General features: G+C 42.7%; 92 protein-coding genes and 1 tRNA gene (1 of these 93 only partly in view). 56 read left to right on the top strand and 37 right to left on the bottom strand.

Annotated features, from left to right (window positions below):
* Positions 1-941 precede the first annotated feature (941 nt).
* The 3 genes from N483_RS01930 to N483_RS01920 all read right to left on the bottom strand — a co-directional run bounded on the left by N483_RS01930 (position 942) and on the right by N483_RS01920 (position 3246).
* Complete coding sequence (locus tag N483_RS01930) at positions 942-2126, bottom strand: vWA domain-containing protein (RefSeq protein ID WP_023399446.1); 1185 nt, start codon at positions 2124-2126, stop codon at positions 942-944.
* Positions 2126-2959: an AAA family ATPase gene (locus N483_RS01925; RefSeq protein WP_023399447.1), complete on the bottom strand. Its 834-nt coding sequence runs from the start codon at positions 2957-2959 to the stop codon at positions 2126-2128. Before N483_RS01925 ends, N483_RS01930 begins: the two co-directional genes overlap by 1 nt.
* A gap of 65 nt (positions 2960-3024) precedes the next feature.
* Positions 3025-3246: a DUF1653 domain-containing protein gene (locus N483_RS01920; RefSeq protein ID WP_023399448.1), complete on the bottom strand. Its 222-nt coding sequence runs from the start codon at positions 3244-3246 to the stop codon at positions 3025-3027.
* 87 nt (positions 3247-3333) lie between these two features.
* On the opposite strand from N483_RS01920, the gene N483_RS01915 reads away from it, so the two are divergent.
* From N483_RS01915 to rpoS, 10 genes are all read left to right on the top strand, one after another.
* Positions 3334-3816, top strand: a complete 483-nt coding sequence (locus N483_RS01915) for a DUF2947 domain-containing protein (protein ID WP_023399449.1) — start codon at positions 3334-3336, stop codon at positions 3814-3816.
* A gap of 79 nt (positions 3817-3895) precedes the next feature.
* Positions 3896-4525, top strand: a complete 630-nt coding sequence (locus N483_RS01910; protein WP_023399450.1) for a hypothetical protein — start codon at positions 3896-3898, stop codon at positions 4523-4525.
* A gap of 53 nt (positions 4526-4578) precedes the next feature.
* The gene (ftsB, locus tag N483_RS01905; RefSeq protein ID WP_023399451.1) at positions 4579-4863 is read left to right on the top strand and encodes a cell division protein FtsB; all 285 of its coding nucleotides are present in this window, start codon (positions 4579-4581) and stop codon (positions 4861-4863) included.
* Entirely contained in the window at positions 4856-5551 is a 696-nt protein-coding gene (gene ispD, locus N483_RS01900; RefSeq protein ID WP_023399452.1) for a 2-C-methyl-D-erythritol 4-phosphate cytidylyltransferase, read from the top strand. Before ftsB ends, ispD begins: the two co-directional genes overlap by 8 nt.
* 1 nt (position 5552) lies before the next feature.
* The gene (gene ispF, locus N483_RS01895; protein WP_023399453.1) at positions 5553-6029 is read left to right on the top strand and encodes a 2-C-methyl-D-erythritol 2,4-cyclodiphosphate synthase; all 477 of its coding nucleotides are present in this window, start codon (positions 5553-5555) and stop codon (positions 6027-6029) included.
* Positions 6030-6045: 16 nt separating this feature from the next.
* Positions 6046-7083 carry a tRNA pseudouridine(13) synthase TruD gene (truD, locus tag N483_RS01890; RefSeq protein ID WP_036976323.1) on the top strand — a complete coding sequence of 346 codons (1038 nt, stop codon included), beginning with the start codon at positions 6046-6048 and terminating at the stop codon, positions 7081-7083.
* Positions 7080-7829, top strand: a complete 750-nt coding sequence (gene surE / locus N483_RS01885; protein ID WP_023399455.1) for a 5'/3'-nucleotidase SurE — start codon at positions 7080-7082, stop codon at positions 7827-7829. The genes truD and surE overlap by 4 nt, the downstream gene beginning before the upstream one ends.
* A 5-nt stretch (positions 7830-7834) precedes the next feature.
* The gene (locus N483_RS01880) at positions 7835-8473 is read left to right on the top strand and encodes a protein-L-isoaspartate(D-aspartate) O-methyltransferase (RefSeq protein ID WP_023399456.1); all 639 of its coding nucleotides are present in this window, start codon (positions 7835-7837) and stop codon (positions 8471-8473) included.
* A gap of 97 nt (positions 8474-8570) precedes the next feature.
* On the top strand, positions 8571-9398 hold the full coding sequence (locus N483_RS01875) for a peptidoglycan DD-metalloendopeptidase family protein (protein ID WP_036976326.1): 828 nt from the start codon (positions 8571-8573) through the stop codon (positions 9396-9398).
* Between the two features lie 52 nt (positions 9399-9450).
* Positions 9451-10434 carry an RNA polymerase sigma factor RpoS gene (gene rpoS, locus N483_RS01870; protein ID WP_023399458.1) on the top strand — a complete coding sequence of 328 codons (984 nt, stop codon included), beginning with the start codon at positions 9451-9453 and terminating at the stop codon, positions 10432-10434.
* Positions 10435-10607: 173 nt separating this feature from the next.
* On the opposite strand, the gene N483_RS01865 is transcribed toward rpoS, so the two are convergent.
* The 3 genes from N483_RS01865 to pepA all read right to left on the bottom strand — a co-directional run bounded on the left by N483_RS01865 (position 10608) and on the right by pepA (position 15617).
* Positions 10608-13454, bottom strand: a complete 2847-nt coding sequence (locus N483_RS01865; RefSeq protein ID WP_023399459.1) for a valine--tRNA ligase — start codon at positions 13452-13454, stop codon at positions 10608-10610.
* A 23-nt stretch (positions 13455-13477) separates the two neighbouring features.
* On the bottom strand, positions 13478-13924 hold the full coding sequence (locus N483_RS01860) for a DNA polymerase III subunit chi (protein WP_036976329.1): 447 nt from the start codon (positions 13922-13924) through the stop codon (positions 13478-13480).
* A gap of 181 nt (positions 13925-14105) precedes the next feature.
* On the bottom strand, positions 14106-15617 hold the full coding sequence (gene pepA, locus N483_RS01855) for a leucyl aminopeptidase (RefSeq protein WP_023399461.1): 1512 nt from the start codon (positions 15615-15617) through the stop codon (positions 14106-14108).
* Positions 15618-15812: 195 nt separating this feature from the next.
* Here pepA and lptF point away from each other — a divergent pair, with 195 nt between their 5' ends.
* The gene (gene lptF / locus N483_RS01850) at positions 15813-16925 is read left to right on the top strand and encodes an LPS export ABC transporter permease LptF (RefSeq protein WP_023399462.1); all 1113 of its coding nucleotides are present in this window, start codon (positions 15813-15815) and stop codon (positions 16923-16925) included.
* Positions 16922-17989 (top strand): LPS export ABC transporter permease LptG, encoded by a 1068-nt coding sequence (lptG, locus tag N483_RS01845; RefSeq protein WP_023399463.1) that lies wholly within the window; start codon positions 16922-16924, stop codon positions 17987-17989. Before lptF ends, lptG begins: the two co-directional genes overlap by 4 nt.
* A 32-nt stretch (positions 17990-18021) precedes the next feature.
* On the opposite strand, the gene N483_RS01840 is transcribed toward lptG, so the two are convergent.
* Positions 18022-18519 (bottom strand): RDD family protein, encoded by a 498-nt coding sequence (locus N483_RS01840; RefSeq protein ID WP_036976270.1) that lies wholly within the window; start codon positions 18517-18519, stop codon positions 18022-18024.
* Positions 18520-18767: 248 nt separating this feature from the next.
* Here N483_RS01840 and N483_RS01835 point away from each other — a divergent pair.
* Positions 18768-18852 (top strand) — tRNA-Leu (locus N483_RS01835).
* Between the two features lie 135 nt (positions 18853-18987).
* Here N483_RS01835 and N483_RS01830 read toward each other — a convergent pair.
* Positions 18988-19230 carry a hypothetical protein gene (locus N483_RS01830; protein ID WP_023399465.1) on the bottom strand — a complete coding sequence of 81 codons (243 nt, stop codon included), beginning with the start codon at positions 19228-19230 and terminating at the stop codon, positions 18988-18990.
* Positions 19231-19417: 187 nt separating this feature from the next.
* Here N483_RS01830 and N483_RS01825 point away from each other — a divergent pair, with 187 nt between their 5' ends.
* Positions 19418-21226, top strand: coding sequence for a sensor histidine kinase (locus N483_RS01825; protein WP_063383307.1), 1809 nt, complete (start codon positions 19418-19420; stop codon positions 21224-21226).
* Here N483_RS01825 and N483_RS01820 read toward each other — a convergent pair.
* The 7 genes from N483_RS01820 to N483_RS01790 form a co-directional block, all read right to left on the bottom strand.
* On the bottom strand, positions 21223-23052 hold the full coding sequence (locus tag N483_RS01820; protein WP_023399468.1) for a DUF885 domain-containing protein: 1830 nt from the start codon (positions 23050-23052) through the stop codon (positions 21223-21225). The two genes, N483_RS01825 and N483_RS01820, sit on opposite strands and share 4 nt — an antisense overlap.
* A gap of 142 nt (positions 23053-23194) precedes the next feature.
* Positions 23195-24331 carry a radical SAM family heme chaperone HemW gene (hemW, locus tag N483_RS01815; protein ID WP_023399469.1) on the bottom strand — a complete coding sequence of 379 codons (1137 nt, stop codon included), beginning with the start codon at positions 24329-24331 and terminating at the stop codon, positions 23195-23197.
* The gene (locus tag N483_RS01810) at positions 24328-24921 is read right to left on the bottom strand and encodes an XTP/dITP diphosphatase (RefSeq protein WP_023399470.1); all 594 of its coding nucleotides are present in this window, start codon (positions 24919-24921) and stop codon (positions 24328-24330) included. The genes hemW and N483_RS01810 overlap by 4 nt, the downstream gene beginning before the upstream one ends.
* A gap of 4 nt (positions 24922-24925) precedes the next feature.
* A complete protein-coding gene (locus N483_RS01805) occupies positions 24926-25366 on the bottom strand; it encodes a DUF4426 domain-containing protein (RefSeq protein WP_023399471.1) in 441 nt (146 codons plus the stop codon).
* A gap of 20 nt (positions 25367-25386) precedes the next feature.
* Positions 25387-25920, bottom strand: a complete 534-nt coding sequence (locus N483_RS01800) for a YggT family protein (protein WP_023399472.1) — start codon at positions 25918-25920, stop codon at positions 25387-25389.
* Between the two features lie 9 nt (positions 25921-25929).
* Positions 25930-26751: a pyrroline-5-carboxylate reductase gene (gene proC / locus N483_RS01795; protein ID WP_036976332.1), complete on the bottom strand. Its 822-nt coding sequence runs from the start codon at positions 26749-26751 to the stop codon at positions 25930-25932.
* Positions 26752-26767: 16 nt separating this feature from the next.
* Positions 26768-27478 carry a YggS family pyridoxal phosphate-dependent enzyme gene (locus N483_RS01790; RefSeq protein ID WP_036976274.1) on the bottom strand — a complete coding sequence of 237 codons (711 nt, stop codon included), beginning with the start codon at positions 27476-27478 and terminating at the stop codon, positions 26768-26770.
* A gap of 2 nt (positions 27479-27480) precedes the next feature.
* Between N483_RS01790 and N483_RS01785 the strand changes: the two genes are divergently transcribed.
* Genes N483_RS01785 through N483_RS01775 form a run of 3 tightly spaced genes read left to right on the top strand, consistent with a single transcriptional unit; the run spans position 27481 to position 30542 of the window.
* Positions 27481-28530, top strand: a complete 1050-nt coding sequence (locus tag N483_RS01785) for a type IV pilus twitching motility protein PilT (protein WP_023399475.1) — start codon at positions 27481-27483, stop codon at positions 28528-28530.
* Positions 28531-28546: 16 nt separating this feature from the next.
* Entirely contained in the window at positions 28547-29671 is a 1125-nt protein-coding gene (locus N483_RS01780; protein ID WP_023399476.1) for a PilT/PilU family type 4a pilus ATPase, read from the top strand.
* Positions 29646-30542 (top strand): hypothetical protein, encoded by an 897-nt coding sequence (locus tag N483_RS01775; RefSeq protein WP_023399477.1) that lies wholly within the window; start codon positions 29646-29648, stop codon positions 30540-30542. The genes N483_RS01780 and N483_RS01775 overlap by 26 nt, the downstream gene beginning before the upstream one ends.
* 3 nt (positions 30543-30545) lie before the next feature.
* Here the strand turns inward: N483_RS01775 and ruvX are convergent, their stop codons facing one another.
* From ruvX to N483_RS01745, 6 genes are all read right to left on the bottom strand, one after another.
* On the bottom strand, positions 30546-31001 hold the full coding sequence (ruvX, locus tag N483_RS01770) for a Holliday junction resolvase RuvX (RefSeq protein ID WP_023399478.1): 456 nt from the start codon (positions 30999-31001) through the stop codon (positions 30546-30548).
* Positions 31002-31005: 4 nt separating this feature from the next.
* A complete protein-coding gene (locus tag N483_RS01765) occupies positions 31006-31563 on the bottom strand; it encodes a YqgE/AlgH family protein (protein ID WP_023399479.1) in 558 nt (185 codons plus the stop codon).
* 19 nt (positions 31564-31582) lie between these two features.
* Positions 31583-32542, bottom strand: a complete 960-nt coding sequence (gshB, locus tag N483_RS01760) for a glutathione synthase (RefSeq protein ID WP_023399480.1) — start codon at positions 32540-32542, stop codon at positions 31583-31585.
* A gap of 97 nt (positions 32543-32639) precedes the next feature.
* Positions 32640-33374: a 16S rRNA (uracil(1498)-N(3))-methyltransferase gene (gene rsmE, locus N483_RS01755; protein ID WP_023399481.1), complete on the bottom strand. Its 735-nt coding sequence runs from the start codon at positions 33372-33374 to the stop codon at positions 32640-32642.
* 94 nt (positions 33375-33468) lie between these two features.
* Positions 33469-33951, bottom strand: a complete 483-nt coding sequence (locus N483_RS01750; RefSeq protein WP_036976278.1) for a hypothetical protein — start codon at positions 33949-33951, stop codon at positions 33469-33471.
* A 40-nt stretch (positions 33952-33991) separates the two neighbouring features.
* Positions 33992-34885, bottom strand: a complete 894-nt coding sequence (locus tag N483_RS01745; RefSeq protein ID WP_023399483.1) for a hypothetical protein — start codon at positions 34883-34885, stop codon at positions 33992-33994.
* Between the two features lie 79 nt (positions 34886-34964).
* On the opposite strand from N483_RS01745, the gene glnE reads away from it, so the two are divergent.
* Entirely contained in the window at positions 34965-37760 is a 2796-nt protein-coding gene (gene glnE / locus N483_RS01740; protein ID WP_023399484.1) for a bifunctional [glutamate--ammonia ligase]-adenylyl-L-tyrosine phosphorylase/[glutamate--ammonia-ligase] adenylyltransferase, read from the top strand.
* Positions 37761-37776: 16 nt separating this feature from the next.
* On the opposite strand, the gene N483_RS01735 is transcribed toward glnE, so the two are convergent.
* The 3 genes from N483_RS01735 to tolC form a co-directional block, all read right to left on the bottom strand.
* Complete coding sequence (locus tag N483_RS01735) at positions 37777-38385, bottom strand: TcpQ domain-containing protein (protein ID WP_063383306.1); 609 nt, start codon at positions 38383-38385, stop codon at positions 37777-37779.
* A gap of 26 nt (positions 38386-38411) precedes the next feature.
* Positions 38412-39338, bottom strand: a complete 927-nt coding sequence (gene lpxL / locus N483_RS01730) for an LpxL/LpxP family Kdo(2)-lipid IV(A) lauroyl/palmitoleoyl acyltransferase (RefSeq protein ID WP_023399486.1) — start codon at positions 39336-39338, stop codon at positions 38412-38414.
* Between the two features lie 127 nt (positions 39339-39465).
* On the bottom strand, positions 39466-40815 hold the full coding sequence (gene tolC / locus N483_RS01725) for an outer membrane channel protein TolC (RefSeq protein ID WP_023399487.1): 1350 nt from the start codon (positions 40813-40815) through the stop codon (positions 39466-39468).
* Positions 40816-41025: 210 nt separating this feature from the next.
* On the opposite strand from tolC, the gene N483_RS01720 reads away from it, so the two are divergent.
* The 8 genes from N483_RS01720 (at position 41026) to glsB (ending at position 49487) form a co-directional block, all read left to right on the top strand.
* The gene (locus N483_RS01720; RefSeq protein WP_023399488.1) at positions 41026-41649 is read left to right on the top strand and encodes an NUDIX domain-containing protein; all 624 of its coding nucleotides are present in this window, start codon (positions 41026-41028) and stop codon (positions 41647-41649) included.
* A gap of 24 nt (positions 41650-41673) precedes the next feature.
* Complete coding sequence (locus N483_RS01715) at positions 41674-42144, top strand: DUF1249 domain-containing protein (protein WP_036976335.1); 471 nt, start codon at positions 41674-41676, stop codon at positions 42142-42144.
* Positions 42131-42895 carry a metallophosphoesterase gene (locus N483_RS01710; RefSeq protein WP_023399490.1) on the top strand — a complete coding sequence of 255 codons (765 nt, stop codon included), beginning with the start codon at positions 42131-42133 and terminating at the stop codon, positions 42893-42895. Before N483_RS01715 ends, N483_RS01710 begins: the two co-directional genes overlap by 14 nt.
* On the top strand, positions 42880-43437 hold the full coding sequence (locus N483_RS01705; protein ID WP_023399491.1) for a YqiA/YcfP family alpha/beta fold hydrolase: 558 nt from the start codon (positions 42880-42882) through the stop codon (positions 43435-43437). The genes N483_RS01710 and N483_RS01705 overlap by 16 nt, the downstream gene beginning before the upstream one ends.
* A gap of 34 nt (positions 43438-43471) precedes the next feature.
* On the top strand, positions 43472-45361 hold the full coding sequence (gene parE / locus N483_RS01700) for a DNA topoisomerase IV subunit B (protein ID WP_023399492.1): 1890 nt from the start codon (positions 43472-43474) through the stop codon (positions 45359-45361).
* Between the two features lie 18 nt (positions 45362-45379).
* A complete protein-coding gene (parC, locus tag N483_RS01695) occupies positions 45380-47668 on the top strand; it encodes a DNA topoisomerase IV subunit A (protein ID WP_023399493.1) in 2289 nt (762 codons plus the stop codon).
* A 225-nt stretch (positions 47669-47893) separates the two neighbouring features.
* Positions 47894-48457, top strand: coding sequence for a phosphoribosyltransferase (locus N483_RS01690; RefSeq protein ID WP_023399494.1), 564 nt, complete (start codon positions 47894-47896; stop codon positions 48455-48457).
* A gap of 112 nt (positions 48458-48569) precedes the next feature.
* Positions 48570-49487 (top strand): glutaminase B, encoded by a 918-nt coding sequence (gene glsB, locus N483_RS01685; protein WP_023399495.1) that lies wholly within the window; start codon positions 48570-48572, stop codon positions 49485-49487.
* A gap of 44 nt (positions 49488-49531) precedes the next feature.
* Here glsB and N483_RS01680 read toward each other — a convergent pair whose 3' ends face one another.
* Positions 49532-50836 (bottom strand): inosine/guanosine kinase, encoded by a 1305-nt coding sequence (locus tag N483_RS01680; RefSeq protein ID WP_023399496.1) that lies wholly within the window; start codon positions 50834-50836, stop codon positions 49532-49534.
* 172 nt (positions 50837-51008) lie between these two features.
* Between N483_RS01680 and tadA the strand changes: the two genes are divergently transcribed.
* The gene (gene tadA / locus N483_RS01675) at positions 51009-51527 is read left to right on the top strand and encodes a tRNA adenosine(34) deaminase TadA (protein WP_023399497.1); all 519 of its coding nucleotides are present in this window, start codon (positions 51009-51011) and stop codon (positions 51525-51527) included.
* Between the two features lie 246 nt (positions 51528-51773).
* On the opposite strand, the gene mltF is transcribed toward tadA, so the two are convergent.
* A complete protein-coding gene (gene mltF, locus N483_RS01670) occupies positions 51774-53156 on the bottom strand; it encodes a membrane-bound lytic murein transglycosylase MltF (protein WP_023399499.1) in 1383 nt (460 codons plus the stop codon).
* A gap of 244 nt (positions 53157-53400) precedes the next feature.
* Here mltF and purL point away from each other — a divergent pair, with 244 nt between their 5' ends.
* The 6 genes from purL (at position 53401) to N483_RS01640 (ending at position 61567) form a co-directional block, all read left to right on the top strand.
* A complete protein-coding gene (gene purL / locus N483_RS01665) occupies positions 53401-57285 on the top strand; it encodes a phosphoribosylformylglycinamidine synthase (RefSeq protein ID WP_023399500.1) in 3885 nt (1294 codons plus the stop codon).
* Between the two features lie 119 nt (positions 57286-57404).
* A complete protein-coding gene (locus N483_RS01660) occupies positions 57405-57635 on the top strand; it encodes a hypothetical protein (RefSeq protein WP_023399501.1) in 231 nt (76 codons plus the stop codon).
* A 245-nt stretch (positions 57636-57880) separates the two neighbouring features.
* A complete protein-coding gene (locus tag N483_RS01655; protein WP_023399502.1) occupies positions 57881-58183 on the top strand; it encodes a hypothetical protein in 303 nt (100 codons plus the stop codon).
* Positions 58184-58478: 295 nt separating this feature from the next.
* On the top strand, positions 58479-61040 hold the full coding sequence (locus tag N483_RS01650; RefSeq protein WP_023399503.1) for a YdbH domain-containing protein: 2562 nt from the start codon (positions 58479-58481) through the stop codon (positions 61038-61040).
* 15 nt (positions 61041-61055) lie between these two features.
* Positions 61056-61235 (top strand): YnbE family lipoprotein, encoded by a 180-nt coding sequence (locus N483_RS01645; protein ID WP_023399504.1) that lies wholly within the window; start codon positions 61056-61058, stop codon positions 61233-61235.
* An 11-nt stretch (positions 61236-61246) separates the two neighbouring features.
* Positions 61247-61567 carry a YdbL family protein gene (locus N483_RS01640; protein WP_023399505.1) on the top strand — a complete coding sequence of 107 codons (321 nt, stop codon included), beginning with the start codon at positions 61247-61249 and terminating at the stop codon, positions 61565-61567.
* Between the two features lie 53 nt (positions 61568-61620).
* Here N483_RS01640 and N483_RS01635 read toward each other — a convergent pair whose 3' ends face one another.
* Both N483_RS01635 and waaA read right to left on the bottom strand, forming a co-directional pair.
* Positions 61621-62166: a DUF1415 domain-containing protein gene (locus N483_RS01635; protein ID WP_023399506.1), complete on the bottom strand. Its 546-nt coding sequence runs from the start codon at positions 62164-62166 to the stop codon at positions 61621-61623.
* Complete coding sequence (gene waaA / locus N483_RS01630) at positions 62167-63429, bottom strand: lipid IV(A) 3-deoxy-D-manno-octulosonic acid transferase (RefSeq protein WP_036976285.1); 1263 nt, start codon at positions 63427-63429, stop codon at positions 62167-62169.
* A gap of 145 nt (positions 63430-63574) precedes the next feature.
* Between waaA and N483_RS01625 the strand changes: the two genes are divergently transcribed.
* The 3 genes from N483_RS01625 to hldE all read left to right on the top strand — a co-directional run bounded on the left by N483_RS01625 (position 63575) and on the right by hldE (position 67136).
* Positions 63575-65035 carry a capsule assembly Wzi family protein gene (locus N483_RS01625; protein WP_023399508.1) on the top strand — a complete coding sequence of 487 codons (1461 nt, stop codon included), beginning with the start codon at positions 63575-63577 and terminating at the stop codon, positions 65033-65035.
* 62 nt (positions 65036-65097) lie between these two features.
* Positions 65098-65691 (top strand): D-sedoheptulose-7-phosphate isomerase, encoded by a 594-nt coding sequence (locus N483_RS01620; RefSeq protein WP_023399509.1) that lies wholly within the window; start codon positions 65098-65100, stop codon positions 65689-65691.
* Positions 65688-67136: a bifunctional D-glycero-beta-D-manno-heptose-7-phosphate kinase/D-glycero-beta-D-manno-heptose 1-phosphate adenylyltransferase HldE gene (gene hldE, locus N483_RS01615; protein ID WP_023399510.1), complete on the top strand. Its 1449-nt coding sequence runs from the start codon at positions 65688-65690 to the stop codon at positions 67134-67136. The genes N483_RS01620 and hldE overlap by 4 nt, the downstream gene beginning before the upstream one ends.
* On the opposite strand, the gene N483_RS01610 is transcribed toward hldE, so the two are convergent.
* Entirely contained in the window at positions 67133-67858 is a 726-nt protein-coding gene (locus N483_RS01610) for a 3-deoxy-D-manno-octulosonic acid kinase (protein WP_023399511.1), read from the bottom strand. The two genes, hldE and N483_RS01610, sit on opposite strands and share 4 nt — an antisense overlap.
* Before the next feature lie 129 nt (positions 67859-67987).
* On the opposite strand from N483_RS01610, the gene N483_RS01605 reads away from it, so the two are divergent.
* The 6 genes from N483_RS01605 to glpG all read left to right on the top strand — a co-directional run bounded on the left by N483_RS01605 (position 67988) and on the right by glpG (position 73379).
* The gene (locus N483_RS01605) at positions 67988-69031 is read left to right on the top strand and encodes a glycosyltransferase family 9 protein (RefSeq protein ID WP_023399512.1); all 1044 of its coding nucleotides are present in this window, start codon (positions 67988-67990) and stop codon (positions 69029-69031) included.
* Positions 69028-69576, top strand: coding sequence for a D-glycero-beta-D-manno-heptose 1,7-bisphosphate 7-phosphatase (gene gmhB, locus N483_RS01600; RefSeq protein ID WP_023399513.1), 549 nt, complete (start codon positions 69028-69030; stop codon positions 69574-69576). Before N483_RS01605 ends, gmhB begins: the two co-directional genes overlap by 4 nt.
* A gap of 309 nt (positions 69577-69885) precedes the next feature.
* Positions 69886-71082, top strand: coding sequence for a glycine C-acetyltransferase (locus N483_RS01595; protein ID WP_023399514.1), 1197 nt, complete (start codon positions 69886-69888; stop codon positions 71080-71082).
* Positions 71083-71124: 42 nt separating this feature from the next.
* Complete coding sequence (gene tdh, locus N483_RS01590; RefSeq protein ID WP_023399515.1) at positions 71125-72153, top strand: L-threonine 3-dehydrogenase; 1029 nt, start codon at positions 71125-71127, stop codon at positions 72151-72153.
* Positions 72154-72243: 90 nt separating this feature from the next.
* The gene (glpE, locus tag N483_RS01585; RefSeq protein ID WP_023399516.1) at positions 72244-72561 is read left to right on the top strand and encodes a thiosulfate sulfurtransferase GlpE; all 318 of its coding nucleotides are present in this window, start codon (positions 72244-72246) and stop codon (positions 72559-72561) included.
* A complete protein-coding gene (gene glpG, locus N483_RS01580) occupies positions 72558-73379 on the top strand; it encodes a rhomboid family intramembrane serine protease GlpG (RefSeq protein ID WP_023399517.1) in 822 nt (273 codons plus the stop codon). Before glpE ends, glpG begins: the two co-directional genes overlap by 4 nt.
* Here the strand turns inward: glpG and N483_RS01575 are convergent.
* Positions 73360-73755: a flagellar basal body-associated protein FliL gene (locus N483_RS01575; protein ID WP_023399518.1), complete on the bottom strand. Its 396-nt coding sequence runs from the start codon at positions 73753-73755 to the stop codon at positions 73360-73362. The genes glpG and N483_RS01575 overlap by 20 nt on opposite strands.
* Before the next feature lie 154 nt (positions 73756-73909).
* Here N483_RS01575 and N483_RS01570 point away from each other — a divergent pair, with 154 nt between their 5' ends.
* Positions 73910-74443: a chorismate--pyruvate lyase family protein gene (locus tag N483_RS01570; protein WP_023399519.1), complete on the top strand. Its 534-nt coding sequence runs from the start codon at positions 73910-73912 to the stop codon at positions 74441-74443.
* The gene (gene ubiA / locus N483_RS01565; protein ID WP_023399520.1) at positions 74444-75307 is read left to right on the top strand and encodes a 4-hydroxybenzoate octaprenyltransferase; all 864 of its coding nucleotides are present in this window, start codon (positions 74444-74446) and stop codon (positions 75305-75307) included.
* Positions 75308-75364: 57 nt separating this feature from the next.
* Here ubiA and N483_RS01560 read toward each other — a convergent pair whose 3' ends face one another.
* The 3 genes from N483_RS01560 to N483_RS01550 form a co-directional block, all read right to left on the bottom strand.
* A complete protein-coding gene (locus N483_RS01560) occupies positions 75365-76273 on the bottom strand; it encodes a LysR family transcriptional regulator (RefSeq protein ID WP_023399521.1) in 909 nt (302 codons plus the stop codon).
* 110 nt (positions 76274-76383) lie between these two features.
* Positions 76384-77910 (bottom strand): DUF3369 domain-containing protein, encoded by a 1527-nt coding sequence (locus N483_RS01555; RefSeq protein ID WP_023399522.1) that lies wholly within the window; start codon positions 77908-77910, stop codon positions 76384-76386.
* Between the two features lie 57 nt (positions 77911-77967).
* A complete protein-coding gene (locus N483_RS01550; RefSeq protein ID WP_023399523.1) occupies positions 77968-78366 on the bottom strand; it encodes a DUF2721 domain-containing protein in 399 nt (132 codons plus the stop codon).
* 35 nt (positions 78367-78401) lie between these two features.
* On the opposite strand from N483_RS01550, the gene N483_RS01545 reads away from it, so the two are divergent.
* Genes N483_RS01545 through tsaD form a run of 3 tightly spaced genes read left to right on the top strand, consistent with a single transcriptional unit; the run spans position 78402 to position 80385 of the window.
* The gene (locus N483_RS01545; protein ID WP_023399524.1) at positions 78402-78761 is read left to right on the top strand and encodes a putative signal transducing protein; all 360 of its coding nucleotides are present in this window, start codon (positions 78402-78404) and stop codon (positions 78759-78761) included.
* Positions 78745-79344 (top strand): YjaG family protein, encoded by a 600-nt coding sequence (locus N483_RS01540; protein WP_036976290.1) that lies wholly within the window; start codon positions 78745-78747, stop codon positions 79342-79344. The genes N483_RS01545 and N483_RS01540 overlap by 17 nt, the downstream gene beginning before the upstream one ends.
* A gap of 24 nt (positions 79345-79368) precedes the next feature.
* Positions 79369-80385 carry a tRNA (adenosine(37)-N6)-threonylcarbamoyltransferase complex transferase subunit TsaD gene (gene tsaD, locus N483_RS01535; RefSeq protein WP_023399526.1) on the top strand — a complete coding sequence of 339 codons (1017 nt, stop codon included), beginning with the start codon at positions 79369-79371 and terminating at the stop codon, positions 80383-80385.
* On the opposite strand, the gene plsY is transcribed toward tsaD, so the two are convergent.
* Entirely contained in the window at positions 80382-80978 is a 597-nt protein-coding gene (gene plsY, locus N483_RS01530; RefSeq protein WP_023399527.1) for a glycerol-3-phosphate 1-O-acyltransferase PlsY, read from the bottom strand. The genes tsaD and plsY overlap by 4 nt on opposite strands.
* Before the next feature lie 104 nt (positions 80979-81082).
* On the opposite strand from plsY, the gene folB reads away from it, so the two are divergent.
* Genes folB through N483_RS01515 form a run of 3 tightly spaced genes read left to right on the top strand, consistent with a single transcriptional unit; the run spans position 81083 to position 82723 of the window.
* On the top strand, positions 81083-81433 hold the full coding sequence (gene folB, locus N483_RS01525; RefSeq protein WP_023399528.1) for a dihydroneopterin aldolase: 351 nt from the start codon (positions 81083-81085) through the stop codon (positions 81431-81433).
* 1 nt (position 81434) lies between these two features.
* Positions 81435-81914: a 2-amino-4-hydroxy-6-hydroxymethyldihydropteridine diphosphokinase gene (gene folK / locus N483_RS01520; protein WP_023399529.1), complete on the top strand. Its 480-nt coding sequence runs from the start codon at positions 81435-81437 to the stop codon at positions 81912-81914.
* Positions 81915-81919: 5 nt separating this feature from the next.
* Positions 81920-82723 (top strand): undecaprenyl-diphosphate phosphatase, encoded by an 804-nt coding sequence (locus tag N483_RS01515; protein ID WP_023399530.1) that lies wholly within the window; start codon positions 81920-81922, stop codon positions 82721-82723.
* 32 nt (positions 82724-82755) lie between these two features.
* On the opposite strand, the gene N483_RS01510 is transcribed toward N483_RS01515, so the two are convergent.
* Positions 82756-83298, bottom strand: coding sequence for a GNAT family N-acetyltransferase (locus N483_RS01510; protein WP_023399531.1), 543 nt, complete (start codon positions 83296-83298; stop codon positions 82756-82758).
* A 68-nt stretch (positions 83299-83366) separates the two neighbouring features.
* Between N483_RS01510 and N483_RS01505 the strand changes: the two genes are divergently transcribed.
* From N483_RS01505 to N483_RS01485, 5 genes are all read left to right on the top strand, one after another.
* Positions 83367-84041, top strand: coding sequence for a tRNA-uridine aminocarboxypropyltransferase (locus tag N483_RS01505; protein WP_036976298.1), 675 nt, complete (start codon positions 83367-83369; stop codon positions 84039-84041).
* Positions 84042-84752: 711 nt separating this feature from the next.
* Positions 84753-85757, top strand: a complete 1005-nt coding sequence (locus N483_RS01500; RefSeq protein ID WP_023399533.1) for a Fe(3+) ABC transporter substrate-binding protein — start codon at positions 84753-84755, stop codon at positions 85755-85757.
* Positions 85757-87388, top strand: a complete 1632-nt coding sequence (locus N483_RS01495) for an ABC transporter permease (RefSeq protein ID WP_023399534.1) — start codon at positions 85757-85759, stop codon at positions 87386-87388. The genes N483_RS01500 and N483_RS01495 overlap by 1 nt, the downstream gene beginning before the upstream one ends.
* A complete protein-coding gene (locus tag N483_RS01490) occupies positions 87388-88419 on the top strand; it encodes an ABC transporter ATP-binding protein (RefSeq protein WP_023399535.1) in 1032 nt (343 codons plus the stop codon). The genes N483_RS01495 and N483_RS01490 overlap by 1 nt, the downstream gene beginning before the upstream one ends.
* Before the next feature lie 24 nt (positions 88420-88443).
* Positions 88444-89373 carry a Dyp-type peroxidase gene (locus N483_RS01485; RefSeq protein ID WP_023399536.1) on the top strand — a complete coding sequence of 310 codons (930 nt, stop codon included), beginning with the start codon at positions 88444-88446 and terminating at the stop codon, positions 89371-89373.
* A gap of 3 nt (positions 89374-89376) precedes the next feature.
* Here N483_RS01485 and argR read toward each other — a convergent pair whose 3' ends face one another.
* Entirely contained in the window at positions 89377-89844 is a 468-nt protein-coding gene (gene argR, locus N483_RS01480; RefSeq protein WP_023399537.1) for a transcriptional regulator ArgR, read from the bottom strand.
* 241 nt (positions 89845-90085) lie between these two features.
* On the opposite strand from argR, the gene mdh reads away from it, so the two are divergent.
* Complete coding sequence (gene mdh / locus N483_RS01475; RefSeq protein ID WP_023399538.1) at positions 90086-91021, top strand: malate dehydrogenase; 936 nt, start codon at positions 90086-90088, stop codon at positions 91019-91021.
* Between the two features lie 151 nt (positions 91022-91172).
* On the opposite strand, the gene serA is transcribed toward mdh, so the two are convergent.
* A protein-coding gene (serA, locus tag N483_RS01470; RefSeq protein ID WP_023399539.1) for a phosphoglycerate dehydrogenase crosses the window boundary here: on the bottom strand, positions 91173-91655 show its final stretch. The gene runs 747 nt beyond the window's last position; the window shows 483 of its 1230 coding nt (coding positions 748-1230); the start codon falls outside the window, past its right edge; its stop codon occupies positions 91173-91175.

Here is a 91655-nt window from a genome sequence, read left to right as displayed (position 1 = left end):
GAACTCGTTTCAGGATCCATGGTTTCTGATGTAGCTTGGCTTTAGAGGTGATTGCCTTAGCAATGGTCAAAATGGCTCATTTCACCTTGCGCAAACTGAACGTACTCGCTTCGCTCGCAGACGTTACATTTTGCACGTTATTTATCTTATGTAAAAGAACCGTACTCACAGCGTTCGCCGTAGATAACGTTTTGCACTTCAGTTCCTGAAATTAGTTCTGAATTACGAAGAGAGTTTTCAAAATTGAAGTTCATGATTGTTGTCCGCTCAGATCATTTTTATGGGAAAAGGAAGTTTATCGCGCAGACTCGGTTATGTTTTTCACAAACTTTTAAGTTAGGCTCTAATAAGAGTCGCCTCAACAATGATTATGTATTGAAACTTATGTAACTTATTGCTTATTTTATGTCTGAAAAGGTCAAGCATCGAATTTCAAATTGAACGAGATGCTCCTGAGGTTGTTTTTCATATCGCCGAAAAGACTCGACTTATTAAGTTCGAAGGTTTTGAGGAAACCGATTGAACTCATGTCTAAATAAGACGTTTTAATTGTTTGATATAGAGGCCTTTGAATCATGCGGTAATGCGATATATCGGCTAATTTTAGCTTGTCCTAGATTATTGGGCAGCTCCGGCAGCAGATTGTTTAGCCGTGATTTTAAATACATTAAGTCTGTTTCACCTATGGAGGCATAACCACATTTCTAACGATAACAGTGTAACGAGATACTCTCTGTTCGGCATGTTTTACTGACGTTTTTAGGATTTTAAGCTTACGCCCTATTTCTTGTTCTCCTATTAATTCTTCTAATACCTCAACAAACTCATTTGTAATATAAAGGTGTATCAGCCATGGTCAAAAAATTTGTAGTCATCATCTCTTAGATTTAGCCCGGGCAATGGTATTGATACACGGGCCTTCTAATGGAAAAGGGTTGTTGTTATGTCAGTGCTTTTACAGCTTGAGCAATACCCTCCAGTGTTAGCGGGTACATTCTTTTCTCCATGAGCCCTTCAATTTGCTCAATAGATTGATAATAAGGCCAATAGTCTTTTGGCTGCGGGTTTAGCCAAGCGACTTTGTCGAAATGATCGGTTAGGCGTTGCAACCACACACTGCCTGGTTCTTGATTCCAATGCTCTACGCTCCCACCTGGGTAGGTAATTTCGTACGGGCCCATCGTCGCATCCCCAACAAATATTAAACGGTAATCTTTGCCGAATTTATGAATAAGTTGGTAGGTATCAAGCAGTGAGTCGTTTAATCGCTCATTGTCTTTCCAAACGTGCTCATATACGCAGTTATGAAAATAGAAAAACTCTAAGTGTTTAAACTCGCTGTGAGCTGCGCTAAAAAGCTGTTCACAAATTTGGATGTGATCGTCCATTGAGCCACCGATATCAAACAACATGAGTACGCTGATGGTATTGTGTCTCTGAGGTGCCATTTTAACATCTAACAGACCACCTTGTTTTGCTGTCGCCTCAATAGTGTTGTTAAGGTCAAGCTCCTCACTCTCATGACTGCGAGCAAACTTTCTCAGCTGTTTAATCGCTAGTTTCATATTTCGGCTACTGAGATCTGCATCTTTATCGAGGTTTTTGTATTGCCGTTTGTCCCACACCTTCACGGCTTGTCGATGGCGGCTTTCAGGTTGACCAATACGAACTCCTTCAGGGTTATATCCGTATGCCCCAAACGGAGATGTACCACCTGTGCCGATCCATTTGTTGCCGCCTGCGTGCCGTTTTTGCTGCTCTTCAAGGCGATTCTTAAGTGCTTCCATAAGCTTATCTAAACCACCTAATGCTTTGAGTTTTGCTTTTTCTTCAGCGCTAAGTTGTTTCTCGAATTCTTTTCTCAACCAGTCTGCGGGCAAGGCTTGTTGTTGAAGTGCACTGGCAGGGTCTACTTGCGCAACACCCTCAAAGTACTCAGCAAACGCACGGTCAAATTTATCAAACAAAGTTTCGTCTTTAACAAAGATCACTTTGCAGAGCGTATAAAAATCATCGACGTTACCAAAGCATAGCCCTTTTTCAAGTGCAGCTAGGCAATCCAATAGCTCTCTTAGGCTTGCCTTAATACCGTGTCGTCTCAGAGTAAACAAGAACTCAATGAGCATTATCTTTTACTCATAAAAGCGAGCTTTTCAATTAAGGTGACATCTTGCTCATTTTTCAACAAAGCACCAAATAAAGGCATAAGACCACCTTGGTGTGTCTTATCTTGCAGTGTTGCCGCGTCGATATCTTCGGCAAGGAGTAACTTTAACCAGTCTAATAACTCACTGGTACTGGGCTTTTTCTTAAGGCCTCTTATGTCTCTCAAATTGAAGAATACTTCCAGAGCTTGATTTAACAACGTTGCCTTTATGTCTGGAAAATGCACATCCACAATGGCTTTCATTTCTTCAGCTGATGGAAAGTCGATGTAGTGGAAGAAGCATCTGCGCAAAAACGCGTCTGGCAACTCTTTTTCATTATTTGACGTAATGATGACGATAGGCCGAATATTCGCTTTTACCTGTTGTTGTGTTTCATAAACATGAAATTCCATTTTATCGAGTTCGAGCAGGAGGTCGTTTGGAAATTCAATGTCGGCTTTGTCTATTTCATCTATGAGGAGAACGGGTCGTTTATTTGCCGAAAAGGCCTGCCACAATTTGCCTTTTATTATGTAGTTATTGACATCATGAACACGTTCATCGCCTAACTGGCTATCACGCAGACGCGAGACCGCATCGTATTCATAAAGGCCTTGCTGAGCTTTGGTTGTAGACTTGATGTGCCATTGAATTAATTCTGTGTTTAAACTTTGTGCGAGCTCCTCTGCTAACAAGGTTTTGCCTGTACCTGGTTCACCTTTAATAAGCAGTGGTTTCTCCAAAAGAATGGCGGCATTAACCGCCTGCTGTAGTGCAGCTGTTGCTATATATGTACTTGTGCCTTTGAACATTATTTATTGTGGTCTGAGGAGATCATGATGTCAGTTTGCCACATATCTATTTTCACTATCAAATTTCATTCATCACGCACAAATTGAAATCTAGGCTGTGTTTTACCATCAACAATGACATCTTCAGTAAACATGTTTAGTGGTCTTGCCCAATGGTCATAGTTTCCATATAGAGTTTGATAGATCACAAGGGGTTCTTCGCTTTCACTATGGGTTGCAACAAACAATACTTGGTATTCTTTACCCTTGTAATGACGGTATATCCCTTTTTTAACTTGGTTAGGCATTGTTGAGTCCTTATATGACTGGGTATAATTGGTTTATTCAAAAGCGAGTGTGTATGCTCGTTTATCTATGAAGTAAGGTTTTAATACATGAATTATATTGCGCTTGGCGATTTCAAGAAAGCATGGGTTTTCAGACATAAGGACCTCCCGATCGAAGAGCAGGACTTGGCCCAAATTAAACCCATGACAGCACAGCGTGCGGCTGTTCTTTGGAGTACTATGGTTAGCCGAGAGCAAGATCACCCTGACTTTTTTACACCCACAGATTGGGCTGGTAAAGAAGATAACTGGGAAGAGGTAGTTGATTGGGAAGGGAAGTGGGAGGAAGGGGAGCCACTATTACCTGCAGAGATCACAGAATATTTGCAGTGGGAAGACAATACAACCGTCTATTTTTGTCTGTCGAGGGAGCATGTTATTGAGACACAGTTTGGTGTGTTCAAACGCTGCTGGCAAAACTTCATGTTTTTAGTTGATGGTAGCTTATTACTCGGTAAAAAACGTGATGCAGCTGTACAGTTTTTAGAGTCCGGAGAGGCTAAGCTGGGGCAGCGGCCTAAAGGAAATTAAATCGCCGCCTTGTTATTTTGCTGTATTGGCTGTATTTAGAAGTGATGCCATGATATAAAATCCTCATATAGGAGGGATTTTGGAAGAGTGTAACACTAGCAAGCAACAAACAACGATCTGGCAAGATGAAGCTTCACGGCTTGTCTTCGCAGAGCTTGTAAATGTGTTTTATACAAGAGAAATCAACACTCTGTCCAATGAGTCCGATCCGGGAAGACTAAAAAGATTGCTTGCAAGCTTACCCTACTATGTAGAGCGAGCTGCAACGCACATTGTATTGGGTGAAGTACCATTGCAATTGGACAGCCATAATGGTTGTTGGGTTGCGACCCAGAAAAAAATACCTTCACAAGAACAAGCGGTGGTCCAACGGTATTATCAGCAGCATGCAGAAGTTGGACTTGTTGTTCCTGTGATGCTTACGGTTGAGCATGAAACACGACTCTGCATTGATATGATTGATCAAATAAAGCCTTCGCAAATTCACTGTAATCAGTTTGGATGGTTTGAGCTTGCAGGTCGGGGTGAACAGGATAAAAACTCCACTTTATTGAAGCCAAGTAAAGCTTTAATGACAGCAGCCTGTTGTGGTCACCGTTGGCAATATCATAAAATAGCAACTCCGAGATTACTTGGCCTAAGAGAGATGCTACTAGCTAGCAGCATTAATTGGCGCAATGTAACAAAAAAGAAAATAGTATCAAGTTAACATTCTCGCAATTGGCGACATGACTACAGCGTTTATATATTAAGGTATGTTTTATGCGTTTATTTCAATTAGCGCTGTTTTGCCTATGTGCTTACATTCAATATAAGCTATGGTTTGGCCATCATGGCTTACAAGACTATAGAAGAATAACTGAGACAGTAAGTACTCACCAACAGATGAACGCTGAACTACTCAAAAGAAATAAATTACTGAAAGCGGATATTGAGGATCTCAAGTTGGGCTTGGAAGGTGTTGAAGAGCGCGCGCGCCATGAGTTGGGTATGATCAAACCTGATGAAACTTTTATCCGTGTATTACCAAAGAAACACTATGAATAAAGCAATATCATTAGCGGCAGTAGTCCCTGCGGCCGGTGTAGGTTCCAGAATGGGGCTAAGCCATCCAAAACAATATTTGAAAATCGGCGACAAGACCATTTTAGAGCATACATTAAGCAAGTTGTCGCAAGTTGAAATTATTAATCAAATATATGTTGCTGTTAGTGACGAAGATGGTTATTTCGAGAATTTAAATTTGGCTGATTTGAATGTTACTCGAGTATCTGGGGGGAAAGAGCGCGCAGATTCGGTGCTCAATGCCCTCAAATCAATGCAAAGCAACCCTCCTGAGTGGGTATTGGTGCATGATGCGGCCAGACCTCTTGTTGATGTTACTGATATCGACAACTTGCTTACTAGCTGCATTAAAGCGGGTGAAGGTGGCATATTAGCCTGTCGGGTTAAGGACACAATTAAAAAAGGTAACACGCACAGTGAATGCACGGTGCCAAGAGATCAACTATGGCAAGCCTTAACACCCCAATTATTTCCCTATCAGGCACTGTTGCAGTCGTTGGAAGGTGCACTGGAAGAAGGTGCGTTGATAACTGATGAAGCGTCAGCAATGGAAAGAGCAAATCAGCCAGTCCAGTTAGTTTCCGGTCGCTCCGACAATATAAAAATTACCACTCCAGAAGATCATGCGCTGGCATGTTTCTTAATGGAACAACAGCAAAAGAGTATTTAGTATGTTTAGAATTGGTCATGGCTTTGATGTACACAAATTTGGCGGCCAGGGGCCTCTGGTTATTTGTGGTGAAAAAATAGAATTTGAGCAGGGCTTTATAGCACACTCCGATGGCGATGTAGCAGTACATGCCCTGTGTGACGCGTTATTGGGAGCATTGGCCCTTGGTGATATCGGTAAACATTTTCCCGATACCGACAATGAGTTTGAAAATATCGATAGCCGTATTCTGTTACGCAGAGTGATTGAGCAAGTGGCGGCTAAAGGTTATAAAGTAGGGAATTTGGATGTAACAATTGTTGCTCAGGCGCCAAAAATGCGACCGCATATTGATGCTATGAGAGCCAATTTAGCATCAGATTGTCAAATCGAATTAGAACAAGTCAATGTCAAGGCAACCACTACTGAAAAACTAGGCTTTGAGGGTCGCAAAGAAGGCATTTCGAGCCACGCCGTTGTATTACTTTTTAAGGTGTAGATAAGTGCTTGATGTTATTGCTTCTTTGAACTACCTCTACGGTAAGCCGCAAGCTCAAGGTGACTTCAAACAAAATCCAGAAGATTTTGTCGTAGAAGAAGTACTTGATATAGAGTTTACAGGAGAGGGCGAGCACGTGTGCTTGCAAGTTATAAAACGCGGTGAAAATACAGCTTACCTAGCTAAGCAAATCGCTAAGTTTGCAGGCGTTGCGCCACGGGATGTCAGTTATGCTGGGCTAAAAGATCGTCATGGTGTTTGCACACAGTGGTTTAGTGTTCCTGTGCCTATTAAAAAGCATATAGACTTTTCGCAGTTAAACTCCGATTCCATGGTGGTCATCAATCAAATACGACACAATCGGAAATTGAAGACGGGTTGCCACAAAGGTAACCAGTTCGTGATCACCTTACGAAACGTCACCAATCATTTAGACGTATTATCTCGCATCAATGCGGTTAGGCAAGGTGTGCCAAATTATTTTGCCGAGCAACGCTTTGGCCATGATGGTCATAATTTGACTATGGCTGAGCGCCTTTTTGCTGGTGAGCATATTAGAGATAAAAAACTGCGTGGTATTGTTATTTCCGCTGCTAGGTCATACATTTTTAATCAGATTGTCTCTAACAGAGTCAAAGAGCATGGCCTTGCTAAGACTTGGCATAGAGAAGTTTTCTTACTTTCTGGAAGCAATGCTTTTTTTGAAGACGATTTAAATGACGAGATCGTGGAGCGATTGAGCCAAGGCGATATTTTATTGTCTGCGCCGTTAGTTGGAAAAGGCGAAAAAGGGCTCACGGAGATTGAGCGAGTTTGGCTAGAAGAGTTTGCAGATTGGCATCAAGGCCTGGCGTCACTTGGCTTGAAAAATGAACGTCGGAGCTTGAGAGTCGTACCAAAAGATCTGCAAGTTAAAACAATCGATACCAAGACACTGCAATTGAGCTTTGAGTTACCAAAAGGGTGTTATGCTACATCGGTACTCAGGGAGCTTATCGAACACAAAGACGTAAGTTTGATTGAGAAGCCACAGAATGGAGAACTAGAAACGTGAAAATACTGCTGAGCAATGATGATGGCGTAAGTGCTAAAGGCATTGAGATGCTTTTCAGAGCATTAAGTGAACTTGCGGAAGTAACCGTAGTGGCACCTGATCGAAACTGCAGTGGTGCAAGTAATTCGCTGACTCTTTTGAATCCGTTACGAACAACGACATTAGACAATGGTTTTATTTCAGTGAATGGTACGCCAACAGATTGTGTTCACTTGGGTGTCAATCAGTTACTTAAAGATCCACCAGATCTTGTCGTAGCAGGTATTAACAATGGGGCAAACTTAGGAGACGACACCTTGTATTCAGGAACTGTTGCCGCTGCCGCCGAAGGGCGACACTTAGGTTTACCTGCGATTGCTGTATCCCTTTGCTCAAAACAGGAAGCCCACTACGAAACAGCAGCAGCTGTGACCCTGAAGATTATTAAAGCACTGGATAGTCACCCTTTACCCAAGGATCAAATCATTAATATCAACGTACCAGATATTCCTTTGTCTGAACTGAAAGGGTTTAAAGTGACGCGTTTAGGCTCACGACACAAGGCTGATACAATGACTAAACAAAGAGATCCGTGGAACCGAGATATTTATTGGTATGGAACACTTGGAACTGAAAGTGATGCCGGTGAGGGGACTGATTTTCATGCTGTTAAACAAGGGTATGCAGCGATAACACCTTTGACGGTCGATATGACGGCACATGAGAGTCTTGAACGCCTAGCAACTTGGCTGTCTTCTCAGGAGTAACTGTTTTGCTGAATAACTATCAACGCAGTGCCAGTAAGCTCATTGAAAGCTTGAGATCGCAAGGTATACAAGATGAAGCGGTTTTAAACATCATGGCCAATACTCCTAGGCATATATTTATCGACGATGTGCTAAAGCATAAATCGTACGAAAATACAGCACTACCGATAGGGCAAGGGCAGACTATTTCTCAGCCCTACATAGTAGCAAAAATGACGGAAGTATTACGTCAACTCGGTATCCAAGATAAAATTCTCGAAGTTGGGACTGGATCTGGCTATCAAACGGCGATTCTTGCACAGCTGTTTGACACTGTGTGCAGTATAGAGAGAATTAAAGCGTTACAGTGGCAGGCGAAAAGACGCCTTCATCAGCTAGATTTGTACAATGTTTCTATGAAACATGGGGACGGCTGGCAGGGGTGGGAGTCTAAGGCGCCTTTCAGCGGTATTATTGTTACTGCGGCTGCAGCGGTCGTTCCTGAGCCTCTGCTAGCACAACTTGCAGATGGCGGTGCGATGGTTATTCCGCTGGGAGTTGAAGAACAAGTGCTAACCTTATTTACGAAGCAAGAAGGTCAAATAACGCGTCAGGCAATCGCTCCAGTTAGGTTTGTTCCGCTTGTTGCTGGACCGATTACGTAAATAAATGAGGAAAATTATTGGTAACCCTGATAAATTGATTTTTATTAGTACTTTTAAGTACACATGCATGTAAATAATGGAATTTAATGGGATGTGGGTGAGACGTTCGAACTTTTTAATAGTAGGTCTACTTTGTAGTTCACTCGTAGCTTGTTCATCTGTTCATACGCCTGCACCAGTAGTCAACCTGAGTAAAGGTAAGACCACATCGTCAAAAAAAATTCATATCAAAAATAATCGCTATAAGGTGAAAAAAGGTGATACATTATTTTCCATTGCATTTAGTGCAAATAAAGATGTTAGATCAGTTGCCAAAATCAACAAAATTAAGCCTCCCTACACCATTTATCCTGGTCAAACTATTTTACTAACCTATCCTAAAAAATCTAACAAAACGGCTAAAAAACCACCGCAAAAAACCAAAAAATATACAACTAATAAACCTTTAAATAACAAACCCTCAAAAAAAGAGCTTGATCCCCCTAAGCAACGAGAGTATGTTCAAAGTCAAGCCAGTAAAAAAACCAATGACACCAATGCTTTGTTGAATAAAAAGGTACGGTGGAATTGGCCCGCAGTAGGTAAAGTGACAAGACGCTTTTCTATTAAAGAAAATGGCTACAAGGGAATACAGATCACAAACAAAACAGGGACATCGATAAAAGCTGCGGCAAGTGGCATTGTTGTTTATGCAGGGAGTGCATTACGAGGTTATGGCAATTTAATTATCTTGAAACACACAGATGATTATCTTAGTGCCTATGCCCACAATTCCAAATTGCTAGTAAGAGAACAGCAGCAGGTTAAAGTGGGGCAGAAGATTGCCGAAATGGGGAGTTCGGATGCAAGCTCGGTAGCTTTGAGGTTTGAAGTAAGGTACAGAGGAAAATCCGTAGACCCAATAAGGTATCTGCCTAAAAAATAGCGTATCGACGTATTGATGGAACACTATCACTTATTCGCTTGGGAGGATGCTTATGGCTCAAACAGCAAAACAGAAAAGTAAAGTGAACCCGGAATTAGACGATAAGTTTGACGGGGATAATGAAGATGGTCCAAATGAAGAACTTTTGGAAGATATCGATAGTGAAGAAGAGATATTTGCCAAAGATGATTCAGTTAAGAACTTAGATGCAACTCAGCTATATCTCGGAGAGATTGGTTTTTCACCGCTGCTTAGTGCTGAAGAAGAAGTATATTTTGCGAGAAAGGCCCTTAAGGGCTGTGAAGCTTCTCGTAAGAGAATGATTGAAAGTAACTTAAGATTGGTTGTGAAGATTGCTCGTCGTTACAACAACCGCGGTCTTGCATTGCTTGACTTAATTGAAGAAGGTAATTTAGGCCTGATAAGAGCTGTGGAAAAATTTGATCCTGAAAGGGGTTTTAGATTTTCTACCTACGCGACTTGGTGGATTAGACAAACCATTGAACGCGCGATCATGAACCAAACCCGCACTATTCGCCTACCAATTCATGTTGTCAAAGAATTGAACGTATATTTGAGAACAGCAAGAGAGCTTACTCAAAAGCTTGATCACGAACCAACAGCTGAAGAGATAGCTGAGTGCCTTGACAGACCCGTTGAGGATGTCAGTAAAATGCTGCGCTTAAATGAAAAAATCACGTCCGTGGATACGCCAATTGGCGGTGATAATGATAAGGCACTTTTAGATATTATCGCGGATGAAAGGGGCTATGAACCTGAAAGTGAAGTGCAGAATAAAGATATTAATCGACATATTGTTGATTGGCTTGGGGAGCTTAATCCAAAGCAGCGTGAAGTGCTTGCTCGTCGTTTTGGTTTATTGGGCTATGAACCATCAACGCTTGAAGACGTTGGCCGGGAAATTGGCTTAACTCGTGAGCGGGTAAGACAGATCCAAGTGGAAGCATTGCGTCGGCTTAAAGATATTTTGCAACATGAAGGGCTAAGTACAGATAGCCTGTTTGAGCAATTGTAATATTAGATACCATTATTAAAAATTTGATTTAAAAATACACAACAACGTAAAGACCACGTCTCTGTGTGCTTAATATTGGGTATTAATTGCAATTCGTAAAACTTACTTGTGAAGTTTGATAATAAAAAACCACGCTAGATAGCGTGGTTTTTTATTGAACTTATAAACAAAATTTAAAGAGTTTCAATCTTTGTCTTTTGCTCAAGTAGTTTTGCTTTTGCATCACTAAACTCAGCGAGTTTTGCTTTTTCTTTTTCAAGTACTGCGGCAGGTGCATTGTTAACAAACTTCTCGTTTGCTAATTTTTTCTCTACTTGTGATAAGCCTTTTTCTGCTTTTTCAAGCTGCTTGGCAATACGAGCTAATTCAGCTTCCACGTCAATCAGACCCGCCATTGGGATCATAATTTCTAGATCACCAATAAACGCGGTTGCTGATGCTGGCGCATCATCTTTGCTTGCTAGTACAGTAAACTCTTCTAACTTTGCCAGTGAACTCAAGAATGCTTGGTTTTCATCTAGACGACGCTGATCTTGTTCGCTTACATTTGCTAATAGCACACTTAGAGGCTTGTTTGGACTGATGTCCATTTCACCGCGGATATTACGGATAGCAAGGATAAACTGTTTAACCCATTCAAGGTCGGCCATAGCCTGTTCATCAACGGTGTTGGCATCAAATTCAGGGAATGCTTGAAGCATAATTGTATTGGCTTCAATGCCTGCCAGTGGGGCAACACGTTTCCAGATTGTTTCTGTAATGTATGGCATTAATGGGTGCATTAAGCGCAGTAGGCCTTCCAATACGGTGATCAAAGTGTGACGAGTGCCACGCTGTTGCTCTTCATTGCCTTTGAATAGTACCGGTTTTGTTAGCTCTAGATACCAGTCACAGAACTGGTTCCAAGTGAACTCATAAATAGTAGTAGAAGCCAAATCGAAACGGTAATTATCCAGGTGTTCAGTAAAAGTTTGAACAGTATTTTGGAATTGACCTAGGATCCAACGATCTGCAAGCGAGTATTGCTTTGGTGCATCATTAAAACCACAATCCTGCTCTTCGGTATTCATCAGTACATAGCGGCTTGCATTCCACAACTTATTACAGAAATTGCGGTAGCCTTCTAAACGGTTCATATCCCAGTTGATATCTCGACCAGTAGACGCCATTGCAGCAAGCGTAAAACGTAATGCATCTGTACCATGCGCTTCTATACCATCAGCAAAGGTTTTACGTGTATTTTTCTCGATCTTCTTCGCTAATTGAGGTTGCATCATGTTACCAGTGCGTTTGGTAACCAAGCTTTCAAGATCAATACCGTCAATCATATCAAGAGGATCTAGTACGTTACCTTTTGACTTTGACATTTTATCGCCGTTCTCATCACGGATAAGGCCAGTAACGTAAACAGTTTTGAATGGTACTTGTGGCGTACCGTCGTCATTCTTCACGAAGTGCATAGTCATCATGATCATGCGGGCAACCCAGAAGAAAATGATGTCAAAACCAGTTACTAGTACGTCAGATGGATGGAAGACTTTAAGGTCTTCGGTATTTTCTGGCCAGCCCTGCGTTGAGAATGTCCAAAGGGCAGAAGAGAACCAAGTATCCAATACATCGTCGTCCTGAGATAGGGTAACGTCATCAGCTAGGTTATTTTCTTTGCGTACTTCGGCTTCATCACGGCCTACGTATACATTACCCTCTGCATCGTACCAAGCAGGGATCCTGTGACCCCACCAAAGTTGGCGAGATATACACCAATCTTGAATGTCACGCATCCAAGAGAAGTACATGTTTTCATACTGTTTAGGTACAAATTGAATATCACCGTCTTCAACGGCTTTAATTGCAGGCTCTGCAAGTGGCGCAACACGAACATACCACTGGTCAGTTAATAGTGGCTCAATAACGACACCTGAACGGTCGCCATAAGGCACTGTTAAACTGTGATCGTCAATTTTTTCTAATAGACCTGCTTGCTCAAACTCTTCGATGATCAGCTTTCTTGCATCGAAACGGTCTAGGCCGTGGAAACGTTCAGGAATTGGCGCATCTAGAGAAAGCTCTTTGCCATCAAAAGTATAGCTTTCGCCCTGTGCAAGGACTGCTGCATCTTTATTGAAGACGTTGATCATTGGAAGCTGGTGGCGCTTGCCAACTTCGTTGTCGTTAAAGTCGTGTGCTGGCGTGATCTTTACACAACCAGTGCCTTTTTCCATATCTGCATGCTCATCTGCAACAATTGGAATGCGGCGATTAACGATAGGCAATAAAATCTCTTTGCCAATTAAGTCTTGATAGCGTTCATCTTCAGGGTTAACTGCGACACCTGTATCGCCTAGCATGGTTTCTGGTCGTGTGGTTGCTACGATAATGTAGTCTTTGCCATCTTTCGTTTTTATACCATCAGCTAGCGGGTAGCGAAGATTCCACATGTGACCTTGTTTGTCTTTATTTTCGACTTCAAGGTCAGAAATCGCTGTATGTAGTTTTGGATCCCAGTTAACAAGGCGCTTTCCGCGGTAAATTAGGTCTTCTTTGTATAATCGAACAAAAACTTCTTTAACTGCTTCAGACAAGCCTTCATCCATGGTGAAACGCTCACGTTCCCAATCCACAGAAGCACCCAAACGACGCAACTGTTTAGTGATGGTGCCGCCAGACTCATTTTTCCATTTCCAGATACGATCTATAAATTCTTCACGGCCAAGGTCATGCCTTGTTTTACCTTCTTCAGCTGCCAGTTTACGCTCAACAACCATTTGCGTTGCAATACCAGCGTGATCGGTACCCACTTGCCATAAAGTATTTTTCCCCTTCATACGCTGATAACGCGTTAAGGTGTCCATTATGGTATCTTGGAACGCATGGCCCATGTGTAGGCTACCCGTGACGTTTGGCGGCGGGATCATGATTGAGTATGCGTCGCCTTCCCCTGAAGGCTTAAAGTAGCCGTTTTCTTCCCAGTCTTGGTATAAAGACTGTTCAATATCTTGTGGGTTATAGGTTTTATCCATTACACAGAACCTTTAAAAATACTTTAGTTATCAATTTCTTTTGTTGAAATATTTGCGCCAATGGTGCGCAGCTGTTTGAACCTTTCCCGGGCAGCCTGTTTGGCCATCGGCTCGACAGGGACAAAGTCGTATACTTGCTCAAATCGTCGGATAAAATCCGGGATATGTGTGGCAAGATTAATGAGTATCGCACGTCGCCCTACAGGGGGCATCTGGCCAATTTCTACAGGAGCGCCACCTTTAGGGCCTTCTCCTTGTAGGTTGTGTGGTACGAAACTATCAGCGTCGAACTGCCACAAATGTTCGTCAATTGCATGGGCGTCTTCTACCGTATCTACGTAAATGAAAACACGTTGCCCTGCACGGTACAGTTTTGCAGCACTTCGCGCTGCAAGATCAAAATGAGCCGGGATTTGCGTACTAGGCTCTTGATCATGCTTTAACACCAAAAAGTGTGCGTTGATTGACATGGCATGTGACTTATCTTCAGTACTGATTGAGATACACAGAGTAAAAATACTTTGTGTCTGATCAGCGTTCAAAATAAAGCCGCATTCTGACACAGAATACGGCTCTCATCAATCTACAGTAGACTTTGAAGTGAGTTATTTAACACAGCTTCAAAAATCTATACATATTTGCATAAGGTGTTTAATCTTGCAGCCCTTCGGTCAAATTTGCTCGATTAAGTAAATATTGCATGAGCATTGGTACAGGTCGTCCAGTTGCGCCTTTATTAGCGCCACTTCTCCAAGCAGTACCTGCTACATCAATATGTGCCCAATTGTACTTTTTGGTGAACTTCGATAAGAAGCAAGCTGCTGTGATGGTGCCAGCAGGGCGTCCACCTAAATTGGTGAAATCTGCAAATGGGCTTTTCAGTTGCTCTTGATAGTCATCCCACAGAGGTAGTTGCCATGCCCTATCACCACTTTGCTCAGATGCTTTTAATAAATCATGTGCAAGTGGGTTATGATTCGATAACAACCCTGATGCATGATGACCAAGTGCGATAATGCAGGCTCCAGTCAGAGTTGCGACATCAACGACAGTATCTGGTTCGAACGCTTCAACGTATGTTAATGCATCACATAATACTAAGCGGCCCTCAGCATCGGTGTTTAGAACTTCTACCGTTTGTCCAGACATGGTGGTGAGAATATCGCCAGGTCGGTATGCTCGGCTGCTAGGCATATTTTCACAGCCAGCTAATACACCGATCACGTTAAGAGGTAGCTGCATTTCAACAACCGCACGCATTAAGCCCAACACGCCCGCTGCGCCGCCCATATCGTACTTCATTTCATCCATGCCTTCGCCTGGTTTGATCGAAATACCACCTGAGTCGAAAGTTAGACCCTTACCAACAAAGACAATTGGAGCTTGTTTATCCGAAGCGCCGTTGTAGTGGATCACTGACATGACAGACTCGTTGTCACTGCCTCTTCCCACTGCTAAGTATGAGTGCATACCTAGCTCTTCCATTTCTTTTTCGCCAACTAAATTGACCTTAACATTGTCAAACTCTTTGGCTAGTAACTCCGCTTGCTCACCTAAGTAGCGAGGATTACAAATATTAGGCGGCATGTTGGCAACGTCTTTACACAGTTTAGCACCTGCGGCAATTGCTAAGCCGTGTTCAATGGCGTTTTCGCCAATTGTTAACTCTCTGCGAGTAGGGACATTGAAGACGATTTTACGCAGTGGTCGTCTCGCTTCGCTCTTTTTACTCTTTAGTTGATTAAAGGTGTATAAGCAGTCTTGTGTGGTTTCAACTGCTTGTCTTACCTTCCAATATGTATCTCGACCTTTAACATGTTGCTCAGTTAAAAAGCATACAGCTTCCATCGAGCCGGTCTCATTTAAGGTATTGATGGTTTTTGAAATAATTTGTTTGTACTGCTTGTCGTCGAGCTCTCGCTCTTTACCACAACCAACTAATAAAACGCGTTCACTCAATACATTTGGTACATGGTGTAACAACAGTACTTGCCCTGGTTTACCTTCTAGGTCACCACGGCGCAATAAATTGGAAATATAGCCTTCGCTGATTTTATCCAGCTGCTCACCAACCGGCGATAAACGTCGTGGCTCATACACCCCAACAACAATACAAGCACTGCGTTGCTTTTCTGGACTACCACTTTTAACGCTGAATTCCATTGCGACTCCTAAGTCTAAGTTATGCCATTTCAAACTTTAAATGCCACATTACATCAAGTTAACTAAGTTACTTTAGTGCTGCTGCACTAGTAGGATATTTGATTTTGATGGCATATAATAAAGTGACTAAAATAACCAGTTTACTCAAAATTTCCTACTATTCCAGTGAAATGAGACGTTTTATAGGGGCGAACATTGCTAATTTTTCGATATTTGACTGCTGAAGTTTTAAAATCGCAGGTCGCCGTTTTCCTTACTCTAATGACGATTTTTCTCTCGCAAAAATTTGTCAAAATTTTAGCCGAAGCTTCAGGTGGAGGAATACCAGGAAAACTCGTGTTGTCATTTTTAGCGCTTAATTTACCCAAATTAGCCGTATATATTCTGCCACTCAGTGTGTTTTTGGGCACTATTTTGGCGTATAGCCGTATTTATGCTGACAGTGAAATGACTGTACTAAAAGCCTGCGGTGTCAGTGAGTGGTATGTTGTTCGTGTAACACTCATCTCGAGTTTTTTTGTCGCATTAATTGCGGGTGCTGTGAGCTTGCATATAGCGCCTTGGGCTGGGGAAAAGCAAAACCAACTGAGAGAGCAAGCCAATGCAGAGTCCGGGTTAACTCAATTGCGAGCAGGGCGGTTTCAGCAAACAGGTAATGAGAAAGCTGTTGTATTTATTCACAATACCAGTGAGCAAGGCTCTGTGTTAAATAAGGTGTTTGTGGCGCAATTGCCAGAAAAAGAATCGAATAATGCGGCGCGGATCGTCTATGCACAACAAGGTGAAGTGGCAGAAGGTGAGTCCGGAGAGCAGCAGCTGATTTTGAAAGATGGCAAGCGCTATGAAACCGATGGATTTAGTCAAGCGTTGAACAAAACCGAATTCGGCAGTTATCAAGTTCAGATCCAAGAGCAAGAAATTGAACGTCGAAGACGAGAGTTAGAAGACTTACCTTCAAGTAGGTTGTTAGAATTAAATACGCCCGAAGCTGCTGCACAATTTCAATTGCGGATCGCAACACCTATCTCAATCATTCTTTTAACACTGCTAGCAGTGCCTTTGAGCGTGGTTAACCCTAGGCAGGGAAAATTTGCAAAACTGGTTCCCGCAATAGGTATATATTTGGGGTATTTTATTTTGCTCAATGCCGGTAAATATCTTGTGGCTGAAGGTAAAATTCCGCCTTCTGTTGGATTGTGGTGGATCCACTTATCGGTGTTATTTATAGGGGCTTATCTGATAGTGAAAGGGCGACCTTTTGGCGTGTGGCTGAGATCTATCCTTAAAAATAAGGAGGCAGCGGCATGATGAAAATGCTTGATTGGTATTTGGGCCGTAGTATTTTACAAACTACCAGTTTTGCTTTGTTGGTGTTTGTGGGGATCAATACCTTAATCAAATTTATTGAACAGCTGCGCTCTGTGGGACGCGGCACTTATGAAGTATCGGATGCATTACTATTCACGTTATACAGTGTGCCAAGCGATATTGTGGTGTTTTTTCCGATGGCTGCCTTGATCGGCGGATTAACAGGATTGGGTGCTTTGGCCTCCAGCAGTGAGTTAGTGGTTATGCAAGCCGCTGGTATGTCGAGATTGCAAATCATAGGCTCTGTTATGAAAACCGCTATTATTTTGGCGATATGCATGATGGCACTTGGCGAATGGGGAGCTCCTGAGGCGGAGCGCACAGCCAAACAGCTACGTAATCAAGCTATATACGGCGGAGATGTCTACGATGCACAAAAAGGGCTGTGGGCCAAAGATGGCAATAATTTTATCAATATTGCGAATGTTGAAAAGTCAGGTGAACTGACAGACATCAATATATATCACTTTGAGGATGATCTAACCTTAGGCCAAATTACAAGGGCGCAATCAGCGATGACTACCGAGCAAGGTTGGGAGCTCAAAGCAGTAGAAGAGATCCATATCACTGAGCAGCAAGTGAGTACCTATTATGCACAATCAAAGGTCTATGACTCGCAGCTCACAATAGACAGGTTAGGGGTATCTTCATTTGAACCTGAGTCTTTGTCATTCAGCGGACTCGTATCTTATCTAAATTATCTGGAACAAAACGAGCAAGATACCAGTAATTATGAGCTGGCTTTATGGCGTAAGGTGATGCAACCAGTCACGATAGCTGTCATGTTGCTAGTTGCGCTGTCTTTTATTTTTGGTCCTCTACGTTCAGTAAGTATGGGGGCGAGGATTATTATGGGTGTAGTCACGGGCCTAACCTTCCATCTTAGCAATGAAGTGTTTGGCCCCATTGTCATGGTATATCAGATCCCACCTTTAGTTGGTGCAGTAATGCCGAGTATCATTTTTACTTTGCTAGCGATGTACTTTTTACAAAGAAGACAATAAAAAAGGCGCCGAAGGCGCCTTTTTTACGATAGTTAATCTAAGCTATCGTACACTTTTTTATTCTCTTCTTTGCTGAGCAACAATACTTCGCTGCCACTCAACATATCTTGAAGAGCTCGTTTGTGTTTCCGGTCTATTAATACGAGTAAATTTCCTAACCCCAATAGGGCAGCTAAACTGCGCGCAATGGCTTGAGGCCAAGTGAGTAATTGGCCTTCGGTGCTCTGGACTTTTAAGCGCCATGCTCGCATTCCGATTGTCTGTCCACTTTTAGTCCAAAAGTAAGCAAAAAAGGCAACAGAGACCAATACCAACAACACTGTACGGCTGTAGTATAGCGTAGGTGTTGCTTGAATGAGAGCGGAGACATCCTCATGGCCTTCAAGGGTGTACCAGCCCATAGAAAGCATGCCTTGTACCAAGCCTAAGAAAACAATTGTCGTGAGCATCGCAAAGGCTACGACGACTAATGCATCGTATATTAATGATGCAACCCTTCTAATAAAACCTGCGCGGGGAAATGATGACATGTAAAAACCCATATAAAACGATATGACAATATTCTACACACAATATAGGCGCTTATTTATCAAACCTCGATATTTTATGATTTTGGTCAAATACTCAGCACTTGAACACATTAATTAAAAAAACTGCTTGCGGGGCTGTCACATATTTGTATAATGCAGGGCATAGAGACGAGGGCAAATAAAAAAAGCCTAAGCTCAAAGTGGTTTTTCTTTATCTTCTCGAAGTTAGAAGATTAAAGAAAAATGATGCCAGTGTGATGGAATTGGTAGACATGACGGATTCAAAATCCGTTGCCTTCGGGCGTGGCGGTTCAAGTCCGCCCACTGGTACCACTTTTTATAGCCCCAGAATGATTTCTGGGGCTTTTTTATTTCTGCTTTTATCCTACTTTCTGATTTCTTGTGCGAATAGCACCCGGTTTCTATTTTCAGACAAACGAATTCTAATCTGCGGCGTATGTAGAGGTATTACTTGTGGAGTTTTGCTGGGGCCTTATACACGTTAAGTAGGTAGCTTTTCTCTTTTGGTGAGAGTTTTAATCCTTCCAATATTTCCATATCTATATTGACGGGTTCGTCATGTTTTATCATATAAATAATAGAGTCAGCTAGGCGCACTTTATTGCGAGTCGACATTTGAATATAGACAATGTAAATCGCGGCTAGCACAATTGGTATTAATAAAACGAATATTGTAATGAAAATTTCCATTTTGACTCTCACTGATTGAATTCAATAGGGATGATGACAATAGTTGGCATAAAATAGTTCATAAAAAGTGCTTTATACCTTTATTCGCGGGGTTATGAATCAAAACTAACTATCCGCAGAGGGGATACCATAATACTTATCTTCGACTAGACTTTAGTTGGGGCAAAATACATTATTGGGTAACTTTGTGCAGTTAAAGCAGTCACTTTTACTTTTTAAAACAGCCGCAGTGGGCTCTGCGATTGTGATTATGGTTGCAAGCTGGTTTTTGTACGTTCAGCTACAGCAAACCCGAACTCTGAATGATCACCTTTTTCAACTTCAGACTCAGATACAGCGTCTACTGGATCAGGAAGAACGGTTTTTGATAGAACGTCAGCGTGAGAGTCTTGCATCGATTGAAGATGATAGAGCATCCTATCGCAAGAGTTATAGCCAATTGTTAAATATGCTGGTGGCTCAACAGCGGGATCTTACTTTACTCTTTAAACTAGACGAGGAAGTTAAGCGCTTTGCGCTCAAGTATGAGCAGCTAGCATCTATGCAGGCATTGTTGGGTTATGACAAAGAAGAGGGGGTCTATGGCAACTTTCGGCGTCAAGCTCATGCTCTGCAAGATATTGCTAGACAAACCCAGCATCCCCAGTTAGAGATTTTGCTATTGGAGCTGCGACGCAGAGAGAAAGATTTTTTACTTAGGCTCGAACCAAACTATTTGCTCATCCATCAAGATTTATTAAGCAGAACAGAGCTGCTGATATCTGCGCAGTTTCCTAACAAATCACAGGAGCTACTCTCTATTCTTAATCAATACCAACACGGCTTTAATACTTATATCAGCGTACTACAGAAACAAGGGTTGGATCATAGCCAAGGTGTGAGATCGGAATTACATCAGTTGAAGATTTCTATTAGAAATCATTTTGAAGTGGTATCAAAGCAGCTTTTTAATGAAGCACTGAGTGAAAAGCAAAGCTTAATTTTGACCTGTTTAGTGATCATCGTTTCTATCAGTTGTTTCAGTTTATTGTTACTGTTTGTGCTTAACACCCGTATCTCAGAGCATATTATTTCAATAAGCCGCGTACTAAAAAATGTTGCTCAACACGAAGACTTCTCAATGAGGGTAAACATTGATGGTGAAGATGAAATCGCACAGATAGCGCATCATTTGGATAGTTTACTTGCGTTTATTGAGACTTTGCTTGATAGGCTTACGGCAGCACAGCAAAGATTGATCGAAGAGGCCAAAATGGCCAGTTTAGGCAATATGGTGAGTGGGTTTGCACATGAATTAAATACACCTCTTGGTGTCGCAATTACCAGTCAATCGCACTTAAAAGAACAAGTTGAAGTGCTTAAAAAAGACTTAGAATCTGGGCGGTTGCAAAAGCAAACTTTAACTAACCTGATCGCCGAAGCTGAGTCTGCGCTGTCTTTGTTGGAGAACAACTTACTGAGAACTGCGTCCTTGATTGATGATTTTAAAAAAGTTTCAGTTCAGCAAGAGTATGATGAAGTGCAGGAGTTTAGTCTCAATGCATTGGTGAGTGGGGTTTTAGATTGTTATCAACACGAACTAAAACAACCTGACTACCATATCGAAGTAGAAATACCTGAGCAATTAATGTTAAACAGCTATCCAAACGTGTTTGTGCAAGTATTAACTTACAGCTTCAACAACTGTATTCAGCATGCAAAACAAGAAGGTAAGTTGCTAAATATCGTCATTTCGGCGTTGATCGTCAATAATTATATTCACTTGTATATCAAAGATGACGGTAAAGGAATAGATAAAGAACTGTTGCCTGTTATTTTTGAGCCTTTTATCACAACACAGAGAAATCAAGGTGGCATCGGGCTCGGCTTGAGCATTATCTATAACTTAGTAACACAGAAGCTAGGTGGGGAAGTAAAAATACAAAGCCCCGCACATGGCGGGGCTTGTTTACATATCATTCTAGCGAATACGGCGTTTCGCTTAGACGCGGATTAGCTTTGTTTGCTAGCAACCCACTGATCAACGAACTGCTCTAAAACATTTAGAGGAACAGGGCCGTTTTTAAGTACTACGTCGTGGAATTCACGAATATCAAACTTATCGCCAAGCTCTTTCTTAGCCGCTTCGCGAAGCTCAACAATTTTGATCATACCAATTTTGTATGCTGTTGCTTGGCTTGGCATCACAATGTGGCGCTCTACCATCTTAACAGCATCTGATTTTGCATTAGGTGTGTTATTTACGTAGTAATCGATACCTTCTTGGCGTGTCCACTTCATTGCGTGGATACCAGTATCAACCACTAGACGACATGCACGCCAAAGCTCCATTGCTAGACGACCAAAGTCTGAATATGGGTCTTCGTATAAGCCCATTTCTTTAGGTACTAGCTCAGAGTATAGGCCCCAACCTTCTGTGTAAGCTGTGTAGCGACCAAACTTACGGAACTTCGGCATATTTTCAAGTTCTTGCGCGATGGCAATTTGCATGTGGTGGCCAGGTACACCTTCGTGATAGGCTAACGCTTCCATTTGGTAGGTTGGCATTGCTTCCATATCATAAAGGTTTGCATAGTAAATGCCCGGGCGAGAACCGTCTGGCGTTGGCTGCTGATAGAAAGCTTTACCAGCTGCTTTTTCGCGGAATGCTTCAACACGCTTAACTATCATGTCTGCTTTTGGCTTAACAATGAACAGCTCGTCTAAGCGAGACTTCATGTTGTCAATCATCGCCGTCGCATCAGCTAGATATTTTGCTTTGCCTTCTTCTGTATTTGGAAGATAAAACTGCTTATCGGTTCTCATGAACTCCATAAACGCTTTTAAGTCACCTTTGAAACCAACTTTGTCTTTGATTTCACGCATTTCGTCATGGATACGAGCAACTTCTTGCAAACCAATCTTATGAATTTCAGCGGCAGAAAGCTTGGTTGTTGTTGTACGCTCAAGCGCAACGTTGAAGAACTTTTCACCTTCAGGGAACTTCCAAACACCGTCGCGGTTGTCCGCACGTTTTTCCAACTTATTTAGATAGTTGATTAACTTGCTATAAGATGGTTTTACAGCAGATGTCAGGGCGTTGTTAGCCTCTGTGATAAGTGCGTCTTTTTCATTTTGTGCGATCTCTAACTTGGCAACTTTTCTCTTGAAGTCAGCCAAAAGTGTAGAGTCTGCACCTTTGGAGAAAGGTGCGCCCTTGATAATATTTTTGCTCGACTCAATAACATGAGGGAACACAAACTTAGGCGCTATGATGCCAGCTTCTGCACGTTTTTCTAGATCTTCGACTAGTTGGTCGAACACAGTTGTGACACCGTTAAGACGAGAGATATAGGCTTTTGCATCCTTAACGTCAGCAATTTGGTGTTGGTTAATCAAAAATGCCGGGATCATTGAATGTGTGCCAAACATTTGATTGACTGGGTAAGAGTAACGACGCCATTTAAAGTCTTCGATCTCTTCAACAAGACCCTGTTTAAACAAGTCGTAGCTTACCTGAGATTGAGGGTCTAGTTTACTGCGGTCAATGGCATTGATCGCCGCAAGATCTTGTTTAGTTAATTCAAGGTCTTCTAATTGACGTGCCTCTGAACCGTCGTCCCACTTGTCATAGTCTTTTTTAATACCCAAATAAGTTTGGTAAATAGGACTACGCATGACACTGCGATTAAATGACTCTTCGAACAGAGCATTTGCTTTTTCTACTTCACTTTGAACAACTTGTTGCACAGGAGCTACAGGCTTTGGTTGTTCAGCTGTTTGCTGGCAGCCTGCCAATAACGTCGCTGAAATTGCAGCAGCGATAATGGTAAGTTTACGCATGTTTTACCCTTCTTATTTTATATATTCAGATATATGAGCCCACAAGAGATTGCCTCTCTTAGTGTAGGTTATTATATGGCACGCAACAGCTAGCGACCAAATTCTTTGGTTGAATGCAAAGTTGCAATAAATGTACCCCAAATTAGACAAACAATTCTAACAGGTCATTAAGGTATCTGTGCCCTTTATTTGTTACAAACCATGAATCACCTAAGTCTTCCAACAAACCTAGTTTAATTGCTTGGTTTAGCTGCGTTTGTATATCGGCCTCTTGTAATCCCGTGTAGGCTTCAAAGTTAGCCTTTGGGGTTGCTTCTAACAGGCGAAACGTATTCATGAAAAACTCAAATGCTTGGTCTTCTAAATTGACTTGCCAGCTGTCGTATATGTACGGTTTGGTCAAGTCCATATACCCTCTAGGGTGCTTCACTTTGACGGTACGCAAAATTTGTTGCTGTTCGGGTTGTGTGATCTTGCCATGAGCGCCACAGCCTATGCCAAGGTAGTCACCAAAGCGCCAATAATTGAGATTATGTTTGCATTTAAAACCTGATTTTGAATAACCGGATATCTCATACTGCTGATATCCGTGCTGCGCCAGCAGCGCTTGTCCTGCTTCTTGTATTGCCCACAGGGTTTCGTCTTCAGGTAATTTAGGGGGCTTTGATGCAAATTGAGTATTTGGCTCAATGGTTAATTGATACCAAGAAATATGCGGAGGATTCAGCTCAATTACGCGTCTTAAATCGCTCAGAGCATCATCTAAAGACTGATTGGGTAGACCGTGCATCAAATCCATATTAAAGCTATTTAACCCTGCATCATGTGCTTCAGCGGCAGCATTGAGGGCTTCATGTTCACCATGTATGCGACCCAGTGCCTTAAGTTTATCGCTTTGTAAACTTTGCACACCAATTGAGATTCGATTTATGCCAGCCTGTACATAATGTTTAAAGCGATCACTCTCAACTGTGCCAGGATTGGCCTCTAAGGTAATTTCAATATCGTCTTCAAAGCCAATTAGAGCTTCTATTTGCTGTAAAAGGTCAACGTAAGCATCGCCAGAAAGCAAACTTGGTGTGCCGCCGCCGACAAATATACTATGCAGTTTTCTCCCTTGTACAAGGTGTAGGTCTGATTTGAGGTCATCAATTAAATGACCAATGTATTCTTGCTCAGGAATGGTGCCTTTTTGACTATGGCTGTTGAAATCACAGTAAGGACATTTTTGCACGCACCAAGGTACGTGCACATATAAACTTAAAGAAGGAAGGTTCACTGGATGCTCTTAAAATGTGTCATGAGTTGTTGGAGTGCCTTTCCTCTGTGACTAACGGTATTCTTTTCTTCCTTACTCAATTCAGCCGCCATACGCTGTAGATTCTCGACCCAAAAAACAGGATCGTAACCAAAGCCGCCATCACCGTGCGGCTTTGCCGCAATTGCACCTTCCCAACTTGCTTGGCAAATAACGGGTGTAGGATCATTGGCATGTCGCATATAAACTAACACACACCAAAAGCGGGCGGTGCGGTTAGTTACACCTTCTAAATCAACCAGTAATTTATCGATGTTTTGCTGGTCGCTTGCACCGCTACCAGCGAAGCGCGCTGAGTATACGCCTGGTGCTCCATCGAGTGCATCAACTTCTAAGCCTGAGTCATCAGCAATGGCGGGTAGGCCTGTTTCTTTTGCTGCGTGTCGAGCCTTAATAATGGCATTTTCTACAAAAGTAGTGCCTGTTTCTTCCACATCAGAAACGTCAAATTGGCTCTGTGGCAAGACTTCAATTTGCAAGCTTTCAAGCATACCGCCTAACTCTCTGACCTTGCCTTGGTTTCCTGTGGCAAGCACGATTTGTTTTGTCATATCTTTAATCTACGTAGAACTTTTGTTGAAATTTTAATAATTGACGATTATTGCCTTGCTGGATGTTTAACTCGAAACGATAAAGATCTTCATTGTAATAATCGAGTTGTGCGAGGTAATAAATGGCGTCGCCTTCAATAACTTGTTTAAATGTCAGTGGCTTTTTATTGCCCAGTAAGTTTTTTGCGAAACCAGATATTTGCACTTCTTGTGCGGTTTTGGATTGATCTTTAGCGAGCACCGAAATGTTGATTAAAGCTTTATTTTCGCTGCGAACCACACCATAAACTTTAGCCACGCTGGGTTGGATAAAGGTTGATGGAAAGGCAATGTAGTGCACTTCCCAATTACCTAAGTTTTTAAATTGTCCACCGGACTCTGAGTTATTCGCCTGGGTGTGAAAAGCGCCCAATACAAGTAAAATTACGAAAAGATAGAATCGCATAGTACCTCACTTTCATATGCTTAGCGCATGAAGTCCATCACCAAATGTTGTAAGAACATCATGCCTAACAAAACCACCATAATGGACAAGTCGAGCCCGCCAAGTGGTGGGATAATCTTTCTAATTGGGCGCAGTAGTGGCTCAGTTAATTGTTCAAAAACAGCTGCTGCGGGGTTATAACCCTGTACCACCCAACTCAATAGTGCGCGGATCACTAAAATCCAAAAAACCAAACTAAAGGCTTCTCGTAGTACGGTTAACAACCCACCTATAGCTGCTGTAGCGGCATCCCAATGGCCGCTAAACACCAACATCAATACGGATACTTTTGCGCCAGCGACGATAAATGCAAGCACCAGCGATGCCACGTCAATACCTGCAAAACCAGGAATAATCTTACGTAAGGGGTTGACAGCAAATGAGGTCGCTTTTACAACTGCCTGACTAATTGGGTTGTAAAAATCAACACGTGCCCACTGCATCCAAAAACGTAGCAGCACCACCATTAAGAATAGATTAAAAATGGTTTCAATTAAAAAATACATTGCATTCATTTTAGGTCCTTAAATTTGTTTTTCCATTTCCTCTGCGCGTGCGATGCATGCATCCATTGCGTTTGCGACGGTTAGAGGAAGTTGATTATCTTTCATTGACTCAATAGCGGCATGGGTGGTTCCACCCTTTGACGTGACATTGGCACGAAGTTGCTCAAGGCTGACGCCTGGTTGAGATACGGCCATTTGTGCTGCACCAAGAGCTGTTTGCTGCACCAGTTGCCGTGCTTGTTGTTCATTGAATCCAAGTGCTTTTGCTTTTTCCTCTATGGCTTGCATGAAAAGAAAAAAGTAGGCTGGGGAAGAGCCTGTCACTGCGATAATGTCATTTATCTGGCTTTCTGATTGAAGCCAGACAGTCACTCCCGTGGCGCTGAAAATTTGGTCAATAAATCTTTGTTCTTGGTCATCAATATCTTGGCTAAATAATCCAGATACGCCAAGCCCCACTAATGATGGTGTGTTAGGCATACAGCGTACAAGTTTGGCGTCGCTTTGGAGCATTTCTTTTAAACGAGCAAGGGTAATACCCGCTGCGACTGAAATCACTACTTTGTTGCTCAAGTCGATACTTGCTGAGCGAAAGGTTTCGCACAAGGCTTCCATCATTTGTGGTTTAACAGATAGTACAATGACGTCAGCACGTTTAATGGCGTCTATGTTGTCACTGGTTGTTTGAACAGCAAAATCCTGTGCAACTTTGTCTAGCTTTTCTTGATTGCGATTAGTAGCAATGATATTGCGGGCGCTGAAACCGTTTTTAAGCATGCCGCCAATGATGGCATAGCTCATGTTTCCAGTGCCAATAAATGCGATTGTTTTATTAGACATATTATCTGTGTGGCCTTTATTGTCTTTTACCAAAAATATCGGTCCCAATTCTCACCATGGTGGCGCCAGCTGCAACGGCGGGTTCTAAATCGCCACTCATGCCCATTGAAAGGGTATCGATATGTGGATATTGGGTCTTTAGTTTATCAAAGCAATGTTTCATTTGCTGAAAATATTGCAGTTGCTTGTCAACATCATCTGTTTGTGCGGTTATCGTCATTAAACCTCTCAGCGAGAGTTGCTTTGTTTCACTGATAAATTGAGCAAGGTCAGACAGCTCTTCGGGGAGGCAGCCTGATTTTTTCTCGTCTTGGCTAATGTTCACTTGAATAAGCACATTGAGCGGTTTTAGATTTGTTGGCCTTTGTTCACTTAAGCGTCTCGCTATTTTGATTCGGTCGACACTTTGCACCCAGTTGAAATTTTCAGCTATATGCCGCGACTTATTCGATTGAATAGGGCCAATAAAGTGCCACTCAATGTCTTTGTGCTGTTTGAAGTGCATGACTTTGTCGACGGCTTCTTGCACATAAGATTCGCCGAATAGACGCTGACCAGCGTCATACGCTTGTTGGATAAGTTCGATTGGTTTGGTTTTAGACACAGCCAAAAGTTGCACAGGGTCAGAAATATGACAATTTTGCTCTGCTTTTGTAATGCGATCGTAGGCGTTATTTAGCCGTTCTGCTATTGTAACCATATTATTGTTTGCTCGTTGTGGAGTCATAGATGGATATTACTGAATTATTAGCCTTTAGTGTGCAGCATAAAGCGTCGGATCTACACCTTTCTTCGGAAGTTTCTCCAATGATCCGTGTTGATGGTGACGTACGCCGCATAAATATTCCCGCTTTAGAAGCGAAGGATGTAAATAGTTTAATTTACGATATTATGAATGATAACCAGCGCAAGGACTATGAGCAAAACCTTGAGGTGGATTTTTCGTTTGAAGTACCTAATTTAGCACGTTTTCGTGTCAATGCGTTTAACACGAGTCGCGGGCCTGCCGCTGTATTTCGTACTATTCCAAGTACCGTATTGACCCTAGATGAATTAGGTGCGCCAGATATTTTTAAAAAAATAGCAGAAAACCAGCGCGGGCTGGTACTTGTAACTGGGCCGACGGGATCGGGTAAATCAACGACGCTCGCGGCCATGGTCGACTATATCAATAGCAGTAAGCATCATCATATTTTGACAATAGAAGACCCCATTGAATTTGTTCATCAAAATCAACTGAGTTTGATTAACCAACGTGAGGTTCACCGCGATACTCACAGCTTTAATGCAGCATTGCGAAGTGCGCTGCGTGAAGATCCCGATGTTATTCTTGTGGGTGAGTTACGTGATTTGGAAACGATTCGTTTAGCCATGACAGCAGCAGAAACGGGTCACCTTGTATTTGGTACATTGCACACCACATCGGCACCAAAAACCATTGACCGTATTATTGATGTATTCCCCGGTGAAGAAAAAGATATGGTTCGTTCTATGTTGTCAGAGTCGTTACAGGCGGTGATTTCACAAACACTGATTAAAAAAGTAGGTGGAGGACGAGTTGCGGCACATGAAATCATGTTAGGTGTGCCTGCAATACGTAATTTGATCCGTGAAGATAAGATTGCTCAAATGTACTCAGCTATTCAAACGGGCGCCCTACACGGTATGCAGACCATGGATCAGTGTTTGATGAACTTAGTGAACCACGGTTTGATCACAACCCAAGATGCGCACACTAAAGCACATGATAAAAACCAATTTGGTGCCGCAGGATTTTAATACAAGGTTTTAAACAATGGCATTGATAGATTATTTACAATTGATGGTAGACAAAGAAGCATCAGACTTATTTGTCTCATCTGGTTTGGCGGTCAGCGCCAAAATTGATGGTGAATTAAGGGCACTAGACGAAGAAGTACTGGATAGTGACAGTGCGTTGACTATGGTTGAGTCGGCGATGACAGATAGGCAAAAGCAACAGTTTCACGCTGAAAAGGAGTGTAACTTTGCGGTTGCTAACGATGTTGGCCGCTTCCGGGTTTCCGCATTTTGGCAGCGAGACTGTGCAGGCATGGTGATCAGGAGAATTGTGACGGATATTCCTGACGTTACCCAACTTGGTTTACCCTCGGTATTGACCGATGTGATCATGTCAAAGCGTGGTCTAGTACTGTTTGTTGGTGGTACAGGTACGGGTAAATCGACGTCTTTGGCTGCACTACTGGGCTACCGTAATCGCAATCAGCGCGGCCATATCCTGACAATAGAAGATCCCATAGAGTTTGTGCATGAACATCGCAAGAGCATCATTACCCAAAGAGAAGTTGGTCTAGATACCGAGAGCTTTGAAGCTGCGCTGAAAAGTTCATTGCGACAAGCCCCAGATGTTATTTTAATTGGTGAAATTCGCTCCCAAGAAACTATGGAATATGCCCTGAGCTTTGCTGAGACTGGGCACTTATGTGTTGCGACATTGCACGCAAACAATGCTAACCAAGCGATTGACCGTATCATGCACTTAGTTCCGAAAGAAAAGCATGACAAACTGAAATATGATTTGGCACTAAATCTCAGAGCAATAGTCGCACAGCAACTGGTGCCTACGTCAAAAGGTGAGGGGCGTGTTGCCGCGATAGAAATACTGCTGAACTCACCGATGGTTTCTGAATTGATTAAGAAAGGAGATATAGGGTCCATCAAAGAGACCATGGCTAAATCGAAAGAGATGGGCATGCAAACTTTCGATCAAGCTTTATTTGAACTCTACAAAGCCCAGCGGGTTAATTACGCAGATGCTCTGCATCATGCTGACTCGCCTAATGATTTACGTCTAATGATTAAATTGCAAAACAATGAACAAAAAGGTGCAGGGTTTTTGCAAGGGGTCACCATTGATGGCTTGGACAGCAAGAAAAACTAATCTGTTTTGCTTGCTTGTATGTTGTCATCTGAGCCTGACAACACTTTGTTGGGCTCAGTCTAGTTATGTCGATATTTATATCAGAGATGACGTATATTTAAACTACAAAGCTCTATTATCTGGCCGCTCACCGTTGGAAGTAGATAACTTTGGTGGGCAGTTTGTGCGGCGTGATGTTGTCGACATGGTGCTGTTGCATCAAGCTTTAATTTTAGGCGGCTTTGACAAGCCGTTTAAATACCGACCTGGAAACGTCAACTTCAGAGATTCTAATTTACTAGAGCAAGGTAAGCAGTTACTCAGCTTCGATACATTTTGGCTGGAAGAAGCACAACAAAAAGCTGATAAGCTGTATATTAGTGAACCTGTGATCAGAAAGGGTGAATTTTTTGCTGGTTTATATTTTGCCAAAGAGAACAAACGGGTTGCAAATATTCAGTCCCTTGAAGATCTAAGCACGCTGAGTGCGGTGTCTTCAAGTCGCTGGTTGGTAGACTGGCACACTTTAAGTCGTTTGCCTCTCAAACGCTTGGTGGATGAACAAACTTGGTCAGCGCAAGCGCAGATTGTGAACAAGCAATGGGTTGATTTTATGTTGATCCATTTAATGCCGGTGATGGGGAATGATTTTAAATTGGCAAACATAAATCTAGTTTCTCATCCCAAATGGGTGGTTTTATTGGACAGTAGCCGTCATTTTGTGGTGTCTAAACTACACCCTCAAGGCGAGCGCGCTTTTGAAGCATTGCAAAAAGGGCTAGAGAAGCTGAGGCGTCAGGGAAAAATCGAACAGGCTTATCGCCAAGCAGGACTGTTCCCTGATATGAGGGTTTACCAGCAGCTCAATGCTGCCGCAGGTGGAGACAAGTAGTAATTACTCTGTTTCCCACAGTTGTTCAAAGAAACTTTCTAAAATAATGACCGCTGACATTCCATCAACATTGTCTTTTGCCAAAGAGCGATAGCCACCTTGATCAAATAATCTGGCTTTGGCATCGGTCGTAGTCAGACGTTCATCTTGTGTTTCGACGGGAAGGCGGTAATTATTGTGCAGGCGATTGGCAAATTTCTTGGCTGCGAACGTAACCTGCTGATTTGTACCATCCATATTCAGAGGCAGGCCGACAACAAGTAAATCAGGTTTCCATTCATTCACTTGTTGTTCTATATCGGACCAATTGGGAATGCCATCTCGCGCTTTGACTGCGCCTAAGCTGGTGGCTGTTCCCGTTACTTCCTGGCCAATGGCCATACCAATACTACGTGTACCAAAATCAAACCCCATTACAGTACGTTGACCTTTAGGAGTCTTTGGTTTTTTATTGCTCATACTTCTATGCGTGTCCTGCTTGATTACTGAGTTGTGCGATGTCGATACCTAACATACTTACGGCTTTTTCCCAGCGCTTTTCTGGCGGCGTACTAAATATAATCTCGGGATCTGCCTGAATTATCAGCCAAGAGTTTTCCAAGATCTCTTGTTCGAGTTGGCCTTTTTCCCACCCTGAATAGCCAAGCGTTATGATAAATGCATCTGGGCTATCGTGATAAGTAAGAGAGGCAAGCACATCTTTTGAAGTTGTTATCATGATGTCAGAGCTGAGCTCTTTGCTCGAGGCATAACCAATCTTGGGCGTATGTAATACAAACCCTCTGTCCGTATGCACCGGCCCACCAGCAAAAACAGTTTGATCCGCAGCACTGCTGCCTTTGTCATTGTCGATTTCGATCTGGTCGAGCAACTCGCCTACAGTAACGTCAATGGGGTGATTGACAATCAACCCCATAGCGCCTTCTTCATTGTGTTCACAGATGTAGGTGACGGAGCGTTTGAACATCGGGTCCTGCAAGTTCGGCATTGCGATAAGAAAGTGATTAGCTAATGATTGCATGCGAGACCCCTTCTATGATTTAACTTTCAGTATGGTTGAGTTTTGCTTCAATCGCATCAAAAAACTTGTCCATAATAGATATATCGTACGCTGCTTCAATTTCCTTAACGCAAGTTGGAGCAGTCACGTTTATTTCTGTTAGTTTGTCGCCAATGATATCTAAGCCAACAAACAGTAATCCTTTCTCTTTTAAGGTTGGTGCGACCGCTTCTGCAATCTTTCTATCACTTTCACTGATTGGTCTCGCTTCACCGCGACCTCCAGCCGCAAGATTACCGCGTGTTTCGCCTCCTTGAGGAATGCGCGCTAGGCAATAAGGGATCACTTCACCGTCAACAACCAAAACGCGTTTATCACCTTGCTTTATTTCAGGAATATAGTTTTGTGCCATGGCAAAGCGGCTACCATGCTCGGTGAGTGTTTCGCAGATAACACCGATGTTGGGATCGTCGTGCTGTACTCTAAAAATTGATGCTCCACCCATGCCATCAAGAGGCTTCAATATGATGTCTTGGTGTTTGTCTAAAAATGCTCTAATTTGGCTTGCATTTCTTGTAACTAAGGTGTCAGGGGTATGCTCACTAAACCATGCTGTAAATAACTTTTCGTTGGCATCTCTGAGGCTTTGAGGCTTATTTACCACTAATGTACCGGCAAGTTCGGCACGTTCTAGTATATAGGTTGCGTAAATATATTCAGTGTCAAAAGGCGGATCTTTTCGCATCAGAATGACATCCAGATCACTGAGCGCAATATCTTGTTTGTCAGCCAATTCATACCAGTGACTTTCATCATCAAATACACGTGCTTTGGCGGCTGTCGCTCGGCCTTCACCTTGGTATAGATATAAATCGTCCATTTCCATGTAATACAATTCAAAGCCACGCTGTTGCGCTGCCATCATCATGGCAAAGCCGGTATCTTTTTTAATGTTAAATCCACTGATTGGATCTGAGATAATCCCAAGTTTGACTGCCATCGCCTTTACCTTATGTGTTATTTTGGGTGAGTATGACTAATGTGGTTAGCACAATGTGTTGCTAACCACAGTTTATATGTGGACTAGTCGCTCGATTTTAAAGAGCTAAATCGCCAAACTGCAATTGCAGTGCGCTTAAAACTGTCAATGCAGCTGTTTCGGTACGAAGGACTCTTGGCCCAATTTTGATATCAATAAAGCCTTGTTCAGTGGTATTGGACATTTCTTCGTCAGTAAAACCGCCTTCAGGACCCACTAAAAAGCGCACTCCCTGATCTGGTGCCGGTAACGTCTTTATAGAGTGATCTGCTCTGGGGTGTAATGTTAATTTTAATTCGTCACTCTGTTGGCCAAGCCACTCTTCTAACGAAATTGGAGGGTGCACTTTGGTAATGAAGTTTCTACCTGATTGCTCTGCCGCGGATATCGCTATTTTTTGCCATTGCTGGTGCTTTTTGGCTAATCGGTCACCACTGAGCTTTACGCCGCATCGAGTAGTAAATAAAGGCGTGATTTCACTGACTCCCAGTTCAACCGATTTTTGAATGGTGAAATCCATTTTGTCACCCCGAGAAATGCCTTGCCCTAGGTGCACATTTAATGGAGATTCAACACACCTATCGACAAATTCAAAAGGGGTCACTTCAACTGTTTTTTTGGAAATAGCAGTAATTCTTGCGAGATATTCGCCACCTTGTCCGTTGAACAAACTGACTTGTTCACCTTCTTTCATTCTTAGTACGCGCGCGATATGCCCGGCAGCGTCATCATTCAAAGTGGCAGGTTGATTCACTACCAATTCTGAAGGTTGGTAAATATGTGGAATACGCATAGTGTTGAAAGTCTAAATTGGATATGCGCTCATGTTAAGGTTTTCACGGCGGTGAGTCTATAGAATGCGACACATCATGGTCAATACATGCACTCTAATCTGCGGTATCTGTTTTTAACACCACAAATTCGCTGAAGGTGTCATGTTTTGTTGCCGCAAGACTTGAATTACAGGTTAGATGGTTGTTGTTAAATGGATCGCTAATACGATGATAGTCATAACCATTTGCCAATTGTTCGATGGTAAACCTGTCTGCATGCAGGGAATTGAAGATAAACTTTTGTTTCTCGTCAGCGAGGTTGTAGTCGAGCGCGTAGATAAGAACACCTTGAATTTTATGGTGTTCATGTAGGTAAGTTGCAAGCTCCGAGACGCTTATTTCATTATCAAAGTCACAGTAACTGTAATCTTTGATTTGGTCTTTAAACATCATTTTGAGCATTTGCTTTGTATTGTCTCCAGCAATTATTAGCTGACTCGGGGTGTCAGGAGAGAGAGATTTTACAAACTCGACGAATTCCTGACTGAACTCCCAGTTGCTGTCAACAAGTAAAAAGTTATCTAATTTCAAAGATATAGGTCTCCAGAGCTAAGATATCCATCTTTTAGCTCGGCGTTTAAATTGAAAACATGTTTATTAGTAAATAGCCCATGCTACAAAAAACAGCAAATTCTAAGCAGGCAATACCAATATTATCTTGGTGGTCAACCTCCAGACCTATGTCTACTTTTGGTAATACGATATGGATCATAAGACGGCTAAATACATATAAAAGAAACCACATAAACACTGAGTGCACGACCACTGTTAGCAAGTTATCAACCATTTTACTCGGGTAGCTTGGCGCACTATGTAAACCTGCATAGATAGCAAGTGCGAGCCCGATTGTTTTACCTGCATAACGGATCCCAATCGAGGTGTTTGCCAAGCTGAAGTTATATTGCAAGGAGGCTCCTTGATTCTTTTTCGCAAAGCGAGATTCTCGTAGCTTGCTATCTAAAGCAAATACACCTTGTAAAAAAATAAAACAGATGCTGACGATCAGTAACGCTTGCCATGTTTTTGGCTCAAGCCAGTGATAGAGGCCAAGGACTAAGATGCTATTGCCAACCAACATGCCAGAATCGACCAGCGCAGCGCAGACATTCTGTTTGAGTATCGCTTGAGTTTCGTTAAAGCGATATAAAATCCATTTTCTATGAATTGCCTGACCAAGACAAATGTAAAACCATATCAAGGCGATGGGCAACAAAACTTGCGTGTGTATGGCGGCGCTGTCAAAGGTATTTAAATGACCAAAAAAATAGCCGATGCTGCCGCATAAGACCGCGACTTTTGCCGCATAGTTAATGCCCAATGCAAAGTTGTCATGTTGAGCCAACTCCTTTTGCAATAGATTTTTTGCTCTGAATTGCACAATTAAACGCAGTGACATCAAAGCAATGCAGGCGATTGTTAGACCACTTAGTAGGACGAAAAAATTACTGTTTTCTAAAGACAAATAACTCATGCTCGGTGTAAGGTTGTTGTTATTTAGCGTTACTATAACACTGCACAACAAATGAGCCACAAAGCACTGGAGGTTTTTCATGGAACAAGGCCAATTAAGTCCCGAATTATCAGCGTTAGCCGAGCAGCGCTTTGCTGAACTTTTTCCAGAACAAACTAAAAATGCGCAAGCATTACGGTTGTTGGCGCTCAGTGACTTCGCTTACCGTATACTTGCTCAACATCCGCAGTGGCTCCACTGGCTGTTAGATGAACAAGCTATGGCGCTGCGTGACATTGAGCCTGTGCTAACGGGGGATATCGAAGCATTAAGTGATGCACAGTGCTTTGCCAAATTGCGCCTATATCGCAAGCGCTACTGGCTCAAGCTGATGTGGCTAGATCTGGTGGAGGGAAACGACATTGCTGACAGTGTGGCATATCAATCAAAGCTCAGTGAGCAGTTGATAGATAGCGCAAATAAATGGGCATTTGCACAGGTTGCCAAGAGCAATGGCGCACCCGTCAACGGATCACTAGAGCCGCTGCCAATGTTGGTGTTGGGCATGGGGAAGCTTGGCGGTCAAGAGCTCAACTTTTCTTCCGACATTGACCTTATATTTACTTACCCGCTTAGTGTCAAAACATCAGGTGGTAGGCGCAGTATCGATGCACAAGTTTTTTATACTAAGGTGGCGCAAAAACTGATTGCGGCACTGGATCAGCGCACTGCCGATGGTCAAGTTTTTCGCGTTGACATGAGGTTGAGACCATTTGGTGAAAGTGGCCCATTGGTTATGAGCTTTTCTGCAATGGAGGATTATTATCAAGATCAAGGTAGGGAGTGGGAGCGATATGCCATGCTTAAAGCTCGATTACTCGGCCAAAAAAACCAGTACTGGGATGAGTTTAAAGCGTTGATACGGCCCTTTGTGTTCCGTCGATACATTGACTTTTCCGTGATTGAATCCCTGCGAAAAATGAAGCACATGATCGCCCAAGAAGTGAGAAGAAAAGGCCTTAAAAACAACATAAAGCTGGGTGCTGGCGGAATACGCGAAGTGGAGTTCATTGTGCAAGCACTGCAAATGATCCGTGGTGGCCGAGAACCAGATCTACAAACCCCATCGTTGTTAAACGCACTATGTGTTTTAGCAAGCCAAGAGGTGATCCCTGCAAGTGCGGCAGCGGCACTACAGACGCAATATTTATATTTACGTCGTGTCGAACAATATCTGCAAGCATTCAATGATGAGCAAACGCAAACCCTACCAGAGGATAGGCTCAATCAGTTGAGGTTGCAGACACTCTTTGGGTTTTCTGAGTACGATGAGTTAGTAAGCCACATAGAACAGGTGCAAAGAGAAATTCGTTACGAGTTTTCTCAAGTGATCGGTGAAGAAGCACACGACACGCAAAGTTTAAAAGCATGTTTTATTTCAGCTTGGGAATACCAAGATATTAGTTACCTTGATATGACGCTCAGTGAGGAATTGCAAAGTCGATGGCAAGAAACATTGACGGCGTTTTATGCAGATATTACTAAAAAACAAATTGGGGTACGTGGTCGAGATGTACTCGATAAATTGATGCCACTGGTATTAAGTGAAGTTACTCCACTCAAAGCACCAGAAGTTTTGCAGCGTGTTTTTGATATCATAGCAAAAGTCGCTTCTCGCACTGCATATCTTGAACTTCTTTACGAAAATTTAGGTGCCTTAAAGCAGCTGATCAAACTGTGCTCCCACAGTGTGTGGATCGCACAACAAATTGCAAGATATCCGATTTTATTAGATGAGTTGATTGATCCAGCTGTACTGTATCGACCACTACCGCTCAACGCTTATTACAATGAGATACAACAGTACTTTTTACGCATAGATCCTGAAGACTTAGAGCTGCAAATGGAGGCGCTTCGTCAGTTCAAACAAACTCAGCAGCTACGCATTGCGGCAGCTGATGCGACTGGTGTATTAGATATCATGAAAGTAAGCGATCACTTAACTGCGTTGGCAGAGTCAATCGTGGCTAAAGCCGTTGATATTGCTTGGGGGCAAATGATATCTAGGTATGGTGCGCCGCAGGGAACGTCCAATGAAGCTAAAGGGTTTGCAGTTATTGCGTATGGAAAAGCGGGTGGATTCGAGTTGGGTTATGACTCGGATTTAGATCTTGTCTTTGTACATAACAGTGATGGACAGAGCAAAACAGTAGGTGAAAGGTCTATTTCGTCTAGGCAGTTTTATCTCAAGCTCGCCCAACGGTTAATGCATTTGTTCAATACTCGGACGCTGTCAGGTATTTTGTATGAATTGGATACGCGTCTTAGGCCCGAAGGAAATTCAGGTTTGTTGGCAATCAACATCGAAAGTTATTATCAATATTTGCAACAGCAAGCGTGGACATGGGAGCACCAAGCATTGGTAAGAGCCAGAATGATTGTCGGCGAAGAGGTGCTTGTAAAACGCTTTCATACAATACGCCACGACATTTTATGCCAAAAGCGATCAACCAATGAATTGAAAGATGATATTGTCAAAATGCGAGAAAAAATGCGTCAGCATTTATCTAAAGACTCGACGTCAGAGTTTGATTTGAAGCAGGGAGCTGGTGGTATGACTGATATCGAGTTTTTAGCCCAGTATCTGGTACTGGCTTGTGCGTTTGACTATCCGGCACTAACGCGTTATTCGGACAATATCCGTATTTTTGAGCTTGCGAGTAAAGAGTCTGTCATCAGTACACAGTCACAAAGTACCTTGACTCAAGCTTATTGCCAACTGAGAGAGCACTACCACCTAAATAGCTTAAATGGAAAGGGTAAAACTGTGAATGCCAAGTTATTGGCAGAGCAAAGTGACGACGTTAGGGAAATCTGGCAGGCCTACTTCGAGTAGGCCTATTAGGACGTGCTTAATTAGTGAGACGTCGACAGTTTTCACGGACAAAGGTAGAAGGATTTTCAGTTATTACGGCGGCGCGTTGGCGGTGACAAAAGAAGGTGTATACTTCAAATTCAAAGTCATCGTTAATCGCACGGCCAACCTGATAAAGTGCACTGACAAAGTCGGAGTCGACGCGAAAGTTTTGTTTGACCACGTAGTCTTTGCTTAAGTACCAGAACAACTCAATGTCTTCTTGTTTAGCGTAATTGGTCAGCACACTTTTTAGGGTGTTTCCCATTTCAAAGCGTCTTGGTTGACTTTCACCCGTCCACCGTTGGTGTGTTGGTTTAACCACAAGTTCGCGTTGTGCTAAGGCATCATCCAGCGGGAAAGTTGGCTTGCCGATTTCCATAACAAACTTTTCTCGTTCGGTATCGCGCTCATTGACACGATTTCTAAAGTTTGCATAAAACTGAGAAAGACCTTGAGCTGCCGCATTTGTTGTTTCTTTGAACTCCATCTTAGGAATATTACCATACAAGAAGTAATAGGCTGCCCACACCAGAAGCACACCCAAAGACAGGTGTCTGGTCCAAAACCACATTGCCGATAATCGTTTTTTATTTTTTCTAGCCATTTTTTTTACGATGTCAGTTAATTTAACTACGAATAATGTGAAGGTGCGTTTTCATCCGGCCTTGTTTTAAAACGCCTATGAAGCCACATATACTGCTCAGGCGCATGCATAATTGAGTCCTCCATACGTTTGTTTACGCGGGTGACATCATGGTTTTCGTTGTCACTGGGGAACTCTGTCATCGCTGGTTCAATGGTAATATGATATTTACCTTGTTTGTCACGCACACCTACTAAACTTAATGTCTCACACTTTTCACTTGATGCAAATAATAAAGTGCCAGTAGTGGTTGCTGCGTCAGGAACGGCAAAAAACGGCGCAAATTCGCAGCGTTTTCTACCATAGTCTTGGTCTGGTAAGTAGTAACACACTTTTTTATTGTGTAAGGCTTTTAATAGCCCTTTAACATCACGCTTGCCGATTAGAAATTCATTGGAACGTAAACGACCTTTGGTCATGAAATATTCCATTAGTGGGTTATTATGAGGGCGATAAAACCCAATTCCCTGAGTATGAGTTCCAAGTACCCGCCCTAACATTTCTAGGTGCAACATGTGAGGAACTAGCAGCAATACACCTCGACCATTTTGACGAGCGGTCTCAAAGTGCTCTACACCTTTTATGGAGCCAATGGCGCGCTTAACTCGCCATTCAGGCCACCACCAAGCCATCCCGGTTTCAAAAGTTGCAATGCCAGTGTTTTCCATATTCTGTAGCACCATTGCATTGCGCTGTTGTTCATCCATTTCAGGAAAGCATAGCTTTAAATTAACTTCGGCAATCTTGCGGCGTTTCTTTAAAAAGCGGTGAACTATTCTGCCCAGCAACCTACCTAGCATTAACTGCATACTTTGCGGTAACCAAGATAAAGAATATAAAACGATAACACCTAACCAAGTTAACCAGAACTTAGGCGCCAAAAATTGCAGTTGAAATTTGGGATTGTGAACCAAGTGAGATGCTCTCGTACAGCTATAAAGGAGCGTAGTTTATCTAGAACGACTTAGATGCTCAAGTGGCGGTGCGTTTTGATGCAATAATATCAGACCAGCGAAGTAGTGCTGGTCTGAAAAGTATGATTTAGCGAGTGGCTTGAAGGCCTTTATTGATTGCTTCTAGATCAGCTCGGCTTAATTCACCTGCCGCTTGTTTCAGTTGCAACGTAGAATTGATGTACTGATAGCGCAAGTCGGCTAAGTTTCTTTTCGCGCTGTACAAGTTACGCGTACTAACTAGCACGTCAACAATAGTACGAGTACCAACTTCAAAGCCAGCTTCAGTCGCCTGTAGTGCACTTTCTGCAGAGACAACTGCTTGCTCAAGTGCACGGTAAGTTGCCACATTTGACATGACTTGATTATATGACGTAATGACTGAGCGTGTGACGTTACGCATTGATGCTTCAAGGTCTTCGCTTGCAGCTACGTAAAGTGCTCTAGCTTGGTCAGTTGCAGCTACAGTGCGGCCACCAGAGTAAATTGGGATGTTTAAGTTTAAACCAATTGTGGTTGTATCACCGCGTGGTGCAAGTTCTCTGCCGTCGCTATTGACAAGTGAATCTTCATGAGTCGCTCGAAGCGATAGCGTAGGGTAGTGTCCTGCTTTTGCTTGGTCAATTTGGTCTTGAGCAATTTCAAGCGCAGACTGTGCAACTTGTAGAGCTAGGTTCTTCTCTTTGGCAATATCAATAAAACCACCAACCTCTTTATTAGGCTTAACCGTTGAAAACGTTTCAGTATTCAGCGTATTGAGTTTTGAGTGGTATTTACCAGTGATAGTACGCAGAGTTTCACGTGCTGTTTCAACGTCGTTTTGAGCAACAATTTCGTTCGCTACTGAGCGGTCAAACTGTGCTTGCGCTTCGTGTACGTCAGTAATTGCAGTTAGACCTACTTCATAACGCTGTTTTGTCTGTTCAAGTTGGCGCTCGATTGCACGTTTTTCTGCTTGTACAAATTCAAGGTTATCCAATTGACTCAAAACATTAAAGTAGCCTTCAGCAATACGAACGATTAAGTTTTGTTTTTCTTGTTCATACTGTGTTAGAGACTGCATTGCACGCTTTTCTGCAATGGACAAGCTTTCCCAAACACTCATGTTAAAGATTGTTTGGTTTAGTGTCAGTGTACGTGTGAAAGAGTCTCTATAGCTATCAGCTAATTGATAACCTGTTTCATCAGTCTGAAAAGCTGGTGCACCCGTAGAGTCTGAGTCAGCGTAGCTAAATGTTAAACCGAGAGACGGTAGTAATTCGCCGAGCGCGCTGTCTTGTGCATATTTTTGAGCATCGGCACTTGCCTTAGCACGCAAAACAGTGGGATCATTAGCTGTTGCAATATCATATACTTGCAGTAAGTCTTCTGCGTGAGAGCTATTACTTGACAAAGCACACGTCAAGCCAACCAGCATAGATAGAATGGTTTTTTTCATTATTTGTGCAGTCCTTAGACAATTTTGATGTCAGCATGTTACCTTGTTTTAAAACAAAATCCCAATGGCTAGCTAGAGATAAAACAAAACAAGTGTAACAGAATATAAAACTTAGTGAGTTCACACACTAAGAGGGTTCACGTTAGTTAAAAGCAATATGGGGATAAAATAACCTAGATTAAACCCCGTTTAATGAATGTAGGATGAAATATGAAAGAAATTAACCAGTTCGAGCGCCGCCATGTGATGCTAAAAACGTCCCCAAATAAGGTGCTTTACAATGGTTTCTTCAAAATCGAGGAGTATATCTTTGAGCATGCATTATTTGCCGGTGGGGTCAGTGAACCGATCCGTAGAGAAATTTTAGAGCGTGGTCATGCTGTGGCGGTACTTCCTTTTGATCCTGTGACAGAGCAAATTCTACTTATTGAACAGATCCGCATTGGTGCGCTTGCGACTAAAGAATCCCCTTGGTTGCTAGAGTGTATTGCCGGTATGGCTGAAGGCTGTGAGGATTTAGAAGCGGTTGCAAGAAAAGAAGCCCAAGAAGAAGCGGGGCTTGAGCTAACTAATCTACATTATATGTGTTCCTACCTTTCGAGTCCTGGAGGCACGACAGAGCGACTTTACTTATATCTTGCGGAAGTTGATTTGAGCGATTATCAGGGGGGAACTTTTGGTTTACCAGAGGAAGGTGAAGATATCAAAACGCATGTTATGCCGTTTTCTGAAGCCATGCAAAGATTAGAATCTGAGGAAATAGATAACGCTGCGACAGTGATTAGTCTACAATGGTTAGCGCTAAATAAATCGAAACTTTCTTTTAAGCTGTAAACAGGAATCATTTTGTCTGACTTGATGCATCATACTAAGCACGGTGGCAAAGGCAGCATACGGGGGTATGTACAGTCTTTACCCAAATACATCACGTTGTGTGAGCGTAATTATTTGCGCGCACTTAAAGTGTTGCCTGAAGAGGAAGTAGGTGCCCGTCGTCAGATAAAAATCGGGACAATGGATTTCTTCATCTTAATTGAAAGTGTTGAGAAGTACACAACCGACATAAAAATAACTCAGCAACATAGCTTGAGTAGTCACTTAGGTCAGTTTGAATTGGCGGTGAGGCTATATCATGACGCTAAAGTGGCTGAGGTCATCCAGCACAATTACCATCAACGTGTTAAGCCATCTTATGGTTACCCGAACCCAAGTATGCACCACAAAGACGAAAAGTATCAGCTCAACGCTTTTTTAGGTGATTGGCTATCCGCTTGCGTAGAAAGTGGTCGAGTGCCGTTAAATTGGGATGTAAATAATGGCTTGGTTTAAAGACATCTATCTATTTAATCAAGCGCAATTAAAGTTAGCCCACATTACCGATACCCATCTGTTTGAAAACACAAATGGAGAGTATTTTACCGTGAACACGGCGGCTCATTTTAAACGTGTTTTGGCAAGCTTAGCGCAAGCAAATTTGGATGCAGTTGTGTTCGGTGGGGACCTGACTCAGGACCATACATTTGCTTCTTACGAGTTGTTTGCAACCTTGGTTGCTGAATCAGCTTTGAGTTGCCCGATATTTTGGCTGCCGGGAAACCACGATGACTTGGATTACTTACATGAAATAAGCCAGGGCCAAATCGTAGCCGCAAAAAGAATTCAATTTGAGCATGGGCAAATACTTTTACTCAATAGTAAAGGCCCGACGCCTGCTGGTTGGGTTGCTAAGGAGCACCTGCAAGAAATCGAAGCGCATTGCAGTGAACCCAGCATCGTGTTTTGCCACCATAATCCGTTACCGATAGAAGGGTATCTGGACAAGCATATGCTTGAGAACGGTCCTCAAGTGCTCAATTGTTTAGTCAATTTGCAATGTGTAATGGCGCTTTTTCACGGCCATGTGCACCATGACTATGAATTTAGCTTTAGAGGTTTAAGCGTCTATGCAACACCCGCCACGTCCATTCAATTCAAAAAACAGACTCAAGATTGGCAACAAGAGAATTTGGGTGCTGGGTATCGTTTGATTAATTGGACCGAAGCTGCGCTGAATACAGAGGTGAAATGGCTGACAAAGTAATTTATGTCCATGGGTTTAATAGTTCAGAGCAGTCATATAAAGCACAGCAACTCGGCACGTACTTCAAAGACCGTTGTGAATACGTTGTTCCTCGGTTACATTATGATCCGCGTATTGCCATGCTTCAGCTTGAGCAAGTTGTGGATGAGCGCTGTGTTTTGGTTGGCAGCTCTTTAGGTGGATTTTACGCGACATGCTTGTCTCAACAGTTTAATTTGCGTGCGGTTGTGATCAATCCTGCGGTACGACCAGACAAATTGCTATGGGATTACTTGGGTCCCCAGTATAATCCCTATCAAGATCTGAATTATGAACTTACAATAGAACATATGACGGCGTTGCGGCGTATGCATATTGAAAAGCTATCTAAGCCAAGCAACCTTTTGTTATTACAACAAACAGCAGATGAGGTACTGCCTTATCAAGATGCTGTGAATTATTATCGAGACTGCCCGTCAATCATTGAGTTTGGCGGTGATCACAGTTTCATTGGCTTTGAAAGGCACTTTAATCGCCTTGCCAACTTTCTTAAAATTAAATAAAACAGTTAGAACTAAAAATTAGTCAGTAGCATTTATGAGTCAGCAAAATTATAACGCAGAAGCCATTGAGGTGTTGAATGGCTTAGAGCCGGTGAAACGCCGTCCTGGGATGTACACAGACACCACCCGGCCCAACCACTTGGGTCAAGAGGTTATTGATAACAGTGTGGATGAAGCGCTAGCTGGGCATGCGAGTAAGATCGACGTTATTTTGCATGAAGACAACTCATTGCAAGTGATTGATGATGGTCGAGGCATGCCAGTGGATGTTCACCCTGAAGAGGGGATCCCTGGTGTCGAATTGATCCTGACTAAGCTGCACGCAGGTGGTAAATTTTCAAATAAAAATTACCAGTTTTCGGGCGGTTTGCATGGTGTCGGTATTTCAGTGGTAAACGCGTTATCTACACGGGTAGAAGTAACGGTTAAGCGCGATGCTCAGCAATATGAAATAGCCTTTGAAAACGGTGATAAAGTACAAGACTTGGAAGTAACGGGCAGTGTTGGCAAACGCAATACCGGAACGTCTGTTCAGTTTTGGCCTGATGCAAGCTATTTCGACTCAGCTAACTTTTCACTGACTAAGCTCAATCATTTGCTCAAAGCTAAGGCTGTACTTTGCCCTGGCTTGCGCATTCGCTTTATTAACAAGCAAACCAAAGAAACCCAAGAGTGGCACTACGAATCTGGCCTAGAAGATTATCTAAGTGACAGTGCTAAGGATTTGGAAGTTCTCCCTAAATCACCTTTTACCGGGAGCTTTAGTGGTTCAACGGAAGGGGTCGACTGGGCTTTGCACTGGCTGCCTGAAGGTGGCGAGTCGATTGCTGAAAGTTATGTAAACTTGATCCCAACAGCACAAGGCGGCACCCATGTAAACGGTTTAAGGCAAGGTCTACTTGAGGCGATGCGCGAGTTTTGCGAATTCCGCAACTTATTGCCAAGAGGCGTGAAGCTTACGCCTGATGATGTTTGGGATAAATGTAGTTATGTTTTATCTGTAAAAATGCAAGACCCACAATTTGCTGGTCAAACCAAAGAGAAATTATCATCACGCTCTTGTGCAACGTTTGTCTCTGGCATCGTGAAAGATGCGTTTAGTTTATGGTTAAACGAACATACAGAGACTGCCGAGTTGTTGGCTGAGCTTTGTATCAGCAATGCACAAAAACGACTCCGAGCAGCAAAAAAAGTGGTGCGCAAGAAAGTCACCAGTGGCCCGGCCTTGCCTGGAAAATTAACAGATTGCTCGGGCAGTGAAACAGAGCGTTCTGAGATATTCCTTGTTGAGGGTGACTCAGCGGGCGGCTCTGCTAAGCAGGCTCGAGATCGCGAGTTTCAAGCGATCATGCCGCTACGTGGTAAAATTTTGAATACATGGGAAGTGGACTCTGGGCAGATCCTTGCGTCACAAGAAGTGCATGATATCTCAGTGGCACTAGGTATAGACCCAGATTCAAGCGATTTATCGACACTGCGATACGGAAAAGTGTGTATTCTTGCGGATGCTGATTCTGATGGTCTTCACATCGCGACGTTATTGTGTGCTTTGTTTGTAAAACATTTCCCCACGTTAGTTAAAGCTGGTCATGTTTATGTTGCTATGCCGCCACTATTTAGGATTGATGTCGGTAAAGAAGTTTTTTATGCCCTTGATGAAGACGAAAAGCGTGGCATTTTGGATCGGATAGAAGCTGAGAAAAAGCGCGGAAAAGTTAATGTACAGCGTTTCAAAGGGTTAGGCGAAATGAACCCAATGCAGTTACGGGAAACGACAATGGACCCTAATACACGACGTTTAGTACAGCTAACATTGGATGAGCAAGAGCAAACACTAGAGATGATGGACATGCTGTTAGCGAAAAAACGTTCTGGTGATAGAAAGGCTTGGTTAGAGCAACATGGCGATAAAGCCGAGGTATAACAAGAAGTAAGGTGTGTCATGACTGATCCACAGGCCCTCTCTTTACAGGGCATAGAACAATTACCAATGGGGCGCTTTACCGAAGACGCCTACTTAAATTATTCCATGTATGTGATCATGGATAGGGCCTTGCCACATATTGGTGATGGCTTAAAGCCTGTCCAGCGACGCATTGTCTATGCAATGAGTGAGCTGGGTTTATCTGCGGCCGCAAAATATAAAAAATCAGCCCGTACGGTCGGTGATGTATTAGGTAAATATCACCCGCACGGTGACAGCGCTTGTTATGAAGCGATGGTACTAATGGCACAGCCATTTTCTTATCGTTACCCCTTGGTTGATGGACAGGGTAACTGGGGTGCTGCGGATGATCCCAAATCGTTTGCTGCAATGCGTTATACCGAAGCGCGCTTATCTAAATTTTCAGAAGTACTTTTAAAAGAGCTTGGCCAAGGCACGGTTGATTGGGTTCCAAACTTTGACGGTACCATGAAAGAGCCTGAGGTTCTGCCTGCGCGCCTGCCACACATTCTACTCAATGGTGTTACCGGTATCGCAGTCGGTATGGCGACCGATATTCCACCACATAATGTCAACGAATTGGCCTCTGCATGTTGTATGCTGTTGGATAAGCCAAAAACGACGTTAGAGGAGTTACTCGAAGTCGTTCAAGCACCAGACTACCCAACAGAAGCTGAGATCATCACGCCTAAAGATGATATCCGCAAGATTTACACAACCGGTCGCGGCTCGATTAAGATGCGTGCGGTGTTTCATGAAGAGCAAGGTGAAATTGTTATCACAGCTTTGCCGCACCAAACATCGGGTGCCAAAGTGTTAGAGCAAATCGCTGCGCAAATGACCGCGAAAAAACTGCCAATGGTTGCGGATCTGCGCGATGAATCAGACCATGAAAACCCAACTCGCATTGTGGTCGTTCCGCGTTCCAATCGAGTTAAATCAGAACCGTTAATGGCACACTTGTTTGCTACCACAGATCTTGAGAAAAATTACCGGGTTAATCTCAATATGATCGGACTTGATGGTCGTCCTCAGGTTAAAGATCTACAGCAGATTTTGTCTGAATGGCTGATTTTCCGCCGTGAAACGGTACGTAGACGATTGCAGTATCGATTAGATAAGGTGTTGGCACGTTTACATATTCTAGAAGGTTTGATGATAGCCTTTTTGAATATCGATGAAGTGATAGAAATTATCAGAAATGAAGATGATCCAAAAGCTGAGTTAATCAAGCGATTTGGTTTATCCGAAACTCAAGCCGAAGCCATTTTAGATCTGAAACTTCGTCATCTTGCCAAGTTGGAAGAGATGAAGATCCGTGGTGAGCAGGACGAATTAAGCAAAGAGCGTGACAAGCTTGAACTGACTCTTGGCTCAGAACGTCGTATGTCGACTTTGATGAAAAAAGAGATTCAAGAAGCGGCGGAACTTTATGGTGATGAAAGACGTTCTCCGGTGATTGAACGCCAAGAAGCTAAAGCGCTCAGTGAAAAAGATTTGATCCCATCTGAGGCTGTGACGGTGGTGTTATCCGAAAAAGGATGGGCACGCTTTGCCAAAGGCCATGAGATTGATGCGGAGGGTTTGAATTACCGCTCGGGAGATGAATATAAAGCATCAGCCAAAGGGAAAAGTAATCAGCCTGCGGTTTTCCTTGATAGCTCTGGCCGAGCATTTGCCACAGACGCACATAGTTTGCCTTCAGCTAGAAGCCAGGGTGAGCCGATGACAGGCCGCTTTAACCTTGCAGCAGGTGTGAACTTTGAGCACGTGGTGATGGGAGAAGAGCAAGAGTTATATCTGATGGCAACGGATGCAGGTTACGGGTTTATCGCGGAATTTAACGACTTAGTTAGTAAGAACAAAAATGGTAAAGCACTCGTAAGCATTCCTAAAGGGGCGGAGTTAATCGCGCCTATTTCGGTGAACGATGTAGCGACAGATCGCTGTATGGCTATTTCCAATGAAGGACGTATGCTGTTATTCCCACTCAGGGATTTACCGAAACTTGCTAAGGGTAAAGGGAACAAGATTATTTCTATTCCAAGTGCGAAAGTGCAATCTAGAGAAGAGTTTGTCAAAGTACTGGCTGTGGTGCCTGAAGGGAGAGCGGTGACGCTCTATGCCGGCAAGCGCAAGTTAACTTTGAAGAGCGCAGATCTGGAGCATTATTCTGGTGAGCGAGGCAGGCGTGGTAATAAGTTACCGAGAGGTCTGCAACGTGTTGATAACTTTGAAATTGAATTAATCGAACAAGACGATATTGAAGTCGATATTCAAGAGTAGCCCCCAGCTGGTGAGCGGGCAAGCCCCGCTCACCAGCTAGTCCTCTGTGTAATTCTTTGCTGTATTCTTCATTAAGTGATCTTTTTTCTGTCATTATGCAGTAAAAAACCCTGATGTACCGCAAGCAATTTCTATCCGACTCAGCTAGAATACACGGTTATAAGTTATTCTTGTTCAGAGTGACACCTAGCGAGGTGGCACTCGCACTGACAATACGGGGTTTATATGTCTGATAAGTGCTATATCACAGCGCAACAGCTTTTAGAGGATTCATTCCGTCTGGCTGCTCAAGTTTATGAAGATGGGTTTCGTCCAGATTTTATCATCGGTATTTGGCGAGGTGGTGCGCCAATCGGCATTGCTGTGCAAGAGTACTATGACTACAAGGGCATAGAGACGGATCATATCGCAGTGCGTACGTCGTCTTATTATGGCATCGGTAAACAATCGAAAGAAATTAAGGTGCACGGCCTTCACTACATCATTGAAAATGCGAACGCAGGTGATTCATTGTTGATTGTCGATGACGTGTTTGATTCAGGCCGTAGTATTTACGCATTAAGGGAGAAGCTAGAAGAGTTAATGCGTCTTAATCTACCAAAAGACATTCGTGTTGCCTGTCCTTATTACAAGCCAACCAACAAAAAAGTGCCAATGACACCAGATTACTACATCCATGAGTCTGATGAGTGGTTGGTATTCCCGCATGAATTATCTGGGCTTACGCCGGATGAATTGATTGCAGGTAAATCAGATCTGGCAAATATCAAAGAACTATTTGCAAAGTAACTGTTGCTAGTAATTTAAAAGCCGCCGAAAGCTTGGTTTTCGGCGGCTTTTTTATGGCCGCGATTCAGCGCTTTTGTTACACTCCGCACATTGTGATTTATGCATTTTTTGTATGACAGACTATCAATCAATTCTAGAACGCACTGTGCAACATGTTCAGCCGATATTACACCATGGCAAAGTAGCGGATTACATTCCAGCGTTAGCTGAACAGCAATTAGGTCAGTTCGCGATAGCAATTCAAACGCAAACGGGTGAGACATACAGTGCGGGCGCTTGTGATGCCAAATTTACCGTGCAGTCAGTATCAAAAGTAATGACTTTGACCTTAGCGTTGCAACGCTATGGCGATGATTTATGGCAACGAGTAGGGAAAGAGCCCTCAGGCACTGCTTTCAATTCATTGACTCAGTTAGAGTTTGAAAATGGCATACCGAGAAACCCTTTTATCAATGCAGGTGCAATTGTTACTTGTGACGCCCTATACTCACGTCTGAGTGCGCCAATCCATACCATGCTAGAAAGTTATCGATTGCAAACTGGAAACCCTAAACTGGGTGTAAATAAAGTCGTTGCACAGTCCGAGTATGAACACCGTTATCGAAATGCGGCGATGGCGTATTTAATGAAATCTTTTGGCAATTTTAATAACGAAGTCGAAGAGGTGTTGTGGTCATATTTTAACTTTTGCGCAATTGAGCTGAATGTGTCGGAATTGGCAAAGTGTTTCTCCTACCTATCGAATGGTGGTGTATGTACACAAAGCCAGCAACAAGTATTACCGGCAAAGCAAATCAAGCAACTTAACTCCCTGTTATTTACCAGTGGTTTGTATGATGCTGCTGGCGACTTTGGATATCGTGTTGGGATGCCTGGTAAATCCGGTGTGTCAGGTGCAATTATTGCAGTTGTTCCGGGCCGGTTTACTATTGCAGTCTGGTCACCTGGGCTGGATAAAGTGGGCAATTCAGTGGCAGGTATTGCTGCGCTAGAGTTTCTTGCTGAAGAGCTCGGAACAGCGATTTTCTAGCGCGGCATATTGTGCGCACAAATAGTGTGCGCAAGACTATTTGTTTACTTGTCCCAGTAAGATTGCTCTAGTGAGTCTTCTCGTTCAGGCAAGCCCCTAGAAAGTCTAGGAGAGTGTTGGACCAAGACTTCAAAGCTTGCGCGGTTTGCATATTTGCTGATCTGAGCAAGTGAAGAATAGGTAATTGCAGCTTGTTCGTGCTTAGCTGAGTTTGGCACATTTAAACGGTGGTATTCATTCGCTGAAAGATCATGCAGTACCGCGGCAAGTGCGCAATCACCAGCACCATTGGTATTTTTAATGGTGTCTGGGCCACCCATATACGGTGCTGTATGACTATATACTCGAACAGGGTTTTCACAGTGCGATTTACGCATTGCGCGAGAAAACTCATAGCGATTAAACTCAGGGATAGCACCCGGAAGTAGCGGATATTCGGTTTCGCGCTTCATACTATCGTCGACATAACCTGCCATATACAAGCCCGTTGGCCCAGCGGTGCAAATAACTAAGTCGACCCAGTCTAGTGCTTTACCTGCGGCCAATAAGGGATCATCAAAGCCTGTAATGGCTTCGCCTTCTTCTTCATTCATTGCAAGAATGTCGACGTGTTTCTCAACAAATTCGGCCCACCACTGCGGATCTTGCTCTATCAAGAACTTGGTGCCCAAAGTCAGGACTACTGGTACACCCGCCTTATTGGCATACTCCACCGCTTGCATGGTGGCTTGCGTCATTGTTTCGTCACCTTTAGTACGCATAAGGTAAGCGCTAATAACAAGAGCCGACGCATTTTCAATCAGTGATTGACTGATCGATTCTGGGCGCAAGTAGTTCATTAATCCTGCACTGATCGCAAAGGTTCTTTCTCCGCTGTCATCTATCAGTGTGAAGCAGCGGCCAATTGGGCCTGCGACGGGTTGAAGATGATCAAGATCGACGCGGCTTGATGTATTACATAAAAACTTATATGCATAACTACCGATTTCAATGCTTTCACTCATCACGCCCAATAAGACTGAACGATCATCAGCTAACACTGAATAGTTGTGCATGGTGTTGCCAATGGTGCCGCCAGCAAATTCGTAGTCAATCATGTCATCACGTTTCAAACGCTCATAGAGCGCATTGGTGACATCATTGTCTATGACTTGTGACATACCACGCTGGAGGTGGAATTCATCCAAAAAAGCTTGGTCAACTTTAGCTTCGATGTCGACAACAATTTGGTCGATGCCGCAAATATAATTGCGCTTCAAGCGATCTTCAGCATTTAAGTGGTTGATAAGTGGGTCCTTATCTTCCACCGGAAAATAATGCTTATGCCTACGGTGTCCCGGAAATTTCATGTTTTACCCGTGTGTTTTGAGCTCATTAAATAAAAAAAGCGGCGAATTATAGCCTAATTTTATGTGGGTGAGCCATGGTAATTTGGTAATTTTAGCAATAATTCTGTAACCAAGGGGTTTCTGTTTCGCAAGCTGGTATACTGAACCACATATTTACTTTGCTAATTTTAGTATGAATAACCAAGAACACGACGAATATTGGATGCGCCAAGCTCTCGCATATGCTGATAAAGCCGAAGCAGAAAACGAAATCCCTGTTGGTGCAGTGATTGTCCGAGATGGACAACTCATCGCTGCTGGCTGGAATCGCTCAATCGGCTGTCATGACCCATCAGCACATGCTGAAATGATGGCAATACGTGAAGCTGGTAAACAAGTGCAAAATTATCGTCTGGTAGATTGTACCTTGTATGTAACCCTTGAACCTTGCCCTATGTGTGCCGGATTGTTAGTACATAGCCGAGTAAAACGTGTCGTTTACGGTGCCAGTGATGCAAAAACAGGCGCAGCGGGGTCAATTATGAATTTATTGCAAGAACCACAATTAAACCATCAGCCAGAAGTGACATCCGGTGTATTGGGTGAACAGTGCAGCGAAAAGCTATCTAACTTTTTTAGACGAAGAAGAAAAGAGCACAAGGCAGCTAAAAAAGCGCGGAAATTGCAAGGGGATAGTGCGGCTCAAGATTGAGCCGTTTTTGCATCTGCGGCTAGCTGTAATAAAGAGTATATCCGGCGGCGCAGCAGTATTTTTTTATGAATGTTTTTAAGCATAACACGTCGACGATTTGGATTCGTATTTCGCGTGTTGCGTTTGAATTGATGAGTTCGACGTCTTCTTAACATCTGAACCTCCTTAGTGTGAGAGAAAAAACTTACGCGTGAAAGAAATACCTGCTTTATGTGACAGGCTTATGACAACGAGATTGGGATGCCGTTAAATGCCGGAACTGAAAGGGAGCGCTCTGTTTTCGTCCAACCAGACTAGAGCGTCAAAGTAGCGGCGTATATTATCGACATAATGTACAGCAACATCGCCACGCGCATATCCATATCTTGTGCTTCGATAGTAGCGCTTTTTAGTCAGTAGTGGTAGTCGTTTTTTAACATCAGCCCAACTATCGGGATCGCCACCTTGTTGTTTTGTCAGTTTTAATGCATCTCTAACATGCCCCATCCCTACGTTATACGCAGCCAAAGCTAACCAAGTTCTATCCGGTTCGGAGACACTTTCTGGTATCCGTGAAATTAAATTGGCGAGGTATATAGCGCCTCCTCGTATGTTTTGCTCTGGTCTGAGACGGTGTTTCACACCAACGCGTTTGGCTGTACTTTGCGTTAACATCATGATCCCGCGCACGCCCGTAGGTGACTTGGCTCGCGGGTTCCACATGGACTCTTGGTAGCTCAGAGCAGCAAGTAACCGCCAATCCAAATTTTGCGCCTGTGCATATTCGATAAACCAAGGTGCGTATTTTGGAAGTACTTCTTTACTGGCTTCTACAAATGCGACGGTATTTACATAATTAAACTGTTCTACATGGCCAAAATACTTTTCTTCTAAAGTCGCAAGTTGATTATTGGATTGTAAATTTGCAAAAAATGGCAATAGCAATGCGTACAGTGAGTCATCATTTTGTCTTTTCATCACCCAGGCAATTGGGTCAGATTTTGTCACAGAAAACGCAATACTCAGGTTGGGGTGGTATCGACGGAATAAAGCTAAGGAATGGGAGTCGACAATAGTGTAGTCGATATCGCCAGCTAAAATTCCTTGGAGTAACTCTTCTTGGTCGAGGGCCTGCGTGGTTTGCCATTGCAATTCGGGGTAGTCATTTTTGGCTGCTTGTAGCGAAAGTAAATGATGGCTATTAGCCAGCACTGTAACCGGGCCTGATAATTGACCATAGTGCCGCGGGCGTTTTTTACCCTGTTTATAGACTAGTTTTTGACTAATTTCGCGATAAAAAGGTCCAAAACGAAAAGCTTTAGTTCGCTTGGAATGATAGCTGATCCCAGAGGCTACGATGTCTAAATCACCTCGTTCAAGGTTTTCAAATAGCTTGTCTAGATTGAAAAAAGGAATAACCTTTAACTCGACACCAAGCTCCTTTGCAAACATACCTGCAAGCTCGTATTCAAATCCCTCTTCGTCAGTATGGCCTTGGTAGTAGGTTGCAGGTCCGACCAAGATCCCAACTCGCAATACATTGCTATTTTTTATTTGCTGTAGCTGACTTGGTGGAGCTTTGTCACAACCACTGAGTAACAGCAAGGCCATCAATAAACTTAGTACACTATGTAGCTTGTTCTCTATCATGCCTTTTCCACTAATGAGCCTGATTTATGTGTTAGTTTTTTCTTAAAAAACAGGGTGTTTACAATCAAGGTTTGAAGACGATTAATTCAAATTTTCGTTTTAAACTCTATGCTCTCAAGTATATATGTATTTGTGAAGTGGGTTTTTTTCGATAATTGACAATTTTGAGTTAAATCTGTGCGCCAATTCGACTATAATAGCGGCCCAAAATATCGTTCAATCCCTAACCCCGGATGAAATATCTATGTTAATCCTACGTGGTGCACCAGCACTTTCTGATTTTAAAGTCCAAAAGATCCTTAAAAGCTGCGCGGATGCAGAGTTACCTGTCACTGGCGTATATGCTGAATTTATGCATTTTGCTGATGTAACTGCTGAGCTCTCAGAGACAGAGTTAGACAAACTGAGCAAGCTTCTTAAGTATGGGCCTACCGCCGTCGAGCACAAGCCTGAGGGTGCACTTATTTTAGTGACGCCTCGCATTGGTACTATTTCTCCATGGGCTTCAAAAGCAACTGACATCGCAAACAACTGTGGTCTAGATAAAGTTCACCGTGTTGAGCGTGGTGTTGCATACTACGTTGAGGGCGAGCTAAGCGCTGAGCAGCTAGCTGATGTAGCTAAGTTACTTCATGATCGTATGACTGAGTCAGTTCACAGCAACCTTGAGGATGCAGGTCAGTTATTCCGCGTTGAAGAGCCTCGTCCAATGTCATCTGTAGACATTTTAGGTGGTGGCCGTGAAGCACTTGTTACTGCAAACGTAGAGCAAGGTTTTGCATTGGCAGACGACGAAATAGATTACCTAGTTGAAAACTTCCAAAAACTAGGCCGTAACCCGAACGACATCGAACTATTTATGTTTGCTCAGGCGAACTCAGAGCACTGTCGTCACAAGATTTTCAACGCCGATTGGACAATCGACGGTGAAGAGCAGCCTAAGTCGCTGTTCAAAATGATTAAGAACACATTCGAAACGCACCCAGAAAACGTACTGTCTGCTTATAAAGATAATGCAGCGGTAATGAAGGGTTCTAAAGCGGGTCGTTTCTTCCCAAATAAAGATGGTGAGTACAGCTACAATCAAGAAAACATTGAAATCTTGATGAAGGTTGAAACGCATAACCACCCAACTGCTATTGCACCATTCTCAGGCGCATCGACAGGGTCTGGTGGTGAAATTCGTGACGAGGGAGCTACAGGTCGTGGTTCTAAACCAAAAGCAGGTCTAGTTGGCTTTACTGTATCTAACCTTCGCATTCCTGGTTTTGAACAGCCGTGGGAAACTAACTTCGGCAAGCCAGGTCGTATTGTTGATGCACTAGACATCATGATCGATGGCCCACTAGGTGGCGCGGCGTTCAATAACGAATTTGGCCGTCCTAACCTACTTGGTTACTTCCGTACTTACGAAGAAAAAGTTAATAGCCACAACGGTGAAGAAGTACGTGGTTACCACAAGCCAATTATGCTTGCAGGTGGTCTGGGTAACATCCGTACTGAGCATGTACAAAAAGGTGAGATCCCAGTAGGTGCTAAGCTAGTTGCACTTGGCGGTCCTGCAATGAACATCGGTCTAGGTGGTGGTGCTGCATCATCAATGGCATCAGGTCAGTCAAACGAAGACTTAGATTTTGCTTCTGTACAGCGTGAAAACCCAGAGATGGAACGTCGTTGTCAGGAAGTTATCGACAAGTGTTGGCAGCTAGGTGACGAAAACCCAATCGCATTTATCCACGATGTGGGTGCGGGTGGTCTGTCAAATGCATTCCCTGAATTGGTAGACGACGGTGGTCGTGGTGGTAAATTCCAACTACGTAATATCCCGAATGATGAGCCGGGCATGGCACCACACGAGATCTGGTGTAACGAATCACAAGAACGTTATGTACTTGCAGTAGCGGCAGAAGATTTCGACCGTTTTGAAGAGATCTGTAAGCGTGAGCGCGCGCAATACGCCGTAATTGGTGAGGCAACAGAAGAGCGTCACTTAACCGTTGCGGATAGCCACTTTGATAACAACCCAGTAGATCTTCCACTTGAAGTACTACTTGGCAAAGCTCCTAAGATGCACCGTGACGTTGAGTCAAAGAAAGTATCTGGTGAAGCACTTAACACTGATAGCATCGACGTACTCGATGCCGCTAAGCGTTTACTTCGTCTACCGACAATCGCTGAGAAAACATTCCTTATCACTATCGGTGACCGTACGGTTACAGGTTTGGTGGCACGTGATCAAATGGTTGGCCCTTGGCAGGTACCAGTGGCAAACTGTGCTGTAACCGCAGCGGCGTTTGACACTTACCACGGTGAAGCAATGTCAATGGGTGAGCGTACACCTGCGGCACTTCTAAACTATGGTGCTTCTGCACGTTTAGCAGTAGCAGAAGCGTTAACTAACATTGCTGGTGCAAACATTGGCGGTCTTGAAAACATCAAGCTATCTGCAAACTGGATGGCAGCAGCTGGTCACCCAGGTGAAGATGCAGGTCTTTACGAAGCGGTTAAAGCTGTCGGTGAAGAGTTATGTCCAGCACTTGGTCTAACTATCCCAGTTGGTAAAGACTCAATGTCAATGAAGACAACATGGCAAGACGACGGTGAAGACAAAGCGGTTACAGCGCCTCTTTCACTCGTTATCACTGCATTTGGCCGTGTAGAAGACATTCGTAAAACAGTAACGCCTCAGCTTCGTACTGACAAAGGTGACTCAAGCCTTATCTTAGTTGATTTAGGTGCTGGTCAAAACCGCATGGGTGCATCAAGCCTTGCACAGGTTTACAAGCAGCTTGGTGATAAGACACCTGACGTTGACAGCCCTGAGTTATTAAAAGGTTTCTACAACGCGATGCAAGCACTAGTGGCTGATGAGAAGTTACTTGCTTACCACGACCGTTCAGACGGTGGTTTATTCACAACTGTAGCTGAAATGGCATTTGCAGGTCGCACTGGTGTAACAGTAAACCTTGATAGCTTAACAGGGTCTGACATCGAAACACTTTATAACGAAGAACTGGGTGCAGTCATTCAGGTTCGCAATGACGACCTTGCAGCAGTTGAAGCTGTGTTAGCTGATAATGGCATTGCGGCTATCAGCCACACTATCGGTGCACTAAACACGGAAGACAAAGTTATCTTCAACCGTGGCGGTGAAACAGTACTTGCAAATACACGTACTGAACTACGTACTATCTGGGCTGAAACGACTTATAAGATGCAAGCACTTCGTGATAACCCTGAGTGTGCTAAGCAAGAATTTGACGCCAAGTTTGACGAAAAAGATCCAGGTCTAAATGTAAAACTAAGCTTCGACTTAAATGAAGACGTAGCAGCGCCTTATATCGCAACAGGTGCTAAGCCTAAGATGGCAATTCTACGTGAGCAAGGTGTTAACTCACACGTTGAAATGGCCGCCGCATTTAATCGTGCAGGTTTTGCAGCGGTAGACGTACACATGAGCGATATCCTTGAAGGTCGCCTAACGCTAGAAGAGTTCAAAGGTCTTGTAGCATGCGGTGGCTTCTCTTACGGTGACGTACTAGGTGCCGGTGAAGGTTGGGCTAAATCAATCCTATTCAACGACATGGCACGCGATCAGTTCCAAACATTCTTTGAGCGTCAAGACACATTCAGCTTGGGTGTATGTAACGGTTGTCAAATGTTATCGACGTTGAAAGAGCTTATCCCTGGCACTGAACATTGGCCACGTTTTGTAACTAACAAGTCAGAGCGTTTTGAAGCGCGTTTCAGCCTTGTTGAAGTACAACAAAGCCCGTCTGTATTCTTCCAAGGAATGGCTGGCTCTCGTATGCCAATCGCAGTATCTCACGGTGAAGGTCACGCTGAGTTTGCAAACGACGCAGCTGTTAAGGCGGCACTTGAGTCTGGCACAGTGGCGGTTCAATACGTTGATAACTTTGGTCAGCCTACAACGCAATACCCGAACAACCCGAATGGTTCACCAGAAGGTATTACAGGTATTACATCAACGGATGGTCGTGCAACAGTCATGATGCCGCACCCAGAGCGTGTATTCCGTGCAGTCGCTAACTCTTGGCACCCAGATGAGTGGAAAGAAGACAGCCCGTGGATGCGTATGTTCCGTAATGCGAGAAAGAACATCGGCTAATACTTAGCTGAAAAGAAAAGGTCGCGTAAGCGGCCTTTTTTGTATCTGCAAGTTGAGGCCGACAAATATAGCGGTAATATTTTTGAACAGTGAAGCTCGCCCGAAGGGTGAAAGGCAGCATGCCTATAGTCATCGATGTTTCGCAGCATGTTTTACGTCAGCCTGCAATGACGATTACTGCGCAGCGCACCGGGCCGCAGCGTCAGGATGAATTAGCCTTCGCTGCATCAATTCATTTATTGAGAAGGGTCATTGCGGTGGTTTTTTTGTTGCTTATGAAAAGTGAACTATTTGCGGAAAACACTTCATTCTATGAATTTCTGAATTTATTAATAGCACTATTTAATTGAGATTTAAGTGTTTATACTATTTAATGTATAAATTAATTTATTAAGTATTTTGATATATTAATCTATATTGCATTGTAGCTATTTTATATGGTGTTTAGTTTTCTTAGGTGGTAAGCACTAGGTGTAATTTGTTGTTAAAAAGCAGAGGCTTCTGGCTTGTTTAATCACTGAAATGGAAATCCTTCACTAGAGTATAGATTGCTATAGTTTATTATTAATTTACTAAATATTTGTTAGGTGGTTGTGTGTCTAAGTTTTTTTGTTTGATTTTGCTGGCGTTTTCTTTTTCATCTTTCGCGAGCTTTGAAGAAAAGTATAATGGTGAAATTACGTCTGTTTATGTAAACAGTTCGTCTGAGGTATTAATCAAGGTGAAAGGTGTTTCAAGCTGGCTTAGCTTAGGTAAAACGGATAACTCGTATACTCAGAGTATGATGTCAGTTGCACTGTCAGGGAAAGTGTCTCAGTCTTCACAAATGTGGGTGCGCTGGGCAGAAGATCCGAATGGCTATTACCCTAAAGTTTTAATTATGAGTATCGGTCACTAAAAGGTGTTGACGACTAACTCCAGCGGGTAGTGCTGCTGCAATTTAAAAATAGCGAATTACATTAGGTTGTATTGCCTGTGTGAGTTAGTCGAATTATCAAATAATCCTTCAATAAAATACTAGATCTACAGTTTTCCTATTCAAGTAGCTGCTACTTGAATGGTCATTCGTAAACACTTATAACGTACTTCAAAAACGACTTTGTCGATTTTACAACTTCTTACGCTCTACTACATTACATTAGGCTAAAGATGACTTAAACTAGTTGTTCAGATTGCAAAATAGTTAGGAACGAATGCGCCGTTTTTTGTTATATGCAGTGATAAGCTTTTGCCTGTTGCTAGCCACGCTTTTTATATTCCGATCGCCACTCAGTATTGCGGCTGCAAATTACTTTCTCACCCAACAGCAAGGCCGATTGAGTTGTTTGGAGTGGTCTCCTTCTGATTTCACTACAATTCACATTAGCAAGGTGTGTTTCTCTAATGAGCAAGCGGATGTACATGGGGAAAATATAACCATCACAACAAAGTCGATAGAAATAGCGTATGTAAAGGTAAAGCATAAGCCGATCGCATCGGGTTCTAACCCGGCAACTATGACACCGCTTTCATTGCCATTAATAGCAGATAGACCACTAGTCTCGATCGATAAGCTGAATGTTGAATCACCAGTATTGCGCCAACCTCTCTCCTTATCAATTCATGAATCTGAGCTTGATAGATTCTCTCTTAGCGGAGATATATTGGCACAGGTCATAGTGTATAGCGATAAAGTAAATTTGAATGCTGATCTTCAAAGCCAAGGGATTAAACCTTACTTGCCATCGCAATTAAAGGCGTTAGCGGGGCAACTATCGGCCACATTTGATGGTATACAAGCCGTTACATCGGTGAGCTTAGATGCAAGTATCTTAGATCGAACCCTAGACGAGTGTGATATTACAGCTAGGGTTGTAGGGGAGTTATCTGGTAGTTGGGATTTAAACGTGCAAAGTGGGGGCGCAGACTTATCATCACTCGATATTAAGCTTGATGCTCTCGCCTGTGAAAAACTACAACGCTACCAGCAGAGTGCTTCTATAGACTTGCTAAGCACAAGTTGGCGTGTTGTGCTGCCTGAGCCGATCAATATAGCTTTCAATAGTGTAGAAATACCAGCGCTAACTCTTGAAGATAACAATGGCGCAACCGCCCTAAAATTGAAAAATCTATCGCTCGATGTTAATGGTCAAATTGTGCAAACTGATATTCAGCTCAGCCATCAAAACCCACAGATTGGCTGGCTTGAACTTCAGTCAAAATTGAGTTTACAAAACAATACCTTATCTCTTGAGGGGGATTGGTTATTCAGCAGTGAAGAGGTACGTTTACCTCAAGGCTTGAAGGTTCAAGACGTTGTTAGCCAAGGTGATTACGTGCTAAAAGGCGTCGTTGGGGAAATTATCAGTGTTGATTTAGCAACGCAATCATCTGTGGGTAAGGTAACTAACTCACAGGCGCAATTGAACAATACAGAGCTGAATTTAACGACTCATGTCAGCGTTGATATGAAACAGTTGGTAGACGGTATTGCACAAGCGCTGCAAGTAGACGTATTAAACACACAACTTAGTGCTGAGCGATATCAGGTTCAGGATGTATCTGGTAAACATGTTTTGCTAGAAAGTGCAGTGAGTTTTGATCAAGATAAGCAATTCAAGAGTCAGCTTGAGTTTCAAGTTGGTTCTTTTAAAAAAGCAGAGGTACGAGGCAAAGATGTCACCCATACCCTAACATTGCAAGGCGAATTTAAAGATAATAAAGTGAGCGCAGAGGTGGATGGAGAGACGCACCTAGGCTTAGTCGCGACTCCTCAGCTTTCTTTTAGGCATGTTGTTTTAACATCGGCAGGTTTATTGGCAGAGCAGGCCTCTCTTGAGCATGTGTTACACCTCGATGATTTTGAAATGCTGATTAAGCAACAGGTTGATCAACAGTTACACCATTTGACAGTGAGGGTGCCTGAACAGAGCTTTTTGACATTGACGCCGATACTGACACAGTTTGAACCAAAGTTGCAGCTTAGTGAAGGTACGATCTCTGCGACTTTACAAGGTAATGTTAACCAACAAGCATTTTCGTTCAATGCAGTCCTCGAGGAAGGGGGGATTTTGTATGACTCACACTATTTGAGCGGCTTAAATATACCTGTTGCGGGGAAAGTTAACGCAGGAGCGATCGCATTCGAAGACTCTCAAATAGACATAAGAGAAGTCCGCTCTGGTGCTGTGTTAGAAAATTTCAGCGCTATTTTGTCTTCCTATGAGGGGGAGCCCATGCTGAGTAATATCAGCGCGAACATATTCGACGGCCAACTCTTTGCAAAGGGGATTAAACTTTCTAACCAAGATCAGAGCTTTCTAGTAGAGGCCAAGAATTGGGACCTTGCTGTGATCGCAAAAGCGGCTAAAAATGCAGGTGTAGAACTTAGTGGTCGCGTGCATGGTCATCTACCAGTGTCGGTAGTCGATGGGTTATTTGAAATTGACGGTGGCAAGCTCAATAACATTGATGTCGGGTTATTAAGTATTGAAAACAATGCGTCTGTTGAAGCGCTTAAAGCACAGCAACCGAGTTTGGAAACGGCATTTGGCATGCTGGAAAGGCTCAATATTGAAAAGCTATCAAGCGACGTGAATATGTCGTCAGATGGTTGGTTAGACTTAGCCGTGCAAATTACTGGTGTTAATGAGCAGCAGGCAGAGCCTCAGCCAATTAACTTTAATTACACACATAAAGAAAATATTTTTCAGTTGTTTAGAGCGTTGCGCCTAAGCGATGAGATCACCAAAGAAGTAGAAAACGCATTAAACTAACAGGAGCAAGAAGGCATGAAATGGATGCTAACTTTGATGCTGGTTTTAGTCACCTCAGCCTGTACTCATAAAGTACAAGTTGAGACTAAAGAACCTATCACCATCAATTTAAATGTAAAAGTTGATCACGAAATCCGTGTGAAAGTAGACAAAGAGCTAGACGATTTGTTTAGTGATGACAGTGAATTATTCTAGGGAGCGAGAACATGAAAGCAAAACTAATTTTGACCACAATCGCAGCGGCATGTATGAGCTTTTCTGTGATGGCTTTATCAATTAATGAAGCTAAGTCACAAGGTATGGTTGGTGAAAACGCATCCGGATATTTAGGTGTTATTAAGGGCTCAGACGATGTGAAAAAACTTGTCGCGGATATCAACAAGAAGCGCAAAACCAAATATCAGCAGTTGGCCAAGAAAAATGGCATCAGTCTATCGCAGGTAGAAAAGCTTGCTGCGGAAAAAACCTACAAAAAAACGTCTGCAGGTCACTTTATTCAAGTGAAAGGAAAGTGGGTTAAAAAGTAAATATACCTGTTGGCTTGCAGCGTCAAGTTGCGCTGCAAGTCCGAATGAAACGGCTATTTATGATGTGAGCAGCTGGCGAGTAGCTGTTGCCAAAAAGCTTCACCTTTTCGCCTTGCTAGTCGAATGTTATTGTCTGGGATAGATTCAGGGTCATCATACTCTTCGAGAGCGGCAGCCATGCTACTTTCTCTGATCAAATGGAGGGTAGGGAAAGGGGCGCGGTTGGTGTAATTAGCCGGATCAGTTTCATCACTATCTGCAAAAACGTAGTCGGGGTGAAAGGTCGCAATTTGATATGTCCCTTCAAAACCTTGTGCGCAAAGCATAGCATTTGCTAAATCGACTAAATCTAAAAAATCCCCGAAATCAACGAAGCCCTCCGAAAAGCTAATTAATGTTGTTTCTCTTTTTGGGTTCTGATTTAGCTCAAAGCACTGCTCTAGCATGTCCATTACGGCGTCATCATGACTGACAGCACTACTGATATGATAGTAGATAGCGTTTTGCTCGACTTCTTTTCTGGCAAATGGACAAAAGTTATATTTTACAATGACCTTACTGACCCAGCTCTTCATCGTATTAATGATATGTTCACTCATTTACTGCTCCAACAGTGAATCGATAATATTGAGCGTGCGATTAATCGCGCCTTGATTTTTTGCCAAGCAGGCATGCGCATTCTGCCCCAGTTTGTGGGCTGCGTTTGAATCGCTTAATAGCGTATCTAATTGCGCTGCTAACTCGCTGTTATTTGAGCATATTTTAGCGCCGTGCATTGCTGTTAGTTGCGGGTAAATATGAGAAAAGTTGTAAGTGCTTGGACCGCTTAATACACCCACTGAGCTCGCTGCGGCTTCCAGAGGATTGTGACCTCCTCGTTCGATCAAGCTACCGCCGACAAAGGCTACATCTGCGCAGCCATATAAAAACTTAAGCTCGCCTAGGGTGTCCGCTAATAGCACTTCACTGGTATTTTCAAACGATTGACTGCGACGGCTAAATGTTAGGTTAGCGTCACGCAACAAGTTTGCAACCGCATTAAATTGCTCAGGGTGACGCGGTGCAATGATCAACAGCAATGAAGGCATTTTAGCCAATAAACTTTGATGTATTGCGATGATTTGCTCATTCTCGCCAGGGTGAGTTGACCCTGCAATCCATACCGGACGCTCGCCAAGCTGAGATTTGATGTTCTGCAATTTAGATATGTCATTTTCGCTAAGTTCGACATCAAACTTAATTGATCCGGTCGTGATAACTCGTTTTTCTTCTAACCCCAATGTAGTAAACCGCTCAGCATCCTCTTCGTTATGGCTTGCAAGTACATTAATATTTTTCATGATATTACGGCTTATCGCTGAGAATTTTTGATAGCCATGAAACGATTTCTCCGACAAGCGGGCATTGACCACTGCAACGGGGCAGCAATACTGATTGGCATAATGAAATAGGTTTGGCCATAGCTCAGTTTCTAATACGACGACTAGCTTAGGTTTTAAGCGTTTGATAAAACGACGCGTCGAAAACGCAAAATCAATTGGCAGATAACATGTGTAGACCGAATCTTTAAATTGTTTTAAAACTTCAGCTCGACCAGTTGGTGTGTTACACGTGATCACAAACGGATATGATGGATAGCGCGTTTGCATTTTTTTTATTAAGGGGGCGGCCGCGAGTACTTCACCTACAGATGCACAATGGACAACAATAGCTCCCTCGGGAATACTGGCATCTATCTGTCCGAACCTTTCGCAAAAATGGTGTCTATAGCCGGGGTTTTTCTTCCCTCTGATCTGATACAAGTAAATCGAAATGAGTGGTGCAAGTAGCAGCAGCATGGTGGAGTATATAAATCGAGTCATGGCATCAGGGTACAAATAAAAGGGCAGTTTAACGCGTTTGTAGTTGGATGAAAATTACTATAACAATTTTACACATATCTGGGCGTGCTCAAAAGCCCTTAATTTGCTAGTATGCTCGCCCCTGTTTGTATTTGAAAGAAATAAAATGTTGTCAATTTATAAAAAGTTGTTGTTTGCTGTTACTTTGATACTGTTTTTAAGCTCTTCTTTAGTGTACGCGACGCCGACTGCTTTCCTTCCTATCGGCAAAGATAAGATCTTGGAATATCAAGTAGATAAAATGTTTGCATTAACGGCGGTAACACCGATGAGCAAACCTTATCGTATTACTGAAATCAATAAGCATATTGTTAAACTTGGCAACATAGACCCAGCTTTGCAAGCCAGCATTCGAGCACGTATCGCTCCTTATTTACAACAGGATGGCATCACGCGTCGAGGTTTTAAATTACGAGCTGACTCGGGTGAGGAGCAAAAACTGGCAAATGATCGTGGAAATTACTCGGGTGAGTATGCTGAGTTGTCCTTGGATGGCATCTACCGAGGTAGCAAAAGCTCGTTAGTGCAATTGGGCGCAGAATATCGTGTAGAGTCAGGTAAATTAGTGCCATATAACACTTTTTACGCACTTGGTGGAGAAAATCTACAATTAAACTTAGGGTATAAAGAGCACTGGTTTTCGCCATTTAAGCACTCCGCAACCATATATTCTACCAATGCAAAAGCTCCTTTATCCGCTTCTTTGGGGTTAAATTCACCACTTCAAAACTGGTGGAATTTCGATTTTGAAATTTTCTATTCTGAGTTAGAACATGTTGAAGATGGCATTATGTATCAGAATACACTGCATGATGGCACTCCGCGTCTTGCGGGTACACAACTCAACTTTGAACCATTGCAGAATTGGAAAATTGGCATTAACCGTATCATGCAATTTGGTGGCGGCCCGAGAAAAGTTGATTTCAAAGATGTAGTTAAAGCCTATTTTGATCCTGCTGGAAACGATAACAGCGGTAAAACAGGTAGCCAAGACGCAGAGCTTGGAGATCAGTGGGCTAGCGTTACGACCGTATTTAAAACCAATTGGTGGACAACCGCTGAGTGGTATCTAGAACATGGTGGCGAAGATACTCGAGAGCACAAGAATTACTTGTTTGGTAATAATGTTACGAGCTTTGGTGTTCATTTTCCGAATATAACCAAAGATTTAGCCATCAGGTTTGAACATACGAATCTACATAGCCTTTGGTATGTAAATAAAATCTATGCAAAAACTGGTAATAGTATAGATAACTTTGTTATTGGACACTTTGCGGCAAACAACAGAACGTTTAATGATGGTGTACCCACGACCAATAATGTACTTGAGGTAACTTATACAGAAAGCCTAGACTCGATGTGGAATCTGAAGCTGACGAACGTAAAAAACAAAAGCGGTTACGTAAATGAGTTAGGTGGTGTGAGTGATACCTATGAAGATATGCGTGAAATAAAACTGTCAAACTCGAGAAAAATTGATGGCTATCAATTGGAAACAAGCCTGACTGTTGGAAAAGATGTATACGGAGAAAGCTACACTTGGCTTTCAGTCAATGTATACTGGTAAAACACGGGTAAGTATTAAGAACTAGCACCATATTTGGGCTTGTAATAAATTTAAGGTTCACTATGTCAGTCAATGAACAGATTGCGAATAGCTATTTAGATAGCTTGGAGCGCCATATGGCGCTATTTGCTAATATGGCAAATTACCATAAAGAATCAATTGAGCTTTTAAAAGCGTGTCAAAAAACGCTCGCCTCTGGTGGCAAGGTTATTTGGTTTGGTAACGGTGGAAGCGCGGCAGATGCGCAGCATTTAGCTGCCGAGTTTGTGGTTCGCTATAAATTAGAGCGTGGACCTTTGGCTTCAATTGCGTTAACAACAGATACGTCAATTTTAACCGCACATAGCAATGACTATCACTTTAACACTGTTTTTGAAAGGCAAGTTCAGGCTCTGTGCAAACCGGAAGATTTGGTGATCGGACTGACAACTTCAGGCACCAGCGAAAACATCAACTTAGCACTTACCGCAGCGAATGAAATAGGCGCTTATACGGTCGCATTAACAGGCCGAAAAGGCGGGGATGTAAAAGACATCGCTAAATTGCCAATCATCATCGATTTTGATGAAACCGCGCGTATTCAAGAGGCGCATATGTTTATAGGTCACTGGTTATGTGAAGCGGTCGACCTGTTAATCTCGGAGCAAAGCCTATGAAACTAGCTGCTTTACAAAACCTTCACAACGCCAGCATTCTCGTTGTGGGTGATGTGATGCTTGACCGTTACTGGCACGGTGATACTGGCAGGATCTCTCCTGAAGCGCCTGTTCCAGTTGTGAAAGTAAGTAGCCTAGAAGATAAAGCGGGTGGGGCAGCCAATGTTGCGAAGAATATTGCGCATTTAGATGGCAAAGTGGGGTTATTAGGGCTAATTGGTCAAGATGATAACGGGCACAAGCTACGCACTATTTTAGAAAACGATAACATTGAGTCTCAGCTCGTTGCTGTAGAGACTTTGCCAACGATAGCAAAAATGCGAGTTATAAGTCGGCATCAGCAAGTTGTCAGACTAGATATGGAAGAACAGTTTCTGTCAGAGCATAGTGCTTTATTGGTAGCTCAGTTAAAACAGGTTATCGATAATTATGATTTTGTTCTCTTTTCGGATTATAACAAAGGCGCTCTTGCAAATATCCAAGAGATGATTGAAATTGCCAAACGAGCAGGTAAAACGGTTTTAGTAGACCCTAAACTCAGTGATTTGTCAGTTTACCGAGGTGCTGATTTTATCACCCCTAACTTGAATGAATTTAAGTTAGCTGGTGGTGATGTTAGTTCTGAAACAACACTAACGGAGAGTGCCAGAAAGCTGATTTCTGAAGCCGGCATAGGTGCTATGCTACTCACGCGCTCTGAGCAGGGGATGTCGCTCATTTCTGAGAGTGAAAAACATGACTTTGCCGCGCAAGTTTTAGAGGTGAGTGATGTTACAGGCGCTGGTGACACTGTTATTGCGACCTTGACGGCTATGTTAGGCGCAGGGTTGAATGCCAAAGATGCGGTTGAGATGGCGAATTTAGCTGCGGGCATCGTAGTTGGAAAACTGGGTGCCGCAACGGTTTCACCAGAAGAGTTGAGTGCAAAACTGAGTCAATATCTCAAAGATACTGGTGAGCATTATCAAGCGCCATTTGAAGACGTGTTGCAACACATTTCTTTTGCTAAGCAAAATGGTGAAAAAATCGTGTTTACCAATGGGTGTTTTGATATTTTACATGCAGGGCATGTTCGCTACTTAGCACAAGCAAAAGCAATGGGAGACAAACTAGTCGTCGGGTTGAATAACGATGAATCAATATCACGTTTAAAAGGCCCAGATAGACCAATTAACCCACTCAACGAACGTGCTATGGTTATTTCAGCTTTGGCTTCTGTCGATTGGGTGATCCCATTTGGCAAAGAAGAAGAAGGCGATACTCCGGCCAATTTAATTGCAACAATTAGTCCGGACATCCTAGTTAAGGGTGGCGATTATAAAGTTGAGGAAATTGCTGGGGCTGAACATGTTTTAGCACAAGGGGGCCAGGTTGAGGTCCTGTCTTTTTTGGATGGTTGCTCAACCTCTAATGTGATTAAAAAAGCACGGCTCAGTAAAAGTTAACCGCTTAACTCGGTTTTATAGGCGTTGTGTAATATTTGCCAATGCCTTTTTTCAAAAAAGAAAGCCGGCCATTTGCTGGCTTCTTTTTTAAAAGAGCGCGCAAGTCTGTCTATGTTCGCCTGTTGCCAATTTGCTTCTTGTTCGCGAATATCGCCTTTATCAAAATCAATCAGGTGAACAACACCTTGTTTGTCAAAAAGAATGTTGTTGATATTGAGGTCATCGTGATATACCCCATTGTTGTGAAATTTAGCTATGGTACGTCCAATAGCTTGTAATTCGACATTGCTTGCCACACGTTGCCGAAGGATTTCGCATAGGCTTTTTGCGCCTGTAATGGCCTCTGTTAAAATATCAGCACGATAAATACCAAAGCGTATTTCTACATATGCAGCTATGGGGGCTGGTACTGGTAGATCTAATGCTTTGAGTTCAGTAAGTAATTTGAATTCTTTATATACGCGGGTGTTAGTTAGCCCAACAAACAGGTATTGATCGCTGAGCAGCCTGCCTATTAAACCGCCTCGCCAGTAGTGTTTGAGAACGCCGACTTGGCTTTCTTGATATTCTATAAACCATGCTGGTGCACGGCCTTGTTTGCTCGTAATAATGGCTTCTTTTTGACGCCAATATTCCACGTTAAACCAATTATGGGTAATCTTCATTGCACAGTCTTGAGGCTGTAAAATGTAGCTGTTATTGGTGTGTTCTATTTTAAGCATAATTGGTTTGCACTGGAATAAAGTGAGGCAAGTTTAGCGGCTTTTTCTCTTGAGTGAAATGCACAAGTGTTGCAAATCGAAGTGATTAATTTAAGATCGTGCGTTCATAAACAGATAAGGTGGGACTGAGTGTCTAAATCAATTGCTTCTATTTGTATACTAAGGTTATCGGCCATTGGTGACGTATGTCATGCTGTGGCGGCTGTTCAAGCTATTCAACGTGCACATCCACAAGCCAAGATCACTTGGGTGATCGGTAAAGTAGAGGCTATGTTACTGGCTGACTTACCCGGTGTTGAGTTTGTTGTGTTTGATAAAAAGCGTGGTAAAGCTGCATTTAAAGACCTCAAAGCGCAATTTAAGGGTACTAAGTTTGACGTGCTGTTACATATGCAAGTTGCATTTCGCGCCAACTTGGCGGCCTTATTTATTCCTGCCAAAGTAAAAATCGGCTTTGATAATGCGCGTGCTAAAGAGCTACATTCGCTGTTTGTCAATCAGCGAATAGCCAAACAAACTGAGCCTCATGTTCTCGAAGGCTTCCAGCAGTTTGCACAAACCATTGGTGCCAAGTTAGAAAGCCCTCGCTGGGAAATGCCATATACAGAAGACGATGAAATGCAAGCTCGCTCTCTTTTAAGTGGTTTGCAGCGTATTTTGGTTATTTCCCCAGCGGCAAGCAAAAAAGAGCGTAACTGGTTGCCTGAGCGCTATGCCGCATTGGCAGATTACGCCGCAGAGCTAGGTTTTGATATTGTACTAACCGGCGGTCCAACTGAGCTTGAACGGAATTTGAGTAGCTCAATTATAGAGCACGCCAAATGTAATATTCTGAATTTAGTTGGTCAAACGCAGCTAAAAACATTACTGTGCGTGCTTAAACAAGCGAAGCTTGTACTTGCGCCAGATACTGGGCCTGCGCACATGGCTGTAACGGTTGGTACGCCTGTGATTGGTTTATATGCCCATTCGAACCCTAAGCGCACTGGGCCGTATTTGTTTCAAGATTATGTCGTTGAGGTTTATCATAAAAATGTCCTCGCTCAAAAGGGCAAACCTGCTAACGAATTGCCTTGGGGAACTCGAATTAAGGGTGCGGAACTGATGACGCAAATTGGTGTCGATGAAGTTAAAGCGATGTTTGATAAAGTTGTTGAGCAAGAGAAATTATGAAGTCTAAAGCAGTATTTCTAGATAGGGATGGCGTTATTAATCACGATCATGCCTATGTACATGCCATCGAAGAGTTTGAATTTATCGACGGCGTATTTGATGCGTGTAAATATTTTTCAGACAATGGCTTTAAAATTGTCGTGGTCACAAACCAATCTGGTATCGGCCGTGGTTACTATGATGAAATGCAATTTCAAAAGTTAAGTGATTGGATGTGCCAACAGTTTTCATCACATGATATCAATATTTCGGGAGTTTACTTTTGCCCACATCATCCAAAAAAGGCGCTGTCGCAGTATTTATTGGACTGTGATTGCAGAAAGCCAAAGCCTGGTATGATATTACAAGCCATTGAAGAGCATAATATTGATCCAAAGCAGAGCATCATGGTTGGTGATAAAGTGTCAGATATGCAAGCAGCAGAAGCTGCTGGAGTGACAACAAAAATCTTAGTATGTTCTGGGCAAACTTTAAGCGATGAAGACAAGTCCCATGCTGATTTGGTATGTGGTTCTTTGGCTGAAGTGCCAGAGAAATTGGTGTAACGCCCAGTAAGCTTTACGCGAAGGTAAAACAAGATAATCACAATTCGTGCAATTAGCTTGCGAACCTTTTAAAATATACTCAAGTAATTTAACTCATTCATACAACAAGTGGGTAATTGGCTTGAGTATGACTTTTCATTTGGTGTGTATTCTTTTTATTGATTTACCCTGAGTTTTAGCGTCTAACGAGTCGAAGAAAGTGGTTTGTATTGTGGAATCACAACGCATTCTTCGAGTCCTTAAAGTCGTGTGTTCACCTCAGTAATCAAGTTAGGTATACACACTCCGTGCAACCAATGGAGACTCTACATGAGATCAGCGGCATTCTACAGCCAACTTCAACAACAAATAGAAGAAGTTAAAGCTGAAGGCTTATATAAAAAAGAACGTATTATCACATCACAACAGCAAGCTGAAATTGCTGTTTCAACGGGTGAAAGCGTAATTAACTTTTGTGCAAATAACTACCTAGGTTTAGCCAATCACCCAGATTTGATCGCTGCTGCACAACAAGGGTTGTCAGACCATGGCTTTGGTGTTGCATCTGTACGCTTTATTTGCGGTACACAGGATATTCATAAGACGCTAGAAGAAAAAATTAGCGAGTTTTTGAAAACTGAAGATACTATTCTTTACTCTTCATGTTTCGATGCGAATGCAGGTCTATTTGAAACTATTCTTGGGCCAGAAGATGCAATTATCTCTGACTCATTGAATCACGCCTCAATTATCGATGGTGTTCGTCTTTGTAAAGCAAAACGTTTCCGCTATGCAAACAATGATATGGCTGACTTAGAGAAGCAGCTGATCGCAGCCACTGAAGCGGGCGCAAAGACGAAGCTTATTGCTACAGACGGCGTTTTCTCAATGGACGGTGTGATCTGTAATTTAGCCGCGGTGTGTGATCTGGCAGACAAATATGATGCATTAGTGATGGTCGATGATTCTCACGCTGTCGGTTTTGTCGGTGAAAATGGTGCAGGTACACCAGAGTACTGTGGTGTAATGGATCGAGTAGATATTATTACTGGTACGCTTGGTAAAGCACTTGGTGGTGCTTCTGGTGGTTATACGTCAGGTAAAAAAGAGATCGTAGAATGGTTACGCCAACGTTCTCGTCCATACCTATTCTCAAACTCTTTGGCTCCTTCAATCGTGACAGCGTCGATTAAAGTATTAGACATGCTTAAAGATGGCAAAGCACTACGCGACCAACTTTGGGAAAATGCGGCGCATTTCCGTACTGAGATGGAAGCAGCAGGTTTTACGTGTGCAGGTAAAGATCACGCTATAATTCCTGTGATGTTAGGTGATGCAAAAATGGCTGCTGAAATGTCAGATCGATTGTTGGCAGAAGGCATCTATGTGATTGGCTTCTCATTCCCTGTAGTACCTAAAGGCCAAGCTCGTATTCGTACGCAAATCTCAGCAGCGCACACTAAAGAGCAGTTAGATAAGGCCATTGCTGCGTTTATCCGCATTGGTAAAGATTTAGGTGTGATTTAATTGCTAGGTGCGTTTGCACCTACTTTCTAACGAGTGAATATTATGAAAGCATTATCCAAGTTGAAAGCCGAGGAAGGGATCTGGATGACAGATGTGCCTAAACCTGAAATGGGGCACAATGACTTATTGATCAAGATCCGTAAAACCGCGATTTGTGGTACCGATGTCCATATTTATAAATGGGATGAGTGGTCACAAAACACAATTCCAACTCCTATGGTGGTAGGCCATGAATATGTTGGGGAAATTGTGGATATGGGACAGGAAGTTCGCGGTTTTGAAGTCGGTGATCGCGTCTCAGGCGAAGGTCATATCACATGTGGGCATTGTCGAAATTGCCGTGGTGGTCGCGTTCACCTGTGCCGCAATACTATCGGTGTCGGTGTTAACAGAGAAGGCTCTTTTGCAGAGTACCTTGTGATCCCAGCTTATAATGCATTTAAGATCCCGGACAATATTTCTGACGAATTGGCATCGATTTTCGACCCATTTGGCAATGCAGTTCATACGGCTTTGTCATTTGACTTAGTCGGCGAAGACGTTCTGATAACAGGTGCTGGTCCAATCGGTATCATGGCGGCGGCAGTAGCTAAACATGTTGGTGCTCGTCATGTTGTGATCACTGACGTCAATGAATACCGCTTAGAGCTAGCACGTAAGATGGGCGCTACAAAAGCGGTCAATGTGGCAAAAGAAAGCCTTGAAGATGTTATGCAAGAACTTGGTATGACAGAAGGTTTTGATGTTGGTTTAGAGATGTCTGGTGTTCCAGTTGCATTTAACAGCATGCTGAACAACATGAACCACGGTGGTAAAATTGCGATGCTAGGTATTCCTCCGAGCGATATGGCTGTTGATTGGAACCAAGTGATCTTTAAAGGTCTCGTTATTAAAGGGATCTATGGACGAGAGATGTTTGAGACTTGGTATAAAATGGCAAGCCTTATTCAATCTGGATTGAACTTAGAGCCAATCATTACCCATGAATTTAATGTGGATGATTTCCAACAAGGCTTTGATACAATGATTTCAGGTCAGTCAGGCAAGGTTATCCTAGACTGGACTAAGTAATTTACGTCTGAAGTATATCAGCGGCTTTTTGAGTGTGTGCCCATTGCTAGGTATCGATGCTTGAGAGGCCGTTTTTTTAATGAGAGAGAAATGTCTTTTAAACATATTAGTGTTGAACAAACACAAGAATTGATGTCTCGAGAAGAGGTAGTTGTTGCGGATATACGTGACCCAAATTCATTTTCAGCGGGCCATATACCTGGTTCAGAGCACTTGTCTAATGAAAATTTAGCGCATTTCATGCAGGAAAAGGAATTTGAGCAACCAATAGTTATTGTCTGTTATCACGGTATCAGCTCTCAAAATGCTGCAAACTACTTGGTTGAGCAAGGTTTTGAAGAGGTGTACAGCATGGATGGTGGCTTTACCCAGTGGGAGCAAGCGCTTCCTAACCACATCGAAAAATGAAACAGCTAGGCTCCTTTTCAGACCCTAGAGCGGTTCAAGGAGCCGTTGATTATCTGAAAACACTAGGGATAGACAGTCAGCTTCATAGTGAAGATGGACGAAACGTGTCGGTATGGGTCAATGACCAAGATTGGCAAAGAGCGGATGCTGTTTGGCAGGAGTTTCTGACAAATCCGTACCATGAGAAGTATAGTAAGGCGTCTTGGCAAGTTGGTGCGACAGATAGTGGCTTACAGTATCACAGTGCCAAGCTTAATTTGTTGCAACGTTTTTTCCACTTAAATTGGTTTATTCAGAGCATTGCCATAGCCTCATTGCTTGTTTATGGCGGTTACTATTATTTTACCCCCGCAGATGTATTTAATGCGCTCAAGTTCGATGTTAACCATCCTTTGAGCTGGATAACGCCAACATTTATGCATTTTGGTGTTATACACTTGCTGTTTAACCTTAGCTGGTGGCTATATTTGGGCAATCAAATTGTGCAAAGAACTGGCTTTATTATGTTAATTACTGTTTTTACGGTCAGTGCATTATTAAGTAATTGGGCGCAGTTTTTATTGGTTGACGAAAACTTTGGTGGCTTGAGCGGAGTGGTTTATGCGCAAATGGGGTTCTGTTGGATATTGTCCCAATTGAACAAAGATCAACAACCTATATTGTCAAATTCAATTATTGGCTTCATGTTGTTGTGGATGGTTTTAGGGTTTGCAGACGTGTTGTTTATCAGTATGGCAAACTGGGCCCACCTATTTGGTCTATTGTCGGGGATGAGCCTTGCTGTTTTAGCCCAACGTCTTAGTGATAAAGGTACTTAGTAAATAAAACCTCTCGCACAATCTCCTGGCCAGTTTCATCTTTTAATAAGGATTTCAGCTTTGCTGCACAGCGTTGTCTGATTTCCTCTCTGCCAGTTAAAGATTTAATTGTTTCTTCTGGCTCTTTACTGAGTATCTGCACAATGGCATCCCTCAATAATGGAGTATGGTGTTCGACTACCGCAATATTAGCGATATCATCTAGCATAAGATCTATGGTTACTCGAACATAACCCAATTTTTTGTTGGATTGACCAATATAGTTCGTAATGATATCCGGTTCGAAACCATAATAGCCAACATTAGACTCGGCTTTGAGTTTAAAGCTTGCTGTGCTGATTGTAAGTGCCACTAATAGTATAAGAGTACGAACCATAATCGCCTGAAAATATGTAACTAAATATCAACAATATCGTTAGTTTATACTTAATTGTAGAGCATGAACAGCGAGCATTTAGATAATAGTGAACTTTTTTGCATTGCCAAGCTTTGCTATTATGTCTGCGTTTAGTCTTAATTGAATTATTGAATTGTTAAAATATCCTATTTCTTTAGATTTTAGTTGGGGCAGCTTTGAGCAAGTTGCCGACAAAGCGCCGGAAAATATACATGATCGGCTATTGGAACAAGGCTCTTTGACCGCTTTACTCAAGAGTCAAAGCAGCAGCTTTAGAGTGAAAGTGATTAATGAGCAACACCTAGCGCCTCCCGCTTATATTTGTCGACTGCTTGGCGATGTAATGGAAACCGCCATATGTAGAGAAGTATTGCTATATTGCGATGATAAACCTCATGTTTATGCTCAGAGTTGGATTTCGCTTGAAGCGAACCAATACGGGTTGAAAAACCTTGGTGAGAGCCCATTAGGTGACAAGTTGTTTCAACAATCTTCATGGCAAAGAGGTGATTTGGAAATCGGCTGTGTTGAAGACGCTGATGCGCAATTGAAGTTGTGGCAGCTTTTTGGTGTAACAGACATTCCAGTATTTGCCAGACGAAGTGTATTTACCAATCACTCTGCTAAAGTTCTGGTATGTGAGATGTTTAACAGCGAGATCGAGTAAATGAAAAGTGCGACATTGCGGTTTGAAAACTACCCTGAATACAAGCAATTAATGCGACTTGATAAGCCCATTGGTACGTTCTTATTGTTATGGCCTACGATGTGGAGTTTGTGGTTAGCATCAGACGGCAAGCCAAGTTTATTGCATATTTTTGTATTTACCTTAGGCACTTTTTTAATGCGCAGTGCAGGCTGCGTTATAAACGATTACGCAGATCGAAAAGTAGATGGAGCGGTAAAAAGGACTGCAATGCGGCCTTTAGCACGTGGGGCTGTGTCTGAGAAAGAAGCCCTAACGCTTTTCTTTGTGCTGATAATTGCATCATTCTTATTGGTACTTACCTTAAATTGGCAAACCATAGTGCTTTCTTTTGGCGGTGTGATACTCGCCTCGTTATATCCCTTTATGAAGCGATACACTCACCTCCCACAAGTTGTTCTGGGGGCTGCGTTTGGTTGGGGGATCCCGATGTCGTTTATGGCTGCCACAGGAGAAGTTCCTTTGATTGCATGGCTGCTATTTATTGCGAATGTTTTATGGACGGTTGCTTATGACACCATGTACGCCATGGTTGATAGAGATGATGATTTAAAAATAGGCATTAAATCAACAGCTATTTTGTTTGGACAATGGGATAGACATATTATTGCGCTTCTCAATATTAGCTTTATGTCATGTATGTTGGTAGCTGGCTTATATTTTTCGCTGGATATATGGTACTGGGTGGCGTTTACAATAGCGACGTTTGGGCTGGTTTATTTGCAAAGAGAGATAGCTGACCGAGGTAGAGAAGCGTGTTTTAAAGCATTTCTAAATAATAACTATATTGGTTTAATGCTGTTTTGTGGTGTATTTCTTGGTTAGGGTTTTGGCCCACACTGTAAAAAGTGTGGGCATTAGCGCGTCGAGTATAGAGAAGGATTAAGAATGCACTGGCGCACCATTTACTTGCAGTTGAGAGGCTGTCTTTTCAATCAACTGTAATAGGCTATTTACATGACTGTTGCCGCTTAGCTGGTGGTTAGTATTGATAACTAACTGCTCGTGACTATTGTCTTTATTAGTCTTAAGAAGCGCTAACTCAGGATCTTGTGCAATCGTTTTAGAATGTTCAATACTTGCAATAGCGAAGCTTTGGCTGTTTTTTAAACCATCGATCACTTGTGTTATGTTGCCAATTTTCACACTAGTTGACTTGTTTAAACCTTCAACAGCTTCGTTTAGCATGCTTTGGACCTGCTTAGATTGAGAGAAGCAGCTATACATAGGATACTGTGATAATTCACCTCTACGAATACACTCTTGTTTTGCAAGAGGATGTTGTTTAGATACAAAAAGAATAAGCTGATCAGGTAAGTGAATATCACTGATTAAGCTCGTTGCTGATGATAAGTAAACACTGATATCTACTTCACCAAGCTGAAGCTTTCTCGTAAGTTCATGCTCATCAAGTAGTTGCATCTCAATTTTCACATTTGGAGAATCTGCTAAGAATCTACCACATGACATTGGTACAATTTCACTGGCTTTTGCGGTGTAACCAACAACTAGCTTTTGTTGATCTCTACCGAATAAACTTTGCTTGATAGTGTTTTTCGTTACATCTAGCTCGCTAAGTGTCGCTTTGCAGTAATTTAGAAACAGTTCACCTTGTTCTGTTAGTTTTACTGAACGTGTAGAGCGTTTGACAAGCTCACACCCAATTTCATCTTCCAGAGTTTGTATGCTTCTTGTCAAAGCTGATGTACTAATCTGGGTTTGTTCGGCAGCCTGTCTAAAGTGACGTAGGTTGCCTAGAGCAACAAATTGCTCAAGTTGTTCAAATCTCATTTGAAATTCCTTTTATTTCAACAAAAATGCAATCATGACGTTGATTTCCTAATACTAATACAGATTAAGGAAACATCCAAGTGAATTTTTTACATTTCGCTTACAAAGTTTTAGTCGGGATAGGTATCCCTGATTAAAATGAATTGTTCCAGATTATTTATAAACAAATCAACTAATTTGGGATCAAATTGCTTAGATTTCTGCGATTTTATCTCTTCAAGCACTTTTTCGAGCGACCAAGCCTCTTTATAACAGCGTTTACTACCCAAAGCATCGAAAACATCGGCAATTGCAGTAATTCTTCCAACAATATCAATATCTTCTCCACTTAGACCACGAGGGTACCCTGTACCATCCCACTTTTCGTGATGCTGGTGAGCAATTGTTGCGCCACATTGCAATATTTCATTCGTTGATTTTTTCAATATGTCAAAACCCAACTGCGCATGAGTTTTCATTATTTCCCATTCATCATTGGTCAGCTTACCAGGTTTGTTTAATATGACATCGGGGATCCCGATTTTACCTATATCATGTAGCGGAGATGCCATCTTTATTATCTCAGAGCGATAGCTGTTAATGCCAGATAACTCCGCAAGTAACTTACTGTACATAGCGACACGCTTTACGTGAGAGCCTGTTTCCTTAGAGCGTTTTTCGACGGCTTCACCTAGGATATATGATAGCTCTCTTTGCGATTCTTTGACTGTTTCTCGTAACTTTATGTTGTCGTGAGCCAGTGCGATGTTATTGGCGAAAAACTCTAACAACTGGCAATCTGTACTTCGCAACGAACTCTCTTTACTGACGTATAGCATAGTCTCTAAGCCACCTTTAGAAGTAAAGTAGCCGACATACTCATTGCAAGACTTGCAAGAAGTTTTCCTGTTATGGGTTTCAATAAATAGGTTTTTGACGTTATTTGGTATTTTGTCAGAACTGGGCTCCACACCTTCTCCAGAAGCAGCTAAAAGCTTAAACTGAGAGCCAGCATCGGTTTGTTTATTTGTCGCCGCGGCACAATAAATCTCAGAGTCAGAAAGCCCCAATACCTGCGCAACATGTTCAAGTATTGTTGATGCAAAATCTTGCACATTATCACATTCCAAAAAGCTGGATGAAGCTGCAATGATCCTTTCCAGCCCTTTTTTGTGGAGTTCAATTGTCTGTATATCACGGTGTGAACGTAGTGCAGAGTACAGAAGGGTTTTTAGCTTTACAGCAGTCAATTCTGTTTTATTTTTGTAGTCATTGATATCGTAGTCACGAATAACAGATTCTTCAGGGGCTTCACCTGGTTGACCGGTTCTGAGAATCAAGCGGATATCGTGGTTTGCCATATCATTGCGAATAAACTTGATTAAGTCTAGGCCCGCATGGTTGCTTTCCATAACAACATCAATAAGCCCAACTGATATACTCGCTTGGTCTTCCAGTATCTCCATTGCTTGTTTGGCCGAGTATGCATGATGAAAACGTAAAGATTTGTCTTCAAACTTAAAGTCGGATAAAACCAACTTTGTTACTTGGTGAATGTCCTCTTCGTCGTCAACGACCAACACATCCCAAAAAGCACGCTCCTCGGGTTGTGAAGTTTCCTCTTTTAGATGCTCATTTGAAAAAAGAAAACCGCTCACACATGACCTACCTTCAGCTATTGATAATGTCAGTATAGTAAGGCCAATTCGAGTTGCTTACTCTTGTAGTGGCTTTTTTTCAATATTATTTAGCTCAATCTCTATTGCATCGCACGAAATATGAATTTCGTACAAGGACAACATGAGAGATCCGATCAGGCAGCACAAACTGACTCCAAATAAGATGATCCCTAGCAAGTTAATGTCGATGAACAAAGCAAACATCGAAAGTGTGCAAAGAATAAATGAGAACACGCCCCATACTTGCATTAAGCGAATTAGTTTGATGCGTTTTTTTAAATTATTGATTTGCTGAACAACGAGCGGGCGCAAAGTGTCACCTTCTCTCGCATTTAACTCGCGAATTAGCTGAGCGAGTACTAAAAAGCGATTAGTATAAGCGAGCAACAACAATGAAATAGCGGGAAATAATAACCCAGGTGTGGTAAGCGTCATAGAGCTCTTCCAATTTACACACTACAATATTGTTTATGATAGCAAAATTAGCATTGAGTGCGATGGTTAATGAATTAGATAAATGGTGCTGTGTTTTTAGCACCGATAATATGATTGAGGCACACCTTGTAAATGGCCTTTTACACCAAGCCCGTATTAAAACGACAATGCAAGGAGAAGCACTATCTTCCACTTTAGGCGAACTGCCTTTTGCAGATAACACCATTAAGATCTTCGTACCGGCGATAAAGTTGCCCCTTGGCGAAGAAATCTTGGTAAACTACCACCAGAAAAAATCAAAATTAGATTGGCAGTGTCGATATTGCAATGAGCTGAATGGCTCAGCTTTTGAATATTGCTGGCATTGTGGAAATGAGTATGAGCAAAGCAAATAACTTTCAGCGCATTCGTGAGTTGAACTATTTACAAAAAGCAGCACTAGCCGCTGCTATTTTGGAAAGAATGACGCCAAACTATGGCTTATTTAGTGAAGCAACGGGGTTTGGTGATGAGCAGGTGTTTAGAAATGCCCTGAATCTGTGCTGGGAAAAATTACTACTGCCAAAAAGTAAAATTAGTCTAGAAAAGCAAATCGAAAAAATTGAACCTAATGTACCTGAATTATCAGATTTTGACATGTTTGGTACTTACCCCGCGATTGATATGGCAACAGCGCTTCTTGGTTTTATTCAAGGTATTATGACCAAAGATGAAATTGAGTTTGTTAATGTTGCAAAAATCTCTCAGGCAACGGTCGCAAGGTATATTGAGTTTTTGTTAGCGCAAGAAGATATCATGCCGGATAATAAGCTCGTCAGAGAGCATCCATTGATGCAGTATGAAATCGAGGTTTTAGGTGAGTTAATCGATTTTGTTGAAGGGATGGGACGAATTTCCTCTGAAACAATCAAGCAATTAAAAGCGCAAGCGATCATCGATGGCCAAACCAATATTGGTTTAGCGATTGAGCGTGAATAGTAAAAAATGTAGTGGAGAACAAGGTTGCGTATTTTAGGTATTGAATCTTCTTGTGATGAAACTGGTATTGCAATTTATGATGATGAGCAGGGGTTACTCGCACATCAATTATATAGTCAGGTAAAGGTACATGCGGATTATGGTGGTGTCGTGCCTGAGCTTGCTTCTCGGGATCATGTTCGCAAAACTATTCCGCTGATTGAAGCTGCGTTTAAACAAGCTGGGTGTGGCCCGGATTCATTAGACGGAATTGCATATACGGCGGGCCCAGGGTTAGTTGGTGCACTTCTTGTTGGTACGTCTATTGGGCGTTCTTTGGCATTTGGCTGGAATATTCCCGCGGTGGCAGTACACCATATGGAAGGCCATTTACTCGCGCCTATGTTGGAAGAAGAAAAGCCTGAATTTCCATTTGTGGCACTGCTCGTCTCAGGTGGTCATACCATGATGGTTAAAGTTGCTGGAATAGGCGAGTATGAAATCTTAGGCGAGTCGGTGGATGATGCGGCTGGGGAAGCATTTGATAAAACGGCTAAGCTACTGGGACTGGATTATCCTGGAGGTCCTCTTTTAGCAAAACTAGCTACACAGGGCACAGCTGATAGGTTTGTATTTCCAAGGCCAATGACTGATAGGCCCGGTTTAGACTTTAGTTTCAGTGGTCTTAAAACGGCAGCGGCAAACACCATTAAAAATGAAGGTGACGATTTACAGACTAAGGCTGATATTGCTCACGCTTTTCAAAGTGCCGTGATTGATACGCTAGCAATTAAGTGCAAACGAGCCCTAAAACAAACGGGTATAAAGCGTCTGGTTATTGCCGGTGGTGTGAGCGCAAATGTGGAGTTGAGAACCAAGCTTGAACGTATGATGCAAGGGATGAAAGGGCGGGTCTATTACCCTCGTACTGAGTTTTGCACAGATAATGGTGCGATGATAGCCTTTGCAGGTATGCAACGTCTGAAAGCTGGCCATACAGCCCCTTTAGATATGAAAACACAGCCCCGCTGGCCGTTGGATAGTTTGCCGGCAATCTCTTAATCTTTTTTAGGCGTTTTCTTACCGACTTTAGGCTCCTTTCCTTGCAGGAGCCTAGTTATGTTTGCTCTATGTCTGAAGATAATCAAAACGGTTAAAAAAGCAACTGGTAATGTATATTGGGGCTTAATGAACCATGTATAAAAAGGTGCTGTAATAACTGTGACTATGGCAGCAAGAGAAGAGTAGCGAAACGCCCAAAGCACAAGCAGCCAGGTTAAAATAAGCAGTCCTGCCAATGACACGCCGATCGGCAGTAGTGCACCAAATGCAGTGGCTACCGCCTTACCACCATTGAAGTGAAAAAAAATCGGGTAAATGTGGCCAAGGCAAGCACTGACAGCAACCGCACCAAGCCAAACTGGCTCAATGTTTAAAAAGTAAGCGCCCCAAACAGGAATAGTCCCTTTTAATACATCAAAAATAAGTACAAGTGCTGCGGGGAGTTTACCGCCTATACGCAAAACGTTAGTGGCTCCAGGGTTATTGGACCCAGAAAAGCGAGGATCGGGTAGCCTAAACATCCTCGAAATCAAAATCGCAGAGGAAATCGATCCAAATAAATAAGCACAAATACACATTAATATGACTAACACAAGCTTCCTTATTTTTTATTGCTTTGTTTTGGGCTATGATCGCGATTCTTTTTACCCGGCCTAAATTATTGCGCCGACCCATATTAGTCATGCTAGGAGTATACATGGACAAGGTCTATATCTCGCAACTGCACGTCGAGACCATAATAGGAGTTTACGACTTTGAGAAAGAAAGTAAACAGAGCCTTTATTTTGATATTGAAATGTCTACAGATATTACCCCAGCAGCGCAGACTGATGACATCAACCTTGCAGTTGATTACGCAAAGGTAAGTGAACGTGTAATCACTTTATCAGAAACAACACAAGTAGAGCTTTTAGAAACTTTATTGGAAAAGTTAGCTGCAATGATATTAGCTGAGTTTTCAGTGAGTGATGTTCGAATTAAAGTCAGTAAACCTGCTGCGGTCGCACAGGCTAAGACTGTCGGCATTGAAATTTATCGGAAAAAGTAGCATGGCAGAAATATACATTAGCATTGGCTCCAATGTTGATAGAGAACGACATTTTAAAAATGGGCTTGCGGCTCTGATAGATCATTTTCCCAATTACAAACACTCCAATGTATATGAGAGTGAGCCTGTAGGTTTTAATGGTCGGAATTTCTATAACTCAGTATTTGCAGCAAACACCAAAATGGGTGTAGAAGAAGTTTGCAAATTACTAAAGCAAATCGAGCGTGATAATGGTCGAACGCCTGGAGATAAGAAATTCAGCCCACGAACTTTGGATTTGGATCTGCTGTTGTATGATGACCTAATTTGCGATCAGCCCGCTCAGTTGCCGCGGGATGAGATCTCTAAGAATGCATTTGTATTGTTGCCATTATCCGAAGTCGGTGGTCATGTCACACTACCAACAACTGGTGAAAGCATATCTTCTCTATGGGAGAATTATCATAATCCAAACCAAAAACTATGGAAAGTGGAGCTGTAACTGTTATGAGTATTATTGAAATTATTGTTTTAGCATTAATTCAGGGTCTAACTGAGTTTTTGCCAATATCAAGTTCAGCACACTTGATATTACCTTCACAAGTATTTGGGTGGCAGGATCAAGGTCTTGCTTTTGATGTGGCCGTTCATGTCGGTACGTTATTCGCGGTCATTATTTACTTCCGAAAAGAAGTCGCAGAGATCCTTACCGCCTGGTTTAAATCATTTGGCAGTCAGGGGACAACAGATGATAGTAAGCTGGGGTGGTTTATTTTGCTCGCGACTTTACCTTCACTGCTCATTGGCTATTTTGCGAAAGATTTTGTGGAAGAATACTCGCGAAATGCATGGATCATAGCGGGCACAACTATCGGTTTTGGTTTGTTACTTTGGTATGCCGATAAAACGGCCAAACAAATAAAAACGATTTATCAAATAAACTGGTTTATGGCGCTGTGTATTGGTTTGTCTCAAGTCATCGCGATGTTGCTGCCCGGAACGTCACGTTCAGGGATCACAATGACGATAGGATTGATGATGGGCCTTAACAAGCAAAGTGCAGCACGTTTTTCTTTTTTAATGTCAATCCCAGTTATTGCCGCTGCTGGCAGTTATTTGACCTATAAGCTACTCTCAGAGGGAGATGAGTTTAATGTCTCAGACATTGTGACTGGTGCGGTTCTGTCATTTTTCGCAGCTTATGCATGTATTCACTTTTTCTTAAAGGTCATCGAGAAAATGGGTATGTTGCCGTTCGTTATCTATAGATTGGCGCTTGGCGCTTTCTTAGTTATTTATTTATCAATGTAAAAGATAGAGCGGGGGTCCCCGCTCTTTTTTCCTCAAGTAATGAGTGGTTTTTCATAGACGACAACTTCCGCGCTCCCTAGTGGGTCGCTATGAACGGTAGTCGTAACGTATTCTAAGCCTATTTTTTTCATAATCTTTATCGATCCGCTATTGTCTTCGAGTGCAATCGCCGTCAACTTGTTTGCACAGTGGTGCTCGGCTAGCGCGCCAGCGATCTGCATTGCGGCTTCTGTAGCGTAACCCCTTCCCCAACTTGATTGCATAAACCGCCAGCCTATCTCTAAGTTAGAGTCATCTCTGTGCTCAGTAAAAAAGTCCATTGGGCGTACCAAAATCCAACCGATAAATTCATTGTTATCTGTTAAGAAGCAGCCCCATAACCCCCAGCCTTTGTCTACATTGGTGAACTGATTGAGTCGGGGTATGAAGATAGTGTCTATATCTTCTTGGGAAGTGACCTTGCCACCGTTGATGAACTGCATCACTTTTGGGTCTTGGTCCAGTCTAAAGAGTAATTGACTATCGGCAGGGGTGAGGAGCCGATACTTAAGTCTGTTTGATTGATTAACCTTCATAATAAATGCTTTATCCTTTTATTGTCAGACTTGGTACAATGGCCTGTCGTTTTATATGGGAGATTATTTTGGGCAATTCTGTATTGGCACTGCGCACGCAGCAAATTTCTGAATCGAAAAGAGAGTTTAAAGCTCGTGGCTCTAAGCTTGCTCGTTGCGAGACATGTTTATTAGCTGAACCTTTGTGTATCTGTGCCGGGGTGAAGCAAGCTCAGTGCTCCAGTGCTGTATGTTTATTAATGTATCACAACGAGAGCTTTAAACCATCCAATACAGGGCGTTTGATCGCGGATATTGTGCCTGATAATCATGCTTTTAGGTGGGACAGAACCGAGCCAGATAGCGCTTTAATTGCTCTATTAGAAAACCCACAATATCAACCTATCATTGTTTTTCCCAAAGACAATGTCGAGCCTCAACGCCTGATTAAAAAAGTGCACCGCGAAGCGACAAAAAAACCACTATATATTTTTCTAGACGGTACTTGGCGCGAAGCAAAAAAAATGTTCAGAAAAAGCCCTTATCTTGACAAGTTTCCCGTGTTGTCAATATCACCACAGAGTATGTCTAACTATAAGTTAAGAGTTGCCCCCCATGAACATCAGTTGGGCACAGCTGAGGTAGCATGTATCGTTTTGGCCGAAAATGGTGAATCTGAAGCCGCTGAGAATCTCACCGAGCACTTTATAGATTTTAGAGATGCGTATTTAAGAGGGAAGCGTAGTAAGTTCATTGAAGCTTAAAGCAAACACGAAGATAGCGCGACTCTTTCGAGCCGCGCTTGACGGAATCTTCTAAACAGCATCCTGCTATGTTGAATAACTCAACTCCCTAATTCATTTCCATACAATTCGCTTGGTGTTTTGGTTCTGCGAATTATTGCGCATCCTGCACATATCCACTTGGGTTTTCCTAACCCCATCCTAAGTTGCATCAAAACATCCAATGTTTGATATTACCCTGCAATCATTCCTTATGGGCTTCTCCATTACCCTATCCAATTCCATTAAGTCCTGACATCCTGATTTTGTGAACATCCTTACTTAAATATTTGCGTCCTGCAAATACATCATAATCCTAGTTCCATACTCCATAAAGGGATCCATTCCATGTGGTGCTTACCACATCCTTTTTCCTTGCGACGTCTCTCCCTTAAAGACAGTTACAGTATATGCTGCTTTGAGCTATTAAACATTGGCTTGAAGATTATGAAAAAAGGTCTATGTTCTATTTAATAATTAAAAATTATTAAATAACAATAGGTTCCTAATTTGAGGGCAGTTAAATCTAGTGTAGATTACTCGATTTCTACATACAGAGTGAGACATATCTTACATATAAATTGTCTTTATACGGCAATAATAATTTGAGTCACTCGCCTAAGTGGGATGTAATTTATGTATAATCGCGTTAGAATCAGTTGATAATAATAATTGTTTGGATTTGGAGCCTTCATGAAACGAGCTATCGCCACAATATTGACCGCTATGACCTGCATGCCAGCCTTCGCAGCGGATGAAGTAAACATCTATTCATTTCGCCAACCTTTTTTAATACAGCCTATCTTGGATGATTTTACTAAGCAAACAGGGATTAAAACTAATGTTGTTTTTGCAAAAAAAGGCTTGATTGAGCGTGTGAAACGTGAAGGAAAGCACTCTCGTGCGGATTTGGTTTTGACTTCTAACTTTAGCGCAATGATCCAACTTGAAGACTTAGGTCTCACGCAAAAAATTGCCAGTAAAACGGTTGAGGGCAATATTCCAGCTTCATTTAGAGATCCTCAAGGGCAGTGGGTCGCTTTGACTAAGCGAGTGCGCAATGTCTACTCGTCCAAGTCGCGTTTAGGAAAATTGGAATCTCTTAGCTACGAAGAATTGGCGGATCCTAAATTTAAAGGAAAAATTTGCACTCGCTCTGGTAAGCATCCATACAACTTAGGTCTTGTTGCATCAATGATTGCTCACCACGGTGAAGCCCAAACAAAAGAGTGGTTAGTTGGCGTGAAAAACAACTTGGCCCGTAAGCCCCAGGGTAATGACCGTGCACAAGTTAAAGCAGTGAAAGAAGGCCTGTGTGATGTTGCACTGGGTAACAGCTACTACTTTGGTAAAATGATGACAGATGACAAACAAAAGTCTTGGGCTGACTCTGTTTACATCAACTTCCCTAACCAAAAAAATCGCGGCTCTCATTTAAATGTGTCAGGCGTGGTCTTAACCAAGTATGCAAAAAATAAAGAAAATGCCTTGAAACTCATAGAGTTTATGACGGACAATAAGGCTCAAAACATGTATGCATCGACGAATATGGAATATCCGGTTAAACCGGGCGTCGAATTATCTAAAATGGTAGCGTCATGGGGAGCGTTTAAGGAAGACAGCTTGCCACTTGCTGAAATTAGTAAATACCGTCCATTAGCGCTTAAGCTAATCGATGAGGTAAAATTTGACCTTTAATGCAGCTAAAAAATAAACTGTCGAATTGGCAGATAACAGCGTGGGTGATAGGTATTTGCCTGTCCACCCCGCTGGCGTTTCTCATTTTTGAATCATTACAAGGAGAGTCGGAAGTATTCTCACACCTGTGGAATACAGTTCTATGGGACTATATCAGCAATACAGTTTGGCTTATTGCCGGTGTGCTTCTACTCAGTGCGCTGATCGCGCTACCTCTTGGTTGGTTGACCGCCTATTGCCATTTTCCCGGCAAACGAATCTTTGAGTGGGCATTGATGCTGCCACTTGCGATGCCGACCTATATTATCGCTTATGTTTATACCGATATGCTCGATTATGCAGGCCCAGTGCAAATCTTTTTAAGAGATTGGTTTGGATGGTCAAGTCCTGACGACTATTGGTTTTTTGATATACGTACCTTGCCAGGTGCTATTGTCATGATAGCTCTCGTTCTTTACCCTTATTTATATTTGATTTTTAAAACAGCTTTGAGAGAGCAGTCTTTTAAGCTTGTGCAAGCGAGTCAATTAATGGGGTTATCCCCATTTCAGAGCTTTTTAAAAGTCAGTTTGCCTTTGTCTCGAGGAGCCATCGTTGCCGCACTTGCGTTGATCAGTATGGAGACCATGGCTGACTTCGCAACTGTACACTATTTTGCTGTAAGCACGTTAACAACAGCCGTATATGATACTTGGCTTGGCTATTATTCCCTTACCGCCGCTGCGAAAATATCAGGCATTATGTTGCTGTTTTTGTTCGTTGCCTTGACCTTAGAAAAAATGAGCCGCAAAAGTAATGTGGTGCATGAACGCCAAAGCAGCGTTAACGATACGAGTTTATACGAACTCAGTGGTAAAAGTGGGTGGCTAGCCACCACGTTTTGTAGCTTAGTTTTAATATTGGCGTTTTTTATTCCTGTAGGTGTACTGTTTTCTTATGCCATAGACTATTTCGATCAAGCTTGGAATGACGCGTTTTTTAATTATGCATGGCAAAGTCTAAAAATTAGTTTTTACGTCAGTATTATCGCTATCTTACTCAGTATTCTAGTGGTTTTTTATCAAAGAGTGGGCGACCAAAAGTCAAAAGGAGTACCTGGAAAAGTAGCAAGTATGGGCTATGCCTTACCTGGCACTGTTTTGGCAATTGCCGTATTACTACCGCTAACTTTATTTGATGACTATCTAAATCAATGGTTTAGTGGCACAAGCTTTGAGCCGGGTCTACTACTGAGCGGTACTATTTTTGCTATGGTATTTGCTTATGTGGTGCGTTTTTATGCGATTGCACATGGTGCTGTAGAGGCTAGTTTTGTTCGGATTAGTCCAAGCATCGATATGGCCAGTGCATCGCTAGGTAAAAACAATTTACAAACACTTGGTCGCGTTCATATACCATTGCTTAAGCGAGGCATCCTCACTGCTGGGTTATTGGTCTTTATTGAGTGCATGAAAGAATTACCAGCGGCACTGTTACTCAGACCATTTAATTTTGAAACCTTAGCGACACATGTGTTTCAGTTTGTCAGCGATGAGCAATTGGAACTCGCTTCTATTTCGGCGTTGTTTATAGTGCTGGTTGGATTAATTCCCCTTTATTTAGTGAATCGCTCAATGGAGCAACAAACATAATGCACAGTCTTTCAATTGAATCATTGCAATATAGCTATGACGGACACGCCGTTATAGACAACCTTGATCTGCAAGTAAAAGAGAATGAAATTGTCTGTTTACTGGGTGCCAGTGGCTGCGGTAAAACCACCACTTTGAAGGCAATCGCTGGTTTGATCAGGCCGCAAAATGGTGTGATACGTATTGGCCAAAAACAGGTGAATGGGGATAGGGAATTTGTCGCACCGCAGCATCGTAATGTGGGCATGATGTTTCAGGATTATGCGCTGTTTCCACACTTGACGGTTGCGCAAAACGTTGCGTTTGGTTTGCGTAAACTAAGCCGAGTCGAAAAACAATCTCGTGTAGATGAAATGCTTGAGCTTGTGCACTTGGGGGCGTATGCAAAGCGCTTTCCTCACGAACTCTCTGGTGGCCAACAGCAACGTGTCGCAATAGCCAGAGCGTTGGCTTATAGGCCTAGCCTTTTACTGTTAGATGAGCCTTTTTCTAACATAGATGCGCAAGTAAGATTTCAGTTGATCAGTGATATACGCAGTATTATTAAAGATCAAAAAGTATCGGCGATTTTTGTCAGTCACTCTAAAGATGAGGCTTTTGCTTTTTCGGACCGTCTCGCGATTATGCATCAGGGTAAAATTGCGCAGCTAGGTTGTCCAACCGAGCTATTTCAACAACCGAAGAATCAGATTGTGGCAGAGTTTTTAGGGCGAGGAATATACCTGGACGCGACACATTCTGGAAATGGCTCTTTCCAAACTCAATTTGGACTGGTTGACTCTTTAACACAACAACAAAATGCTCAAAATAAAGGGAAAATCTTTGTAAGACCGAGCCATATTGAATTATACAATACCGACAGTGGTGAGATAAAAGTAAATCAAGAAAGGTTTGTAGGCACAGAATATTTATACGCCATCGAGCTTCAAGGACAGCAATTGGAAATTGCTAAGCCAGCTGACAACCCTTTAGATTTGTCTAAACCTATCTCTTTAAAAATTAAGCCTCATGCGGTAAATTTCTTTTCTTAGAACGAATAACGATAGGGAAAAGGTATGGCCCAGCCGCAATCGGGGATCTGTGCAGAGGCAAACTTGCATGGCTTACATTTATTCTTCAATGTACTTGAAGGGCAAGACGAAGCTGTGCGAGAGGCGCTTGCGCAGGCAGGGCGACTCCAAGATGAGTTGAGCGACAGGTTTTCAGAGTCTATGCTGAGTAGCTTTGTTGCTATCGGCGCCCAGTACTGGCCGCATATATACCCTGAGTTTATTCCGCCTGAATTAAAGAGTTTTCCGCATATTAAATCTGCAGATCATCTCATTCATAGCCAGCCATTTGATCTACTTTACGTGATCCGTTCTGATAGAGAAGATGTAAATCATTTATTTGCTCAAAGTGTGTTACACATGCTTTCAGGCAGTGTAGAGCTTGTTGCTCATGTCCGAGGATTTCGCTTTTTAGATGGCCGCAACTTCAATGGTTTTATTTACGCCAGTGAGTCGCCTCATGGTCGCTTTAAACGCAAAGTGGCTTTAGTTGATAACCCTAATGGCATGGATCATCAAGGCAGCTATATCCATATTCAAAGAGTTAAGTTCGATTTGGCGCGGTGGCAGCAACTCGCGATTGCTGAGCAAGAGGCATTGATGGGGCGTACGCGCTTAGACAATAATTTAATTGAGCCCCGAGTTGCATTTAGTCACGCAAGTCGCGCTGAGCTTAAGGATGCACAAGGCCTGGTATTATTGCTTGATCAAAGTATGCCATTTGGTGATGTGTTTGAGCAGGGCAGTATCAACCTAAGTTGTGCAGCCCATGGTAACGCATTTGAAACCGTATTGATGAGTCGATTTGGCTTATTGTCGGGGCACGATTGCTACGATCCACTATTGGATTACTCTGAAGCGGATATGGGGGCCTCTTTTTTTGCACCATCTTTGCAGTTTTTATCTGAGATGGCGCAAATCATGAGTGATGACTAGGCCTTACACATTATCAAATAAGGTTTTTACTTTTTCTAATGTTGCATCTATCTCAGAGACTTTTGCTGGTGCAATGAAAATTGTGTCATCGCCAGCTATTGTGCCAAGTACACCGTCTGCACTGCCCAAAGAGTCTAGCAAGCGAGCGATTAGCTGAGCAGCTCCAGGACTGGTTCTGATTATGATCATCATTTCATTGTGCATGATGTCAATGACTAGCTGTCGCAGGGGGCTCTTCGCTGTAGGTACGCCCATTTCAGCAGGAAGGCAATAAACCATTTCTTGTTTGGCATTTCTTGTTCGGACTGCACCAAATTTACTCAGCATTCTAGACACTTTACTTTGACTGATATTGTCAAAGCCTTGATCTTTTAGCGCGTCAACGATTTCGCCTTGAGAACCGAAGTTTTCCTCTCTTAAAAGTGCTTTAAAGGCTTTCACTAAGGCTTCTTGTTTGTCTTGCGCTTGCATATACATCTCTTCTTTCAATTTTGGTTGCCCGATTTTACACAAATCATCTCAGTTACCCAAATTTTCACGCTGGAGTTATTTTCATGGAGTATCGTAAAGACAAATTGCAACAAGTTGTGTCTTGTTTACAACTATAGTCGAAAAAATCTCGAAAATAATGCGGATTAATTTGTCTTTACCCGCGCTTTTCATTATCTTTACTGCACACTAAATTCTTACCTTCAATATATGGAGAATTATAATGAAAGTTGCTGTATTAGGTGCCGCTGGTGGTATCGGTCAAGCGTTGTCACTTCTGCTTAAAAACGGTTTACCTGCGGGCTCTGAGCTAGCACTATATGATGTTGCACCGGTTGTTCCTGGTGTTGCCGTTGATCTTTCTCACATCCCAACAGCTGTTAATGTAGCTGGCTACGGAAAAGACGATTTAGACCCAGCACTAGCTGGTGCTGATATTGTATTGATCCCTGCTGGTATGCCACGTAAGCCTGGCATGGACCGTGCGGATCTGTTCAATGTAAACGCGAGTATCGTTAGAACTCTAGCTGAAGGTATCGTAAAGAACTGTCCTAAAGCGTTCGTTGGCATCATCACAAACCCTGTAAATGGCACTGTGCCAATTGTACGTGAAGTATTCAAAAAAGCTGGTACTTATGATGCTGCACGCGTATTCGGTGTAACAACTCTTGATGTTATCCGTGCTGAAACTTTCATCGCTGAGCTAAAAGGCCTAGACGTTTCTGAAGTTAAAGTGCCGGTTATCGGTGGTCACTCAGGTACTACTATCCTACCTCTACTTTCTCAAGTAGAAGGTGTTGAGTTCACTGACGAAGAAGTTGCTTCTCTTACTACACGTATCCAAAATGCAGGTACTGAAGTTGTTGAAGCTAAAGCGGGTGGTGGTTCTGCAACGCTTTCTATGGGTGCAGCTGCAGCGCGTTTTTGTTTCTCTCTTGTTAAAGGTCTACAAGGCGAAGAGAACGTATTTGAGTACGCTTATGTTGAAGGTAACACAGGCGACGCAGAATTCTTCGCACAGCCTATCCGCCTTGGTAAAAATGGTGTAGAAGAGCTACTACCTTACGGTGAGCTAAGTGCATTTGAGCAAAAAGCAAAAGATGATATGCTTGCTACGCTTGAAAAAGACATCAAAGAAGGTGTTGATTTCATGGCTTAATGCCAAGTTATCATGCTGATTATAAAAGCTGCTTCTTAAGCAGCTTTTTTGTTTTTGGTGAGCCGGTGTGACACGATCAAGTGCCTCTTTGGTCACCCATAAAAAAACAGACAACTTGCTGGCTTTTCTTTAAGTAAATATAGGTTTTTAATTAGTGCAGGATACGTGCTCTTATCGTACCCTCAACAGCACTAAGTTCTTTTAAAGCGACCTCAGAATGGTCACTATCCACATCAATAACAACATAACCTATACAGTCATCTGTTTGTAGGTACTGTGCAGCGATATTTATTCCGTGTTGCGCAAACGCTTGGTTGATCTGAGTCAGTACGCCTGGTCTGTTTTCATGAACATGTAATAAGCGGCTGCGATTTGACAGTTCAGGCAGAGATACTTCAGGAAAGTTCACTGCGGTTACTGTCGAACCATTGTCAGAATATTTGGCTAGCTTTCCAGCAACTTCAATACCAATATTCTCTTGGGCTTCTTGTGTTGAGCCTCCAACATGCGGCGTAAGGATAACATTGTCAAACTCTCTGAGAGGAGAGGTGAACTCTTCATCGTTTGATTTAGGCTCTACAGGGAACACATCGATGGCGGCGCCAGCGAGTTTTTCATGTTGTAGTGCCTCTGC

The sequence above is a fragment of the Pseudoalteromonas luteoviolacea NCIMB 1944 genome, assembly GCF_001625565.1.
Taxonomy (GTDB): domain Bacteria; phylum Pseudomonadota; class Gammaproteobacteria; order Enterobacterales; family Alteromonadaceae; genus Pseudoalteromonas; species Pseudoalteromonas luteoviolacea_F.
The sequence above is the reverse complement of the archived record's forward strand: the minus strand, read 5'-3'. Positions and strand labels throughout refer to the sequence as shown.

What these genes read in the sequence shown, in the direction of transcription:
- N483_RS01930 (WP_023399446.1), bottom strand. Translation starts at nt 2,126, where the DNA reads ATGCTCATTGAGTTCTTGTTTACTCTGAGACGACACGGTATTAAGGCA.
- N483_RS01925 (WP_023399447.1), bottom strand. Translation starts at nt 2,959, where the DNA reads ATGTTCAAAGGCACAAGTACATATATAGCAACAGCTGCACTACAGCAG.
- N483_RS01920 (WP_023399448.1), bottom strand. Translation starts at nt 3,246, where the DNA reads ATGCCTAACCAAGTTAAAAAAGGGATATACCGTCATTACAAGGGTAAA.
- N483_RS01915 (WP_023399449.1), top strand. Translation starts at nt 3,334, where the DNA reads ATGAATTATATTGCGCTTGGCGATTTCAAGAAAGCATGGGTTTTCAGA.
- ftsB (WP_023399451.1), top strand. Translation starts at nt 4,579, where the DNA reads ATGCGTTTATTTCAATTAGCGCTGTTTTGCCTATGTGCTTACATTCAA.
- ispD (WP_023399452.1), top strand. Translation starts at nt 4,856, where the DNA reads ATGAATAAAGCAATATCATTAGCGGCAGTAGTCCCTGCGGCCGGTGTA.
- ispF (WP_023399453.1), top strand. Translation starts at nt 5,553, where the DNA reads ATGTTTAGAATTGGTCATGGCTTTGATGTACACAAATTTGGCGGCCAG.
- rpoS (WP_023399458.1), top strand. Translation starts at nt 9,451, where the DNA reads ATGGCTCAAACAGCAAAACAGAAAAGTAAAGTGAACCCGGAATTAGAC.
- N483_RS01865 (WP_023399459.1), bottom strand. Translation starts at nt 13,454, where the DNA reads ATGGATAAAACCTATAACCCACAAGATATTGAACAGTCTTTATACCAA.
- N483_RS01860 (WP_036976329.1), bottom strand. Translation starts at nt 13,924, where the DNA reads ATGTCAATCAACGCACACTTTTTGGTGTTAAAGCATGATCAAGAGCCT.
- pepA (WP_023399461.1), bottom strand. Translation starts at nt 15,617, where the DNA reads ATGGAATTCAGCGTTAAAAGTGGTAGTCCAGAAAAGCAACGCAGTGCT.
- lptG (WP_023399463.1), top strand. Translation starts at nt 16,922, where the DNA reads ATGATGAAAATGCTTGATTGGTATTTGGGCCGTAGTATTTTACAAACT.
- N483_RS01840 (WP_036976270.1), bottom strand. Translation starts at nt 18,519, where the DNA reads ATGTCATCATTTCCCCGCGCAGGTTTTATTAGAAGGGTTGCATCATTA.
- N483_RS01830 (WP_023399465.1), bottom strand. Translation starts at nt 19,230, where the DNA reads ATGGAAATTTTCATTACAATATTCGTTTTATTAATACCAATTGTGCTA.
- N483_RS01820 (WP_023399468.1), bottom strand. Translation starts at nt 23,052, where the DNA reads ATGCGTAAACTTACCATTATCGCTGCTGCAATTTCAGCGACGTTATTG.
- N483_RS01810 (WP_023399470.1), bottom strand. Translation starts at nt 24,921, where the DNA reads ATGACAAAACAAATCGTGCTTGCCACAGGAAACCAAGGCAAGGTCAGA.
- N483_RS01805 (WP_023399471.1), bottom strand. Translation starts at nt 25,366, where the DNA reads ATGCGATTCTATCTTTTCGTAATTTTACTTGTATTGGGCGCTTTTCAC.
- N483_RS01800 (WP_023399472.1), bottom strand. Translation starts at nt 25,920, where the DNA reads ATGAATGCAATGTATTTTTTAATTGAAACCATTTTTAATCTATTCTTA.
- proC (WP_036976332.1), bottom strand. Translation starts at nt 26,751, where the DNA reads ATGTCTAATAAAACAATCGCATTTATTGGCACTGGAAACATGAGCTAT.
- N483_RS01790 (WP_036976274.1), bottom strand. Translation starts at nt 27,478, where the DNA reads ATGACTCCACAACGAGCAAACAATAATATGGTTACAATAGCAGAACGG.
- N483_RS01785 (WP_023399475.1), top strand. Translation starts at nt 27,481, where the DNA reads ATGGATATTACTGAATTATTAGCCTTTAGTGTGCAGCATAAAGCGTCG.
- N483_RS01780 (WP_023399476.1), top strand. Translation starts at nt 28,547, where the DNA reads ATGGCATTGATAGATTATTTACAATTGATGGTAGACAAAGAAGCATCA.
- N483_RS01775 (WP_023399477.1), top strand. Translation starts at nt 29,646, where the DNA reads ATGGCTTGGACAGCAAGAAAAACTAATCTGTTTTGCTTGCTTGTATGT.
- ruvX (WP_023399478.1), bottom strand. Translation starts at nt 31,001, where the DNA reads ATGAGCAATAAAAAACCAAAGACTCCTAAAGGTCAACGTACTGTAATG.
- N483_RS01765 (WP_023399479.1), bottom strand. Translation starts at nt 31,563, where the DNA reads ATGCAATCATTAGCTAATCACTTTCTTATCGCAATGCCGAACTTGCAG.
- gshB (WP_023399480.1), bottom strand. Translation starts at nt 32,542, where the DNA reads ATGGCAGTCAAACTTGGGATTATCTCAGATCCAATCAGTGGATTTAAC.
- rsmE (WP_023399481.1), bottom strand. Translation starts at nt 33,374, where the DNA reads ATGCGTATTCCACATATTTACCAACCTTCAGAATTGGTAGTGAATCAA.
- N483_RS01745 (WP_023399483.1), bottom strand. Translation starts at nt 34,885, where the DNA reads ATGAGTTATTTGTCTTTAGAAAACAGTAATTTTTTCGTCCTACTAAGT.
- glnE (WP_023399484.1), top strand. Translation starts at nt 34,965, where the DNA reads ATGGAACAAGGCCAATTAAGTCCCGAATTATCAGCGTTAGCCGAGCAG.
- N483_RS01735 (WP_063383306.1), bottom strand. Translation starts at nt 38,385, where the DNA reads ATGGCTAGAAAAAATAAAAAACGATTATCGGCAATGTGGTTTTGGACC.
- tolC (WP_023399487.1), bottom strand. Translation starts at nt 40,815, where the DNA reads ATGAAAAAAACCATTCTATCTATGCTGGTTGGCTTGACGTGTGCTTTG.
- N483_RS01720 (WP_023399488.1), top strand. Translation starts at nt 41,026, where the DNA reads ATGAAAGAAATTAACCAGTTCGAGCGCCGCCATGTGATGCTAAAAACG.
- N483_RS01715 (WP_036976335.1), top strand. Translation starts at nt 41,674, where the DNA reads ATGCATCATACTAAGCACGGTGGCAAAGGCAGCATACGGGGGTATGTA.
- N483_RS01710 (WP_023399490.1), top strand. Translation starts at nt 42,131, where the DNA reads ATGGCTTGGTTTAAAGACATCTATCTATTTAATCAAGCGCAATTAAAG.
- N483_RS01705 (WP_023399491.1), top strand. Translation starts at nt 42,880, where the DNA reads ATGGCTGACAAAGTAATTTATGTCCATGGGTTTAATAGTTCAGAGCAG.
- parE (WP_023399492.1), top strand. Translation starts at nt 43,472, where the DNA reads ATGAGTCAGCAAAATTATAACGCAGAAGCCATTGAGGTGTTGAATGGC.
- parC (WP_023399493.1), top strand. Translation starts at nt 45,380, where the DNA reads ATGACTGATCCACAGGCCCTCTCTTTACAGGGCATAGAACAATTACCA.
- N483_RS01690 (WP_023399494.1), top strand. Translation starts at nt 47,894, where the DNA reads ATGTCTGATAAGTGCTATATCACAGCGCAACAGCTTTTAGAGGATTCA.
- glsB (WP_023399495.1), top strand. Translation starts at nt 48,570, where the DNA reads ATGACAGACTATCAATCAATTCTAGAACGCACTGTGCAACATGTTCAG.
- N483_RS01680 (WP_023399496.1), bottom strand. Translation starts at nt 50,836, where the DNA reads ATGAAATTTCCGGGACACCGTAGGCATAAGCATTATTTTCCGGTGGAA.
- tadA (WP_023399497.1), top strand. Translation starts at nt 51,009, where the DNA reads ATGAATAACCAAGAACACGACGAATATTGGATGCGCCAAGCTCTCGCA.
- mltF (WP_023399499.1), bottom strand. Translation starts at nt 53,156, where the DNA reads ATGATAGAGAACAAGCTACATAGTGTACTAAGTTTATTGATGGCCTTG.
- purL (WP_023399500.1), top strand. Translation starts at nt 53,401, where the DNA reads ATGTTAATCCTACGTGGTGCACCAGCACTTTCTGATTTTAAAGTCCAA.
- N483_RS01660 (WP_023399501.1), top strand. Translation starts at nt 57,405, where the DNA reads ATGCCTATAGTCATCGATGTTTCGCAGCATGTTTTACGTCAGCCTGCA.
- N483_RS01650 (WP_023399503.1), top strand. Translation starts at nt 58,479, where the DNA reads ATGCGCCGTTTTTTGTTATATGCAGTGATAAGCTTTTGCCTGTTGCTA.
- N483_RS01645 (WP_023399504.1), top strand. Translation starts at nt 61,056, where the DNA reads ATGAAATGGATGCTAACTTTGATGCTGGTTTTAGTCACCTCAGCCTGT.
- N483_RS01640 (WP_023399505.1), top strand. Translation starts at nt 61,247, where the DNA reads ATGAAAGCAAAACTAATTTTGACCACAATCGCAGCGGCATGTATGAGC.
- N483_RS01635 (WP_023399506.1), bottom strand. Translation starts at nt 62,166, where the DNA reads ATGAGTGAACATATCATTAATACGATGAAGAGCTGGGTCAGTAAGGTC.
- waaA (WP_036976285.1), bottom strand. Translation starts at nt 63,429, where the DNA reads ATGACTCGATTTATATACTCCACCATGCTGCTGCTACTTGCACCACTC.
- N483_RS01625 (WP_023399508.1), top strand. Translation starts at nt 63,575, where the DNA reads ATGTTGTCAATTTATAAAAAGTTGTTGTTTGCTGTTACTTTGATACTG.
- N483_RS01620 (WP_023399509.1), top strand. Translation starts at nt 65,098, where the DNA reads ATGTCAGTCAATGAACAGATTGCGAATAGCTATTTAGATAGCTTGGAG.
- hldE (WP_023399510.1), top strand. Translation starts at nt 65,688, where the DNA reads ATGAAACTAGCTGCTTTACAAAACCTTCACAACGCCAGCATTCTCGTT.
- N483_RS01610 (WP_023399511.1), bottom strand. Translation starts at nt 67,858, where the DNA reads ATGCTTAAAATAGAACACACCAATAACAGCTACATTTTACAGCCTCAA.
- gmhB (WP_023399513.1), top strand. Translation starts at nt 69,028, where the DNA reads ATGAAGTCTAAAGCAGTATTTCTAGATAGGGATGGCGTTATTAATCAC.
- N483_RS01595 (WP_023399514.1), top strand. Translation starts at nt 69,886, where the DNA reads ATGAGATCAGCGGCATTCTACAGCCAACTTCAACAACAAATAGAAGAA.
- tdh (WP_023399515.1), top strand. Translation starts at nt 71,125, where the DNA reads ATGAAAGCATTATCCAAGTTGAAAGCCGAGGAAGGGATCTGGATGACA.
- glpE (WP_023399516.1), top strand. Translation starts at nt 72,244, where the DNA reads ATGTCTTTTAAACATATTAGTGTTGAACAAACACAAGAATTGATGTCT.
- glpG (WP_023399517.1), top strand. Translation starts at nt 72,558, where the DNA reads ATGAAACAGCTAGGCTCCTTTTCAGACCCTAGAGCGGTTCAAGGAGCC.
- N483_RS01575 (WP_023399518.1), bottom strand. Translation starts at nt 73,755, where the DNA reads ATGGTTCGTACTCTTATACTATTAGTGGCACTTACAATCAGCACAGCA.
- ubiA (WP_023399520.1), top strand. Translation starts at nt 74,444, where the DNA reads ATGAAAAGTGCGACATTGCGGTTTGAAAACTACCCTGAATACAAGCAA.
- N483_RS01560 (WP_023399521.1), bottom strand. Translation starts at nt 76,273, where the DNA reads ATGAGATTTGAACAACTTGAGCAATTTGTTGCTCTAGGCAACCTACGT.
- N483_RS01550 (WP_023399523.1), bottom strand. Translation starts at nt 78,366, where the DNA reads ATGACGCTTACCACACCTGGGTTATTATTTCCCGCTATTTCATTGTTG.
- N483_RS01545 (WP_023399524.1), top strand. Translation starts at nt 78,402, where the DNA reads ATGATAGCAAAATTAGCATTGAGTGCGATGGTTAATGAATTAGATAAA.
- N483_RS01540 (WP_036976290.1), top strand. Translation starts at nt 78,745, where the DNA reads ATGAGCAAAGCAAATAACTTTCAGCGCATTCGTGAGTTGAACTATTTA.
- folB (WP_023399528.1), top strand. Translation starts at nt 81,083, where the DNA reads ATGGACAAGGTCTATATCTCGCAACTGCACGTCGAGACCATAATAGGA.
- folK (WP_023399529.1), top strand. Translation starts at nt 81,435, where the DNA reads ATGGCAGAAATATACATTAGCATTGGCTCCAATGTTGATAGAGAACGA.
- N483_RS01515 (WP_023399530.1), top strand. Translation starts at nt 81,920, where the DNA reads ATGAGTATTATTGAAATTATTGTTTTAGCATTAATTCAGGGTCTAACT.
- N483_RS01510 (WP_023399531.1), bottom strand. Translation starts at nt 83,298, where the DNA reads ATGAAGGTTAATCAATCAAACAGACTTAAGTATCGGCTCCTCACCCCT.
- N483_RS01500 (WP_023399533.1), top strand. Translation starts at nt 84,753, where the DNA reads ATGAAACGAGCTATCGCCACAATATTGACCGCTATGACCTGCATGCCA.
- N483_RS01495 (WP_023399534.1), top strand. Translation starts at nt 85,757, where the DNA reads ATGCAGCTAAAAAATAAACTGTCGAATTGGCAGATAACAGCGTGGGTG.
- N483_RS01490 (WP_023399535.1), top strand. Translation starts at nt 87,388, where the DNA reads ATGCACAGTCTTTCAATTGAATCATTGCAATATAGCTATGACGGACAC.
- N483_RS01485 (WP_023399536.1), top strand. Translation starts at nt 88,444, where the DNA reads ATGGCCCAGCCGCAATCGGGGATCTGTGCAGAGGCAAACTTGCATGGC.
- argR (WP_023399537.1), bottom strand. Translation starts at nt 89,844, where the DNA reads ATGCAAGCGCAAGACAAACAAGAAGCCTTAGTGAAAGCCTTTAAAGCA.
- mdh (WP_023399538.1), top strand. Translation starts at nt 90,086, where the DNA reads ATGAAAGTTGCTGTATTAGGTGCCGCTGGTGGTATCGGTCAAGCGTTG.